We start from the raw sequence: 113469 nt of genomic DNA, 5'->3' as shown, positions 1-113469 counted from the left end.
ATGTGCCCTCGCACATGTACTCCTACTCATTTGAGCAAAATCCTGAGTGGTCACGCTTTTACTCAGGTCAGGCCGAAATTTTGGCTTATATGAAAAAGTGCGCAAAAAAATACGACCTCTATCCGCACTTTCGCGGCAATAGCGAACTTATTGAGGCGCGCTGGAGTGACGCCAAAAAGCACTGGGCATTGAAAACTGCCGATGGCCAAAAATTCACGGCGCGGGTGGTGGTGTCGGGCATCGGCGGGCTAAGCCGCCCTGCATTACCGAATGTTAAAGGTCTCGATCACTTCAAAGGCACGCTGTTTCATTCGGCACGCTGGAATCACGACTACGATCTCAGTGGCAAACGCGTGGCGGTGATTGGTACCGGCGCTAGCGCCATCCAGTTTGTGCCGCAAATCGCGCCACAGGTCGATGAACTGGTGTTGTTTCAACGCACGCCGCCGTGGTTGGTGCCCAAGCCCGATGGTGTTATTAGCAGCGGCGTGAAGAAGCTGTTTAGCTTTTTGCCCGCCTCGCAAACACTGGTGCGCGCGAGCATTTATTGGCAGGCCGAGGCTTTTGCCCTGGGCTTTGTTAATCCGAAACTGATGGTAGCCATTGAGAAGCTCGCGCGTTGGCATTTGAAAAAACAGATTAAAGACCCCGCATTACGCGAAAAACTGACACCGAACTACACCATTGGCTGCAAGCGCGTGCTGTTTTCCAATAACTACTACCCCGCGCTGGCCCGCGACAATGTCAATGTCGTTGCCGCTGGTGTACGAGAAGTACGCGAGCACAGCATCATCGACGCCAATGGCCAAGAGCATGCCGTCGACGCCATCATTTGTGGTACCGGCTTCGATGTCAAAGACCCGCTCGGCCCGCTGCATCTATACGGTCGTGATGGCATTGAAACGCGCGCCAAAGACGAGGGCCTGAGCGCTTATTTAGGCACTACACTGAAGGATTTACCGAACTTATTCATGCTACTGGGCCCCAATACGGCGCTGGGTCATAACTCCATTATCTTTATGATTGAACAGCAAATTCGCTATGTGATGGGCTGCTTGGAGGAAATGGATAAACGCGGCGCCGCAGAAATTTCCGTGAAGCCTGAGGTACAAGATGCGTATAACGACCGCATCCAAGACGAGCTGAAGAAAATGGTCTGGAGCGAGGGCGGCTGCAAGAGCTGGTATTTAGATGAAGACGGTAAAAACTTCACGATTTGGCCGGGCTTTACGTGGAAATACTGGATGCGCATGCGCAAGCCTAATTTCCGCCATTTCCACTTCACTAAAGCCTAAAACACCCACTAAAAAGCCGCTGAAAAGCGGCTTTTTAGTGGGTGCATAACGAGCAGTCAGTACGTGCAATACGAGCTAGTGCCCGCGCGTTAACTCATGAATTTTCGCTATATAACGCGGCATCATGCCGATGTCTTCGAAGATTTCCTCGCCCTCTTCGACACGAATCACGCGCGTGCCTTTTTGGTAGGGCATCCGCGTTTCCAACTCAAAAAGACCATGGTGCAACACGCTGGCAACAATCTCTTGCTCACTGAGGCCATAGACAGCCGCCAGTGCTTGAATTTTCACCTGATCGGTGTCGAATACGCTGACTTGCATGGGTACTTTTTGGCGCTGCAAAAGCTGCCGCGCTTCCCATTCCTCAATTAACTCAGCAAAGGCATTGTGCGACATAGTCACCCCCCGTGGCACGCCAACCCGACTGCGGTCGGATCACATTACCTTACGCCGAGGGGACGCCATCAGCACTACCTCTCATCCGCTCAATGCCGCCATTGGCACCATTCAGCCTCGCTTAGAAGATAAAAATCCACGCCATCAGGCCGCCAAGAATTAGCCATTTCAGCACGTAATAGAGCGTGCGATTGGTTTTTTTCAAGGCTTTCGCGCGCAGACGAACCAAGTATAAATAGCTGAATGCTTTGTTGATGCCGCCGGTTTTATCACTGTCGGTATTGGGCGAGCTCGCGGCCGTCATCACCGTGCGTGCAAACCAATTATTCAGCGCTTGCGCCCAGCGTCGGGTCATTGGTCGCTCAATATCGCAGAGCAAAATGATGCGGTTGTCGTCGGTCATGTTTTCGGCGTAATGAATATAGGTCTCATCAAACATCACGCCGTCACCGTCGCGCCAGCTGTAGCGCTCGCCATCAACATCGATAAAGCAACGATCATCATTGGGGGTGATTAGCCCGAGGTGATAACGCAGCGAACCGGCGAATGGATCGCGGTGACGCACCAAGCGGCTGCCCGGTGGCAACTCGGTAAACATCGCGGCCTTGACGGAGTCCAGGCTACGCACGAGGGCTGTAGTTTTCGGGCATAACTCGGCAGCCGACGGGTGGCCATCTTCATACCATTTTAAGTAAAAACGCTTCCAGCCGACCTTGAAAAATGAGTTGAAACCGGCGTCGTTGTATTCCGCGGAAGCCTTGATTAAGCCTTTTTCGCCGAGCGCCTTGGCTTCATCACGAATCTCCTCCCAATGCTCGGCCAGCACCGCAACTTCTGGGAAATGATCGACCGATAAATACGGCGTGGTGGGCACTTTCGACCACCAATACATGATGACGTTGATCGGCGCCATCAAGGTAGAGTGGTCGAAAAACTGTCGCGAAAACTTGTGTTTTACTTTGCCACGGCGTTGCACATAGATGGCCGAAGCCACAAACATCGCCAAAATTAGCCATTTCATTTGCAGGTACTCATTATCAAAAACTGGCGCCACGGTAGCGCGCTAAACCTCGTAGTGCCTCATCAGCTGCTAGGGCTACCACATCAAATCATCGGGAATCACGTAGTCGGCATACGGGTCATCGGCATCGATGGCCTGAGCTTTGCGCTCAACCACTAGCACCACGCGCGCGGCATCACGTTGCGCGATTTTCTCCGCCACCACCGTGGGCACTAGCGCAAACTCGGTGGTGGTCGGTGCGCCCACACGCACAATGGCAATATGCCCGCGCGCGATCTGGTCGCTTTGCCCCGTACGCAGCCAGAGCTTGCGCACCTTGGCCGCATCGGCAAACTGATACGGCTGATCTCCGCCACTGCGATCGATCTGATGCACCTCAATCATCTGGCGAATTTGTGCCTCAATGGCCTTGCTGGCCTGCGCCGCTTGCTGGGCTTTATTGGCGGCCTGATCGCGCGCCATTTGCTCAGCGCGCGACTGCTTGACTAGCTCCGCGGCGGGCGTGTCTTCGTGGCGTCCCTTCGCTGCTTGACGCTTGGCATGATCGGCTTGGCGCGCACGCTTGGCATTGGCCAGTCCGGCCTGCAGTAATTGATCCTTCAGTGATGCCACCGCTACGCCCCCTGCTCGGCCAAGACCGCCTCAATGCGTCCCGACAGATAAAACGGCAAGAGCTGGCGACGCACAATGCCATCGAGCAGTTTGGCCTTTTGCAAAGCGGCGATGGCCGGTGGCGCAAAGCGGCTGATCTCAGTGAAAATCATCTCACGGGTAACACCGACTTCATCGAGTAAAAATTGCAGCGTGGCGTCTTGGTATTTATCAAAGAAACTATCGATGGCCACCTCCAACAGCGCACCATAATACGGCGTGTGGCGCAGCTCACCGCGCCAGAATTCATAGCCAATAACAAAGATCTCTTCCAAGCTCGCCGCACTGACATATTGGCGGAAGCGGCTGGCTGGCCAGTGCTTCACATCTGCCCAGACATCCATGGCGACACGGCGCAACGCGTCATCCGTGAGTTTGGCTTTGAGTGTGGCCTCACTCGTTCGCAAGGTCGCCGCCGTGCTTTTACGCACATAGGCCTGCAAGCCTTCATCCAGGGACTTCTCCAGACTTGGCGAGGCCTTGCTCAAGACCGATTTACCCAAGCCCATTAAGGCGGAAGCGCCGGGAATATTTTTCGCAGCAGCATTGCCTTGCGCCAAATAGCCCTTAATGCCACGCGAAATAAGATCAGCAGACAGCTCGACCAGCAATGGATTGCCCAAAATGGCGTGAATTAATTTCTCGCGCATCGCCTGCATTTCCACGGCCTTGTTGACGATTTCACGCACTTGACTGTCGGAGACAATGTCACTGAGCTTGGTGTCGTCGTGAATGGGGTGCGCATGCAGCACGCGGGCAATATCGCCGACGAGCTCGGGAATGCCGCCAGCCATGGGCATCTCCACGGCATAGGCACGCGCCGTGGCGAGAATTTGCTGCTTGCTGACCATTTGCGTGAGCTTGAGCTTTTTGGCATTGGCCAAGTCGGCATCGAGCTCAGCGGCCAAGTGTTCGATCAATCCATCGCCAGTGAGTAATTCCACGCTATGCGCTACGTGGGCCTCATAAAGGGCGGCAACTACCGGGTGAGTTGGTGCTTTTTTCTTCGTCATGATGCTCTCGTTTAGGCCGCGTAGGTCGTCGTTAAGTAAGCCATAATGGCCTCAGATTCAAACAACTCAACACCGGTATTGGGGTCCTGCAAAAATGGCAGCTGCACGCGGCCATGCGCGCGCACAAAGCCCTCGCGTTTACCGCCAGCCTTGGGCACGTAAGGCCCCGGCTTTAGACGCTGCGCTGCCGGCCCAATTTCAGTCCAATGCTCTTTGCCTAAGTTATGCAAGCTATAGGGAATTTCGAGCTCACAGAGCAGCTCACGCACCGGCCGCGAATACGGGCTCACCTCAAAGCTCCAGAGCACCAATGGCTGCTCGGGCGCACGTGATGGCTTGGCGCGCTGCCCCGCACCAGTGCGGGTGGCGCTAGCCAAATAGCTACTGGCCGTATGCAGAGCAGTTTTTTTGTACATGCCCGGCGCCGCACGCTTGGCATAGGTACGAAATAAATAATCGATGATATCGCCAGACTCATACATGACGGTGCCGGTGTTGGGATCTTGCAGCAGCGGAAATTGTAATTTGCCGCCAATCTCAATGGCCTGCGCGCGAAAACGTGTGCCATTTTTCGGGCATGGGCGAATATCGAGGTCTAAATGCAAGGCGGTGGCTGCCTCACGCACCATGCGGCAATAAGGGCAGTTCTCGATATCAAATAGCACCGGGCGTTGCTCAGGCTGCTTAAAGAAAGGGCGTCCGGCACCACCGCGCCAGCCAGCAGCGGTTGAGGTCAGCACGGAGCTTAAAATAGTGAGTTGGTGAGCAAATGACATCGGGCACATCTCGCGTACGGTAAATTAGCCGATGACTTTGCCACAACGCCGCGTTGACGCCAAACGCATTTGCTTGCGGCATTTAAGTCACTGTCAATGGCGCAATAGTCGCTATAGTGCGCACATTATGTAGACGCGATGATGACCCACGTCGCCTGCACGGCTAGTGCCCACCGCCGAGGAGCTCGTTATGTCACGCCCGCTATTGCCAAAAACACTCAGCCTCACACTGCAAGCACAGCGCGACAAGCTCTCCTCGCGCGCCACCGAGTGGCGTCGTGATAGCCGCCGCGTGCTGGCAAACGCCAATGATCGCTTCCTACGCACGCGCGAGCTGACACGCTCAGATCAAACGCCGTATGAGGTGCTGCACGACAACGGTCTGGTCAAGCTGCGCTACTACCTGCCGCTCAGCGAGTCCGACATTGCCCTCGGTGAAGACCGTCTGGCCGTCAAGACTGAGCGTCATCGCGTGCCCGTGGTGCTGGTGCCGCCGCTGGCGGTGAACATGAATATCTATGACTTTTTCCCCGAGCGCAGCTTGGTGAAATTTTTGCTGGCGCAGGGCTTCGCGGTGTATCTGATCGATTGGGGCCGGCCCACGCTGCGCCACACGCATTACAATCTCGAGACCTATATTGCTGATTTTATGCCAGATTACTTGTCGCATGTGCGTCGTCATGCCGGTGTCGACGCGCTCAGTCTGCACGGCTGGAGCATCGGCGGTGTGCTGTCATTGGGCTACGCCGCGCTCAGCAAGGACCCGAACATTCACAATCTGGTGATTATTGGCACACCGATCAATGGTCACGCCTCCGGCGCGCTCGGCAAAATGTATCAGCGCCTCGCCAAACAGGCCGCTTGGGTGCGCAAGCACACCGGCTTTCGCGTGCATAACCTAAGCCCGAAACTGCTGCACACGCCCGGTTGGATCAATGCGCTCTCGTTCAAAATGCTCAGCCCAGCTAACAGCCTGCTCGGTTATTGGGAGCTACTAACGCGTCTCGATGACCGCGAGTTTGTCATCAACCACGCCACCAATGGCGCTTTCCTCGATGACATGGTGGCCTACCCCGGCGGCGTCATCCAAGACATGATTATTCGCATCTGGATAGACAATGATCTCGCCGACGGCCGCATCAAGCTCGGCAAACATCAGCTCGATTTCGCCGATATCAAGGCCTCGTTGTTGGCCATTGCCGGCAAGCAAGACACCATGGTGACTGCCGACGCCATGCGCCCGCTGCCCGACCTGATCGGCAGCGATGATGGCCGCCTTGAGCTGGTCTCCGGTGGCCATATGGGCATTTTGGCAGGCAGTAAAACACCGACAGAAGCGTGGCCGATGTTGGCGGCATGGCTGAAAGATCGCTCCGACTGAAGCATCGGCAGCAACGCCTATTTTCATTCGGAATGCTGATGGTTTTAATCAGCAATACGCGCTAGATCTGATGATTTAAGCGCCCTAAACTGGTCAACAAGTCGCCGATGCACTACCATCCGCGACCGTTACCGCCCGCCAGCTCAGAGAGTGATCATGTCTACTATTGGCCAAGAAACCGTCCTCAGCGTTCATCACTGGAATGACACTTTGTTCAGCTTCACCACCACGCGTGATCCTGGCCTGCGTTTCCACAATGGCCATTTTGTCATGATCGGCCTCGAAACCGAGGGCAAACCCTTGATGCGCGCTTACTCGATTGTCAGCGCCAACTACGAAGAGCACCTAGAGTTTTTCAGCATCAAGGTGCCCGATGGTCCGCTGACCTCGCGCCTGCAACATTTGCAGCCCGGCGACACGCTGATGGTCAGCCGCAAGCCCACCGGCACGCTGATCATGGATAATTTATTGCCCGGCAAAACGCTGTACATGCTCTCCACCGGCACTGGCTTAGCGCCATTTATGAGCATCATCAAAGATCCGGAAGTCTATGAGCGCTATGACCATGTGGTGCTCTGCCACGGCGTGCGCGAAGTCAGCGAATTAGCTTATGCCGACTTTATTTCCGAGCAGCTCCACGACAACGAATTTTTCGGCGCTGAATCGCGGAAAAAGCTCATCTATTACCCCACGGTCACGCGTGAGGAGTACCGCAATACAGGTCGCCTCACCGACCTCATCGAGTCCGGCAAATTATTTAGCGATATCGGCCTGCCAGCGCTAAACCCCGAGACTGACCGCGTGATGATGTGCGGCAGCCCGAGCATGCTGAAAGACTTAGTCGCCATGCTCGAAGCCCGCGGCTTTACTGAATCGCGCCATGGCCAACAAGCGCATTACGTCATTGAACGCGCCTTTGTCGAGAAATAACCCTTAGCGATCGACCATGTGGCCGTCGTCGGTAAACAGGCGGCGGGCGCGGTCAAAGTAGCGCATCCAATAGCGATTACTGAGCGGGTCAATACGAATCACTGACCCCGTGCGTGGCGCGTGCACAAAACGGCTGTCGCCAATATAAATACCCACGTGATTGATGGCTTTGCTGTGGCCAAGCCGGAAAAATAACAAGTCGCCAACCTTCAGCTCTTGCTGGGTGACATCGCGGCCCGACAAGCGCGCCATTTGCGCTGCCGTGCGCGGTAACACCACCTGGCTCACGTCACGATAGATGTACTGCACCAGCCCCGAGCAATCAAAACCTTCCTCTGGCGAAGTACCGCCCCATTTATAGGGCGTGCCCATCAGCGTTAATGCGGTCATCACCATGTCATCCGCAGCCGCCGGCGACACCAATGAGGCATCGGCAAAACGCGGCGCTTTTGATTCAAGTGCCGGCGGCGCAGCCATCGCGATGACTGACATGAGCAAGCCCACCCCAGAGCAGCCCAGCGCACGCCGCCAGTTATTCTTCATTATCACTATCCTCTGATCTTTTGCTTCACCGCGCATGGATTTTGCGCGGCCAAACGGCTATGTTGAGCAGCTGATTTTTATCATATCGCCAGCCATTCTGAGCGAATCGGAGACCCTGATGAGCCATCTCGCCGACGCGCTACTTGAGGCACAACTGCAGTTTTTTATGCGCGACTTTGCCAGCCCCACCTTACGCCACCATTTAGAATGCGAGGCCGAAGCCTATTGTGATCTGCTCGAAACCCTGAGCGCACGCGAATTGCTCAATGAAGCGCAAGTTATCGCGTGGATTGAGCGCAATATTTTAAATTACTCGCCCACCGACACCATGCGCGAGCAAGCCGTCATGCTGGTGGAGCTCGGGCTCAACAACCCCAGCCATCAGCAACAACCCATGCGCCAACTCATCAATAAACAGATTTACGACCTGATGGTGCAGCGCCTAGTCGAGCGCCCCGCCCTGCGCCAAGAGCTCATTCATAGCGCCCTCAGCAGCCCGCTCTATACACGCGTGCTGTCGGATGTGGTTTACCACAGCATTGTCGATTATCTCACCACCGACAACGTGATTGCCCGGCGAGTGCCGGGCTTCAGCGCATTGGTGAAAGCCGGCAAAGGGATGCTCGGGCGCATGGGACGGCTCGATGAAACGCTTGAGCAGGCCATCAAGGCGTATTTGGGGCGCAATATTGCTGCAACGGCGGCCTTTAGTGAGTCATTGGTCGATAAAGCGCTCAATAACAATGCAATTGTGCAATTTGCCGAGCTGGTTTGGCCACGGCTTGAGGCCTATCAGCTGGGTCAGGCCACGCGGCATTTAGAGATTCAAGGCTTAAGCTATTTGGCGGTGTTGTATTGGAATCAAATCCGCCAAACCGATTACATGAATCAGCAAATTGAACTGCTGGTGCAGGCCTGGTTTGCTCATGCGGGCGATATGCCAACCATGCACTTGCTGCGCCTATTAGGCATTGAGCGCGAGCACATTGTTCGCGAAGTGGTTGAGATTGGCGAGCCGCTGGTCAATGCCTGGCGCGACTCTGGCTATATTGAGCGACGCTTAGAAGAGCATCTTGCCCGCTTTTTTGACGACCCCGCCACACAACGTTTATTAAACACACAGGAGACCCTGCCGACATGAACCTCGCCGATATCCGTCTCGACTACGGCCTCAAAGGCTTAAGCCCCGCGCAGTGCCACGCCGACCCCTGCGTGCAGCTGCAGCAATGGCTAGATGAGGCCATCGCGGCCGGCGTGCATGAGGCCACTGCCATGCATTTGGCCACTGTCGATGCCGACGCCCGGCCATCGGGGCGTATCGTCTTGCTGAAAGGCTTGCGTGATGGCGCACTGCATTTCTACACGAATTACAGCAGTCGCAAAGGCCAGCAACTCGCCGCCAATGCCTATGCATCGAGCACGTTTTTTTGGCCGGAGCTTGAACGCCAAGTGCGCATTGAGGGACAAATTGCCAAGCTCAGCGCCGAGCAATCCGATGCGTATTTTGCTTCTCGACCTTATGGCAGTCGCATCGGCGCCTGGGTGTCTGAGCAAAGCCAGACGCTCGACGACCCGAACACGTTGAAAGCGCGCGAGGCGGCATTAAAAGCACAATACCCGGATGTGGTGCCGCGACCACCGCACTGGGGCGGCTATGCCCTGAAAGCGCAGCGCCTAGAGTTTTGGCAGGGTCGACCCAGTCGGCTGCATGACCGCGTGTTGTATCTGCCAAGTGCCGATGGCCAATGGCAACGCAGCCGGCTTCAGCCGTAACACGCTGAGCCTGCTGCCGCGCACTTAACGGCGCGTGACATTAGGCCGGGCTATCTAAATCGATAAACGTATGTGTGAGGCCGAATTCAGCCGCACACCATTCGCCCAAGGCCTGCACGCCATAACGCTCAGTGGCATGATGCCCGGCGGCAAAATAGTGCAGGCCACATTCGCGCGCAACATGCACCGTGGGCTCGGAAATCTCGCCACTAATATAGGCATCGACGCCATGCGCCGCGGCCTGCTCAATAAAGCCCTGCGCGCCACCAGTGCACCAGGCCACGCGGCGAATCATCTCTGGCCCACCCGGCACATGCAGCGGCGGGCGCTGCAAGACACTCCCCAGATGCGCGGCAAACGCCTCCGCGCTCATAGCCTCGGCCAACACGCCGATATCACCGACCTGACGCGGATCATCAAACAAGGCGCGTTTCCGCGTGAGCCCTAAGCGCTTGGCGAGCTGGGCGTTATTGCCGAGCACAGGGTGCGCATCGAGCGGCAAATGGTAGGCAATCAGCGAGATATCATGCGCCAGTAATTTCGCTAAACGCCGACGCTTCATGCCGACAACCGACGCCACCTCACCCTTCCAAAAATAGCCGTGATGGACCAGCAAGACATCGGCATGAGCCGCAATAGCGGCGTCGATCATGGCCTCACTCGCGGTCACGCCACTGACAACTTTCGCTACCGAAGCGCGGCCCTCAACCTGCAAACCATTAGGGCAATAATCGGCAAATTTTTGCGCCGCCAGCTGGTCATCGAGACGCGCCACTAGCTCGTTTAATTGCATGCAACCACCTATGTCAACTTGATGCTCTGTGAGCAAGCCACTACTGTAATGCCCTGCTTAGCGAGCGAAAAGGAAAAGTTATGCGCATTAGCACTGCCCTTCCGTGGATTTTATTGGCCGGTGTGGTCGGCTATGTTGGCGTCGATAAATACGCGCCCGACATGCCTACAGCGAAAGCACCCGCCGCTATTATTTTGCCGCCACCCACGAGCCAGCCACCAGCGACAACCTTGAGTGGGCCAATGTCTTACGCACCGGCGGTGGCCAAAGCCGCACCGGCGGTGGTCAATATCTACACCACGCAAACCGTACAACAAAGCGTTGATCCGTTTCTTGAGCAATGGCTGCGCTTTCACGGCCAAACCACACCGCGCGAACGTTCCGCGTCGAGTTTAGGCTCTGGCGTCATAGTCTCAAGCGATGGCTATGTGCTCACCAATGCCCATGTCGTTGCTGGTGCCGATGAGATTTTGGTCGCCACCCACGATGGTCGCGAAGTCGCCGCCAAGCTCATTGGCACCGACCCCGACACCGACTTGGCGGTGCTGAAAGTCGCGCTGACTGACTTGCCCGCGCTGCCATTTCGCGCCGAAGCCAGCGCCGTGGGCGATGTCGTGCTGGCCATTGGCAACCCCTTTGGCGTCGGTCAAACCGTCACGCAGGGAATTATTTCCGCGCAAGGTCGCAGTGGCTTAGGCATCAATACCTATGAGGATTTTATTCAAACCGATGCCGCGATTAACCCCGGCAACTCCGGCGGCGCACTGATCGATGTGCAAGGCAATTTAATGGGCATCAACACGGCGATTTATTCGCGCTCGGGGGGCAGCATGGGGATTGGCTTTGCGATTGCCGCGCCGATTGCTCAGCAAGTGTTGCAAGAGATCATAGCCCATGGTCATGTGGTGCGTGGCTGGCTGGGCATTGAGATTGCCGGGCAACGCCAACAAGATGGCCCACCGAGCCGCAGCCGATCGGGTTCGGTGGTGGTCGCTGCGGTGATGCGTCAAGGTCCGGCCGACAAAGCCGGCCTAAAACCAGGAGATGAACTGGTACAAATTGAAGACGTGGCGGTGTCCAGCGCCGATCAAGTGATTCGGCAAATCGGCGGCTATAAACCCAACACCAAGGTCAACCTAGTGGTGCGCCGTGATAACGACGACAAAACCCTGACGGTAACCATGGGCGAGCGCCCGAAAGCCAAGTAACTCCGCTTGGCCCAGAGATCATCACATAATGATCTCTGCCAACGCCTCCAGCAGTGCGGCGTGTTGGTCGGGCGTGCCCACGGTGATGCGCAAAAACTCCGCAATGCGTGGTTTATTGAACTGCCGCACTACCACGGCGCGCTCACGCAGCGCCTGCGCCAAGTCAGCACCGGCATGAGCAGGATGCCGCGCAAAGACAAAATTCGCCCCCGATGGCAGCACCTCAAAGCCCATGCGTTCGAGCTTGGCCGTGAGGCTGTCGCGCTGCATCACCACCATCTGCTGCATGGAATCGAAATACGCACGATCCTCAAACGCTGCCTGCGCACCCGCTAAGGCCACGCGCCCCAGCGGATACGAATTAAAGCTATTTTTGATGCGCTCTAGCGCCTCAATCAGGTGCGGCTGACCAATCGCCAGACCCACGCGCAGGCCCGCTAAGGCACGCGACTTCGACAGCGTTTGGGTAATTAGCAAATTATCATAACGACCCACCAAGGCCACCGCCGAGTCGCCGCCAAAGTCGATATAGGCTTCATCCACCAGCACCACGACATCGCGATTGGCCTGCAAAATCTGCTCAATGGCAGCGAGCGCCAAAACACGACCAGTGGGCGCATTGGGGTTGGGGAAAATCACGCCGCCATTGGGCCGCGCGTAGTCCACGGGGTCAATTTCAAACGCCGGAGTAAGCGCCACGGTCTCGAAGGCGATGTCGTAGAGCTGGCAATAGACTGGGTAAAAGCTGTAGCTGATGTCGGGAAAAAGCAGCGGTTTATCGTGCTGAAAGAGGCCATGAAATGCGTGCGCCAGTACTTCATCGGAGCCATTGCCGACAAATACCCACGACTTGTCGCCCCCTTGTGCGGCGAGATCGTAATAGTCGGCGATGCTTTGCCGCAAGGCATCGGCGTTGGGGTCAGGATAGAGCCGCAAATCATCGGTCAAGGCCGCCTGCATGGCAGCGATGGCTTTTGGCGAGGGCCCAAATGGATGCTCGTTGGTATTGAGCTTCACCAGATTGCTGATTTTCGGCTGCTCGCCCGGCACATACGGCACCAGCTCGCGCACACGGGCACTCCAAAAGCGGCTCATCGCGATAACACTCCTATCAGTCGATCAGATGCATTATTTGTTTGGCAACAGGCGGTATTCGGCCGAACGCGCATGTGCCGTTAAGCCCTCGCCTCGCGCCAGCACCGAGGCCACGGCGGCCAGTGTGGATGCGCCTTGCGGCGAGCAGCCAATGAGACTGCTGCGCTTTTGAAAGTCGTAAACACCGAGCGGCGATGAAAACCGCGCCGTGCCCGACGTCGGCAGCACATGATTAGGCCCGGCGCAATAATCGCCCAAGGCCTCGGGCGTGTGACGACCCATAAAAATCGCGCCGGCATGGCGAATGGCCGGCAACAAGGCCTGCGGATCGGCCACCGAGAGCTCTAAATGCTCGGGCGCAATGCGATTGATCAATGCCAAGGCCTCGGCTTCATCGGCCACCAAGATTAAGGCGCCACGATCACGCAAGGACACACGGGCAATGGCTTCGCGCTCCAGCGTTGGCAGCAAGCGTGCAATCGACGCCTCCATGGCATCGAGATAGGCTGCGTCGTGGGCAATCAGTAGCGACTGCGCGAGCTCATCGTGCTCGGCTTGCGAAAACAGATCCATGGCGATCCAGTCGGGATCGGTCTGGCCATCGCAATAAATGAGAATCTCCGAGGGCCCCGCAATCATGTCGATGCCGACTTGGCCAAAGACCTGACGCTTGGCAGTGGCCACGTAGATATTGCCAGGGCCAACGATTTTATCGACGCGCGGCACGCTCTCGGTGCCATAGGCCAAAGCCGCCACTGCCTGCGCGCCACCGAGGGTAAAGACACGATCGACCTCGGCCAAATGCGCGGCGGCGAATACCAGCTCATTGACCTCGCCGCGTGGCGTTGGCACCACCATGATGACTTCGGCAACGCCGGCGACCTTGGCCGGCAGCGCGTTCATTAGCACCGATGACGGATACGACGCCTTGCCACCGGGCACATAAATACCAACACGATCTAGCGGCGTGACTTGCTGGCCTAGCACCGTGCCGTCGGCCTCGGTGTATTGCCAGGACTCCTGCACTTGGTGTGCGTGATAGCGACGGATGCGCTCGGCGGCTTGCGTGAGTGCCTCGCGCTCGGCAGTGGGCAGGCTATCGTAGGCCTGCTTTAAACGCTCAGGGCTAACGCTTAAGTCGGCCATGGAGACCGCTGAGAGTTGGTCGAACTGATTGCTCAGGCGCACCACCGCGGCATCGCCCTCGGCACGCACGGCGGCAATAATATCGAGTACGCGAGTTTGTACTGCGGCGTCGGAGACACCCTCCCAAGCCAGCAGCGCATCGAGTTGCTGAGTGAAATTGGCATCGCGGCTATCGAGTCTGTTCATGCTCATCCTGTCATTGTCACGAGCGCCGCCCGTGTCATCAGGCGGCCGCATTATTTAGGCCGTGGCATGCTCCCGAGCATCCACCGCAGACTGCAGCTTGGCGACCAAGGGGGCAATCTGCGTTTGTTTCATTTTCATTGCGAGCTTGTTGACCACCAACCGCGAGCTCACGTGCATGATCAGCTCGCGCGGCTCTAGGCCATTTTCTTTCAAGGTCTTGCCGGTATCGACAACATCAACAATGACATCGGCCAAGCCCATCACTGGTGCCAGCTCCATGGAGCCATAGAGCTTAATCAGTTCAACTTGCTCGCCGCGCTCGGCATACCAGCGCTTAGCGGTGTGGATGAACTTCGTCGCAACCCGCAAGCGACCCGCCGGTGCGGGCGCATTAACAGCCGCGGCGGTCATCAAACGGCATTGCGCAATGCGCAAATCAACGAGCTCAAACAAGCCATCGGCACCGTGCTCCACGAGCACATCTTTGCCCGCCACGCCAATGTCAGCCGCGCCATTTTGCACAAAGGTGGGCACGTCGGTGGCGCGCAAAATAATGATATTGACGCCTGCTTGCGTGGTCGGAAAAATCAGCTTGCGGCTTTTTTCCGGGTCTTCCAACAACTCAATGCCCGCTTCAGCCAACAAGGGTAAGGTATCTTTTAAGATGCGTCCCTTGGACAAGGCTATGGTTAAACTCATTGGGCTCTCCGCGCGGATAAACGCTGCACGTCGGCACCGAGGCCGCGCAGCTTTTCATCGAGACGTTCATAGCCGCGATCCATGTGGTAGAGGCGATCCATCACTGTTTCGCCGTCGGCCACCAAGGCCGCGAGCACCAGCGACATCGAGGCGCGCAAGTCGGTGGCCATGACCGGTGCGGCTTGCAGCGCATCAACGCCGGTGACCACCGCGGTATGGCCATCGATGCTAATTTTCGCGCCGAAGCGACTGAGCTCCGGCACGTGCATAAAGCGGTTCTCAAAAATCGTCTCGCTGATGGTGCTAACGCCCTCGGCCACGGTATTGACGGCCATAAATTGCGCCTGCATATCGGTGGGAAATGCCGGATGTGGCGCGGTGCGAAAGCTCACGGCTTTCGGACGGCGGCCTTGCATATCCAGCGCAATCCAATCCGGGCCGGTGGTGATCACCGCGCCGGCCTCTTCAAGCTTGAGCAATACTGCGTCGAGCTGCGAGGGGTCGGCGTGGGTGGCGCGAATCGTGCCACCAGTAATCGCTGCCGCACACAAATACGAGCCGGTCTCGATGCGATCAGGAATCACCGCATGCGTGCAGCCGTGGAGTTTATCGACGCCTATCACAGTAATGGTCGAGGTGCCGGCACCTTCAATTTTCGCGCCCATAGCAATCAGCATCTCGGCTAAATTGACAATCTCTGGTTCGCGCGCCGCATTCTCAATGACTGTGGTGCCTTCGGCGAGACTGGCGGCCATCAGGATGTTTTCGGTGCCGCCCACGGTGACCATATCAAAGACCAAGTGCGCACCCTGCAGACGGCCATTGATCTTGCCGTGCACATAGCCGTTTTCTACGCGAATCTCAGCGCCGAGCTTCTCTAACGCCTTGAGGTGCTGATCGACCGGACGCGAGCCAATGGCACAACCGCCCGGCAATGACACCGTAGCCTCGCCATGGCGTGCGAGCAGCGGGCCGAGCACCAAAATCGAGGCGCGCATGGTGCGCACTAACTCATAGGGTGCAACGGCAGAGTTCAGCGAGCTGGCATTGATATGCACAACATTATCGTCGGCAAATTGCACATCGACACCCATACTGCCCACCACTTTCAAAATCGTGGTGACATCTTGCAGCTTCGGCACATTGGTGACGGTCACCGGATCATCGGTGAGTAGCGGCGCCACCAGCAGCGGCAGCGCGGCATTTTTGGCACCAGAGATACGCACATCGCCGCTTAGGCGGTGGCCGCCAACAATTAATAATTTATCCATGAAGGTGCAGACCGCCTGTGCAAAGGACTAAAGAAACTCAACCAAAAAGCTTGGCTTTGCGCCACTCTTCTGGCGTAAACGTACGCATGCTCACCGCGTGAATTGCGCCACTGGCAATATCGGCCTGCAATGGGCCATAAATCAGCTGCTGCTTCGCTACCGGACGCAGCGTCTCAAACGCCGTATGAACAACTGTGACGGTAAATTTGCCGCCATCACCCTCTACGGCAATGTGTTCAGCATCGGTGATCGCCGCTTTTAGGCGCTGTTCAATTTCATGGGCATTCATGACGCGTGCATTCCTTCTAAACGATGTTCTACAGCAAAAACCTCAGCCAAGTTGCTAGCTGCCAAAATAGCCACCAAGCGCTCGGGCGCCTGCGTTAAAACTAAGCGACTGTCATGCGCCAAGGCATAACGCTGCCAGGCCATCAAGACCGCAGCAGTAACGCTGCTACCTGTCTCTAGCGCTGATAACTCACACCGCCATTCGCCCGCCGACAGCGTAGCCAATACGGCCTCGCCAGCCTGCTGAGCCGCACTGGCGTTGCTGTAATCAACGCGACCACTCAAGCGCAGGCCGGCCTCGATGCCAGCAACGGCGTAGCTCACGACTTATCCTTCACGACATCAATCGGTGCCGGCGACCAGCTGGTAATGGCCTTGTCGATGTTACCGGCATTTTGCTCAACCACTTCAGCAAAGCGCTTGCGAAAGGTCAGACCTAAGTTCAGACCATTGACGATCAAGTTGCGCGTCATCCAACGACCATCGCCAGCGCGAATCATCTGGAAAATCACCGGCACCACGGTGCCATTTTCCAAGGCCACCTCGACCTCCACTTGCGCACGATTAGGTGTATCGCTGGGCACATAAGGCTTCACGGTGATGACCTGATTGTCATAGGAGGTCAGGCCATTGGCGTAGGTACGCACCATGCTCTGCTTAAACACGGTGGCAAAGCGATCACGCTGGGCATCGGTGGCTTGGCGGAAGAACTGGCCCATAACACCACGAGCAATGCCGGCAATATCGACAAATGGCGCGATATTTTCCTCAATCACGACATTGAGTGCGGCCGGATCTTTACGTAACGATTCGCGGTCTTTTTCGATACGCGCAGTCAACTTCGTAATGGCCGTTTGCACCACCACCTGCGGGTTAGATTCTGGCGCTGCCTGCACACCGACAGGCATAGCAAAAGCCAGAATCGGTAGCATAAATTTCAACATATTCCGCATGAAAATCTCCGAAAGCAAAGGACTAACCGGACTTAAAACGCTTGATCCGCCGCAGACGATGACGCACCAGCTGCCGGTGGGGTTTCAGTGGCTTTATTAAACAAGAACTTACTGATTAAGTCTTCCAACACTAACGATGACTGCGTTTGGAAGATTCGACTGCCCTCTTCTAAGACTTCCTCGTCGGCACCGGGCGTGAAGCCGATGTACTTCTCGCCCAACAAACCCGCAGTCAAAATCGCCGCCACGGTGTCGGTGCTGATGTCATTGACCTCGTTATCGACCGACATCTCAACGCGCGCCAGCAGTGTTTTCGGATCTAGCGTGATGGACTCCACACGACCAATCGGCACACCAGCCATGGTTACTTTCGCCCGCACGGTAAGGCCGCCGACATTTTGAAAGAGCGCATAGACACGGTAGCTCGGCTTGCTCAACTCACCCGATAAACCACTGACCTGGATCGCCAAAAACATCAGTGCGCCAAACGCCATCAGCAGAAAAGTGCCGACCAGTAACTCAACAGACTTAATACGCATCACACGCCTCCAAACATCACCGCAGTGAGAATAAAATCGAGCGCCAGCACCGCCAGCGATCCATACACCACGGTACGCGTGGTCGAACGAGAAATACCTTCGCTAGTAGGCGCGCTGGCATAGCCTTGATAGACCGCAATCCAGGTTACCGCGACACCAAACACCAGCGCTTTCAGCAAGCCTTTCAGCACATCATCGGCAAAACTCACCGACTGCTGCATATTGGCCCAATACGAACCTTCAAAAATGCCCAACCAATCGACACCGACTAAGCGGCCACCCAAAACCCCAACCGCAACAAAAATCGTCGCCAGCAAGGGCATGGAAATCACACCCGCCCAAAAACGTGGGGCAATGATGCGGCGCAGCGGGTCAACACCGATCATCTCCATGCTGGAGAGCTGCTCGGTGGCTTTCATCAAGCCAATTTCAGCGGTTAATGCTGAGCCGGCGCGGCCGGCAAACAGCAAGGCCGTGACCACTGGCCCGAGTTCACGCGTGAGGGTCAGCGCGACCATAGTGCCGAGCGCCTGCTCGCTGCCATAGGTGATGAGAATATTGTAGCCCTGCAGGCCCAGTACCATGCCAATAAACAGTCCGGAGACGACAATAATGACCAGCGACAATACGCCCACAGAATAAATTTGCGCGACCAGCAAGGCCAACGCCGAGCGCCATTTTGGCCAGCAAATAATAGCCTGCCAGAGCATGATAAAGGCATCGCCTAAGGTGGCGATTGCTGCCAAACCCTGCGCGCCGAGCCGTGAAATTGCAGACAACATAGCTTAGGACCCCAACGCATCGGCCCAGCTGGGCGATGGGTAATGAAAGCGCACCGGGCCATCGGCGCTGCCATTTAAGAATTGCTGAACCAGCGGCGACTCGGAGGCACGCAGCTCATCGGGCGAGCCTTCGCCGACGACACGGCCATTGGCCAGCACATAGATATAGTCGGCAATCGACAAGGTCTCATCAACATCGTGGGAGACGATCACCGTGGTTAGCTGCAAGGCTTCGCGCAAGGTGCGAATGAGGCGCACCAGTACACCCATGACAATCGGATCTTGGCCAGCAAAGGGTTCGTCGTACATGATCAATTCTGGGTCGAGGGCAATGGCGCGTGCCAACGCGGCACGCCGCGCCATGCCACCGGAAAGTTCCGCTGGCGAGAGCTGCTCAGCGCCACGCAGGCCCACGGACTCGAGCTTCAAGCGCACGATATCGCCAATTAACTGCTCTGGCAGCGTGGTGTGCGCACGTAGCGGAAATGCGACGTTTTCATAGACCGATAAATCGCTAAACAAGGCGCCCGACTGAAATAGCATGCCCATGCGCGCACGCAACTTAAATAAGGCCTCGCGCGAGAGTTTCGGCACTTCCTGACCAGCGACTTGCACGCTGCCGCTGTCGGGGCGCAACTGACCGCCAATAAAACGCAACAGCGTGGTTTTACCACAGCCCGACGGCCCCATGATGGCGGTGACTTGACCACGACGGATGCGCACATTGACGCCATCGAAAATCACTCGTTCGCCGCGCGTAAAGCACAGGTCGGAAATAGTGACTAAATCATCTGCAGAGTCGGACATGGGCAAACAACGCCTAGCTGAATGAATGGCGCGCATCATAGCACCGATGGCAATTGCAGCGGAAACATCGCGTGGGGCTAGTCGTGGCCACCGGGGTTGTCCATAATCGCAACCACTCTCATAAACACACTGGCTAAGGATGACGACATGAGCGAGCGCGACTTTATTGCCTCAGGGCAACGTGTGTTGGCCGTGGAGCTGGCCGCCTTAGAGGCCATGCGCCCCTTGCTCGATGAGGCCTTTGGCCGCGCCTGCGAATTGATCATGGCCAGCACGGGCCGCGTAGTCGTTACCGGCATGGGCAAGTCGGGTCATATTGGCAAAAAGATGGCGGCGACCTTTGCCTCCACCGGCACACCAGCCTTTTTTATGCACCCGGGCGAGGCCAGTCACGGTGATCTCGGCATGGTCACGCCCCATGACGTGGTCATCGCTATTTCTAATTCCGGCGAGGCGCATGAAATTCTCGGTATTATTCCGGTCATCAAACGTCTGCGCGCCAAGCTCATTACCATCACCGCCCTGCCCGCCTGTAGCATGGCGCAGCTCGCCGATGTGGCACTGACCATCGGCAAATCGCCGGAGGCTTGCCCGCTGGGTCTTGCGCCGACCTCATCGACCACCTCCACACTGGTGCTTGGCGATGCGCTCGCGGTCGCTCTGCTTGAGGCGCGCGGCTTTACTGCCGAAGATTTTGCGCTGTCGCATCCTGGCGGTGCGCTCGGCCGGCGACTACTTTTACGCGTCGATGACATCATGCACAAAGGCGACGAGGTGCCAATGGTCAGCGTCGGTACTTCAATTCGCGATGCACTGCTGGAAATCACCCGCAAAGGCCTCGGTATGACCACCGTGGTCGATGCCGATGGCCGCTTGGCCGGGCTTTACACCGACGGCGATTTGCGGCGCAGTATCGACCAAAACCTAGACATCAAAAATACGCCCATCGAGCAAGTCATGACACCGAACTGCCTGACCGTACGTGCCGGCATCTTAGCGGCGGAAGCACTCGCCGAAATGGACGCGCGGCGCATCAATGGCGTGGTTGTCGTCGACCCCGAACATCGCCCGGTAGGCGCAGTCAATATGCACGGCTTCCTGCGGGCTGGAGTGGTTTAATGATTTCTTGTCGCGTTAAAGAAAAAGCACAGCACATCAAGCTCTTAGCGCTCGATGTCGATGGCGTACTCACCGATGGCCGGCTGTATTTCTCCGAAGCGGGTGATGAAAGCAAAACCTTCGACACGCAAGATGGCCACGGCATCAAAATGCTGCAGGCCGCGGGCGTGCAAGTCGCCATCATTACTGGCCGCACCACCGAGCTGGTGCAGCGTCGCGCACGCAATTTAGGCATTGTGCATTTGCAGCAAGGCCGCGAGGACAAGCTCGTGGCGCTCACCGAGCTCATCGGCACGCTCGGTTTAAGCCGCGATGAAGTCGCCTATGTTGGCGATGACTGGCCCGACCTGCCCGCCATCCTCGCCGCCGGTTTAGGCATTGCCGTGGCCAATGCGCATCAAGAGCTCCGCCAGCGCGCCGACCACGTCACCACGCTTGGCGGCGGGCGCGGCGCCGTGCGCGAAGTGTGCGACTTGCTGCTGATGGCACAGGGCCGCTACGACGACGCCCTTGCCCCATACTTGGCGCACTAAATGGACGCGCGCCCGCTGCTACGACTCTCCGGCATGCTGCTGGCCATCGGTGCACTTGGTTATTATGGCTATGGCGGTTGGAACACCAGCAACGTGAAAGATACGAGTGATGGCCGCACGCCAGACTATATTGTTGATGGCCTCGCACTGTGGCAAACCGGCGCCGATGGCCAGCTCCTGCAAACAGCCACTGGTCGCGAGCTTATCCATCGCCCCAGTCCTGAGCGCTTTGAGCTAACCCAGCCAGACTTGCGGCTCTACCGCAACGGCCAAGCCATGTGGCGCCTAACCAGTCAGCGCGCCAACAGCAGCGACCCCGGCAGTGAAGCCTGGTTTATTGGCGATGTGCAGGCTGTTCGCACACTCCCCGATGCTGCGCCACTGCAACTCAACACCACACGACTGCGCATTGAGCCCCAAGCCGACAAAGTCTCCACGCCTGAGCGCGTGACTATCATCAGCACGCAGGGCAAGATGAGCGGCACCGGACTCAGCGCTGACTTACAAGGCAAACATATGCAATTCTCATCTGCCGTTGAGGTGACTTATGCGCCAGCGCGCTAAGCCACTCTTTGGCCTATTATTTGTTGTGTCACTACTGCCGGCACTGGCGTGGGCGCTGCCTGAGGATGCTCAGCAGCCCGTCAATATTAGCGCCGACAATGCCCGTTTCGATGAAAAAACCGGCAAGGCTGTCTATCGCGGCAATGTCGTGGTCATTCAGGGCACGCTGAAAGTGCAAGGCGATACATTAACCCTACGCGTCGACGACCAAGGCGCGCTGACCACCGCACGCACATTGGGCAAACCGGCGCGTTATCAGCAGCGCACCGATCCGGCCAAAGGCTTAGTCAACGCCAGTGCCGATGAAATTCAGTTTGATCATCGCACCGGCAGCTTGGTGCTGATTGGCAATGCGCTGCTGACCCAAGACGGGGCGAAGTTTAGTGGCCCGCGCATTGTTTATTCGACCGAGAAAAAGCAGATTGAGGCCAGCGGCAACAGCGAGCAGCGCGTGCAGCTGGTGTTTCCACCGCAGGCGCGCGGCGAGAAAAAGCCGAGCAAAGACAACGCCAGCAGCTTCTCGGAGACTGCCCAATGAGCGTCTTGCGCGTAGAGAATCTCGCGAAAAGTTATAAAGGCCGCACCGTGGTCAAGGACGTCAGCCTGAGTGTGGAAAGCGCGCAAATCGTTGGGCTACTTGGCCCCAATGGCGCCGGCAAAACCACCAGCTTTTATATGATTGTCGGCTTGGTGCCGATGGAGCGCGGGCGCATTGTGCTCGATGGCCAAGATATTTCGCACTTGCCCATGCACGGTCGTGCCCGCAAAGGCATTGGCTATTTGCCGCAAGAGGCATCGATCTTCCGCAAGCTCAGCGTGGAAGACAATATTTTGGCAATTTTGGAAACCCGCGCCGACCTGAAAAAGGCCGATCGCCTCGCCAAGCTTGAGTCATTGCTGGCGGAGTTTCACATTACGCATATTCGCAAAAGCCTTGGCATGAGCCTGTCGGGCGGTGAGCGTCGGCGCGTGGAAATCGCTCGTGCGTTGGCCAGCGACCCGCAGTTTATTTTGCTCGATGAGCCGTTTGCCGGTGTCGACCCGATTTCGGTTGCCGATATCAAAGGCATCATCACGCACCTCAAGCAGCGCGGCATTGGCGTCTTAATTACCGACCACAATGTCCGCGAAACCCTCGATATATGCGAGAAGGCCTATATCGTCAGCGCCGGTGTTGAGATCGCCGAAGGCACGCCAGAGGCTATTTTGGCCAACCCACTGGTGCGCGAAGTGTATCTTGGGGAGCAGTTTTCGCTGTGATGAAACCGAGCCTGCAACTGGGGTTAGGCCAAAGCCTAACCATGACACCGCAGCTGCAGCAGGCCATTAAGCTGCTAGCGATGTCGACACTGGAACTGCAGCAAGAAGTGCAAAGCGCACTCGATGATAACCCGTTACTCGAGCTCGACGATGGCCAAGACGCCTCTGACGCCGCAAGCACAGATAACACCAACCCAGAAAGCCCGATTGCTAAAGAGCGCGAATCGCTAGACCTAGAAAAGCACGACTCCCTACACGATGAGCTACCGGTCGATACCGCCTGGGATGATGTCTATATTGGCAGCACCAGCGGCAGCGGCGGCGAACCCGTCGATGACGATGGCGAACCCATTGAGGCCCGCAAAGCCGCTGTTGAAACCTTGCAAGATCACCTGCGCTGGCAGCTCAACGTCACCCCTTTTAGCGAGCTAGACAGGGTCATTGCCGAGGCCATTATTGATGGCTTAGATGGCCGCGGCTACCTCACCGTAAGCCTCGATGAGCTCGCCGAAACCGCATTAAACTGGTGCAATGAAGCCGCTGAAGAAGACGAAGTCTTGGCGGTGCTGCATCGCGTGCAACACTTTGACCCGCCGGGTGTGGCTGCTCGTGATTTAAGCGAATGCTTGCTGATTCAGCTCAATCAGCGCCCGCCCGACACCGAATACCTCGCCAGTGCCAAGCTCATTATGCGCGAACACACAGCGCGCCTGGCCTCCGGCGACCTAGCCGGGCTGATGCGCGCCACGGGATTGTCTGAACGCGTCGTACATGCCGCCATTGCACTCATTCGCGAGCTCAAGCCACATCCCGGCGAGGGCTGGGCGAGTGCCGATGATGAGCGCCAGGTCATCCCCGACGTAGTGGTGCGCAAGCTGCGCGGGCTCTGGCGCGTTGAACTCAACCCCGACGCCGCGCCAAAGTTACGCGTCAATGCCGGGTACGCCGGCATGATCAAACGCGCTGATAGCAGCCGCGACAACCAATACATTCGCGACAATCTGCAAGAGGCACGCTGGCTCATTAAGAGCCTGCAAAGCCGCCATGAAACGCTACTGAAGGTCGCCAGTTGCATCGTTGAGCATCAGCGCGGCTTTTTGGAGCACGGCCCCGAGGCCATGAAACCGCTGATTTTGCGAGATGTGGCTGATGAGGTCGGCTTGCACGAATCGACCATTTCGCGGGTGACCACGCAAAAATACCTGCTCACCCCACGCGGACTCTACGAGCTCAAGTATTTTTTCTCATCGCATGTTGGTACTAGCGCCGGCGGTGAAGCCTCATCCACAGCCATTCGCGCCATGATAAAAAAGCTCGTGGGCCAAGAAAATCCGAAAAAGCCCTTGAGTGACAGCAAGTTAGCTGAGCTGCTTTTGGAGCAAGGAATTGAGGTGGCGCGACGCACCGTGGCGAAGTATCGCGAGTCCTTAAATATTCCCTCATCGAGTGACCGAAAGCGCTTGCTTTAATGCCGCAGAGATGGCTACAGTGAAGTCATACCGGATGTTGATGTGAAGCGAAGCACGTTGTGAACCAAACACTGGGAATCGCTGCTTTCGGACTCGACAGGCCGCCCGCGTTAGGGCTGCGATGCCCCAACCGTACGACCCGCCACTGCCTCGGAAGCCTTGGTTCCCGCTGTCGTCAACCACGAAAGCGAGGAAGCGTCTCATGCAGATGACCATCAGTGGACACCACGTTGAACTTACCCATGCCCTCCGTGATTATGCCGAGTCTAAGCTCGCGCGTATTGAGCGGCATTTTGACCACATCACCAGCATCGATGTCATTTTAAGTGTCGATAAACTGGTGCAAAAAGCCGAAGCTGTGATTCGAACGTCGGGCGCAAAACTGTTTGCCAACGCCCAGTCCGAAGACCTCTACGCCGCTATTGATAAACTGTCGGACAAACTCGATCGACAGGTGGTGCGTCATAAAGAGAAGCACGCATCGCACTAAGTCCACTTAGCCACTAACTAAATGCCCAGCCCCGCTGGGCATTTTTTATGGAAGACTCACGTTCAGTGACAAATACCTACTTGCCAATCTAGCGCCCGAGCCCGAGGATAGAGACCATCTGTGTTGTGCGGAAAATCTTATGAAATTGGTGATTGTCAGCGGCCGATCCGGATCAGGGAAATCAACCGCCCTGCACCAGCTCGAAGACTTGGGTTATTACTGCGTCGATAACTTACCGGTTGCGCTACTGCCAGAGCTTGTCGCCAACTTTTTACAAGAGAACACCAAGACAAACCAAGGCCTAGCGGTGGGCATCGATGCCCGCAACCGCCCCGCAGACATTGCCCGCTATGGAGACATTGCCACCACACTAACGGCGCAAAATACACGACCCGATGTGGTGTATTTAGATGCGCGCGATGACATCTTACTCGCACGTTTTAGCGCCACGCGTCGGCGCCACCCGTTAAGCTCCGACTCGCGCTCGCTCGATGAAGCCATCGCGTTTGAGCGCAAGCTCCTCGACCCACTCGCCTCGCGTGCCGTGCTGCAACTCGACACCACCACCCTCACCGTGCATGAGCTGCGTGAAAATCTCCGCACACGGTTTGCCGACCCCAGCACCACACAGCGCAGCGTCTTGCTCGAATCATTCGGCTTCAAGCATGGTGTACCGCTCGATACCGACCTAGTTTTTGACGTGCGCTGCCTGCCTAATCCGCACTGGGAAATGTCATTGCGCCATTTAACCGGACTTGACCAGCCTGTTGCCGACTACCTCACCGACCATCCGCTGGTTGAGGCACTATTTAACGACATAGAAAGCTTTTTAAATAAATGGCTGCCCGAACTGCAAGCCAACGACCGCAGCTACGTGACGGTCGCCATTGGTTGCACCGGCGGCCAGCATCGCAGCGTTTATATGGTCGAGCGCTTAGCGCAGGTATCGACAAATAGCTTGGGAAAACTGCAGGTTAGACACCGAGAACTTACCCGCCAAGGACCGCTGTAATGCCTGCGCATGCCGTCGATGTTGATATTATTAACCGCTTAGGTCTTCATGCGCGGGCATCTGCCAAGCTCGTGGAAACCGCTTCCCAATTCTCATCGGCTATTCGTATTGGGCGCGGTGAGCGTTTAGTTGATGCGCGCAGCATCATGTCACTGCTCATGCTTGGTGCTGGGCATGGCAGTTGCTTGCGCCTTCACATTGAGGGTGATGATGCAGATGCCGCGCTAGCCGCCGTCACAGCATTGATTGCCGACAGGTTTGGCGAATCAGAATAGGCTATCATGGCGGCATTATTGCTAGCCCGCTGGAGCTCCGATGAGTTTGCGTCACCTGCCAGAAGAAGATGATGAGTTTTTCATCAGCAAATCCGATCAAAAACGCTCGGTAGACCGCCTGCAAGCTTTAGGCGAGCGCCTGGCTGAGCTCAGCGATAAGCAACTCAAACAACTGCCCATCGATGACATGCTGCTGAAAGCACTGCTCGATACCAAAAAAATCAAAGCCAACGAAGCCCTCCGCCGTCACAAGCAATACATTGGCAAGCTTATGCGACACGCCGATGAAGCTGCGCTGTTAGCCGCCATGCATCCGCTTAAAAACCCCGCACTGCAGCGCCAGCTTGACCTTATTCAGGCGCGACTACTGCAGCAGGGCGATTCCTATATTGGCGAGGTGTTAGCGAAGTTTCCGGCCGCTGACCGACATACCTTGCGGCAATATGTTCGCCAGGCCCAGCAGGAGCAAAGCAAGCTCGCGGCGGCAGTGGCAGCTAAACCCGAGCCACCGGATGCCGCCGAATCAGCGGACCTGCCAGCGCCAGCCCAGCATCGACTTTGGCTGCATTTACGCGAACTGGCGGCTATTAATAGCTAATCGAGCCGGTGCGCCTCCACCGGCATGTCGGCACGCCATTGCTGCTGTTGCTGCTGATCAATGTCCGCCACAACCAGCGCTGGCTGGCCTGACTCATCACGAATCGCTAATACCTGCCCCCACGCATCAATGATTTGGCTATGTCCCCAGGTCTGGCGCGTGGCGCTGTGTTGGCCACCCTGGGCGGCACCAATAACCGCGCACTGATTTTCGATGGCGCGTGCACGCAACAGCACTTGCCAATGTGCAGCACCCGTTGCTGCGGTAAAGGCCGCGGGTACAACCAGCAATTGCGCACCGGCTTTGCGTAGCACCCGCGCCTGCTCAGGAAAGCGCAAGTCATAGCACGTGAGCACGCCAAGCGCGCCCCACGGGGTCAATAACAGCTCAGCCTCGTCACCTGGTTCATAGCGTGCAGACTCGCGGTATGCGCCTTGCGCATCGCCAACTTGAGCATCAAATAAATGGCGTTTGTCGTAGCGCCCGACGCATTCGCCCCACGCGCTAAAAAGCAGGCTGGCACTGCGCACGCGGCCGTTTGGCACCGGCGTACCATCAGGCCGATACGGCAGCGGCACCGTGCCCGCCAGCAGCCAAATCTTCGCCGCACGCGCTTGCGCCGCTAGCCACGCCAGCCACGACGCATGCGCTAGCGCGGCCTGAGCAACCGCATCAGGGCCAAAAACAAGGCAATTCTCAGGCAATACCAAGAGCTCAACACCCGCCGATTGCGCTTGGCAAATGCCGTAGCTAATGGCCTGCTGATTTGCGGCAATGTCATCGCTGCTACAAAGCTCTAAGGCGCCAACACGCATGCAAATTACTCCTGAGCGGCGGACTCAGCTGCCTTCTCAGGCTTCACGAGTGCCTCATCATCAATGCGTAAATTATCCCACGGACCCGTCACGTGATAACGCACGGAGGTCAGGCGTGAGAGCTGTTTATCGAGCAATAAATCGGCGGCGACCAACGCACCACCCACCACCGGGCCAGCCAGAAAGCCAGCCACCACCGGCACCGCGCTGCTCACGGGAATGTCCACGCGCAAGCGCTGATCTATCTGGCGCGTCAGCGTATTCACACTACCCCGGCCACGAAGATTTAATGACGGCCCGGCCAAATCAATATCTGCTGGCTTGATGATGCCCTGATTTAACTCCCCACTCAGGTCAAGCGAGTCGAAGCTCAGACCCTTGCGCGTGACATCGGAAAAATCGAAGCGCAACCGGCGCATGAGGTTACTGGCATTGACCAAACCAAAGACGCGCGCCAAAGGATTGAGCTGATTAATGCCGACCAGACGACCATCATTAAAGCGCGCATTGAGCGTACCCGAGACCCGATCGAGCGCCACGTCGGCTGGCGTGCCCGGCCACGTCAACGCCACATCCAGCTGGCCACGACGCGATTCCATACTCGCGGACAGACCCAGCTGGCTCAGCAGCGTGGCGCTGGCGCGCGTTTTGACCTGCCCCGATAAGCGGCTGGTCGCCGCACCGCCCGTGCCCCAACCAAATTCACCGGTAAACTCTGCCGCCGGCTGCGTCAGCGTCAAGGGCGCCACTAACCAACCGCCTTTATCTTGCGCCTTCACGCGCGCGCTCAGCTGTGTCGATGGCCATTGCGGCAAAGCTTTTGGTGCAATGCCTTCGGCTTCTATGAGCCAGTCGTTTTTTTCGCGCGCAATGCTCAACCGCACCGGCCCCAAATCCGTTGTACCCGCGCGCAACGATTGGCTTTGCACACTGAGTTGCTGCAGGCGCGGCAATGCCTCGGCAACAGGCTTGGCCGATGACTTTTTGCTTGGCGCCAACAGTGCTTGCCAAGCATTCAGCTGTAACGTAGCAACAGACGCCTCAATGCCAATACCGGGCTGCTCACGCCACGCCAAGCCGGGTAAACCGACGCGTAATAGCAGCCGAGTTAACTGATTATCGCGCCAGGTCAGCCCCGCCTGCGCCTTGCCAGCAATGCTTGCACGCGCCATCTGCACGCCCTCACCGAGCTTGCCCTGATAGTTCAACGCAGCCCGACTATCGGCCCGCTTAGCCAGTGGCTCAGGCAATAAAATAGCGAGCCCCTGCAGGTCGCTGCGAATGCGTAAATCGCTACTGCCTGCTCGCGCCACGGGCAAATCGAGCGCAACGGTTACCGGCGTACGGCCGGCTATCACCGCCGATAAATCACTACCCAACCAACGACTCAGCGCATCTGCGCTCACCGGCGCTTGCACATTCACCGCTTGCGAGTGCCATTGATTAGCGCGCTGCACACTAGCCAATGTGACTTGCGCGGGCTCATCCCAGAGCTGAGCACTGAGGCTGCCGTTGAGTCCGCGCTGGCTATCAAACGCAATATCGCCACTGACCTGCTGAAACGTTATCGGACTTGCGGCTAAGCCCACCGTGGCATCGTTCACGCGCGCCTCAACCTGCACACGCGCATCGAGACTGGCAAGAGGCAAAGTCAGTGAAAGCTGTGCTTGCGCTTCACCGCGCATCGCTAGGCGCTTGGCCACACCTGCTGTTTTTGAGCGCAATGGCGAATCGGCAAGCAAGCGATCAAGGTCGACTAAATCGAGTGTCAAATCCGAGTCAACTCGCAACACCGACTGTTTTAGATCGGCAATGCGCGCATCGGTTTGGCGCAGTTGTGCGCCCATAATGCGCCCCGAGTCGGCATGCACCTGCAACGCGCGCCCGCGTATATCGACGCGGCCATTGAGCTGCTGCAAGGTCGGCCAGCCGGCGGCATAGTCGAGCGAGGCATTGCTCATGCCAAATGACATATCGAGCACACCTGAGTCTGGCCGACCGGGCCGCACTTCGCCGCTAAAAACAAGTGCACCGCTTGGCACTTGACCCGCCACGAGTGACTTTCTTAACCACGCCAATGACTTATCGCCTGCTGCACGCCACGGCACATAACGCCAAGCACTGGCCACCTGGCCGTCATAGAGCCCCGCCAATAAATCCAATCGCGGCGCGCTGTTTTTATCGTGCGGTAGCTGCAGGGCAAACTGCACGCGCGCCTTCGCATCGGCGTTATCGAGCGATAAAACATCGCTGTCGACATGCCATTGCTGCGCACGCCGATACCAGCGCACACCGCCCCGCAAGGTATCAGCGCTAATGACCTCACGAAATACCTGCGGCGCATTAATGGTCGCGCCCCGCGCATCTAAATACACCAAGCCTTCGGTGGCACTGGCCTGTATCCAGCCCGCCATATTGTTGGCGCCAGGTAAGGTATCGTAGGCCTGCCAACTCAGCGCCTTAAACTCGGCATTGGCCGAGCGCAATGCCCACTGCTTATTCTCACGTACCGCCTCAATATGCATTCGAGGCACAAAGCCGGTGGGATTTAAGCGCTGCAATGGCGCCGCAAACGACGCCGGAATAACCCCTTCACGCTTCGCCAAGGCATAGCCTTCATGCAGCGATAAACCGGCCAGCGCAACGCTCAAGGCATCAGGCTGCCACGACACATGACCGCGCTGCATCGGAATCGCTAGGCCATCGAGCTGGCCACTGACCTCACTAAACGCCAGCCGGCCGCGCGCAAATTCACCCTGCACCATAAATACCCCGCGTAAATCGCGCAGACGATATGGTGGTGAATCAGGCCATTTCGCACGGCCGGAGACAGCTTGCACCGACAGCGTGGCCTGCGTTGGTGCATTGCCGGTCCCCGTGAGCCACAGCTCGCCCTGCCCAGACTGCAAATCAAACTGCCAACCCGCGGGCAATAAGGCGGCCCACGGCTGCCAGTGCTTGAGATTTTGAACACTCAAATAGATTTGCCATGGCGCGTCTTGCCAAGCCAACGGGTCACCCGCAATGCGAATCACACCACGCTGGATATCATCTCGGCCCTGCAGCTTAAATTGCACTTGCGCGCGATAATCGTTGTTGCGACTAAACTGGCTCACGGTTAGGTCTTCAACGCGCTGCGCCAGCTGCTTCGGTGCTTGCCACGTCAAGGCGCTGTTGCTCAGGGCAATGCTCGGTTGCGCAAATAGCCAGCGCAGCGTGTCGCCTAAGGCTTTCGGCTCAGACGAGCGCAAGCCGCTGAACTCGCGCACTCGTACACCACCAGCAGGATCAGGCTCAAGCGTCAGCGCCAAGCCATCAATCTCGCTACGCAAACGAGGCGATAAATCGCGCAAGCTCGCCCACCAATCAGGCCTGGTGCTAATACGGGGCACGGCCAGTAGCGTGAGCTGGGGTTGTTTGGGATCGGCTATTTGCACGCCATCAATGTGAATGCTCGGACTCAAGCCCTGCCAATCCGCCGTGATGCGCTCTACGCGAATATGCAGGCCGGTTTTTTCCGAGACATAGCGCTCAATGGCTGGCTTTTGCTGGTTGAGTAATGGCGCTAACTCACGCCCCAGCCCCACCGCCAATGCCAGCGGAATAAGCAAAATCGCCAGCAACCACAGTAAGCCGTGGGCACTGTGACTGACCACGCGGCGCGTGGGACTCATGGCATTGCTCGCTTAGAGCAAAACCACATCGTATTGCTCCTGTGAATAACTTGTCTCCACTTGAATGCGAATTGGCTTACCAATAAACGCTTCCAAGTCGGCCACCGCTGACGACTCTTCGCCCAATAAGCGATCAATCACGCGCTGGCTAGCCACCACCTCGTAGCCATTGGCGGCGTCGTAGGCGCGCGCCTCACGGAGCAACTCACGAAATATTTCGAAGCATACTGTTTCTGGCGTTTTCACCGTGCCGCGGCCGGCACAGCTCGGGCAGCTTTCGCACAAAATATGCTCCAGCGAATCACGCGTGCGTTTGCGCGTCATCTCCACTAAGCCCAATGACGACACTTGCGTAATGTGGGTTTTGGCATGATCGCGGGCGAGCATTTTTTCCAGTGAGCGTAAGACTTGCGTGCGATGCTCATCTTCTTGCATATCAATAAAATCAAGAATGATGATGCCGCCCAAGTTGCGCAGTCGCAGCTGCCGGGCAATCGCGTGCGTGGCCTCCAGATTGGTTTTAAAGACCGTGTCTTCTAAGTTTCGTGAGCCAACAAATGAGCCAGTGTTGACATCCACGGTGGTCATTGCCTCCGTCTGATCAATGATCAAATAACCACCGGACTTCAAATAGACCTTGCGCTCTAAGGCCTTCTGCAAGTCATCCTCAACATTATATAAATCAAACAGCGGCCGCTCGCCCTGATAAAGCTCCACCCGCGCCTCACAACCAGGCACAAACTCGCGCGCAAAGCTCAGCGCACGCTGCAGTGTTTCGCGGGAATCAATGAAGATTTTTTGCACTTCCGGACTAACGATGTCGCGCAGCGTGCGCAAAGGCAGCGGCAATTCTTCGCTGATGCAGGCCGGGCCATTGGTGTGCTGAATTTTGTGCTGAACATGCCGCCAGAGCTTGAGTAAAAACGCCATGTCGTGACGCAGCTCTGCGTCATCAACGCCTTCAGCAACGGTGCGCACAATAAACCCACCGCCCAGCTCACCAGCGATTTCTGCCGATAAACCACGCACCAACGCTTTTAGACGCTCACGCTCGGATTCGTCATCGATTTTCTGCGAGATGCCAAGCTGATCGCTGTAAGGCATGAACACCAAATAGCGCGCGGGGATCGATAGATCCATGGTCAGTCGCGCGCCCTTGCTGCCCATCATGTCTTTCATGACTTGCACGCTAATGCTCTGACCTTCATGCAGCGCTGAAATCGTTTCTGGGCGTTCGCGATCGGCGCCTAGGCGCACATCATTGACGTGAATAAACCCGGTACGGCTCAAGCCAATGTCAATAAATGCCGCCTGCATACCGGGCAATACACGTACGACTTTGCCACGATAAATATTGCCGACATGGCCTCGGTGCGCATTGCGCTCAATATATAACTCTTGCACCACGCCATTTTCGATTAATGCGACCCGTGACTCCATCGGTGTCACATTGATCAAGACCTCGTCGGTATTGGGGCCGCGCATAACCATAATTTATTCCCAGAGTGGATAGCCGGTGCGCCGCAACAGCGCGACTGTCTCCGCCAAGGGCAGCCCAACGACATTGGTGTAGCTGCCATGAATGGATTTCACATAGAGCGCCGCATACCCCTGAATGGCATACGCACCAGCCTTATCTTTGGGCTCATCACTGTCCCAATAGGCGACTTGATCGGCCTCCGGAATAGCCAAAAACTCAACGCGGGTGGTGACTACCTCGACCTCAGCGTGACCACCATGCATCACCGCAATGGCGGTATGCACGCAATGATCCGCGGAGGGTAGTAGCGCCCAAATGCGCTGCGCATCGGCCAATGATTCCGGCTTGCCTAAAATCTCACCGCCTGCCACCACGGTGGTGTCGGCTGCCAACACCCAGGCCTGCGGGTCATCGGCACGCACCTGACCAGCGTGGGCTTTGGCTAATGCTAAACGCTGCACATAATCGAGCGGCGACTCACCATCGCGCACTGACTCATCGACATCAACCGGCAACACCACGGGCGATAAATGCGCTTGCCGCAATAGCGCCAAACGGCGTGGCGAGGAGGAAGCCAAGAGCAAGCGTGGCGAGTTACTCATGTGCGCTGGCTCCAGCGTTTTAATAGCAGTAGGACCGTCGGCCACATCAGCGCGCTAGACAGCACTGGCAGGAAAAAATCGCTGCCATCCGATGGCGCTAGGCCTTGAAGCGACAAAATTAGGTAATGAATGCTTCGACTCAACGCCACTAATGCCAGCAATAGCAAGGTGGTATGGCGCACTGAAAAAACACCAGACCATTGGCCTGTGGCGCGTGTCAGCTGCACCACGACGACCATGGCAAGGCCATAAAACCCTAATGGGGTGGCCAGCAGCACATCGAGCAAGACGCCCATAACTAGCGCCAGCCACAGACCGAACCAATTGGGCGCATGCATGGCCCAAAAGACCAGTACCAGCATCAACCATTCTGGGCGCCATGGGTTGAGCTCATCGGGCAATGGCATGACGCTCAACATGAGCGCCGCGAGCATGCTGAGCAGCATGCCTAGCAGCGGATTACGGTGCTTCGGCATGAACAGCCTCCGACGCAGACGACGGCGCAGAAGCCGGTACTTCAGAGGCCGGCTCGATAAACTGCGCCCCCACGGGCTTCTCAAACAACGCCAACACGTAGCGACTGCGATCAAGTGCTGCCACTGGCAGGGCACTGATGCGCAAAAACTGATCATCCGCCTGACGGTCAATTTGCGTCACTCGCGCCACCGGGTAACCTTCGGGAAAGTCCAAACCCAGCCCTGACGTCACCAATAAATCACCGACATTGATGTCAGATTTTTCCGGCACGTATTGCAGCCGCAGCTCGCGACGATCGCCAGTACCCGACAAAATGGCACGAATACCATTGCGATTGATGCGCACTGGCACCGAGTGAGAACGGTCGGTGAGCAGCATCACGCGCGCAGTGGTATTACCCACCTGCATGACACGACCAAACACGCCATTGGCATCAAGAATGGCCTGACCAACATAAATGCCTTGCTGAAGTCCGCGATTGATAATCAAGACATGATGATCTGGGTTTGGATCGAGACCAATAATCTCGCTGATAAGCACGCGACTGTTGAGCACCTCGGCGGCACTTTGCAAGCCGCGCAGTCGGGCATTGTCGCTGGCGAGAAAAGACAGCTTCTGCACCTGCGACCGCAACAACAAATTCTCTTCGCGGAGCTGATCGCTTTCGGCTTGCAGCTGCAGCCCCATACGCAAATTACCCGATAACTCATCTAGGCTACGGCTGGGCCATGTGAGGCCCAGAAACACTGGCTCAATGACGCTATACAGCGCATTGCGCAGTGGCTGCAATGGACTCGGCCGCTGGCTATCAACAAGCAGTAATATCAACGCGCAAAGCATCGCGACGATGAACGTTACACCATCGCGACGATTGCTAAGAAACAGAGCGTTAGAGATAGCTCACCCCGCTAGGGCGTTAGTCTTGGAACAACATGTCGTAGGCGATGTTGTCGATGAACTCTAATGCTCGACCGCCACCACGCGCCACACAGGTAAGCGGATCTTCAGCCACAATCACCGGCAAGCCCGTTTCTTTTGCCATGAGTTTGTCGATGTCACGCAGCAATGCGCCGCCACCCGTCAAAACAATGCCGCGCTCAGCGATATCGGCCGATAGCTCAGCCGGTGTTTGCTCCAGCGCGCTTTTAATGGCGGTGATGATACCGGTGAGCGGATCTTGAATAGCACCCAAGATTTCATCGGAATTGAGTGTGAATGTGCGCGGCACACCTTCGGCAAGATTGCGGCCACGCACTTCGATTTCACGCAGCTCACCGCCTGCAAAGGCAGTGCCGATTTCTTGCTTGATGCGCTCAGCCGTGGCATCGCCAATCAGGCAACCATGCTGACGACGCACATAGGAGACGATGCAATCATCGAGCAAATCGCCACCAATACGCACCGAATCGGAATACACCGAACCCGACAGCGAGATCACTGCGATTTCCGTGGTGCCACCGCCAATATCGACCACCATGGAGCCGCAAGCCTGCTCAATCGGCAGACCAGCGCCAATGGCGGCGGCCATGGGCTCTTCAATTAAACGCACTTCGCGGGCACCGGCACCGAGCACGGATTCGCGAATGGCGCGGCGCTCAACCAGCGTGGACTTGCACGGCACACAGACTAAAACACGCGGGCGCGGCGGCATAATACCGGACTCATGGACGCGCTTAATAAAGTACTGGAGCATCTTTTCGGTAACTTCAAAATCGGCAATCACGCCATCTTTGAGCGGGCGAATGGCGGAAATATTGCCCGGTGTGCGACCCAACATGCGCTTCGCATCGGTACCGACAGCGGCCACAGTTTTGGTCACGCCATTGGTGCGAATCGCCACCACTGATGGCTCATCGAGCACAATGCCGCGCTCGGGGATGTACACCAGCGTGTTTGCCGTGCCTAAGTCAATCGCGAGATCGGCCGAGAACAAACCGAGAAGTCGTTTAAACAACATGGGAGTTACCTAAAATGAGGGCGCCGAAGCTTGGTGGAGCGCGACGCGGTTGAGCGGCTGCCAAGCACAAACACTTGGTCTACAATCGTGCAAGAGTAAACAAACTGCGACTTTTGGACAAGTTGTGAGTGTGATAACTTTAGCGATTCTCTCGCATTTCTTTGAGCCGCTTTAGCGCTCAGCCCGGAGCATTAGCCCTTATGGCACTGACATCAGAGCAAGTGGGTCGCATTGCCCATTTGGCACGCCTGCAACTCCCCAACGACGAGCAGCAACGCGTTACCGACAGCCTTAACACCATTCTTAGCCTCATCGATCAGCTGCAAGCCGTTGACACCAGTGGCATTGCGCCGATGGCGCACCCTGTTGATGCCACGCAAGCGTTGCGCGTCGATGCGGTGACCGAACCTAATCGCCGCGATGACTATCAAGCCATTGCCCCTGCTGTCGCTGATGGCTGCTACCTTGTTCCTCGTGTGGTCGAATAATCATGCATACCCTGTCTTTACGCGCCCTAGCCGATGGCTTGGCGCAGAAAAAATTCTCCAGTGTTGAGCTGACTCAGCACTTTCTTGAGCGTATTGCGCGTTTTGATAGCGCCACAACGGGCGGCTTAAATAGTTTCATCACCGTCACGCCCGAGCTCGCGCTGGCTCAAGCAGCAGAGGCCGACACACGACTGGCCAACGGCAATGCCCATGCGCTGACTGGCATCCCCTTGGCGCAAAAAGATATTTTTTGCAGCCAAGGCGTGCGCACCAGCTGTGGCTCGAAAATGCTCGACAGCTTCATCTCACCCTATAATGCCGAGGTCGTGACGCGCTGTAACGACGCCGGTTTGGTCATGCTCGGCAAGACCAATATGGATGAGTTCGCCATGGGCTCATCGAATGAAACCTCGTTTTACGGCAATGTGCAAAATCCGTGGGATACCTCCTGCGTGCCCGGCGGCTCATCCGGTGGATCAGCGGCGGCGGTAGCCGCTCGCCTAGCGCCAGCCGCGACCGGCACCGATACCGGCGGCTCAATTCGCCAACCGGCGGCACTGTGCAACCTTACCGGCTTAAAACCTAGCTACGGTCGCATTTCGCGCTGGGGCATGATCGCCTTTGCCTCCAGCCTCGACCAAGCCGGCCCGATGACGCAAAGCGCTGAAGATGCCGCACTGCTACTGCAAGTAGTGGCGGGCCACGATGCCAAAGACTCGACCTCCATTGATCATCCCGTGCCCGACTACAGCGCCAGCCTCAACGATTCACTCAAGGGCTTGCGCATTGGCCTACCCAAACAATTTTTTGGTGAGGGCTTAAACCCTGAAATCGCCACGCTCATTGAGGCGGCCATTGCTGAGCTGAAAAAACTCGGCGCCACGGTGGTTGAGGTTGACCTGCCCAATAGTGGCCTCTCGGTGCCCGCGTATTATGTGATTGCACCGGCCGAGTGCTCATCGAATCTGTCACGCTTCGATGGCGTGCGCTTTGGTCATCGCTGCGAAAACCCGACTGACCTCGAAGACCTTTACAAGCGTTCGCGCGCCGAAGGTTTTGGCGAAGAAGTCCGTCGCCGCGTGATGATTGGCACTTACGCCCTCTCCGCCGGCTATTACGACGCCTACTACCTGCAAGCGCAACGCGTACGCCGCCTCATCAAGCAAGATTTTGATCAGGCCTTTACGCAGTGTGATGTGATTTTGGGGCCAACTGCGCCGGAAGTTGCCTTCGCTTTAGGCGCGAAAAAAACCGATCCGGTGTCGATGTATTTGCAAGATATTTACACCATCGCCACCAACTTAGCCGGCCTGCCGGGCATGAGTATTCCTGCCGGATTCAGCCAAGGCTTGCCGGTCGGGCTGCAGCTCATTGGCCCGTACTGGAGCGAGGCGAAACTCTTGAATGTGGCGCACCGCTATCAGGGTGTGACCGACTGGCACACGCGCATTCCCGCGGCATTTGCATAAAGGATAGACACGATGACTTGGGAAGTTGTGATTGGCCTGGAAGTTCACGTTCAGCTCAATACCGAATCGAAGATTTTCTCTGGCAGCGCCACCAGCTTCGGTGCTGAGCCCAATGCACACGCAAGCTTGATTGACCTTGGCATGCCCGGTGTGCTGCCGGTGCTCAATGAAGGTGTGGTGCGGCGCGCGATTTGCTTTGGTCTAGGTATCGATGCCGAGATTGGCCAGCGCTCGGTGTTTGCTCGCAAGAATTATTTCTACCCTGATTTGCCCAAGGGCTATCAGATTTCGCAGATGGATCATCCGATTGTTGGCAAGGGCCATATCGACATCACGCTCGATGACGGCACGGTCAAGCGCGTGGGCATTACGCGCGCGCATTTGGAAGAAGATGCTGGCAAGTCATTGCACGAGAATTTTTCCGGCATGACCGGCATTGACTTAAATCGTGCGGGCACGCCGCTGTTGGAGATCGTTTCTGAGCCCGATATGCGTTCGGCGAAAGAAGCCGTGGCCTATGCGAAAGCCATTCATGCCTTGATTCGCTACCTCGATATCTCCGATGGCAATATGGCCGAAGGCTCGATGCGCTGCGACTGCAACGTGTCGATTCGCCGCCCCGGCCAGCCTTTTGGCACGCGCCGCGAAATCAAAAACGTGAACTCATTTAAGTTCATTGAAAAGGCCATTGATAGCGAAATCAACTGGCAGATCGACGAGCTCGAATCAGGTCGCAGCATTCATCAAGCCACCGTGTTGTATGACGTGGCGCGCAATGAAACACGCGCCATGCGCAGCAAGGAAGAGGCCAATGATTACCGCTACTTCCCCGATCCTGACTTGCTGCCCGTGGTCATCGATGACGCTACCCTCGCAGCGATTCGCGCTAATTTGCCCGAGCTGCCTGCTGCCAAACGCGCGCGCTTTGAACGCGAGCTAGGCTTATCGGCCTATGATGCGCATGTGCTCACCGCCAGCCGCGATTTGGCCGACTTTTTCGAAGCCACGGTGACCATTGCCGGTGGTGTGGCGGCAGCAAAGCCGGTAGCGAACTGGGTCACCGGCGAGCTCTTGGCGGCGCTCAATAAAGCCGAGCTTGATATTGGTCAGTCACCCATCAGCGCCGCGCAACTTGGCGGCCTGCTGGTGCGCATCAGCGACAACACCATTTCAGGGAAAATCGCCAAGCAGGTGTTCGCCTCGCTATTTGCCGGTGACGGCAGCAGCGCCGACGAAATCATCAGCCGTGACGGCCTCAAGCAAGAAACCGACAGCGGCGCCATCGAAGCGATGATTGGTGATGTGCTCGCCGTCAACGCCGCGCAAGTCGAGCAGTACCGTGCCAGCGATGAAGCCAAGCAAGCCAAACTCTTTGGTTTCTTTGTCGGTCAAGCCATGAAAGCCTCACGCGGCAAAGCCAACCCGGCGGTGCTCAATGAGCTGTTGAAGCGCAAGCTGCATGAATAAGCCGTGGCATTATGTCGAGCAGGGTCAGGGCCGCCCGCTCGTGCTGCTGCATGGTATTGGCATGAGTCATGCCGCTTGGCAGCCGGTGATGGCGCGTCTCGCGCAAGCACGCCGAGTCATTGCCGTCGACATTGCCGGCTTTGGCGAAACCCCCGCCCTCAACGGTCCCGTGAGCGCAGAGGCCTTGGTCGATGGCCTACGCCACACGCTGGCGTCGCTGGGTATTCATGAGCCTGTCGACATTGCCGGCAACTCCATGGGCGGCTGGCTAACATTGGCCGCGGCCGTTGCCGGCTTAGCACGCAGCATCGTGGTCATCTCACCCGCCGGCCTTGCCGACGCCGCCGATACGCCTTGGCATGTGCGGCCAATTTTCACATCGGCTCGCCTCATGGCGCAGCGCTTCCCGCGGGCGGCGAAAGCGGCCACCACGCTCGGCCTTGCCCGCAGCGCGCTCTTGGCCATCCCCATGAGTGTCCGTGGCTACAAGATGCCAGCGGCGGCGGCAGCGCGCTGCCTCGCCGACTTCGCTGAGGCGCCGAGCTTCGATGCCACTTACGATGCTATCGATAAAGTGCCTGGCGTCTCAGCCTTGGACATTCCCATCACCGTGGCTTATGGGCGCTTGGACTTTCTGCTCACCCGCGCGCTGCAGCGCCGCGACGCCCTACCTTTACATGCCATCTGGCTGAAACCGTGGAACTGGGGCCACGTGCCCATGTGGGATGACCCCGAGGGGGTGGCCGAGCTGATTTTAACTGGCACGGCGTGAGGTGATCAGCCACAAAAAAGCCCGCGATCCGCGGGCTTTTTTGACCATCTCAAGCGTTAGTGTAAGCGCTTAGGCATGACGCCATCTTCACCTAAGAAGCTGATGCGATCATCTTCGAAAAGATTCATGTCTGGCGCTAAAATCCGAATATAGCGGTCAAAATACAACATCTGCTTGAGCAGCAAGGCAAACGCGCGCGGGAAGCGAATACCATGACGCTCGCCCACCGCAACGATCTCCAGCATGAGCTTGTTGATCTCGTTGTCATTGGCCATGGCGCCGCCAATACTGAGCGGATCGACCGTGGTCGCGGCCCCGTAGATGGCCTCTAAATCGAGGGCGAGCTGAGCATTGTCGACCTTGCGCTTAGTCATGCCGATGGTCGCCATGCTCTCGGCCATTTTCTTAAAGTCCCCCTCACCGAGCGACTCAATAAACGCCATGGTCGCCGTCCACGTATCGGGCGCGATACGACCCACGATGCCAAAATCGATAAAGCCCAAACGCCCATCGGTCAGCACCATGAGGTTGCCGGCATGCAGATCAGCGTGGAAACTTTCACAGAGCATCAGGCTCGAAAACCAGGTGTTGAGTGCCGCCACCAGTGTGCCGGCGGGATCACGCGTGTATTTACGAATGGTCTCAAGATCGGTCAACGGCACACCATAAAAGCGCTCCATGGTCAGCACGCGCAGGCTTGAGGCCTCCGGATAAATGCGCGGCGCCGTGGCTTGGGTGTTGCCAGTGGCCTCCAAATAAGCGCGGAACTGCTCGACATTGCGCGCTTCTTTATAAAAGTCGACCTCCTCCATCATGCAGCCCTGAATCTCGCTGACAATGCCCGACAGCGAGGCAAATTTGAGCTTCGGCAAGGCGCGCTCCAAGAGCAGCGCGGTGACATACAAAAAATTCAAATCGGTAAGCAAGATCTGCTCAACACCGGGCTTTTGAATCTTGATCACCACCGACTCGCCGGTGATGAGCTTTGCCGCATGCACTTGCGCAATCGAGGCTGAGGCCAGCGGAATTTCATCGACCTCGCTAAACACCTCTTGCATAGGGCGCTTGAGTTCACGCTCTAAGACAGCGCGCATGGTCTCAAACGGCAGCGGCTCGGTTTTATCGAGGCAATGCTGAAACTCAGTGACGTAGTCAGCTGGAAATAATGATGGTGAGCTGGCAATGAACTGACCCAATTTCACATAGGTCGCGCCCAAACGCTCAAAGGTCAGCCGCAGCACACGTGGTGTCGGCAGGCGCTCGCCGGTCGCCCAGGCAAAGCCAGTGGCGGCAATAATTGAGGTCGTCTGACCAATACGAAACACGCCTTTCAAGGCATGACGCCAGCGCGCATAAGGATTCATAACACATCACTCCGTGAGGAAATTGGTGCTGCACAGACCGGGCAGCGCGTATCGCGTGGGATGCGCAGCGTGCGCACACTGGCCTGCTGGCCATCCCACAGTAATAACTGACCCACCAGCGCGGTGCCGACGCCAGCAATGACCTTTAAGACTTCATTGGCCTGCCAGCTGCCCATCACGCCGACGGTTGTCGCCATGACCCCGGTATCGCTGCAGGTTTGTTCTGCGTCGAGGCTGTCGGGGTATAAGCAGCGATAACACGGTGAGTTTGGCACACGCGCATCAAACACGCTGAGCTGCCCTTGCCAGCCGATGGCCGCCGCCGACACCACCGGCACGCGCGCCGCCCACGCAGCGGCATTGATAAGATCGCGCGTCGCAAAATTATCGCAGCAATCGGCGATGACCGCGACCTCGGGCAGCCAGTGCGCCAGCAACGTGGCATCGGCGCGCTCAGCCACGGTGAAAAGCTGCACCTGCGGGTTGATTGCGCGCAAGGCATCGGCAGCCGATTGCACTTTGGGGCGTCCAATATCGGCATCCGTGTGCAAGGGCTGACGCTGCAAATTGCTGATCTCCACGTGATCATCGTCGATCAAAATCAGCCGACCCACGCCAGCGGCGGCGAGATATTGCGCCACAGGACAGCCAAGACCACCTAGCCCGATGATCATCACCGTGGCGGCTTTTAGGCGCTCTTGCGCGGCGATATCCCAACTCGGCAGAAGAATTTGCCGATGGTAGCGCAGCAGCTCGGCATCACTGAGCGCCGCCGAGTCGGCCGGAGTATTAGTCGCCATGAGAAGCTCCGGGCCAGCGACCCAAACTGACGCGCTCATTGCCGCCGAAATCACGCCTCGATGCGACATCGACAAAGCCGGCCTGCTGCAATAAGTCGCGCACGGCGGCCGCCTGATCATAGCCATGCTCAAGCAGCAAATAACCATGTGCAGACAAATGCGCCGGTGCAGACGTAATGATCTGCCGCAAGTCCGCCAAGCCTTGCTCAGTAGCGGTCAATGCGGTCAACGGCTCGCCATGTAGGCTCGCCAAATGCGGGTCATCCTCGGCGATATACGGCGGATTACTGACGATCATCTCGAAGCGCTCCCCAGCAAACGCACTCAACCAATCACTCTCGCAACAGCTCAGCGCTAGCCCTAAGCGCGCGGCATTGCCCTGCGCAATGGTCACCGCCAGGGCACTGCGATCACAGGCAAATACGCGTGCCTCACGGCGCTCATGGGCAATGGCCAGCGCAATCGCGCCCGAGCCGGTGCCTAGATCCAAAACCCGCGCGGTCGTATTTGCCGCCAAATGCAGCAAGGCCTGCTCAACTAAACATTCGCTATCGGCGCGCGGCACCAACACCCCCGGCACAACACGCAGCGCAAGCGACCAAAACTCCTGCTCGCCACGCAAATACGCCATCGGCTCACCTTGCGCGCGGCGTGCTAAAAAATCATCGGCGCGGGCTTGCTGCTCAGCATTAAGCGGCGCATCGGGCCACGTCATCAGCCATGCCGGCGCTTGCTCAAGCGCGGCCAGTAACACGGCACGCGCCTCGCGTCGCGCATTCACCGCCTCGCCACTGACCGGTTGCCACGCCTGATACTGCGCCAAGTGCGCCGCGGCATGCGCTAGCCAGTGGTTCACCGTCATCTGACTAGGCATTTAGGCGGTCATGGCGCACGGTTAGGCTGCTCACAGCGTCTCCGCCAAGGCCGCTAATTGGTCGGCCTGATGCTCAGTCGCCAAGGCCGTGAGCAGCTCGTTCAAGTCACCATTCATGATGTCATCGAGCTTATAGAGCGTGAGATTGATGCGATGGTCGCTCATGCGCCCCTGAGGGAAATTATAGGTACGAATGCGCTCCGAGCGATCACCGCTGCCCACTAAGTCGCGGCGCATGGTCGCTGAGGCTTGCTGCGCCTCAGCCTGCTGCGCGGCATGCAGTTTTGCCGACAATAACGACAGCGCGCGCGCCTTGTTTTTATGCTGCGAGCGCTCATCTTGGCACTCCACCACCACGCCGGTCGGGATGTGCGTGACGCGCACTGCCGAGTCGGTTTTGTTGATGTGCTGGCCGCCAGCACCACTGGCACGATAGGTATCAATGCGCAAATCGCCAGCGTTGATTTCAATGGCTTCGAGCTCCGGTGCCTCCGGCATCACCGCCACCGTGCAGGCCGAGGTATGCACACGGCCTTGCGACTCCGTGGCTGGCACGCGCTGCACGCGATGCGCGCCGCTTTCAAACTTCAATGCGGCATAAACCGATTCGCCAGCGACCCGCGAAATCACTTCTTTATAGCCGCCATGCTCGCCCTCATTGCTTGAGACAATCTCAATGCGCCAACCTTGGCGCTCAGCAAAACGGCTATACATGCGAAACAAATCACCGGCGAAAATAGCGGCTTCATCGCCACCGGTGCCGGCACGAATTTCCAGCCAGACATTGCCGGTATCGTTGGGGTCGCGCGGCACCATTAAGCGCTGCAAATCGTCACTGATGCGCTCGAGCTCGACCTCGGTTTCGGCAATATCGATTTCCGCGAGTTCACGAAAATCGGGGTCGCTCAACAGCGCTTTGGCATCGGCCTGCTGCTGTTGCGTGTGTCGATACGCCGCCAGCGCAGCGACCACCGGCTCGAGCTCCGCATGTTCGCGCGAGAGCTTACGGAATTGGTTTTGGTCGGCAATAATACCGGCGTCGGAGAGCAGCGCATTGAGCTCTTCAAAGCGTTCGGCGAGCTGGTCTAGGCGTGATAATAAAGCCGCTTTCATGGTGTCTCAGAAGGGTCGGTGGACGGTGGCGTAATGCCCATGGCGCCAGCCACCAAGGCCAGCCCATGGGCATCGTTGCTGGCGGCCAGTTGGCGCAGGCTCACGGTCGGGGCATGCAGCCATTTATTGATCAGATTGTGTTGCAGCCGCGCCAGCACAACCTCCGGATCAGCGCCTTGACGAAGCTGGCTCAGGGCTTTTTGGCGCTCAACATCGGCGACGGTGGCGGCGTGGCTGCGCACTTGACGGATCAATGACACGGCACGCTGCGCCACCCGCTGTTGCTCGGCAAATTGTTGCACATGGCGTTCAATGAGGCGCTCCGCATCGACTGCCGCGGCTTGCCGACTGCGCAACCCATTATCAATGACTGACTGCAAGTCATCGACCGTATACAAAAACACATCATCCAGTGCGGCCACCGAGGGCTCGATGTCACGCGGCACGGCAATATCAATCAATAACATGGGCTGATGCCGCCGCGCCTTCAGCGCCTGCTTAATCATAGCCTGCGTAATGACCGGCTCCGAACTACTCGTGCAGCTAATCACCACGCCCGCACGCGCCAAGGCATCGGGCAAACACGACCACGGCATGGCTTCTGCATCGACTTGGCTGGCCACTGCCTCAGCGCGCGCCAAGGTCCGATTGACAATCATTAACTCAGCCGCACCCTGCTCGCGCACATGCTTGGCGACCAGCGCGTTCATCTCGCCGGCACCGACCAGGAGCGTTGGCGTTTGCGCTAACGACTCAAAGACTTGGCGCGCCAGCGTCACCGCGGCAAAGCCAATGGAAACCGGACTGGCCCCCAGCGCCGTTTGACTACGCACCGCTTTGGTGGCGGCGAAAGTGACTTGAAAGAGTTTATCGAGCGATGCTCCGGTGGTGCCGGCGGCAAGCGCCTCGCTCCACGCGGTTTTCATTTGACCGAAAATTTGTGGCTCGCCAAGCACCATCGAGTCCAAGCCGGAGGCTACGCGCACGGCATGGCGCAGCGCCTCGTCGTCTTCGTGGGCGTACCAGACGGCGGCCAGCTCAGCCTCGCTAATGCCCCGCGAGGTCGCCAACCAGTTGCGCACGGCGGCGACATGCTCGGCATCGCCGGCGGCATAGAACTCGGTGCGATTGCAGGTCGACAAGATCGCCACTTCCGCCAGCCCGCCACAGCGACGCGCATCACGCAGCGCTTGGCCGAGCGCCTCAGGCGCAAATGCCGCGCGTTCGCGCAAGGCCACCGAAGCGGTTTTGTGATTAATGCCGAATGCCAACAGCGCCATGCCAAACCCTGAGCCGGATACCCCGGAAAATAGCCACAAATTGTGCGGGATAGCGCGGTTAAAGACAAATGCTTCGCTCGCTCGCAGAGCCGTGGCTTTTTGCTACCATCGGTGTCCAGCATCCGTACTCGAGCTTGTCATCATGCGATCAGCTGCACTAGCGCCACACATTTTCACCAACCTAACGCGAGGCTGGATAATTTTTTGTCTCGCGTTACTGAGCGGCTGCGCCAATCGCGCGCCGTTGGTGGTGGCCCCGGAAGTCATTGAGGCCAGCCCAAGTGCTCGCGGACTGACACACTGGCAAGCCGAGGGCAAAGCCGGCGTGACGTTTTTAAATAGCAGCATCACCGCGACGTTTTCATGGCAACGTCAAGGCAACAACTTCGATGCCAGCGCTGCGGGCCCGCTCAATCAAGGCTACACAACACTGAGCGGGCGCAACGGGCGCCTCACCATAGACAATGGCTGGATTGGTCATCACGAATCCAACCAACCCGATATTTTGACCGAGGCCATCACTGGCGTACCGCTGCCTGTTGACCTACTCAACGCCTGGCTGAGCGGCTGGCCAGAAAACCCACTGACCACCATTCGCACCTTGGCGGGCGAACAAGGTGTGCGGCAATTCACCGAGCAAGGCTGGCAGGTCCGCGTGCTCAGCGAGCAAGTGCAAGATGGCTATCGCGTGCCATTACGCCTGTTACTGACCCAAGGTCGCAATCGTATTTTGCTGGTGATTCAGCGCTGGCGCCTCACGGCCGCATCATGACCGCAGATCACATCACGCTGCCTGCGCCGGCGAAACTGAACTTGTTTTTACACATCACGGGTCGACGCGCCGATGGCTATCACACGCTGCAAACGGCCTTTCAATTTATTAACCGCGCCGACACCCTGCATTGCCGTGTGCGTCACGATGGCGAGTTGACACTCACGCCGGCGCTCGCCGATGTCGCCAGTGATGATAATTTGATCATGCGCGCCGCTCGCGCGTTAAAAGCCGCCACCGGCTCATCGCTGGGCGCAACCATTCACATCGATAAGCATCTACCCATGGGCGGCGGCTTGGGCGGCGGCTCATCCGATGCCGCCAGCACCCTGCTTGCGCTCAACACACTCTGGGAAACCCAACTCAGCCTGGAGGCGCTCGCGGCCATTGGCCTCCGTCTTGGCGCCGATGTCCCCGTGTTTGTGCACGGCCACGCCGCTTGGGCCGAAGGCATTGGCGAGCAGCTCACAGCCATCACGCTCGATGAACCATGGTTTGTTGTGCTAACACCTAAGGCGCATGTCGCCACAGCAGAAGCTTTTCGCCATCCCCTGTTGACTCGTCATAGCGAGGCCATTAAACTGCGCGACCTCAACGCAGGGGTCACTCGAAACGACTTCGAATTGGTCGTCAGAACACTGGCTCCTGCCGTAGATGAAGCGTTACAGTGGTTGTCGCAATGGGGCGATGCGAAAATGACCGGCACTGGTGCCTGTGTTTTCCTAGCCTGTTCCAACCAAGGTCTTGCAGCTGATATACTCGCTGCCAGTCCAGTCAGCGGCTTCATCTGTCGAGGTCATAACCGATCGCCAGCACATGTGGCACTCGATCAATGGCTTCGGATGCATCGAATATAGGGGCGTCGCCAAGCGGTAAGGCAGCGGGTTTTGATCCCGCCATGCGTTGGTTCGAATCCAGCCGCCCCTGCCATCTCTCTCAGGCTGAGTTGACTGGAATCATGCCAAATCTCGTCGTATTCACCGGCAACGCCAACCCTGAGCTGGCTCATAAAGTCGTCAATCATCTGCACATCCCGTTAGGGCTCGCCCACGTTGGTACTTTTTCCGATGGCGAAATCGCTATTGAGATTAATGACAATGTGCGCGGCAAAGACGTGTTCATTTTGCAATCGACTTGTGCGCCCACCAACGACAATCTGATGGAATTGATTGTTATGGCCGACGCGCTGCGCCGCGCCAGTGCCGGCCGTATCACTGCCGTCATTCCCTATTTTGGCTACGCTCGCCAAGACCGCCGTGTGCGCTCGGCGCGCGTGCCCATCACCGCGAAAGTGGTTGCCGACATGCTCACCACCGTGGGTGTCGACCGCGTATTGACTGTCGATTTACACGCCGATCAAATTCAAGGCTTCTTCGACATCCCGGTGGATAATATCTATGCCTCGCCGGTGCTGCTTGCCGATATTGAGCGCCAAAACTACGACAATCTCGTGATCGTATCGCCCGATGTTGGCGGTGTGGTTCGCGCTCGCGCCGTTGCCAAACAGCTTGATGACGCCGACCTCGCCATCATCGATAAGCGCCGTCCAAAAGCCAATGAATCGCAAGTCATGCACATTATTGGCGAAGTGCGTGGCCGTGATTGCGTCATTGTCGATGACATGGTCGACACCGCTGGCACGCTCTGCAAAGCCGCAGCCGCATTAAAAGAAAATGGCGCGCGCCGTGTGGTGGCCTACTGCACGCATGCCATTTTGTCTGGTCCTGCCATCGACAATATCAGCAAATCACAGCTCGATGAGTTAGTGGTCACCGACACCATTCCGCTGTCGGATGCAGCGCGCGCCTGCAGCCAAATTCGTCAGCTGTCGTTATCGGCGCTGCTCGCAGAAACCCTGCGCCGCATCAATAACGAAGAATCCATCAGCGCCATGTTTGAGATGTTTTAAGCACGGCAACTATTTGTGGCGTGTTGCCGCAAACCCTGTGAATACTCACAGGTTATCTGCATTGAGCTGGTCGCAAGCTCAGTGCCTTACGGAGTAGAAAAAAATGTCCGAAGCTAATTTTTCGCTGAATGCGCAAAACCGGACGCTCGAAGGGAAAGGTGCGAGCCGCCGCCTTCGTCGTTTGGAAGCCCGCATTCCTGCGGTTATTTATGGTGGTGAAGCCGCCGCTCAATCAATCAGCATTGAGCTGCGCGAGCTGTCAAAAGCCCTGGAAAACGAAGCGTTTTACTCGCACGTATTAACAATTAGCGTCGATGGCAAAGCGCAAAAAGTGGTACTCAAAGCCCTGCAACGTCACCCCGTGAAAAGCATGCCCATTCACGCCGACTTCTTGCGTGTTGATGCCACACACAAACTGACCATGCGCGTCCCCCTGCACTTCACCAACCAAGACATTTGCGTTGGCGTGAAGAAAGAAGGCGGTGAAATCGCTCACATGCTCAATGACGTGGAAGTCAGCTGCTTGCCTAAAGATCTGCCCGAGTTCATCGAAGTAGACATGGCCAATGTAGCGCTCGGCACCACCTTGCACTTATCTGACCTGGTATTGCCGAAAGGCGTGGAAGTGCCTGTTTTGGCACTTGGCCATGATCACGACCAGCCTGTTGCCAACGTGCACACGCCGAAAGTGGCGGCAGCTGTTGAAGATACTGACGCGCCAGCGGCTCCAGAGCCAGAGGCCGAGTAATCGCCAACACGCTGCACTAAGAAAGCGGGGCTTCAATGCCCCGTTTTTCTTTTCAGCCATGTGTTGCAATACTCACGCCCATGACCGCCCTTCGCCTTTTAGTCGGCCTCGCTAATCCCGGTGCCCAATACGCACACACACGCCACAATGCTGGTGCGTGGTTCATTGAGCGTTTAGCCGAGCAGCACCGCACCACACTCATGCCCGACAGCAAAGCCTTTGGCCTAACCGCGCGCATCACGCTCGCCGGTGAGGATGTGCGCCTGCTGATTCCCACCACATTTATGAATCGCTCGGGCCAAGCTGTGGCCGCTCTGGCGAATTTTTACAAGCTCGCGCCCAACGAAATCCTGATCGCTCACGATGAGCTCGATATTGGCCCAGGCCACATTCGTTTAAAAACCGGCGGTGGCCATGGCGGCCATAATGGCCTACGCGACAGCATATCAGCGCTCGGCAACCAAGCCGGCTTTCATCGCCTGCGTGTTGGCATTGGCCATCCGGGCAATAGCAGCCAAGTCACCGGTTTTGTATTAGGCCGTGCGCCACAATCCGAGCAGCAGCTTATCGATCAAGCCATCGATGAAGCACTGCGCTGCACCGAACTCATGGTCAGCGGCGATTTCGCCAAAGCCATGAATCGTATCAACGGCTTTAAAATAGACACCTAACTGACCCTCGAGGGATGCATCATGGGATTTAACTGCGGCATTGTCGGCCTACCCAACGTAGGCAAATCCACGCTTTTTAATGCGCTGACCAAGGCCAATATCTCTGCCGAAAACTTCCCTTTTTGCACCATTGAGCCGAATACCGGCGTGGTCCCCATGCCCGACCCGCGCCTCGACGCTCTCGCCGATATCGTCAAGCCCGAGCGTATCATTCCCACCAGCATGGAGTTTGTGGATATCGCCGGCCTAGTCGCAGGCGCTTCACAAGGCGAAGGTTTGGGGAATAAGTTCCTCGGCAATATTCGCAGCACCGATGCCATTGCCCATGTGGTGCGCTGCTTCATCGACGACAACGTGATTCATGTTGCCAATCGCGTCAGTCCGCTCGATGACATCGATGTCATCAATACCGAATTGGCGCTGGCCGATTTAGATGCGGTGGAAAAGGCCCTGCTGCGCGTCGTGAAGCAAGCCAAAGGGGGTGACAAAGAGGCCATTGCGCTGAAGGCGGTACTGGAAAAAATCAAACCCGCGCTCGATGAAGGCCTGCCCTTACGCGGCGTCGAGCTCAGCGTGGAGGAGCTCGCGACCATCAAGTCGTATGGCTTTTTAACGCTAAAGCCGACCATGTATATTGCCAACGTCAACGAAGATGGTTTCGATAATAACCCCATGCTCGATCAGGTCCGCGAACTCGCCGCCAAAGAAAATGCCGTGGTGGTGCCGATTTGCAACAAGCTCGAAGCCGAAATCGCTGAGCTCGACGAAGACGATAAAGTCGCCTTCTTAGCCGACTTAGGCATGAATGAGCCCGGCCTGAATCGCGTTATTCGTGCCGGCTACGGCCTGCTCAGTTTGCAAACCTATTTCACGGCTGGCGTGAAAGAGGTTCGCGCCTGGACCATCCCGCTGAAATGTACCGCGCCACGTGCTGCTGCCGCCATTCACACCGACTTTGAAAAAGGCTTTATTCGCGCCGAAGTGGTGGGCTATGACGACTTCATTACTTATCGCGGCGAAAGTGGTGCCAAAGAAGCTGGCAAATGGCGCTTAGAGGGCAAAGACTATCTCGTCAAAGATGGCGACGTGATGCATTTCCGCTTTAACGTGTAACCCCCGCGAGCCACTCAGGGCGCCATGCTATTGCGCATGGCGGCTGAGTCGGCAACAAAATGCCCAGAGGCTTTCACCAGCGCCAAGCCGGTCACTAGCAAGGCGCCGGGAATCAAATACATCGCCGCATGCAGACCCTCGGCTTTAAAGGCTTCGGTCATCAACAATGAGCCCGAGGCGAGCATCGCAGAGGCGGAAAAATGATCGGACAGCAAGCCCACCGCCAGCGGGCCAAAGCAGCCGCCAAAGATATACAGCGCGGCAAAAAATAAGGCCATGGCCGTGCCGCGCAAACGCGGCTCGACAACATCCTGCAAGGCCGGATACACGCAGGTAAAGTAGTTGTAGGAAAACAGCCATCCTAGGCTGAAGATACCGACAAACAGACCCGTTTCAACTCGGCCAATGTAGAGCGCATAGGTGGTCGCCGCACAGGCAATAAACATGCTGATGGCGGCAAACATCAGCCGCCCAGTGGCTGAACGCTGATGCAGACGATCGGCAATTGGGCCACCCAAGGTCAAGCCAATGAGGCCAGTCACACCGACGATGACGCCGGCCGCAATGGCTGCTTGACTCAAGGGCATGAGAAAGTAACGCATGAGCATCGGCACCATAAACGAGGTGCAGGCGTAAGCGGCGAAATTAAACGACAGCCCCGCTACCGTCAGCCACAGAAATGTGGGGATTCGCACAATGCGGCGCATCGGCTTTTCAATCGGCGTCACCGATAGCGCCACGCTTTCAGCGGCGCCTCTGAGCGGCTCATTGATGCGGAAAATAAAAAACGCAACGATCACGCCCGGAATCGCCGCAATAAAAAATGGCGCCCGCCAGCTATCGAAGGCCTCAACAATGGCGCCGGTGGTGAAATACGCCAGCAGCAGACCAAATGGCAGGCCCAACATAAACAGACCAACCGCACGCGCACGCTTGTGGGCCGGAAATAAATCGCCAATCAATGAGTTCGATGCCGGCGCATAACTCGCCTCACCCAAGCCCACCCCCATGCGAATCAGTAAAAAGCTCATGAAGCTCGATGCCAAGCCGGTGGCAGCGGTCATGCCGCTCCAAACGGTCAAGCCCCAGCCCATGATTTTTCGCCGCGAACCGATATCGGCCAAACGCCCCAGCGGAATGCCCGCCAGCGCATAGACCATGGTGAAAGCCGTAGAGGCCAGACCAAGCTGGAAGTCGCTTAAATCCCACTCAAGGCGAATGGGCTCAATGATAATTGCCGGGATGGTGCGGTCGTAGAAGTTCAATAAGTTGGCGAGAAACAGCACGAACAGGACGCGCCAAGCATTTTTCGCTTGTTGCGCTTGATGGACTGGCGGCATAGCACTGACCCTATTATCTGAATTTACGCAACGAGCATTCGCTTGTAACACGAACACGCATCGCGCAGGGGCAAGACAGACGAAAGGTTAATGCCTAGCTTAGGTTGCGGTGGGCCGCGCCAGCCATTCGCGGCCTTTGAGCATGAGTTGCCAATAGACCATCGGCAATACGGTCGCTTTCAAAAACCACTGACTGCGGCGCGCCACTGCTGGGTTCAGAGGGAATGTCGGCAACAACTTGCCGCCAAAACCAAACTCGGCCATCACCACTTTGCCTTTTTCCACGGTCAATGGGCAGGCGCCATAACCGTCATAGCGTGTTGCCATAGCGCGTCCGGCGCGCAGTGCGAGCAGGTTCTCCGCCACCACCACCACTTGCTTGCGCACAGCGGCCATGGTTTTTGCGTTTGGTGAAGAGCAGACATCGCCGAGCGAGAAGACATTGGCAAACTGCGTACTTTGCAAGGTGTGCTGATCGACAGCGCACCAACCAGCGGCATCGGCCAATGGGCTGTTACGAACAATATCGGGCGCGCGCTGCGGCGGCACCACATGCAAGAGATCAAATGTTTTTGCCACGCGACTCACCTGGCCGGCACTGTCGGTGACATCAAACCATGCGGTTTTCGCTGGCCCATCAACTTTAACCAAGCGCTCATTAAACGATAGGTCAATGCCATAGCGCTCAACGTACTGCATCAGCGGAGGCACAAATGTGGGCACACCAAAGAGCACCGCACCAGCGTTGCAAAACTCTACATTGATTTGATTGAGCCGACCGCTTTTGCGCCAATAATCACAGGACAAATACATGGCTTTTTGTGGCGCGCCGGCGCATTTAATGGGCATCGGCGGTTGCGTGAAAATAGCTTTACCATCCGCTAAAGACTGCACCAACTGCCAGGTGTAGGGCGCCAAGTCGTAACGATAGTTTGATGTCACGCCATGACTGCCGAGGGTTTCCTCCAAGCCCTCGATGCCCTCCCAATAGAGTTCCAGGCCAGGGCAAACAATGAGCTGCTCATAGGCCAACTCGCTGCCATTAGACAACACCACGGCCTGGCGCGCCGGCTCAAAGCGCGCCACGGCCAGTTTCATCCAGCGCACGCCAGCCGGCATAACAGAGGCCATCGGTCGCGCCGTGTCTTCACTGGCAAATGCACCACCGCCGACCAAGGTCCAGGCGGGCTGATAGTAATGTGTGTCATTCGGCTCAATGATGACGATATCCAAATCGGCCTGGCGCGCCAGTAAACTGGCGGCCACCGCGATGCCCGCCGAGCCACCGCCAACAATCACAACCGACGCAGCGGCAGGCGTTGCGGTAGCCAATAAGCCGTGTGTTTTGGCAAGTTCATAGACCGTTTGTGAGCGCTTACCAGTGCGGCAATACGCCAATGCTGGACTCGGCAACTCGCGGAGACATGCGGCAAAAGCGGTGGCATCGTTGGCATCAATTTGCCCCGGCAGCAATGGTAAATACGCGAACTGCATGCCGAGTGCCTGGGCGGCCTGAGCGATATCTTGCTGCTTGGGCTGCGTATCGCCGCCTTCATCATCGGGACGGTTACAAATCACGGTGCGGAAACCGGCGGCGTAGAGCGCGCCTAGGTCATGCGCAGCAATCTGCTCGCTAACCGATAACTCATCACTCAACTGGGTCCACGTTGTCATAGCATCGCCTCGTGAAATACGCGCTTATTGGATAGATTGTTGCTTTAAGTCGGCCAGTACTCGGCCACAGTAGAGGCTGGATAAGGTGTTCATCACCAAAATCACTTCAGCACTGGCGAGGCTGTAAAAAATATACTTGCCATCGCGCCGCGCATTGACCAGCCCCTCTTCGCGCAACACAGCGAGCTGCTGCGATAGCGTGGGTTGGCGAATACCGCATAAGGTTTCGAGCTCGCCGACGTTGCGTTCGCCTTGCGTGAGCTGACACAGCAACAGTAGCCGGTCTTCATTGGCCATCACTTTCAATAGGTTGCAGGTTTTTGTTGCCGAGTCACGCAACAGCGTAAATGCTTCGGGAGAAAGGTGGGTTTGCATAAGAGCCTCGCGCTAATTCATGAGAACACTTTATTGACAGATAAATTATTAGTCAATAATCTGATGGCAGATAAAATCTTAGGAGCATCTCATGTCGGCACAGGTCGCCTCATTTTTCGATACCGTCACCAATACCGTGAGCTACATCATTCATGCGGGTGAAGGCAGCGCCTGCGCGATCATCGACTCCGTGCTCGATTTTGACCCAAAAGCGGCGCGAACGCACACCGAGTCAGCCGACCGCCTCGTTGCCTTTGTGGAGCAGCACCAACTCAAGGTGCAATGGCTACTGGAAACGCATGCCCATGCCGACCACCTATCGGCGGCGCCGTATTTGCAATCCAAGCTGGGTGGCACCATTGCCATCGGTGAGTCGATCCGTCATGTGCAGGGCGTGTTTCAGAAGATCTTCAACTTAGACTCTGCTTTTGCCTTGGATGGTTCGCAGTTTGGTCATTTGTTTGAGCCCGATGAAGTCTTCATGATTGGCGACCTCGCGGCGCGCGCTATTCATGTGCCCGGTCACACGCCCGCGGATATGGCCTATGTAGTCGATGAGCGTCTGGTGTTTGTCGGCGATACGTTGTTTATGCCCGACCTCGGCTCAGCACGCTGCGACTTTCCCGGCGGCAGTGCCCACACGCTCTATCAATCGGCACAGCGCATTTTGAGCATGCCTGCCGATACCGTGCTGTATATGTGCCATGACTACCCGCCCGCAACACGCGAGGCCAGCTGGCAAACCACGGTTGCCGAGCAACGCGCAGACAATATCCATTTGCATGATGGCACCAGCGAAGCCGAGTTTGTCGCCATGCGCACCACTCGCGATGCCACATTGGGCATGCCAACGCTGATTTTGCCGGCAATTCAGGTCAACATCCGCGCCGGGCATTTTCCCGAGGCGGAAAACAATGGTGTGGCGTATTTAAAGCTCCCACTCAACGCACTCTAAGCACGTCACCATGCGCCTTTTACCTGCTTGGCTGCAGCACTACCGTCGAGCCGACCTTCGCGATGATGCCCTCGCCGGCACCATCACCGCGATTTTATTGGTTCCCCAAGCGCTCGCCTACGCCCTGCTCGCCGGCCTACCGCCGGAAGTCGGGCTCTACGCCAGCGTGCTGCCACCACTCATTTATGCACTGATGGGCAGTAGCCGAACGCTCGCCGTCGGCCCTGTGGCCGTAGCCGCGGTCATGGTCGCCAGTGCCTTGCAGCAATTTGCTGATGGCGATAGCGCGCGCGCCTTGGCAGGCGCCTTGTGGCTGGCGCTGCTGTCTGGCGGCTTTTTGCTGCTGTTTGGCTTTATGCGCCTAGGCTGGTTGTCGTACTTTGTCAGCCATCCAGTGCTGAGCGGCTTTAGCACCGCCGCGGCAATCACCATTATTGGCACACAAATTCCAGCACTCACGGGAGTCAATGGTGATCGGCAGGCGGCATTTTTCAGCTTCATTATCGATATCACGCCACGCCTTAATGACACACAGCTCAGCGTTGTAGCGGCAGCGGCGGCAACCATCACGCTGCTCTTGATTGGCCGCTTTCGCCTCGCCGGCTGGCTGCGCGCCATTGGCCTGTCAGCGCCACTCGCCACCTTAGCCACACGCATGATGCCACTGGTCATTGTCGCGAGCGCCCTGCTGATCTCCAGTCACGTCGATGGCGCACGCTATGTCGCCGTGGTTGGCGATATTCCACAAGGCCTGCCGCCATTATCCATCAGCTTTCTCTGGCTCGATGGCTGGCAGGGGCTGATCGGCTCGGCGTTACTGATTGCCATTATTGGCTATGTGGAAAGCCTGTCGGTCGCGAGAATCCTCGCGATTCGGCGGCGCGAGCGTATTAATCCAGACCAAGAGCTGCTGGCTCTGGGCGCAACCAATATGAGTGCCGCGATTGCTGGTGGCATGCCTGTAGCCGGTGGTTTTTCACGCTCCATGGTGAACTTTGACGCCGGCGCGCGCACGCAGCTGGCCGCCATTATTACCGCGACGTGGGTCGCCTTGGCGGCCTTTGCGCTAACCGATATTTTAGCGCCGTTACCAAAGCTGGTATTGGCTGCGATTGTGGTTGTTGCCGTCACGCAGCTCATTGACTTCAAAAGCCTCTGGCGCACCTGGCGCTATGATCGTCGCGACGGGCTAGCCCAGCTCGGTACGCTGCTTGGCGTCTTGGCATTTGGCATTGAGCCAGGCTTATTGCTGGGTATGGCGCTGGCGATTGGCCTGTATTTGCAGCGCACCAGCGACCCACACATTGCCGTGATTGGCCAAGTCTCTGGCAGTGAGCATTATCGCAATATCCACCGCCACAGCGTCACCACGTGGCCGGCATTATTGCTGGTCCGCATTGATGAGAATATCTATTTTGCCAATGCCCCAGCTATTGAGCGTCAGCTCATGGACTTAATTGCGCAAGCCGCTGAGGCTGAGCACATGGTGCTGGTACTATCTGGCGTGGGCAACATTGATGCCAGTGGCTTGGAGATGCTCGAAAGCCTGGCGCAAGGGCTCGGCGATGCCGGTATGACATTGCATGTGGCGGAAATTAAAGGCCCCGTGATGGACCGCTTAGCCGGTACGGCACTGCTCAATACATTGGGCAATTCGCACATTCATTTATCGACACAGGCAGCCGTTGATCATTTACTCGGCGAATCGCAAAAAAGTGCTACAAATTAATAAAACGGGCGCTGCATAGGCTTGACACTATGGGCGCTGAAATCTAACATTCGCCGCCTATTTGGCTACATAGCTCAGCTGGTTAGAGCACAGCATTCATAATGCTGGGGTCGCTGGTTCAAGTCCAGCTGTAGCCACCATATCGCCTTCATGGCACGCTTAAAACCAGCCCTTGCGCTGGTTTTTTGCTATCTATCTGCCAGGTATTTATGCGCGCACCCTATCGCTTTATTTTGTTGGTGCTGGTTGCCGCGCTCAGTGCCTGCGGCAATGCCGCACCTCGTGCATCAGACGATGACACCTCCGCGCGTGGCACGCCCGCCGGTCGAGTGATCAAGGTCAGCGATGGCGACACCGTGACTATTCTGACGCCTGAGCATCAGAAACAGCGTATTCGCTTAGCAGAAATCGATACACCAGAACGCAAGCAGCCGTGGGGGGCGCAGGCCCAGCGAGCGCTATCGTCGCGCGTTGCCGGTCGCGACATCAGCCTTAGCGTGCACGATATTGACCGTTATGGTCGCGTGGTCGCCGTTGTCTACGTGGATGGGCGCGATGTGAATGCGGAGTTGGTGCAAGCGGGCCATGCCTGGGTCTATCGACGCTACCTGAAGCGCCCCGAACTGCTTGATCTGGAAGCCGATGCTCGCCGTCACAAACGTGGCTTATGGGCCTTGCCAGCACCCGAACGCATTCCGCCCTGGCAATGGCGCGCCGCGCACTAAAAAAATGCCCGCATGAAGCGGGCATTTTTTATACGTCTACTGCTTATTCAATGTTATTGGCACACTCAGCAGCAGCGGCGTTATATTTGCAACGGATCTTTTTCAACAAGTTCATCATCTTCTTGTCGTAAAAGCCGTCTTTGGTCATTTGCACACGAGCCTCGGTCATCATCAAGGTGTACTTGGCTTTATCGGCTGCAGTCAAATCTAACCAGTACTTTTCGTCAATACCGTCTTCAGCCTGCTGGATGGTGCGTTGCGCGGTGGGCATTTGCGACAAAATATATTTACGTGATTTCGCGCCAAAGCCTTCTGGGAAGCGATCGGGGCGAATGATCAGGTTGCCGGTAAGCTGCACCAACGGAAAGCGATAAATCGCACCTTTCGTGCCTAAGCCCTTGTACATCTCAAAGGGCTTAAAGGCGATACCGGGTGCCACCACAATATCGACCTGGCCATTATTAAACTTGGCCGTGAAATTAGTGATATCAGATGCCACCGGCTGTGCACCAAGCTGTTGCACCATGCGCGCTTGAGACTTATCAAAGTCGAGTACCGCGATTTTTTTGCCGGCGGCTTTTTCAATCGAATCAATGGCGCGATCACGCACGAATACATAGGCCGCGCCTAATGGGAAAATACCCGCCACTTCGTATTGACCGTTGAGCATGGCCTTTTCACTGGCCGGTGCTGCCAGCACTTGAATCACGGTACGTAAGTGATCATAAGACGGCACGGCACCAATCGAATCGATGCTGCCAACATAGGCGTTAAACTGACGGCCGCGCAGACCCGTAATGCCGACACCGTCGCACTGCCCCGCTTTAAAGTCTTCGGCCGCCACGCGCTCATCCGTGTAGGCCTTGAGCTCCAAGTTGGCGCCCCATGATTTCGCGACAAGCGCATAATCTTTGGCTAGCGCAAACGCTGAGCCCTGCGCCCCCACGGGGTCATACATACAAAAGGTTTGTGCTTGAGCACCTGTGCTGGCTGCTGCACTGAGCAACAGAGCGGGTATTATTTTTTTCATACGCTTCATCCTGAATAGCTATTACGCCCTGCATAGCAACAAGGCCAAATCGACTATTCCATAGATGGCTGAAACCTCATAGCCTAAGGCCAACCAGTTATCGGAATATAGGCGATTTTATGTATCAACTTTTCGGTATGGATGTCTCGCCGTACTCTGTCAAAGTGCGCGCGTTTATGCGTTACAAAGGCCTTGCGCACGACTGGCTATTGCGCAATCAGCGCAACGAAGCCGCGTTTCGTGCACACGCCAAGCTACCGCTCATTCCGCTGCTCGTCACCCCTGAAGGACAGGCGCTGCAAGACTCTACGCCCATCATGAGCTACTTAGAGCAGACCCACGCAATACCGACAGCAACGCTTGCCGACGCCGCGCAAAACTTTCTCTCCTACGCGCTGGAAGAGGCCGCCGATGAGTGGTTGGTTAAAGCCATGTTTCACTACCGCTGGAACTACGAAGCCGATCGCCTAGATGCCTCAATGCGCATTGCCAGCGCCAGTGTGGCCGCGGACGTAGACCCTAGCGCCTACGCAGAAAAAATTGCTGCTTTTTTGATGACTCGGCGCGAACCGCTCGGCTGCACCAGCGCCAATGCCGACGCCTTAGAAGCGCAGCTCGACGAAACGGCCTTGCGTCTCGACCAGCATCTCGCTGAGCAGGCATTTATCTTTGGCAATACCCTGTCATTTGCCGACTTCGGACTTGCCAGCATGTTTTTTCAGCTACTGTCCGACCCAACGCCTCGTGCACGTCTGGCCAAGCTTGGGCATATCCACCGCTGGGTTGATGCGGTCATGAGTGGCGCCACGCACGCCACAAACACGGCGCAAGAATGGTCTGCCTTCAGCAGCACCTTGGTGCCATTTATTGAGCACTTACTACTGCACACCTACCTGCCCTGGGCGCGCGCCAACGCAGCTCACGCAGCTAATGGCGAGCATTTTACTGTGCATATTCAGGGGCATGAGCTCAGCCAAACAGCACAAAAATACCCCGCAAAATCGTGGCTGACGCTGCAGTCTCGCTGGCACGCACTAAGCGATGGCGATCGTGATCGCGCAGACTCTTACCTCAATGGCTTAGCCGAGGCGATGGCCTAGCGAATTTTCAGGCAAAAAAAAGGGACGGCTGGCGCCGTCCCAAAAAAGGGTATTACTGTTCAACACACGCGGGATTAAGCAGCGCGCTTTTCACCTTTTGCCACTAACTCGTTAAACAGCTTCTGCACGTCGGCCAGCAGTTTATCGAGTTCAGCTTTAGCATCGACTGAAGCTAACTTGCCTTTCAGTTCCAATGCTTTGGCTTTCAATTCTTCGGTTTTGGCTTTCACGTCAACCGATTGCAGTTTGTCGGCTTCGGCTTTCACGTCGATAGCAGCGAGCTTGTCTTTGATTTCAACTGCTTTAGCTTTTAATTCGTCAGCTTTGGCATTGAAGTCAAGTGCTTGCAGCTTCTCGCCTTCGCTTTTCAACACTTCGAGCAAGCCTAGGCCAGCCATAGCGGCTTGACGACCAGCGTCTTTCACGCGGACCAGAATGTCTTGTTGCTCGGTTACGATATTTTTAAGTTCGCCCATAATGATGCTCCTTTTCACTCACGGTGGTTGGTTTTGAAGACCTTCATCCTGCACATGCAGAGCGATCTCCTTGGACGCCATGATAGGGGGGTGATCAGAAAGCACACAGGGATATTGTCTGACAATCTGACCAAGCGAGCTAATTTTTTGTGACTCAGCATTCACAAAAAAGCCCGCGAGCTGGCAACACCAGATCGCGGGCTTTTAAGCACAGAAAAGCGAATTACTTAGCGGCTTCTAGCGACTTCATAATTTCCGTGCGAGCGGCATCGGCATTTTCCCAGCCCATGATTTTCACCCATTTGCCGGATTCCAAGTCTTTGTAATGCGTGAAGAAATGCTCGATCTGGCGCAATAACAGCTCGGGCAGGTCGCTGTGCTCATGGACATCGTTATAAAGCGGCGAGAGCTTGGCATGCGGCACAGCAATGAGTTTGGCATCAACGCCGGACTCATCTTCCATCATCAACATACCGATGGGACGCGCACGAATAACTGCGCCTGGCACCACGGGGTGCGGGGTCACCACTAAGACATCGAGCGGATCGCCATCTTCAGAGAGCGTATTGGGAATGTAGCCATAGTTCGCGGGGTAAAACATGGCCGTGCCAACAAAGCGGTCAACAAATAACGCGTCGGCATCTTTGTCGATTTCGTATTTGATTGGTGCGTGATTGGCGGGGATCTCAATGACCACATAAATGTCGTTGGGCAGGTCTTTACCAGCGGGGATTTGGGCGTAGCTCATAGCAGGTGCTCTCGAATGGGCGAAAAACGCGCGCATTATAGCCTGACCAACGCCTCTTCGTGCAGCCTCGCCATAACCGCTGAGTAGATTTGCACTGCGACAGTGGTCGAATATGGTAAAACTGAGGCCAATTTCTGCTACTAGGATCATCATGCACGCGGTGTCATCGATTAGCTGGCTGCTCTTAGCAGCACTTATTATCGTGCCAATTTCGCGCCGACTTGGCCTGCCCTCGGTGATCGGCTATATGCTCGCGGGCATGCTCATTGGGCCGCATATTCTTGGTGCTATTCACGACACGGAAGGTGTCATTGAGATCGCTGACTTCGGCATTGCGATGCTGCTCTTTTTGATCGGCCTAGAGCTCGAGCCTAGCCGCCTCTGGGTGCTCAGACGCTCGGTCTTTGGCCTCGGTAGCGCGCAAGTACTCATTACCACCGCTGCGATTGCGCTACCGTGCTGGCTCATGGGCTTAAGCCCAACGGTGAGCCTCGTGGTCGGTGCGGGTCTGGCCATGTCATCCACCGCGTTTGCCCTGCAGCTGTTGGCAGAAAAGAACCAACTCAGCGCCAAGCATGGCCGCCAAGCATTTGCGATTTTGCTATTTCAAGATATCGCGGTGATCCCGCTGCTGGCGATTATTCCGCTGCTGGCAGGCAATAGCGCCGGCGTCATCAACAGCCCGCAACTGCTGCCCGTTATTGCGGTCTTTGCCGCCTTGTTTTTCGCCAGCCGCTTTCTGGTGCGCCCGGTGTTTCGCTTTATTGCCAATAGCAAAACGCCGGAGCTGTTTACCGGTCTGGGCTTATTTATCATCGTTGGCATGACTTGGCTGATGACCGAGATACACCTGTCAGCATCATTGGGTGCGTTTATTGCCGGCGTGCTGCTTGCCGACAGCGAGTACCGCCACGAACTTGAGGCGCAAATTCAGCCTTTTAAAGGCTTATTGCTGGGCTTGTTTTTTATGACCGTGGGCATGACCGCTAACCTGCCATTGCTCGGCCAAGAAGCTCGCACCATTTTGCTGGGTGCCGGCGTATTGGTGCTGCTGAAAGGCGCGATATTGTGGTTGCTCGGCCGACTCAATGGTAACGACACGAAAACGGCCATTCGCTTGGCCGTGACGCTACCGCAAGGCGGTGAATTCGCATTTATTGTCTTCACGACTGCCGTGGCCGTTGGGCTGCTGGAGCGCCATCTTGGCGAAATGCTGGTGCTCACCGTGACGCTGTCGATGGCCATGACACCCATTGGTTTTTTACTCTTGGAGCACGTACTCGAGCCGCGCTGGGGCAAAAAGCAGGAGCGCGACTTCGATGACATGCCCGATAACCATGAGCACGATGTCTTGATTGCCGGCTTTGGCCGCGTTGGACAGATCGTGGCGCGTGTTTTGCGTGTCCATCACATCCCGTTTGTGGCGTTGGAAAGTAGCGCGCGGCAAGTCGATTTTGTGCGACTGTTTGGCAACAAAGTCTATTACGGACGGCCTGATTCACATGCACTGCTTCTGGCTGCTGGCGCGGCGAAAGCAAAGATCATTGTGCTCGCTATTGATGATGTCGACGAGTCGGTACACACCGCCAAACTCATTCGCCGCCACTTCCCCAATACGCCAGTTTATGCCCGCGCACGCGATCGCATGCACGCTTACCGCTTAATGGACTTGGGCGTTAGCTTGATTCATCGCGAGACCTTTGCCAGCAGCCTCGAGCTCGCCAGCGATGTGCTACAGGCCATTGGTTTTAGTGCCGCAAGCGCGAAAGCCGGCGTGCAGCGTTTTCGTGAATACGATGAAGACTTGGTGATTCGCCAACAAGCGATCTATCAGGATGAAGCCGAGTTAGTCGCGAGCGCGAAGCAGTCGATGCGGGAATTAGAAGAGCTATTTGCTAGCGATGCGCGCGCCGCCAAACGACGCGGCGCATCGGAGCAAAACGACAGCGAGATTAGCTGACGTAGTAGGTTTGCAGCGGCGGGAAGCCGTTGAACTCAACCGAGCTGTAGGAGTTGGTGTAGGCGCCCGTGGTCATCCAGTACAGACGATCGCGCGGAGCCAAGCTCATCGGCAAGTGATAGCCGACGTTCTCATACATGATATCGGTGGAGTCGCAAGTTGGACCTGCCAACACCACACTGCCCTCTTTATTGTCGCTTTCATCCATTTTTTCGGTGTAGATCGGGTACTTGATCGACTCACCCATGGTTTCCATCAGGCCTTGGAATAAGCCCACGTCGGTATAGACCCAACGCTTTAAGTCGGTGCGTGACTTACGCGAAATCAGCACCACTTCCGATACCAGTACACCGGACTCGCCAACTAAGGAGCGACCGGGCTCAAGGATGATTTCGGGCGCGTCATCGCCGTAGTCATCATGCAAATAGCGCAGAATTTCTTGCGCATAGATATTGATGGGGTTGACCTCAGAAATATAGTTGGCCGGGAAGCCGCCGCCCATATTGATCATTTTCAGCTCGACTTCTTCCTCGAACTTCATCCAGTCAAACATGTACTTCACTTTCGACAGCGCCGCATCCCAAACAGCAATGTCTTTTTGCTGCGAGCCAACATGGAAAGAGATGCCGTAAGGAATCAAGCCTTGGTTTTTGGCTTGCACGAGCAAATCAATGGCCATATCGGGGTGGCAACCAAATTTACGCGACAAGGGCCACTCGGCGGTCTCTCCGCCTTCCACCAGGATGCGCACGAAAATTTTCGAGCCCGGCGCGTACTCGGCAATATTCTGCAAGTCAGCTTTCGAGTCAGTGGCAAATAAACGGATGCCTTGCTCGTAGGCCCACTTCACATGCGCGGCCTTTTTGATGGTGTTGCCATAGCTGACGCGATCGGGCGATACGCCAGAGTCCAGCACTTTGCTGAGCTCAAACATCGACGCGCAGTCAAAGTTCGAACCTAAGTCACGCAGCAGGTCGATCACTGGCTGGCCGGGGTTTGCCTTCAGCGCATAATGCACCTTGGCTTTCGGGAAGCAGTTAGTGAGCTCAACGTATTTTTGCTTGATGATTTCGAGATCGACGACCAGAAACGGCGTCTCTTTGCCGTCGGCCACTTTCTTAATTTTTGCCCATTCGGCATCGGAGCAGTAGTCAGATAAACGCATAACAAGCCATCCTTCAGTTTGCGAGAAAACAAAAGCCCTTAGCGCCCGAAACACGGGGTCTCAAGGCTCCTACAAGCGTCAGGTTGCTGCGTGGCACGTGGCTGGTTCGCCCTGGCACTGACGCCGCGAAGGGTAAAGCCAAAGCAGACCACAATCAAGAATGCAGAACCCTACAAATTGGCCTCGGCATACTCTGCCAAGACCGAACGCGGCACACCTTCAAGCTGAATGTGTCCGCCATGCGCAAAGCCTTTAAAGCGCTCACACATATAAGTTAGACCAGAGCTTATGGGGTTTAAATACGGCGTGTCGATTTGTGCCAAATTGCCCAAGCACACTACTTTAGAGCCCTCACCGGCACGCGTAATGATCGCTTTCATTTGATGCGGCGTGAGATTTTGGCACTCATCAATCAGGATCAATGACTTCTGAAAGCTACGACCGCGAATGTAATTTAGCGCCTTAAACTGAATATTGGCGCGTTCACGGACATATTCAATCGAGCCTTTCGGGCTTTCATCATGCAAATGCAGCGCCTCAATATTATCGCTAATGGCGCCCAACCACGGATCCATTTTTTCCTCTTCTGTGCCCGGCAAAAAGCCGTGCTCCTCGGCTAATGGTGGCGTGGAGCGCGTGGCAATAATTTTATTAAAACGCTTATCCTCAATGCTCTGCTCAATGGCGGTGGCCAGCGCCAAAATGGTTTTGCCTGAGCCCGCCGGCCCGGTTAAGGACACCAAATGCACACTGGGGTCAGCGAGCAAATCTAAGGCCATCGCCTGCAAAATATTGTGCGGCTTTAAACCCCACACCTCTTGGCTCATCAAGCGATCTTCATTGAGGTCGCGCAAGACAATATGCTCATCATCGACCGAAAGTACGCGGCCAATAAAGCCCATCTCATCTTTAATAAATTGGTTGGCATACACCGCCTCGGCCCAGTCGGCACGCTTCAAATAGTGCCGCGTCTCGCCCAAGGCCTGCACGCTATCGACGCGGCTAAAGCGATCCCAAAATGAGCCCTCGAAATGCGCATAGCCCTTGGCGAGCTGTTTAATGTCAGACACCAATTGATCGTTGGCGTAATCCTCGCTGGCAATACCGCAGGCACGCGCCTTCAAGCGCATATTGATGTCCTTGGTCACCAACACCAAGTCAGTGGCAGGCTCAGCGAGCTGCAAAGCCACTAGTAAATTAATGATTTTATTGTCATTTAGCGCGCTATTGAGCGTCTGCACGCTGCCTTCGGGCTGATCTAGCAATACCGATAAAAAGCCCAGGTGCTCGCGCTGGGCATCGCGCCAAATTGGCACACCAGCGCGGATTTGCTGCGGTGAGGCATCACCCAAAATGCGATCGATCTGCCGAATCGCCGCGCGACATTCGACAGACACCGTGGCTTTACCGGACTTCAGCTTGTCGAGCTCTTCGAGCACGGTCATTGGCAACAGTACGTGATGTTCTTCAAAGTTGAGTAAGGCGTTGGGATCGTGAATCAGTACATTGGTATCAAGAACAAACGCTTTACGATGCGACTCCGCAGGTGATGTCATGGATCAGCCTCCTATGGCCTCAATCGGTGACGAGTGTCACCACAACACATATGACCTAGGAAAAACTACAATAGCGCGTGCGATTGCGAAAGATATTTATCGTGACGCTTTGCGACCAAGGGCTGAAGCCCTAGAATCCGCGCAATCTTTCGTGAAGCCGGAGCGCCCCATGACTCAGTTCGACAATGTTTCTGTGATAAAAAAAGCCAACGTTTATTTTGATGGCCGCTGCATAAGCCATGCCGTCATTTTTGCTGATGGCACACGCAAAACCTTGGGCGTGATTTTGCCATCGACCCTACTATTCACCACGCAAGCAGCGGAAATCATGGAAATCACTGCCGGTCATTGCCGCGTACGCCAAGCCGGCAGCGAGACATGGACTGACTACAAAGGCGGCAGCTCATTTGATGTGCCCGCCAACTCCAGCTTCGACATCGAGACCATCGAGACCCTAGACTATGTCTGCCACTTTGCCTGAGAGCCGCTATGTTTGAATGGATTGCTGACCCCCAAGCATGGGTCACGTTGGCCACACTGAGTCTCTTAGAGATTGTGCTGGGCATCGACAATATTATTTTCCTGACCATCTTGGTCAATAAAGTCGCCCCGGAAAAGCGTCAGTTTGCCCGCGTCTTTGGTCTAGGGTTGGCCATGCTGTCGCGCATCGCGCTGTTGCTATCGATCACTTGGGTCATGCGCCTTACCGAGCCGCTGATTACGCTGGCTGGCGTGGCGGTGACTGGGCGTGACTTGATTTTAATTGGTGGTGGCTTTTTCCTACTCTGGAAATCGGCGACCGAAATTTTCGATACCGTCGAAGGCGAGCCCGGTCATGTGCAAGTGACCAGCACGGCAGCAGCCGCTGGTTCGAGCTTTTTAGCGGTTATTGTGCAAATCGCCATTATCGATATCGTGTTTTCGCTGGACTCAGTCATCACTGCGGTTGGTCTCGCCGACGATGTCAGCATCATGGTTATCGCCATTATGTTGTCGGTAGTGGTGATGATGTTTGCCGCTAAGCCAATTGGCGAATTTGTCGAGGAGCATCCATCGATCAAAGTGTTGGCGCTAGCCTTCTTGATTTTGGTCGGCACGCTGCTGATTGCCGAAGGCTTTGGTCAGCACGTGCCCAAAGGCTATGTCTACGGTGCCATGGCCTTCTCAGTCATGGTGGAGATGCTCAATATCCGCATGCGTAAACGCGGCAAGCAGCGACTCGACGCTTAAGCGCGCAAGGCACTGACGCTGGCCATCCCCGCCAGCGTTAGCGCAATCGAGCCGACTACGTGCAGGCTGATGTGCGTCAGCGCCGGCCACCAAAGCTGGCGCTGCATGAGGCTCACGGCTTCTAGCGAAAACGTCGAAAACGTCGTCAGGCCGCCCAGCAGGCCGGTCATCAGCAGCAGGCGGGTGGTATCTGATACGCCTGAGTGCACGCTAAACAGCGCCGCTAAGACACCAATGGCATAGGCGCCAACCCAGTTGGCGAGCAAGGTGCCAGCCGGCAGTGTAGGCCAGAGGGCATTGAAGCCGAGACCGAGCATCCAGCGTAATAACGCGCCGATGGCTGCGCCCACCGCGACGGCGAGTGCCGCCAAAAACGTCACGCGCTGACTCCCGATGCATGGCGCGCCTGCAACGCCGCCAGCAAGCGCTGATGAATGCCGCCAAAGCCACCATTGCTCATCACCACAATGGCATCGCCAGCACGCGCCTCGTTGCTGACTCGCGCAATAATCGCGTCAAGATCGGTGGCTAGGCTGGCGCCCGCCGCGCTGGCGACATTGGCTAAATCCCAGTCCATGCCCGGTGGCTGATACCAAATCACGTGATCGGCCGGCGCCGCTGACTGCGCCAAATGCGCTTTGTGTGCGCCCAAGCGCATGGTGTTGGAGCGCGGCTCAATAATCGCCCAAATTCGTGCCGAACCTTGGCGCTCACGCAAGCCATCGAGCGTGCTGCGGATGGCCGTGGGGTGATGCGCAAAATCATCATAGAGCGCAATGCCGCCCGGCGTGCCGAGCAGCTCCATGCGCCGCTTTACCCCGGGAAACTGCGACAGCGCCGCGGCGGCCTGCGCCACGCTGACGCCAACATGCTCAGCGCTGGCGATCGCGGCCAAGCCATTGCGCACGTTATGCAGGCCCGTGAGCGACCAACGCACCTCCGCAGTGCGCTTGCCGTGATGCCAAATGGCAAACGCCGAGCCATCGGCCTCGAGTAATTCAGCCTGCCATTGAGGCGCGTCGGCTGTATCGGAATGACCGATGGCCATGGTCTGTGTTGGTGTCCAGCAACCCATGGCAATGACGTCGTGCAGCGCCGGCTCATCATCCGGAAATAAGATGCGCCCAGCACCGGGGATGGTGCGCACGAGATGGTGAAACTGCTTTTGAATAGCCGCGAGGCTGTCAAAAATATCGGCGTGGTCGAACTCGAGATTGTTCAGCACAGCGGTGCGCGGCGCATAATGCACGAACTTCGAACGTTTATCGAAAAACGCCGAGTCGTACTCATCGGCCTCCACGACAAAATAGCGCCCACCACCCAGCTGCGCGCTCGCGGCGAAGCCCTGCGGCACACCACCAATGAGAAACCCCGGCGCCAAACCCGCCTGCTCCAAGACCCACGCCACCATGGTCGTGGTCGTGGTTTTACCGTGCGTGCCGGCCACACCAATGACATGCCGGCCCTGCAAAACATGTTGCGCCAACCACGCCGGCCCGGAGGTGTAGCTAATGCCCTGCTCGAGCACATACTCCACAGCCTCAATGCCGCGCTTGAGGGCATTGCCGATAATCACCAGGTCAGGCGCCGGCTGCAGATGCGCCGCGCGATAGCCTTCCATCAGCGTGATGCCCTGCGCTTCGAGCTGTGTACTCATTGGCGGATAAACGGCGGTGTCGCTGCCACTGACATCATGGCCCAAAGCCTTCGCCAGCACCGCCAGCGAGCCCATAAAGGTGCCGCAAATGCCCAAAATATGGATATGCATGGCCTAGCGCTCCGGCGTCATGGCAGGCGTTGCTGGTTCAGCCGTTGGCACATCGGGCGTTGGCACTAAATCGGGGAAAAGGCTGACCGCAACAACCATCACCAAGAGTAATGGCACGAGCGCCTGCAAAATGCCCCGCAAACGCGAAATGGCTAGGGTTTGCGCGTAAATAAAGCCACGCACATTCAGGCTCCACAGTGTCATGGCGATTTGCAAAATGGCGGCCACGCCAAGCAGCACATCGCCGCCTTGAATGGAGATCAGCGCGATCGGAAAGGCTAATGCCGAGATCCACGTATCAATCAATACCAGCGCGGTGAAGCTTTGCGTCCAGCGATTGCGCCAGCCGCGCCGCTGCAAACAAAAAATCAGCCAAAAAGCTTCCGCAGCCAATGCCATAGCCGATAGCTGCAGCACGGGCTTGTCCATGCCACTGCCCGCCAGCGATTGAATAGCGAAACTGATGACGAGATTGAGCGCCACCAATGGAATGATTAAACGCGGCGCAAACGGCAGCGCATCGGGCCCCGCACGGAAGGTGAGTAGCGACCAACCCATCGACAAAACAGCGTTCATGAATCACCCTAGAAAATATTGATTTAGCGATTCTCGCAAAGTGCTGCGAGCGCGTCATCTATTGTTCCATGTCTCTGACCGTGAAGCCCTGTAAAGTGATGTTTATTCGACCTAGAGTATTGATTTTATGAGCCAACAATCGCGACCAAACGACTCAACACCACCACCGCCCTCGCCCAATGACATCGCCCGTGAGCCCATGCCGGCTAACTTCAATCCGTTTTGGCGCTTTTTAGGCCTACTTTTTTTGCTCACCGTTGGCATCGGCATCGCCTCAGCGATCATCGGACTTGCCCTGTCTGACTGATTCCTCGACAATTCGCGGTTTCCAACCGTCGACATCTAGGGATGGCCATTATGACCGCCACCACGCACGCGCCACTCGTTGGCATCATTATGGGCTCGCAATCTGACTGGTCGACCATGGAACATGCCGCCAACACATTGCGCGACTTAGGCGTGGCGTTTGAGGCCGAAGTGGTTTCTGCCCACCGTACGCCCGATAAACTCTTTGATTACGCCGAACACGCGGCCGGCCGTGGCATTCAAGTGATTATTGCTGGTGCCGGCGGCGCCGCACATCTACCCGGCATGTGTGCGGCCAAAACGGCGTTGCCCGTGCTCGGCGTACCCGTCCAGTCTCACGCGCTCAACGGCCTCGACTCACTACTCTCCATTGTGCAAATGCCCGGCGGTGTCCCTGTTGGCACACTGGCTATTGGCAAGGCTGGCGCCATCAACGCGGCGTTATTAGCGACACAGATTCTGGCATTGAATGACGCCACCCTGCATGCCGCTATTAGCGCATTTCGCGCGCGCCAAACCGATACCGTGCTGGCCAACCCATTGCCCGGCGTTACAGCATGAGCTTGCGCATTGGGGTCTTGGGCGGTGGCCAGCTCGGCCGCATGATGGCGCTCGCCGGCTATCAACTAAACTTGTCGTTTAGCTTCTTTGATCGCGCCGAAGACTGCCCATCTGCCGCCCTAGGCCCACGCTTTGGCGATGACACCTACAGCACCGAGAGTCTGCAAGCATTTATTGACTCTGCCGATGTTTTCACCTACGAGTTTGAAAATATCCCAACCGCCTGGGTGGACATGATCGCCGCACAAAAGCCGGTTTTTCCAGGCGTGAAATCCTTGGCGGTGTCGCAAAATCGACTCAACGAAAAGCAGCTTTTTAGTGCGCTCAATATCCCCTCGGCACGCTACCACACCATTCAATGCGCTAATGATCTGACAGCGGCAGTCGCCGCCATCGGCCTGCCATTGGTGGTCAAAACTGTCACCGAAGGTTACGACGGCAAGGGCCAGTTCCTGCTGCGCGAGGCCGAGCAAATCGAGCAATGCTGGCAATTGTTGGGCAGCTCAGTGCCGCTGATTGCCGAAGAATTTGTGCAGTTTCGGCGAGAATTATCGATCATTGCCGTGCGCGGACAAGATGGCCAGACACAGTTTTACCCACTGGCTGAAAATCACCACCACCGTGGCATTTTAAGCCACTCAATCGTGCCCGCCCCGCACCTTGATGAAAATACGCAGCTTACCGCTGAGCGCTACATTTCCTCTATTTTGCAGTCCTTAGATCATGTGGGCGTACTGACGCTTGAGCTCTTCGAGACGCGCCACGGCTTAGTCGCCAATGAGACTGCGCCACGCGTTCATAACTCAGGGCACTGGAGCATAGAGGGCGCGCATTGCTCGCAATTTGAAAACCATGTGCGTGCGGTCGCGGGCCTGCCACTTGGCTGTACGCGTGCAGAAAAGCCAAGCGCCATGCTCAATATCATTGGCGAGTACCCGAGCAGTGCGCAGGTTTTGGACATCACCGAAGCACACTTGCATCTATACGGTAAAACGGAGCGTCCCGATCGGAAAATTGGCCACATTACGGTGCTCGCCGATTCCTATGCCGAGCTCAATGGCCGCATCAAAAAGCTCGCCGATGTGCTGCCAAACCCCATGGCGCTGAATCTGTCACGCTAGGCTCGCCGCCGGCGGCGCAATCACCTAAGCTGCATGAACTCATGCACGCTTAGGAGCCCGTCGTGGCCAAACCACCCAAGAAAAGCCCGTCCCGCCTACTCAGCTTAGCCGGTATGACAGCGCGCATTGGTAGCGACGTTGCACGCGATCGATGGCAGCGACTATGGCAAAAAGACATCGATAGCAGCGCTGCCGACGCCGCGCTCTACACGCGCATTGGTCGCGAAATTGCGGCCACATTGGGCAATATGAAAGGTGCCGTCATGAAGGTCGGGCAGATCATTTCGCAATATCGCGACGTGCTGCCGGCTGAGCTTATTGAGGCCCTGAGCAGCTTACAAAATCAAGCACCTGCACGCCCTTTTAGCGAAGTTGAGGCGCGCCTGATAGAAGCCTTCGGCAGCGATTGGCGTCAGCATTTTCAACGCGTTGATGAGATCGCGTTGGCGAGTGCATCGATTGCCCAAGTGCATCGCGCCTGCACGCGTGATGGGCGCGAAGTGGTCGTGAAGGTGCAGTACCCTGACGTTGACCAGAGCATTAAAGCCGACCTTCGCCAACTACGCATGGCTTTTAAAATCGCTCGCGTGCTGCCCGTAAACGGTGAGCTGCTCGATGCTATTTTTGAAGAAATTCGCCAAAGCTTGAGTGATGAGCTGGACTACTTTTTAGAGGCCAATACCCTCCAGCGCTTTCGTGAATTTCACCAAGATGACCCGCTCGTGATCATTCCCGAAGTAGTGGTTGCGCTGAGTTCACGACACGTGCTGACGTTGATTTATGAGCCTGGCGATCACTTTGCTGAGCTGGATGCGCGCTACGACCAAGCCACGCGCAACGCCCTGGGCGAGCGGCTATTTCGCAGCATGGCCCGCCAGCTATTTATCTTGAAAACGGTGCATTGCGATCCGCATCCCGGTAACTTCGCCGCCCGCCGCGATGGCAGCATTATCATGTATGACTTCGGCTCGGTGAAAACGCTCAGCGATGCGGGCGTGCAGCGTTACGCCAGCATCACAGAGGCCGCGCTGGCCAATGATGCCCAGCGCTTAGAACAAGGCTTAATTGCCATGGGCGCGCGCAATACCGACCACACGCCACACCTAGACGCTGCCTTTTATGCGCCGTGGATGCGCTTGGCTGGTGCCAGCATTGGCGATGATATCGTGAAATATGGCGAGTTCCCGCTGGCCGAAATAGCGATGAAGCTGAGCCGAGAGGCCCTACCGCATTGGCGCGCCTTTCAGCCCGTACCCGAGCAGGTCATGATCAATCGTGCCATTGGTGGGCACTACTGGAACCTTCGCGAGCTGCGTGCCGAGCTCGCCATGCGACCTGAGGTGTTGGCATGGACGAGCGCGGCGTTAGCCTAGGGCAGACTATTCATCAATGTAATAAATGTTGCCGCTTTTGGTGCGGATTTCACGCTTGCCTTTTGGGGCGCTGGAGGTCGGCTCATCGGCTGCCGGAGACGCGGCTGCAGGCGCCTGTGCATCAATCGCGCCTAGTGGCTGATAGACATTGCCACTGCCGGTCCGAATCTCACGCGGTGCTGCAGCGCGAGGCGATGGTGCAATGGGAGCAGGCTGAGCGACTGGTGCAGGACTGACTTGTGCTCGTGGCGCGAGTACTGGTTCACTGTCATCTGCTGATGAGAATACCGGATCATCACTCCCCGCAAACGGCTTAGCAGCAGGCGCGGCACGCACAATCGGCGGCTCATAGGTGGCGCGACTGGGCGCTGGTGCGGCTGGCTCAGGCGCTGCTTGCGGCTGAGCGGGTGCAGCTTTCTGCGGTGCGGGTATGCGCTGAATAACCGCGCGCTCAGCAGGCATGGGCGAAGACTCAATCGGGTCGGCAAAATCTGCGCTATAAACCGATGGCTCCTCTAGCGCCGCACTCGGCGACGCGGGAATCGTGCGCACGGCTTGTGGCTTAGCGGGCGCCGGAGCGGCAGCAGGTGTTGGCTGCGGCGCGGGCGCGGGTGGCTCGACCACAGTCGGTGCTTGCGCGGCCTGCTCATCGCCATCACGCTGAATGCCACCTTGGTAAATATCGCGTACATCAGGCGGTAACTTGGTCAAGCGCCCTTCAGCATCCATGCCTAAATCGACACGGCGCACAGCACCGTATTGGCGCTTGGTCACGGCCGCGGCCTGCACACTGCTGCGAACAATAGTGGGCTGCAAGAAAACTAACAAGTTACGCTTGGTGCGGCTATCTGTGGTGGATCGGAACAGAATACCAATGCCGGGAATATCACCCAAAATCGGCACCTTACTCACCGACTTAGTGACGTCATCTTGCACTAAGCCACCGAGCACGATGGTCTGGCCATCGTCAGCCAAAATCGACGTTTCAATCGAGCGTTTATTGGTAATGATGTCGGATGACTGAATGCCATCGACCGAGGGCACCACCGATGACACTTCCTGCTCAACATCCAAACGCACCGTACCGCCATCGGTAATCGTCGGTGTGACTTTCAGCGTAATACCCACATCCTGACGCTGAATCGTCGTGAATGGGTTGGTCACGCCAGAACCCGTGGTGCCGGTAGAGCCCGTAATAAACGGCACGTTTTGACCCACCACAATTTTCGCTTCTTGGTTATCTAGCGTCATGATGCTGGGCGTCGACAGCAGGTTAGCGTCTGACACCGAGTTCAGTGCCTGAATTAAGGCACCATAAAATGAGCGATCGCCATTCGAGTTAGTCCGCGAAGTACCAAAGCCAACGGCGGCGCCATTGCCCAAACCGGCTTGCGTAAAATCATTGGTCGCAATGGCACCGGCCAAGCTGGTTAAGCTCGCCCCGGCGTTATTAAAGTTGATGACACCCACACCGGCACGCGGATCACCAGCGGCCCATTGCACGCCGAGCTGCTCGGCGTTATTGCCCGACACCTCAACAATGGCGGCTTGAATCAACACTTGCGCGCGACGCTTATCGAGATCATCAAGTACGGACTCAATTTGGCGCAGCTGCGTGGGCTTCGCACGCACAATGAGCGCGTTTTGTGTCTCATCGGCGATCAAGCTGGCGCCTTCCACGGTAATCGTGGTGGTCGACGCACCGGCGCGCGGCGAGCTGCCATCACTGCCACTTCCTGTACCTGTTGATACGGTTGATGACGATGAGGATTGCTTGCTGTCGGTGGTCAGCACGCCCTTTAACACCTCAGCCACTTGCCGCGCACTGGCGAATTTCAAGCGATAGACCTTCACTTGATCGTCGTTCATGTCTGGCGCTGAGTCCAAGCTTTGAATAACCGCGCGAACTCGGTCACGTAGCGCACGATCACCACGCACCAAGAGGCGGTTAGTCCGCTCATCAACAACGAGTCGCACTTTGCCGGGTTGGCCGCCATTTTTACTAACCGCCGGCGCGCCAGACTCCATGGTTTCCAGAATATTTAGCAGATCGCTGGCCTTGCCATTTTTGACAGGAATAATCTCAATAGCATCGTCTTTTTCACCGTCATCGAGATCACGGATGATGCCCACCATGGCCTCAACGTTGCTCGCGCGATCAGAAATCACCAAGGCGTTATTGCCCGGCACCGCGGCCAAGTGTGCAAACTGCGGCATCATCGGTCGCAGCGCCGCCAGCAGCTCGGTGGCATTCGCTTGCTGCAGCATGATCACCCGCGTCACTAATTCTTCACCGTCACGATAGCCACCCGCATCGACGCGTACGCCGGATTGGCGGGCATTGGTATCGGGTAAAATTTTGATCACCGGACCGCTTGGCACAGCCGCAAAGCCATTAATGCTGAGCACGCTTTGAAAGAGCTCATAGAGCTCGCTGGCCGACATTTCACGTGTGGAAATCACGGTGACATTGCCTTTGAGTCGCGGATCAACGACAAAATTTTTGCCGGTGATCTCCGCCATTTCACTCACAAGTGCGGAGATATCGGCATCTTTCAGATTGATTTTCCACGTCTTTTCCGCCAATGCCGAGTGGCTGACCAATAACATCATGCATAAAGCGAGGGATTTATATACGGGTTTTTTCATGGGGCTTAGAGCCTTTGTTCTAATGTGAGTGTCTGTGCGCCGCGTTGAATTTCGACTCGCGCATTACCGGATTGCTGCAATTGACTGAGAACTTTTTGATCCGCTTCCACGTCTTTGCCGACCAACTGGCCATTGATACTAACGACACGATCCCCTGGCTTTAAGCCGAAGCGATTAAGCATTTGCTTGGGTGCCGTGATGCTGACAATGTAGCCCTGCGAGGTCCGGCGCATGCCCATCTGACGCAGTGCCGTCATGGGTGAGTTCGCTAGCCGCTCGGCAAGATTGGTTAATACATTGCGCGCTTGAGCGGCACGAACAGCGGCTAAATTTGGCGCGGTAGCCGTCGGTGTCGTTGCATTCTCACTGGGCTGATCAAAGCGCAATATTTCCTCACGGCCAGCTCGCAGTAGCACGACTAGATTGGCCTCAATGCGATCTAGGCTGGCACCGCCGGGTATATTGTCGCCTGGACGATAAATCTCTGGGTTGCCTTTACCGCGCTCGGAAATAAACGCGCGAGACAGATCAGCATTGCTATTTTCTAGGATGCCATCGAGGCGCAATTGCAATGTCGTGTCGGCAACTTCAGCTTGCGCCACAGCCTCGCGCTCGCCAAACATCAGCCCAACCCGGCGCGCATCGACAGTGGGCGGCAGCTTCAGGGTCGCCGCGAGGTCTGGTCGAGCCAAATCCGCCGAGGTGCCGGAGAGCATCAACCACAGTAATTTACCAAGCAGCCAAGCAAAAACGACAGAGGCGACAAACAGTACGGCAGTCGCAACTGGTCGAGTTCGGCGTTGCTCCCAGATCAGCGTCATACGATCACGCATGCTCTAGGCCTCCGTTGGTCGCGTAAACATGGTCGACCGCATCATGCCACAGCGCATACTGACGTGTCATAGCGGCTCAGCCACGGTAAGGACGATCATGTCGGGATTGTTTTGGCTGCTGTAGGTCGGCTTCAATCGCAATAAACGATCGCGAATCTGCCACTGAATGCGGTCGTCCGCCGTTAGCGTTAGCGTCGCCAACGCCATCTTGCCCTCGCGCTGGCGTAAATCACCAACCAAGTTGCCATCGTTAATGGTCCACGTCAGCGTGGCGGCAGGCAGCGTAATTTCCTGTATTTGACCTTGCAGATTCAGTCGAATGAGGCCGCCTTCGGTGACCATCGCGCCGTTGGCAGCGGTCCACTGGCCATCGCTAGCTCGGCCAATAGTCAGCACTGCACTTTGCCAAGCGGGAATAATTGTACCAGCACCGAGCAGCACGCTCGGGCCTGCCGGTAAACGCAGCTGGCTTAAATCAATATCCCAGCCTAATGGACTTTTTGATGCCGCCACCGTGGCATCAAATGGGCCAGAGACACTGGCATTTGCACGTAAATTCAAACGCCATAGCGCCGACACCTGCCATTGCCAGGTCATGTAAAACGGCTTTTGTTTGTAGGCACCCAGCACTTGGCCGTCAAACACTGTGCCGCCCCACTGCGTGACGCCAATGGTTGGCGCCAACACCGGCGCCAGTAAGCGAGCAGGTGCGTGGTAAATGGCTGACAAGCCAAAGACAAGCAAGATGATAAAGACAAAAGCAAAACGCTTCAAAGAGACCTCAGCACGTAATGTACGCCTTGCGGGAGACGGTCGGCTCTATGGCAAGACTGGATTCTTGTAATGGCGCACATCATAGCGTGAATTGCTCAATCTTGCCGCCCCTGCACTCACTGAGTTACAAAAACAAACGCCCCAGAGCATGGGGCGTTTGTTTTAGGTAAATGATGCGACTTAGAACGGTATATCGTCGTCAAAATCTTCCATGGCCGCAGGCGCGGCAGCGCGGGGCGGAGCCGCCGGACTGGGGCGCGGTGCTGCAGCACGCGGTGCTGAATCTCCGCCGTCATAATCACCATAATTTGGCATTGAGCTGTCATCTGGGCCAGATGAAGAACCGCCTTTGCTATCGAGCATTTGCATCGTGGTGGCTTTAATTTCGGTGCTGTAGCGATCTTGGCCAGTTTGTTTGTCTTGCCATTTACGCGTATGCAAGCTGCCCTCTAAATACACCTTCGAGCCTTTACGCAAATACTCACCGGCAATCTCGGCCAAGCGACCATAAAAAGCGATGCGGTGCCATTCAGTTTGCTCTTGCATGGCGCCGGTATTTTTATCTTTCCATGCCTCACTGGTTGCCACAGTGATGTTGGCTACTGCACTACCCGATGGCAGATAGCGCACCTCAGGATCACGCCCTAAATTACCCACTAAAATGACTTTATTGACACCACGCATTGTTCTCTCCTAACCACTTTTAATCATTCTTAAAACTACTGTAGACCAGCGGCTGACACTCCGCCACCTTATGCCGCAATTATTCTTACAGGCCACGTTGCAAGCGACTCAGGCCGCCAATGTTGTTTATCAACCTTCAAATAAATCAGGGCATCATCGGGCAGCACAACCAGCTCCTCCACACCTGCTAAGGCGCGAATTTCATTTAGCACCGGCTCGCTTAACGATTGCTCCACGGCAACCGACGCGTCGCCTACCGTACCGCGTGTGGCGCCCTCGGGCTGCAAAATAACGCTGTGCAAATACGCCGGCTGCGCCATGGCATATGCCCGCCACAGCCACACCAGTGTTGCCAACGCCAAGACAACAAACAGGCCTGCACCTTGTTGCCAATCATGTAGCGCACCACCGACAACGCCGCCCAAAAATGCGCCCAAAAACTGCGACGTACTGTAGATGCCCATGGCCGTGCCCTTACCACCTGCCGGGCTAATTTTACTGACCAATGATGGCAGCAGCGCCTCGAGCAAGTTAAAGGCAAAAAAGAACAACGCCACCGAAGCAATCAGCGCGACTAGGCCCTGATGGGCAAAGGCAAGCGCTAACATGGCAACAAACAACACCACCACCGCCGACAAATACACCTCACGCATGCGCCGCTTTTTCTCGGCAATAATCACCGCCGGCACAAGTGCTACAAATGCCACAAGCATCACCGGCAAATATAACCAGCCGTGCTGACTCACCGGCAACCCCGCGGCAACTAATAACGGTGGCAGCGACACAAAGCAGGCCGTCATGACTAAATGCAGCGTGAAAATACCAATGTTTAGTCGCCGCAGCTCAGGCACAGCTAGCATGTCGCGCAAATGCGTCAGGTAATGCGGCGGCAGCTGGCGCTGCGCCTGCCGTGCGCGCGGCACGCGCCAAAAGCACAATACGATGGCGAGACAACCCATCACACTGGTCACCCAAAACAACCCCGATAGCCCGAAGATATCGGCCACCCAAGGCCCTAAAACAAAGGCAATGGCAAACGAGATGCCGATGCTTATGCCGACAACGGCCATAGCTCGCGTGCGATGCTCATCACGCACAACATCCGACAGCAACGCCATCACGACAGCGGAAATAGCCCCCGCCCCCTGCAAAAAACGCCCAACAATGACGCCGCCAATGGACGTTGACGAAGCCGCGGTGGCTCCGCCCAAAACAAACAACGTTAAGCCAATAATGATGAGCTTTTTGCGATCAAAGCGATCGGCCCACAAGCCAAACGGTATTTGCAGCAGCAGCTGCGCCAAGCCATAGCTCCCCACGGCCACGCCAATGAGCAGCGGCGTCGCACCTTGCAGCGATGCGCCATAGACCGAGAACACCGGCAAGATCATAAACAAGCCGACCATTCGCAATGAAAAAATAGTGGCAAGTGAGAAAACGGCGTGGCGTTCGCCGGAAGTCATCGCAGACATACTGGCCTGTCGGTCAAAACTGGGGAGCTGATTCTAGCACCGACTCGGCCGCATGATCGTCTCGGATTTGCCTGTCTAGGCTTTGACCGAGCGCATTAGTCTGCGGGGAGGCAACACTTTTGCGTATACTGGGAAATTGTCTTTTTCTAGGGTTTGGCATGAACAGCATTAAGGTGCGCGGTGCTCGTACGCACAACCTGAAAAATATCGATATTGATATTCCCCGCGATCAATTTGTAGTCATTACCGGCCTATCCGGCTCGGGCAAATCGTCGCTGGCATTCGATACACTCTATGCCGAGGGTCAACGACGCTATGTTGAGTCGCTGTCGGCCTATGCTCGGCAGTTTTTATCGCTCATGGAAAAACCCGATGTTGACCACATTGAGGGGCTGTCGCCGGCCATTTCGATTGAGCAAAAATCGACGTCGCACAACCCGCGCTCCACGGTGGGTACGATTACCGAAATCCATGATTATTTGCGATTGCTTTTTGCCCGTGCCGGCACACCGCGCTGCCCTGAGCATGACGTGGAGCTCGCCGCTCAAACAGTCAGCCAAATGGTCGATCATGTCTTGGCGCAACCCGAGAGCACGGCGCTCATGCTGTTAGCGCCGATCGTTCGCGATCGTAAAGGCGAACACTTACATGTGTTCGATAAGCTTCGCGCGGAAGGTTTCGTGCGGGCACGCATCAATGGCATTGTGGTGGACCTCGACGAAGCACCGCCACTCGATAAACAAAAGAAACACAGCATTGAGGTGGTCGTTGACCGCTTCAAAGTGCGCGCCGATTTGCAATTACGCCTAGCGGAGTCTTTCGAGACCGCGTTGCGCATTGCCGATGGCATCGCGTGGGTAGTGCCGATGCACGATGATGGCGCGGAGCTGGTGTTTTCTTCGCGCTTTAGTTGCCCACATTGCGGCTACGCGTTGAGCGAACTAGAGCCACGCCTATTCTCATTTAATAATCCGGCGGGTGCCTGCCAGAGCTGCGATGGCCTCGGCGTGAAGCAATATTTTGATGAGCGCCGACTGATTGCGCACCCGGAATTGTCATTATCCCAAGGCGCTATACGCGGCTGGGATCGACGTAATTTCTATTACTACGCCATGCTCGAATCGCTAGCCGCGCATTACGGTTTCAGCCTTGATGCGCCGTGGGAATCGTTACCGGCAAAGCTAAAAAAATCATTGTTGAGCGGCTCAGGTAAAGAAGAAATCAACTTTACCTACTTAGGCGATCGGGGTCGGCAAGTACAGCGCGCACATGCCTTTGAAGGCATTTTAACCAATCTTGAACGACGCTATCGGGAAACCGACTCGGCGAGTGTGCGCGAGGATCTTTCGCAGTTTCTTAATACCGCACCGTGCACTGATTGCGGCGGCTCCAGACTACGCCGCGAATCACGTTATGTATTTGTTGGCGACAGCAATTTACCCACCATATCGCGCTTGCCAATCGCTAAAGCAAATGCGCACTTTCATGCCTTAAAGCTACCCGGTGCAAAAGGTGAGATTGCCGAGAAAATCCTCAAAGAAATCCGCGACCGGCTGCAGTTTTTGGTCAATGTTGGTCTCGACTACCTGAGCCTCGACCGCTCCGCCGATACACTGTCTGGTGGTGAGGCGCAACGCATTCGCCTTGCATCACAAATTGGTGCGGGCCTCGTGGGCGTCATGTATGTGCTCGATGAGCCGTCGATAGGCCTGCATCAACGCGACAATGAGCGCTTGCTAAGCACGCTGATTCATTTGCGCGATTTGGGCAATAGCGTGCTGGTTGTTGAGCATGATGAAGATGCGATTCGGGCAGCCGATCACGTCATCGATATTGGCCCTGGTGCCGGCGCCCATGGCGGCCAAATTATTGCTAGCGGCCTAGTCGACGACATCATTAATTGCACCGACTCGATTACCGGTGACTATTTGTCAGGACGCCGCCGTATTGTGGTGCCAACACAGCGCCATGAGCCCGACCCGAGCGCGCAGCTGCGCATCATCGGTGCGCGTGGCAATAACCTGAAAAACGTCACAGCCAGCATTCCATTAGGGCTGATGACATGCATTACCGGCGTCTCAGGCTCCGGCAAATCGACACTGATCAACGGCACACTGTTTCCTATTGCCGCCACCTCACTCAATGGTGCCGGCGAGCGTAATCCCGCCGAACACGACAGCATTGAAGGCATGGATTTGCTTGATAAAGTCGTCGATATTGATCAAAGCCCGATTGGCCGCACGCCACGCTCTAATCCAGCAACCTATACCGGCCTATTCACACCCATCCGTGAGTTATTTGCCGGTACGCAAGAAGCTCGTTCGCGGGGCTATGGCCCTGGGCGGTTCTCCTTTAACGTGAAAGGGGGGCGCTGCGAGGCCTGCCAAGGCGATGGCGTCATCAAGGTAGAAATGCACTTTCTGCCTGATGTCTACGTACCCTGTGACGTTTGCAAAGGCATGCGATACAACCGAGAAACCCTCGATGTGCGCTATAAAAACAAGACCATCACCGAAGTGCTGGGCATGACTGTGGAGGTAGCGCGCGAGTTCTTCGATGCCATTCCGGCATTAGCACGCAAACTACAAACTTTGATGGATGTGGGCCTGTCATACATCACGCTCGGCCAAGCGGCCACCACGCTTTCCGGCGGCGAAGCTCAACGAGTCAAATTAGCACGCGAGTTATCGAAACGAGACACCGGTAGAACCTTGTATATTTTGGATGAGCCCACGACCGGCCTGCACTTCTACGATATTGAGCAGCTGCTAGGCGTGTTACACCGTCTGCGTGATGCCGGTAACACCGTGGTTGTGATTGAACATAATTTAGATGTCATCAAAACAGCCGACTGGCTCATCGATTTAGGGCCAGAAGGCGGCGATGGCGGCGGCATGATTATCGCGGAAGGCACGCCAGAGACCGTGGCGGCGTGCGCTGCGTCGCATACCGGTCACTTCTTGAAGGCGCTTTTATAACTTAACGGTGCAGGAATGCCAGGCATAAAAAAGCCAGCGTTAGCTGGCTTTTTTAGATGACTCACGCAGCGAATGCTTACTCAGCATCCATTGCAGGGCCTGCAATAGCACGGTCAACGAGCTCAACATAAGCCATTGGTGCGTTATCGCCCGGACGGTTGCCGGCCTTCAATACGCGCAAGTAGCCGCCGTTACGCTCTTTGTAGCGTGGGCCAAGCACAGTAAAGAGCTTGCCGACCATTTGCTTTGAGCGCGTGCGCGAGAATGCCAAGCGGCGGTTAGCCACTGTGTCATTTTTGGCAAGCGTGATCAGTGGCTCTGCAACACGACGCAATTCTTTGGCTTTTGGCAAAGTCGTGCGAATCAGTTCGTGCTCAAACAGAGACACCGCCATGTTTTGGAACATGGCATTACGATGGGCGCTGGTGCGACCCAATTTAACATTACTATTACGATGACGCATGGCAGTCTTCCTACACTAATTCAGTTGCCGATTAACGGCCGCGAAAATTCAAACGGTCGTCATTGCGCAGGCTAGCTGGAGGCCAGTTTTCCAGGCGCATACCCAAAGACAAGCCTTTGGAAGCCAAGACATCTTTGATTTCAGTCAATGATTTCTTGCCTAAGTTCGGCGTCTTCAACAGCTCTACTTCAGTGCGCTGAACCAAGTCACCGATGTAGTAAATATTTTCAGCTTTCAAGCAATTAGCCGAGCGAACGGTTAACTCAAGATCATCGACTGGACGCAACAGGATTGGATCAACGTCGTTGCCTGGCTGCGGTGCAACCGAGGGGCTGTCGGCTTCTAAATCAACAAATACAGAGATCTGTTGTTGCAAAACCGTGGCCGCACGACGAATCGCTTCTTCTGCATCGATGGTGCCGTTTGTTTCCAGATCAATGACCAGCTTATCTAAGTCGGTGCGCTGCTCAACACGAGCATTCTCAACAACATAAGCGACACGACGAATGGGGCTGAACGAAGCATCAAGCAGCAAACGACCAATAGGGCGCGCCTCTTCTTCTTCGTAACGACCATCGGCCGGCTCATAGCCACGACCGCGAGCCACACGCAGCTTCATCTTTAAGTGCGCATTGGCACCTAGCGTTGCAATAACGTGCGAAGGATTGACGACTTCACAGTTATGCGGCAACGACAAATCAGCAGCGGTAACAACGCATGGACCTTTGGCATCAATCGCCAAAACGGCTTCTTGCTGCTCAAATAATTTTAACGCCAAGCCTTTCAGGTTCAGCAGGATCTCAATGACATCCTCCTGTACACCTTCAATAGCGCTGTATTCATGCTCAACGCCATCAATCTCAACATCTACCACGGCAGCACCGGGCATCGATGATAATAAGATACGGCGAAGCGCATTACCCAGCGTATGACCGAAGCCGCGTTCAAGCGGCTCCAGGGTGACCTTGGCGCGGGTTTCGCTGACGGCCTGCACAGCAATACTGCGCGGCGTCAAAAACTCATTGACCTGTGACATGGATGACACCCTCAAATCAAACGATTACTTGGAGTACAATTCAACGATCAAGTTTTCGTTGATTTCCGAGGACAAGTCCGAACGCTCTGGACGAGTCTTGAAAGTACCTTCCAGTTTGGTGTTATCCACCTGAAGCCATGCAGGCACGCCACGCTGACCAGCCAACTCCAACGCACTCTTAACGCGCAGTTGATTTTTAGCTTTTTCGTGGACTGTTACTACATCGCCAGGAGCCACTTGGATCGAAGCCACATTGACGCGTACGCCATTGACTAAGATGGCACGGTGGCTAACCAACTGACGTGCTTCTGAACGTGTTGCGCCAAAACCCATGCGATAAACCACGTTATCAAGACGGGATTCCAACAACTGCAACAGGTTTTCACCAGTTGAACCACGTAAGCGAGCGGCTTCTTTGTAGTAGTTGCTGAATTGACGTTCCAGTACGCCGTACATACGACGAACTTTCATTTTTTCACGGTGCTGAGTACCGTAGTCAGACATGCGACCCTTGCGAGATGCGCCATGCTGGCCTGGTGGTTGATCAGCTTTACATTTGGTATCCAGCGCACGAACGCCGCTCTTCAATTGAAGATCGGTGCCTTCGCGACGGGAGAGTTTACATTTAGGGCCAATATAACGAGCCATATTCCCAGTCTCCTCTTACACGCGACGCTTTTTAGAAGGACGGCATCCGTTGTGCGGGATGGGTGTCACATCTGAAATGCTATTGATCTTATAACCAGCGGCGTTCAAAGCACGCACGGCGGACTCGCGGCCCGGGCCCGGACCCTTCACTTGCACATCTAGGTTTTTCAGGCCGTATTCCGAAGCAGCTTTACCTGCGACTTCAGCGGCAACCTGTGCAGCAAATGGGGTGGACTTGCGGGAACCGCGGAAGCCCTGACCACCTGAGGTGGCCCAGGCCAGTGCATTACCTTGACGATCGGTAATCATCACAATGGTGTTATTAAAAGACGCATGAATGTGCGCAATACCGTCAGAGACCTGACGGGTCACTTTCTTGCGTGCGCGCGAGTTATCTTTTGCCATCTTTTAGCTTCCGAGTTCAGCAAAAATTAATAAAAACTACCGTTTAAGTGCCTTGCGCGGACCCTTACGAGTACGAGCATTCGTTTTAGTGCGCTGACCGCGGACTGGTAGTCCACGACGATGACGCATGCCACGATAGCAACCTAAGTCCATGAGACGTTTAATGTTCATGGATACTTCACGACGGAGGTCACCCTCTGTCGCGTGTGTAGCGACTTGAGCACGAACCAAATCGAGCTGCGCATCGGTAAGATCTTTGATCTTAGTTTCCGGTGCGATGCCCACAGCGGAGAGGATCTTCACTGAGGTTGTGCGACCGATACCAAAAATGTAAGTCAATGAAATGACTGCATGTTTGTTATCAGGAATGTTGACGCCGGCAATACGAGCCATTGACCTTTACTCCACTTCTTTTCGTATCAGACCGATGATTCGGACCATGCGCGAAAGGCGCAAGAGTCTAACGGCTCAGCTGGCCGAATGCAATCGTTTACTGAGATTAACCTTGACGTTGCTTGTGGCGCGGTTCAGCGCTGCAGATCACACGAAGGCTTCCATTGCGACGAACAATTTTACAGCTGCCACAAATCTTTTTTACCGAGGCTTGAACTTTCATGGTCCACCTACTCCAACAAAATAACTAAATCGCGAGAATTAACGAATCTGACCAGCAGGGCCAAAGCCTTTCAGGTTAGATTTTTTCATTAATGACTCATATTGCTGCGACATGAGGTGGGACTGGACTTGTGACATAAAGTCCATAACCACAACAACGACGATCAACAAAGAGGTACCACCGAGATAGAAAGGCACATTAAATGTGACTTGCAGAATCATTGGCAGCAAACACACAGCAGTCATGTACAACGAACCGACGAGCGTCAAACGACCCAACACAGTATCAATATAACGACTGGTTTGTTCCCCTGGACGAATACCCGGGATATACGCACCGGACTTCTTCAGGTTATCGGCTACATCACGCGGGTTGAACACTAACGCCGTGTAGAAGTAGCAGAAGAAAATAATCAACACCGCAAACAGCAGCAAATATAAAGGCTGCGCTGGGGCGAGTAATAACGACATTTCTTGCAGCACGCGCTGGAAAGTCGTTGGGTTAGGCGATTGCGCAAACCATTGGCCAATACTGGCTGGAAACAGCAGCAACGAACTAGCAAAAATCGCTGGAATAACACCGGCCATGTTTAACTTTAACGGCAAGTGGCTTTGTTGCGCGGCAAACACACGACGACCTTGCTGGCGCTGGGCATATTGCACGGTAATACGGCGTTGGCCGCGCTCCATGAAGACCACTGCAGCAATCACCGCGATGGCTAGCAAAGCAATAACAAGAAGCGCCAACACACTGATTTCGCCCTGACGTGCAGATTCTAGCGCCAAACCAACAGCACCAGGCATCCCAGCCACAATACCGGCAAAAATCAACATGGAAATACCGTTACCAACACCACGCTCAGTGATCTGTTCACCCAGCCACATCAAGAAGACCGAGCCAGCAACCAAACTCACCACGGCAGGCACAAAGAACGCCACGCCTTCATTAAGTGTAATGCCTTGGGAAACCAAACCCGCAGACATGCCTAATGACTGAATGAACGCCAAAAGGACTGTGCCATAGCGTGTGTATTGATTAATCTGACGACGACCCGCCTCACCTTCTTTCTTTAGCGCTTCCAATGAGGGAATAACCGTCGCAGCGAGCTGCATGATAATTGACGCAGAGATATACGGCATAATGCCCAATGCGAGAATAGACATGCGCTCAAGGGCACCACCAGAGAACATATTAAATAAGCTCAAGATGGTGTCTTTATTTTGATCGAACAGCTCAGCTAACCGAGTCGGGTTAATACCCGGCACCGGTATGTGAGCACCGAGGCGAAAAACCAACAAGGCGAGCAACAGAAAGCCAATACGACGCCACAGCTCAGACATACCTTTCTGCATGCCTGGCGTTTGTAACATCTCGCGTGCTTGTTGAGCGCCTTGCTTCGCCATTCGGCTTATTCCTCTACTTTGCCGCCGGCTGCTTCAATAGCAGCACGTGCGCCTTTAGTCACTGTCACGCCTTTAATGGTCAATGCACGAGTCACTTCACCAGACAAGATAACGCGAGCACGCGTCATGTCGTTACGAACGACATTGGCCGCTTTCAACGACTCTAGCGTCACTTCCTCGCCATCAACCAAGTTGATTTCAGACAAGCGTACTTCGGCTGTTACCTGCTGCTTTAACGACGTAAAACCAAACTTAGGCAGACGACGATACAAAGGCATTTGACCGCCTTCGAAACCGGGACGCACTTTACCCTTACCGCGCGATTTTTGGCCTTTTACACCAACACCACCGGTCTTACCCAAGCCAGAACCAATACCACGGCCACGGCGCTTAGGCGCATGGGTTGAGCCTTCAGCAGGACTCAGATCATTTAAATGCATGATTAACCCTCAACCTTCACAAGATAGTAAATCTTGTTGATCATGCCGCGGTTAGACGGAGTGTCGATGACCTCAACCGTATGACCGATGCGGCGCAAACCAAGACCCTTCAAGCAGAGCTTGTGGTTCTTGAGCTTGTGTGCGCCGGAGCGCACTTGTGTGACTTTAATGGTGCTCATCGCATTACCCCAGGATTTCTTCAACCGTCAGGCCGCGCTTCGCAGCAACCTGATCCGGCGATGTCATCTCAGACAGGCCATTGAAAGTGGCGTGAACCACGTTATTAGCGTTTGTCGAGCCGTAGCACTTAGCCAACACGTTTTGCACACCAGCAACCTCCAATACAGCACGCATTGCGCCGCCGGCAATAACACCCGTACCTTCAGAGGCAGGCTGCATGTAAACGCGAGTGGCACCATGACGACCATTGATAGGATGCTGAATGGTTGAACCATTCAGATCCACTTGGATCATGTTGCGACGAGCTGCTTCCAATGCTTTCTGAATGGCGGCTGGTACTTCGCGCGCTTTACCGCGACCAAAGCCCACACGACCATTACCATCACCAACTACAGTCAGCGCTGTAAAAGCAAAAATTTTACCGCCTTTGACGGTCTTAGAAACTCGGTTGACTTCAACCAGCTTCTCGACGAAACCTTCGTTTTGTTCAAGCTTAGCCATGATTCAACCCTTAGAATTCTAGACCGGCTTCACGCGCAGCATCAGCTAATGCTTGCACGCGACCGTGATACTTAAAGCCCGAGCGATCAAACGCGACGCGTGTGATGCCGGCTGCCTTAGCGCGCTCAGCTACCAACGCACCAACTTTTTTGGCCGCATCGATATTGCCTGTGCTGCCATCGCGCATCGAGGCATCGAGTGTCGATGCCTGCGCCAAAACCGAACCACTGTCTGCAGAGATAATCTGTGCATACATATGGCGTGGCGTGCGGTTTACACACAGACGAACTGCACCTTGCTCGCGAATTTTAATACGCGTGCTACGGGCACGACGCTGACGAGAAACTTTCTTGTCGTTCATGATAAGGCTACCCTTTACTTCTTCTTGGCTTCTTTACGCACGACGTTTTCGTCAGCGTAACGAACACCCTTGCCTTTATAAGGCTCTGGCGGACGGTAACCACGCACATTGGCGGCAACCTGACCGAGGAGCTGCTTGTTGACCGATTTCAAAATGATCTCAGTCGGTGTTGGCGTTTCAGCCGTAACACCTTCGGGCAATTCGAAATCAATCGGGTGAGAGTAACCAAGCGCCAGGTTCAGTACTTTACCTTTGGCGGCAGCTTTGTAACCAACGCCAATGAGCTGCAATTTACGCTCAAAACCCGCCGACACACCGATCACAAAGTTGTTGAGCACAGCACGGGCAGTACCCGTTTGCATCCAACCGGCTTGTGTATCTTCGCGTGGCGAAAGCTTTAACTCTGTACCTTCTTGTGCAACGGCAACCAAGCTGTTGAGCTCAATGCTCATTACACCTTTAGCGCCTTTCACTTGGACTTCTTGACCCTGAATGGTTACTTCAACGCCTGCTGGCAGAGTAACCGGGGATTTGGCAACACGAGACATCTTCGCTTCCCCTTACGACACGAGCGCGATGACTTCGCCACCCACGCCAGCGGCGCGTGCGGCACGATCAGTCATGATGCCCTTGTTAGTCGATACAAGCAGAACACCTAAGCCCTGCTTGACGCGTGGTAAGTCATTGGCGCCTTTATAAATACGCAGACCAGGACGGCTTACACGCTTGATTTCTTCAATAACTGGCTTGCCTTCGAAATACTTCAAAGTCACCGTCAGCACGGGCTTAGGGCCTTCGCTAACTGCTGAACCAGAGACATAGCCTTCGCTCTGCAACACGTTAGCTAAAGACACTTTCAGCTTCGACGATGGCATGCCAACCGATGGCTTACCAGCACGTTGGGCGTTACGAATGCGGGTTAGCATATCCGCAACGGTATCTTGCATACTCATTCTGTAACCCTCTTACCAGCTGGCCTTGACAACGCCTGGCACATCGCCACGCATCACAGCTTCACGCAACTTAATACGCGACAGACCAAACTTACGGAAATAACCATGTGGACGACCCGTCAAACCGCAGCGATTACGCAGACGGCTCGGGCTCGAATCACGTGGCAACCCTTGCAAGCGCAGAATGGCAGACCAACGATCTTCATCCGATGCATTGACGTTTGAAATAGTTGCTTTCAGTTCCTGACGAAGTGTTGAGAACTTGGCAACCAGTTTTTCGCGCTTTAATTCGCGATTCTTCATGCTCTTCTTAGCCATGTCTCAGCCTCACTTAAACGGGAACTGGAAAGCACGCAGCAAAGCGCGGCCTTCGTCGTCGCTGCGAGCAGTCGTGGTAATCACCACATCCATACCGCGCAGACGATCGATTTTGTCGTAATCGATTTCTGTGAAAACGATTTGCTCTTTCAAGCCGAGGCTATAGTTGCCACGACCATCAAATGATTTCGGGCTAAACCCGCGGAAGTCACGAATACGAGGAATCGTCACGCCAATCAGGCGATCCAAAAACTCATACATCATGTCGCCGCGCAGAGTTACTTTGCAGCCAATGGGCCAACCATCGCGGATCTTGAAACCGGCAATGGATTTACGGGCTAGCGTGACAACGGGTTTTTGGCCAGAAATCAACTGCATATCGGCCACGGCGCCATCGATAAGCTTCTTATCTTGGCTGGCACCGCCCACTCCCATATTCAGAGTAATCTTTGTGATGCGTGGAATTTCCATCACGTTCTTGAGACCCAGCTCTTCTTGCAGCTTGGGTGCGATCTCATTTTTAAATACAGCTCTCAGTCTGGCCATTTCAACCAACCTACCTTACTTAATGTCAGCGACTTCGCCGGTCGACTTGAAAACACGGACTTTTTTACCGTCTTCCAAGACCTTATAACCAACGCGGTCTGCTTTGTTTGTGGCCTGATTGAAAAGGGCGATATTGGAGATATTTAAGGACGCTTCGCGCTCTAAAATACCGCCTTGCTCACCACGGTTCGGATTGGGCTTAACGTGCTTCTTCACCAAGTTTACACCGGCAACCAAAACACGGCCTTCAGCAATGCTTAGCACTTTGCCGCGCTTGCCTTTATCTTTACCTGCAATCACGACCACTTCGTCGTCACGCTTAATCTTTGCCATCTCTGTCTACCTCACAGCACTTCAGGGGCGAGCGAGATGATCTTCATGAATTGCTCAGTACGCAATTCGCGAGTCACTGGCCCAAAGATACGGGTGCCGATCGGGGACTTGTTGTTGTTCAAGATCACAGCAGCATTGTCATCGAAACGAATCAATGAACCGTCTGGGCGGCGAATACCTTTTTTGGTACGCACAACCACGGCGTTCATGACATCGCCTTTTTTGACCTTACCGCGCGGAATTGCTTCCTTCACAGTGACCTTGATGACATCACCGACCGAGGCATAACGACGATGCGAACCGCCGAGAACCTTGATACACATGACACGACGAGCGCCGCTGTTGTCAGCAACCTCGAGCATCGTTTCGGTCTGAATCATTACTCTCTCCAAACCCTACAAAAAGGGAGCCCCTCAATGTGGGGCGCGAAATCCTAACTGATGCGACACAAAGTCGCAAGCCGAACTGCTTAAGCTTCAGCTTTCTCTAGTACTTCCACCAAGACCCAGTTTTTCAACTTGGACAGTGGTCGGCACTCTTGAATCGAGACCAGATCACCTTCTTGGCAAATGTTTGCTTCATCGTGAGCATGCAGCTTGGTGGAGCGAGTGATGTATTTGCCATACACCGGGTGCTTCACTTTGCGCTCGATCAGCACAGTAATGGATTTATCCATCTTGTTGCTGATCACTTTGCCTACAACGATACGTTGAATTTTGGACTGTTCAGTCATGGTCAGTTACCTTCCTTTTCGGTCAGGATGGTCTTGACACGGGCGATGCCCTTGCGGACTACATCGATCTTGTGGTTTTGAGCCAATTGACCGGTCGCCTGAGCCATACGCAGCGTAAACTGCTGACGCTGCAAGTTGCTGAGCTCTTTGTTCAAGTCCTCAACGCTCTTTTCACGTAAATCTTTGCCGTTCATTACATCACCGTCCGAGTAACAATGGTGGTCTTGAGAGGCAGCTTGGCGGCAGCCAGGATAAACGCTTCACGAGCCAAGGCATCAGGAACACCTTCCATCTCATAAAGAATTTTGCCTGGCTGAATTTCAGCCACCCAATACTCCACGCTACCTTTACCTTTACCCATACGGACTTCCAAGGGCTTCTTGGTGATGGGCTTGTCTGGGAAGACGCGGATGAAGATTTTGCCGCCACGCTTCACACGACGTGAAATCGCACGACGAGCCGCTTCAATTTGACGCGCCGTAATACGGCCACGCTCAACTGATTTCAACGCAATCGTACCGAATGACACCGTGCTACCACGAAGCGCCAGGCCCGTGTTGCGGCCTTTGTGCATCTTGCGGAACTTAGTTCTTTTAGGCTGTAACATCTCTCAACCCCTTAGTTCTTCGGGCCGCGCTTTTTAGCGGGACGGGCTTCCTCGGCAGGAGCCGGCGCATAGGCCTGATCCATACCACCCAGGATTTCACCCTTGAAAATCCACACTTTCACGCCAATACAGCCGTAAGTGGTTTCAGCACGGACGATCGAATAATCGATGTCAGCACGCAGAGTGTGAAGTGGCACACGGCCTTCGCGGTACCATTCAGTACGGGCAATTTCTGCTCCGCCCAAACGACCCGAGACTTCAACCTTGATCCCTTTAGCGCCAGCACGCATGGAGTTCTGTACCGCGCGCTTCATGGCGCGACGGAACATCACACGACGCTCGAGCTGCGAGGCAATACCTTCGGCAACGAGCTTGGCATCTAAATCTGGCTTACGGATTTCATCGATGTTGATCTGCACCGGCATCTTCATCAGTTTGGCAACATCACGGCGTAGACGTTCAACGTCCTCACCTTTCTTGCCAATCAACACACCAGGGCGTGCTGTTGAAATCGTAATACGCGCATTCTCTGATGGACGCTCAATAAGCACTTTGCTTACCGAAGCAGCCTTCAAACGAACACTTAAAAACTCACGCACTTGCAAGTCAGCGAGTAGAAACTCAGCGTATTGCTTCGGGCTGGCATACCAGTTGGCGTTGTGCTTTTTAACAACGCCTAGGCGGATACCAATTGGATGAACTTTCTGACCCATTTCTTCAGCCCCTTACTTGCCTTCAGCCACGGTGACGGAGATGTGGCAAGTACGCTTGGTGATACGATCAGCGCGGCCTTTGGCACGCGGCATGATACGTTTAAGCGATACGCCTTCATCTACACAGATAGTGGCGACACGCAGTTCGTCCACATCCGCCCCCTGGTTATGCTCGGCGTTGGCAATTGCCGACTCGAGCACTTTCTTAACAAAGCGTGCTGCCTTCTTATCGCTGAAATTCAACGTATTGAGGGCGAGCTCCACGGATTGACCGCGGACTTGATCGGCGACGAGGCGAGCTTTTTGAGCCGAAATCGGCGCGCCACGCAATTTTGCGATCGCTTCCATCTTGCTCTCCTTATCGCTTCGATTTCTTGTCGACAACGTGACCGCGATAGGTACGTGTCGGCGCGAATTCGCCTAGCTTATGACCAACCATGTGTTCGGTGACGAACACTGGCACGTGTTGTTTGCCGTTATGCACAGCAATCGTTAAACCAACCATTTCCGGCAGAATCATCGAACGACGCGACCAGGTCTTGATGGGCTTTTTCGAGTTGGCTGCCGCTGCTGCTTCCACCTTAATGAACAGGTGGGTATCAACAAACGGACCCTTTTTCAGTGAACGAGGCACAATAAGACTCCTCTACCCATTACTTGACGCGACGGTCGCGGACAATCATGCCGCTAGTGCGCTTGTTGTTACGGGTTTTATAACCCTTGGACGGCGTGCCCCATGGCGACACCGGCTGCATGCCCTTGTTACGGCCTTCACCACCACCATGCGGGTGATCAACCGGGTTCATGGCCATACCACGAACTGTCGGACGAACACCGCGCCAGCGGCTAGCACCGGCCTTACCCAACGAACGCAAGCTGTGTTCGCTGTTGGACACTTCACCGAAAGCCGCACGGCAATCGACGTGAATTTTGCGCATTTCGCCTGAGCGTAAACGCACGATCGCATAGCTACCATCACGGCCGAGCAACTGCGCTGATGTACCGGCTGAACGCACTAATTGCGCGCCTTTACCAGGCTTCAACTCGATGCAGCAGATAGTCGAACCCAACGGCATATTGCGCAGAGGTAAGACGTTGCCGACTTTGATCGGAGCCGCATCGCCAGACATCACTTGATCGCCAACTTGCTGATTTTTCAGCGCGATCATGTAACGACGGTCACCGTCTGCGTATTTCAGCAGCGCAATGTGCGCGGTGCGATTGGGATCGTATTCAATACGCTCAACGGTGGCTGGAATGCCATCTTTGACGCGTTTGAAATCGATCACACGATATAGTTGCTTATGACCACCACCAATGTGACGCATGGTGATGTGGCCATTATTGTTACGACCGCCTGAACGCTTTTGCGATTCAACGAGTGGCGCATGTGGGCGACCTTTGTGCAGGTGGGAATGAACCACCTTCTCGACGAAGCGGCGACCTGGCGAGGTCGGTTTGCATTTTACAATTGCCATGTCAGTTCTCCGGGCCCTTATTCGACTGTGCCAATGGCATTGAAGTCGATGTCAAAGCCTTCCTTCAAAGCGACATATGCCTTTTTGAAGTCTTGGCGACGGCCGAGGGAGCGACCAAAGCGTTTGCTTTTGCCCTTGACCAGCGTGGTATTCACTGAATCAACTTTGACCTTGAAAAGATCTTCCACGGCCTTCTTGATTTCTAGCTTGTTGGCGTCGCGACTCACCTTGAAAACCACTTGACGATGCTTTTCAGCTACCATCGTGGCCTTCTCGGACACATGCGGCGCAAGCAATACTTGCAGCAGACGATCCTGGCTCATCCTAATTCCACCTCAAGTTTCTTGGCTGCAGGCACTGAAATCAGCACCTTATCGAAGCCAATCAAGCTCACTGGATCAACAGCCGTGGTATCGATGACATCGATATGCGGAATGTTGCGCGCGGCGAGATACAAATTCTCGTCAACAGCATCAGTGATGATCAGCGCGTTGGTTAGACCTAGGCCGTTCAGCTTAGCCATCAGCTCTTTGGTCTTTGGAGCAGAAACCGTAAAGTCATCAACAAGTACCAGGCGATCTTGGCGAACGAGCTCAGCCAAAATGCACTGCATGGCACCGCGATACATCTTACGGTTTACTTTTTGATCCCAGTCTTGCGGACGTGCTGCAAAGCTCTTACCGCCGCCACGCCAAATGGGGCTGCGAATCGAACCAGCACGGGCGCGACCCGAACCTTTTTGTTTAAATGGCTTCTTGCCGCCACCACTGACTTCAGCGCGTGACTTCTGCGCTTTAGTGCCCTGACGAGCACCAGCCATGTAGGCAACAACCACTTGGTGCACTAGGGCTTCGTTAAACTCTTTGCCGAATGCAACTTCGGAGAGCTCAACGGCGGACCCGGATACAGTCTTGAGGTTCACGTTATTCTCCTCAGGCCTTCACGGTCGGACGTACGATAACGTCATTACCGGTTGCGCCCGGCACAGCACCTTTGATGACGAGCACATTGCGCTCTGCATCAATCGATACGACTTCCAGACCTTGAACGGTGACGCGCTCGGCACCCATGTGGCCAGCCATTTTCTTGCCCTTAAAGACTTTACCTGGGCTTTGATTCTGACCGGTGGAGCCGTGCACGCGGTGCGACACAGAGTTACCGTGCGTGGCATCTTGGGTACGGAAATTCCAGCGCTTAACACCGCCTTGGAAACCTTTACCTTTCGATGTACCAGTGACGTCAACCACTTGGCCAGCTTCGAAAAGCGCCACAGTCAACTCACCACCAATTGCCAACTCAGCAGCTTCATCGCCAGCAACGCGGAATTCCCACACGCCACGACCAGCTGCTACGTTTGCTTTAGCGAAGTGACCAGCCATTGCTTTCGTAACGCGCGAAGCACGACGCTCGCCCGCTGTTACTTGCACCGCTTGATAACCATCGCTTTCGAGCGATTTGATTTGCGTAATGCGGTTTGGATCGACTTCGATCACAGTCACCGGCACCGAAACACCTGCTTCTGTGAAAACGCGCGTCATCCCACATTTACGACCGACTAATCCAATAGCCATGTATTCAGACCTCTTTGGCACACTGTCTCAGAGGAGACCTTCTGCTGAACGATCAACCCAAGCTGATTTGGACGTCTACGCCAGCAGCGAGGTCCAATTTCATCAGCGCATCGACGGTTTTGTCGGTAGGCTGAACAATGTCAACCAAGCGCTTATGGGTGCGAATTTCATACTGATCGCGTGCGTCTTTATTGACGTGCGGCGATGACAGTACGTTGAAACGCTCGATGCGTGTAGGCATCGGGATAGGGCCACACACTTGCGCCCCAGTACGTTTCGCGGTTTCCACAATCTCGAGCGCCGACTGGTCGATCAGGCGATGATCGAACGCTTTCAGGCGGATGCGGATTCTCTGGTTAGCCATTCCAGCAACTCCAAAGCAAAAAAAAACTAGCCCACTACTAGCTTGCTAACTAATAGAAGACTCCTAAAAACCGGCCCAGGAACGATGCCCTAGGTGTTCACCCAAATATCTTGGGTGGCGCATAATAATGGCTGCAGATGATATCCGCAAGGGATATCTGATTTATTTCTACTGCCACTCGCTATAACGACTGACTCGCTTAACAAGGCCCCAGCACATGACATGCGCTGGGGCTCTTATGCTTAGGCGAAGATTTTGGCGACAACACCGGCGCCGACGGTACGACCGCCTTCACGGATGGCGAAGCGCAAGCCTTCTTCCATAGCGATTGGCGCAATCAAGGTCACATTGACTTTGATGTTGTCGCCGGGCATGACCATCTCAACGCCTTCTGGCAGCTCAATCGCACCAGTCACATCCGTGGTACGGAAGTAGAACTGTGGACGGTAGCCTTTGAAGAATGGTGTGTGACGACCGCCTTCATCTTTACCCAACACATAGATTTCGGATTCGAACTGTGTGTGTGGCTTGATGGTGCCTGGCTTGGCCAGAACCTGACCGCGCTGCACGTCTTCACGCTTCGTACCGCGCAACAACACGCCGCAGTTCTCACCAGCACGACCTTCGTCGAGCAGTTTGCGGAACATCTCCACGCCGGTGCAGGTCGTTTTCACGGTGTCTTTCAGACCCACGATCTCAATTTCTTCGCCGACTTTCACAATGCCACGCTCAACACGACCGGTAACCACGGTGCCGCGACCGGAGATCGAGAACACGTCTTCAATAGGCATCAAGAATGGCTTATCGATGGCGCGTGTGGGTTCTGGAATGTAGGAATCCAGTGTTTCAATCAGCTGAGCAATGGCTGGCGTACCGAACTCGGAAGTTTCGCCATTCAGTGCTTGCAGAGCGGAACCGCGAATGATCGGGGTGTCATCGCCTGGAAATTTGTACATGCTGAGCAGTTCGCGAACTTCCATCTCAACGAGCTCTAACAGCTCTTCGTCGTCAACCAGATCGCATTTGTTTAAGAACACAACGATGTATGGCACGCCAACCTGACGTGACAACAGGATGTGCTCACGGGTTTGCGCCATGGGGCCGTCGGTGGCAGCGATCACGAGGATAGCGCCGTCCATTTGAGCCGCACCGGTGATCATGTTTTTCACATAGTCAGCGTGACCGGGGCAATCGACGTGCGCGTAGTGACGGATTGGGCTGTCGTACTCAACGTGCGCAGTGTTGATGGTGATGCCGCGTGACTTTTCTTCAGGTGTCGAGTCGATTTGGTCGTAGCCTTTGGCTTCGCCGCCATACAGCTTCGAGCACGTGGTTGCGATCGCAGCAGTCAATGTGGTTTTGCCGTGGTCGACGTGACCGATGGTGCCGACGTTTACGTGCGGCTTGTTACGTTCAAACTTTGCCTTTGCCATTTTTTATATCCTCAAAAGTTCTGTATAGCGCCGCACCCAATTAGCGGAGGCGACGCCCAGGTTGCTTATTCGCCAGCGCTACGCTTAGCGGTGTACTTGGTAATGATTGCATCAGCCACGTTTTTCGGTGTTTCTGCGTACTTGCCGAACTCCATGGTAAATGTGGCACGGCCTTGTGACATCGAACGCATGTCGGTGGCGTAGCCAAACATTTCTGACAAGGGCACTTCTGCACGAATCGACTTGGCACCGCCGGGCAAATCTTCCATGCCCTGCAAGTTACCGCGACGACGACTCAAGTCACCCATGATGTCACCCATATAGTCTTCAGGTGTTTCCACTTCGACTTTCATCAAGGGCTCGAGCAATACCGGATCAGCGTCCATGAAGCCACGCTTGAAGCCCATGCTGGCTGCGATTTTGAAGGCCATTTCGTTGGAGTCAACGTCGTGATACGAGCCGTCATACAGCGTGGCTTGAATACCAACGATTGGGTAGCCAGCGAGCACGCCGTTAGCCATTTGCTCTTGAATACCTTTGTCGACAGCGCCGAAATACTCTTTTGGCACCGTACCACCAACAACTTCTTCAATGAACTTGTAGTCCACGCCTTCTTCGTCGCCATAAATAGGCTTGAGACGAAGCAGCACGTGACCATACTGACCGCGACCACCCGACTGACGCACAAACTTGCCTTCGGTGTCGACCGCAGAGCGGATCGTTTCGCGATAGGCAACCTGTGGCTTACCGATATTTGCCTCAACGCCGAATTCACGACGCATACGATCCACCAGAATATCAAGGTGAAGCTCACCCATACCGGAGATAATCGTTTGCGCTGATTCTTCGTCTGTGCGCACGCGGAAAGATGGATCCTCTTTCGCTAAGCGACCCAAAGCGATCGACATTTTCTCTTGGTCAGCTTTAGTTTTGGGCTCCACAGCAACCGAAATAACCGGCTCAGGGAACTCCATACGCTCAAGCGTGATGATGTCGGTTTCGTCGCACAGCGTGTCACCCGTAGTGACATCTTTTAAGCCAACGAGTGCGGCAATATCGCCGGCACGAATTTCGCTGATTTCTTCACGCTGGTTAGCGTGCATCTGCAAGATACGACCGATACGCTCTTTCTTGGACTTCACGGGGTTCCAGGCTGCGCCACCAGATTTCAGCACACCCGAATAGACACGCACGAAGGTCAAGTTACCAACGAACTTATCGTTCATGATTTTGAAAGCCAAGGCCGAGAATGGCTCTTCGTCAGACGACTTACGCTTGGCTTCAGTTTCAGCCTTGTCGTCGAGAATACCCACCACGTCAGCGACATCGTTGGGGGCTGGCAGGTAACGAATTACCGCATCCAACATCAACTGCACGCCCTTGTTTTTAAACGCAGTACCACAGAACATCGGCTGAATTTCACCCGCCAATGTACGCATACGAATAGCTTTGTGAATCTGCTCGTTGCTCAGCTCGCCATTCTCCAAGTACTCATTCATGAGCTCTTCAGACGCTTCGGCAGCTGTCTCAACGAGGTTTTCACGCCAGGTATTGCACTCGTCAAGCAGTTCAGCAGGAATATCGCGCTCGTCAAATTTCATACCTTGGCTGGCTTCATCCCAATAGATGGCTTTCATGCCAACCAGATCAACCACGCCTTCGAAATTTTCTTCAGCACCAATGGGGACAACCATAGGCACCGGGCTGGCGCCCAGACGCGTTTTCATCTGCTCAACAACGCGGAAGAAATTGGCACCTGTACGGTCCATTTTGTTGACCAGCGCCAAACGAGGTACTTTGTACTTGTTGGCCTGGCGCCACACAGTCTCCGACTGTGGCTGCACACCACCAACCGCGCAATAAACCATGCAAGCACCATCGAGCACACGCATAGAACGCTCAACTTCAATGGTGAAGTCAACGTGGCCTGGGGTATCAATGATGTTGATTTGGTGCTTTTCGAACTGGCTTGCCATACCTGACCAGAAGCAAGTCGTTGCTGCTGAGGTAATGGTAATACCGCGTTCTTGCTCTTGTTCCATCCAGTCCATGGTGGCAGCGCCATCGTGAACTTCGCCGAGTTTATGGTTCACACCGGTGTAAAACAGAATACGCTCGGTGGTCGTTGTTTTGCCGGCGTCAATGTGCGCCGAAATACCGATATTTCGGTATAGGTTTAGCGGGGTATTTCTAGCCACGTGAGTCTCCTCAGGCCAAGATTAGAAACGGTAGTGCGCGAAAGCTTTGTTAGCCTCGGCCATACGGTGAACGTCTTCACGCTTCTTGATAGCCGCGCCTTTGCCTTCGTGGGCATCGAGCAACTCACCAGCTAAACGCAGAGCCATGGTTTTTTCTGAGCGCTTACGTGCTGATTCCACCAACCAACGCATAGCCAATGCAGTACGACGGGAGGGGCGTACTTCCATTGGCACTTGGTATGTGGCACCACCAACACGGCGAGCTTTAACCTCGACCATTGGACGAAGCTTTTCCAGAACTGTTTCGAAAAACTCGACTGGATTGCTTTTGTTTTTCTCAACAACGCGATCCAAAGCACCGTAAACAATCGACTCAGCGGTCGATTTCTTACCAGACTCCATCACTTGGTTCATGAACTTAGCGAGGGTTTGGCTTCCGAACTTTGGATCCGGGAGGATTTCACGTGCTGCTACTACTCTTCTTCTTGGCATGACTCTGTAAACCTTTATAAAGCTTCAGGGGTTTCCGGGACGAGAGAAATTCTGCCCGGCCTTACTGCGACTTAAGAATTACTTCTTAGGACGCTTGGCACCGTACTTGGAGCGCGACTGCATGCGGCCTTTAACGCCAGCGCAATCAAGCGAACCACGAACAGTGTGATAACGCACACCGGGCAAGTCTTTAACACGACCGCCACGGATCAATACAACGCTGTGCTCTTGCAAGTTGTGGCCTTCGCCACCGATGTAAGAGCTGACCTCGAAACCTGTCGTTAAGCGCACACGGCACACTTTACGCAGCGCCGAGTTAGGCTTTTTAGGCGTTGTTGTATAAACGCGGGTGCAGACGCCGCGACGTTGCGGGCTGCCTTTCAATGCTGGAACACCGGACTTTTCGACCAGTGCCAAGCGACCCTTACGGATCAATTGGTTAGTTGTTGCCATAGCGGCCTGTTCTCTCCCGTTAATTTTACGCAACTGAAAAAGAGCCAACTGGCTCCATTTCAGGGTTGCGCATTCTATGAGCAGCGCAAGCGCCCGTCAAGACGCCTGCCTACTCGCATCAACCTTAGTCTTCAGCAGAATTGAGTGCTTCAGACAAGGCCTGTTCTACATCGGCGGCGCTTGGTCCTTGGTCAACGACCTTGGCCTCTAAGCGCTGCTGACGACGTTGTGCGTGATACGCAAAACCCGTACCGGCAGGAATCAGACGTCCAACCACGACGTTTTCTTTCAAGCCGCGAAGGTCATCTTCTTTACCGGTAACGGCTGCTTCGGTAAGCACACGCGTGGTTTCTTGGAACGACGCTGCCGAGATAAACGACTCAGTTGACAACGATGCCTTGGTAATACCCATCAACACGCGCTGGAACTTGGCGCCGAACTTATCCATGCCATTGAGCACTTCATTTTCGTCGAGCACGCGAGCCAGCTCCATTTGCTCACCCTGAATAAACGAGCTATCGCCATTCTCGGTGATTTCAACTTTGCGCAACATTTGACGAATAATCACTTCAATGTGCTTGTCGTTGATTTTCACACCCTGCAAACGGTAGACATCTTGGACTTCGTTGACGATATAGGTCGCCAGCGCGGTCTCGCCTTTCAAGCGCAAGATGTCATGTGGGTTTTGCGGGCCATCGGAGACAACCTCACCACGCGAGACACGCTCACCTTCGAAGACGTTGAGTTGACGCCATTTTGGAATCAGCTCTTCGTAAACCTCAGCGTTGTCATCTGGCGTGATAACTAAGCGGTGCTTGCCTTTGGTTTCTTTACCAAAGCTCACGATGCCACTGACTTCCGCCAAGATCGCGGGCTCTTTTGGCTTACGTGCTTCAAACAAGTCCGCGACGCGTGGCAGACCACCAGTGATGTCACGCGTTTTCGATGATTCCTGTGGAATACGACCGATCACGTCACCAATACCGACCATCGCACCATCTTGCAGCGCCGTAATCGACTCCGATGGCAAGAAGTATTGCGCCGGCTGGTCACTGCCTTCGATGTTAATAATGTTGCCTTTAGCATCGACCAAACGAATGGCTGGACGCAGCTCTTTACCTGCCGCTGGACGATCTTTCGGGTCCATAATCTCGATGTTGGTCAGGCCGGTGAGCTCATCGGTCTGATAGCGCACCGTCAGGCCATCTTCCATGTCGACAAACTTCACCTTACCGGCCAGCTCAGTGACGATGGGGTGAGTGTGCGGATCCCATGTGGCAACGGTTTGGCTGCCTTTGACTTCTTCGCCATCGGCCACCGTGATCAACGCGCCATAGGGCAGCTTGTAGCGCTCACGCTCACGGCCACGCGAATCGGCAATACCGATCTCACCGGAACGTGACACCGCCACCAAATTACCACTGGCTTGCTGCACCAGCTTAATGTTGTGGAAACGAACTTTACCGTCGTTGCGCACTTGCACGCTCGACACGGCCGAGGCACGGCTCGCCGCACCACCGATGTGGAAAGTACGCATGGTGAGCTGAGTACCTGGCTCACCAATAGACTGCGCTGCCATAACGCCGATAGCTTCGCCGATATTGACGCGATGACCACGCGCCAAGTCACGGCCATAGCACATCGAGCAGACACCAAAACGGGTATCGCAGGAAATCACTGAACGAGCATAGACCTCGTCGATACCAACGGCTTCTAGGCGATCGACCCAACGCTCATCGAGCAATGTGCCTTTAGGTGCGAACACTTCATCGCTGCCTGGCACTAACAAATCGCTGGCTGTGACACGACCCAATACGCGCTCGCGCAGTGGCTCAACGATATCGCCGCCTTCAATCAGCGGTGTCATCAAGACGCCATTTTCTGTGCCGCAATCGATTTCGGTAACAACCAAATCTTGCGCCACGTCAACCAAACGACGAGTCAGGTAGCCCGAGTTCGCGGTTTTCAACGCGGTATCGGCCAAACCTTTACGCGCGCCGTGGGTCGAGATGAAGTACTGAAGAACCGTCAGACCTTCGCGGAAGTTCGCCTTAATGGGTGTCTCAATGATGGAGCCATCGGGCTTAGCCATCAGACCACGCATACCGGCGAGCTGACGAATCTGCGCGGCCGAGCCACGAGCGCCAGAATCGGCCATGATGTAGATGGAGTTGAACGATTTCTGTTCTTCCATGCTGCCATCTTTAGCTTGCACGCTCTCGGTGGAGAGGTTGTCCATCATGGCCTTAGCGACCAACTCGTTGGTACGCGACCAGATATCGACGACTTTGTTGTAACGCTCGCCTTTGGTCACCAACCCGGAGCCGAACTGGGCTTCGATTTCGCGCACCTCTTCTTCAGCGGCGTTGATGATGGTTTCTTTCTCGGCAGGGATGACCATGTCTTCCATGCCCACCGACACGCCCGAGTACGTGGCTTGTGCAAAGCCCAAGTACATCAGTTGGTCGGCAAAGATTACCGTGTCTTTCAAGCCCAGCACGCGATAACAACTGTTGAGCAAACGCGAGATATTCTTTTTGGTCATGGCCTGGTTGATCAAATCAAACGGCAGACCTTTCGGTACGATGTTCCAGAGCATGCAACGACCTGGCGTGGTGTCGGCCAAGAATTTGCGCTCAATTTTATTGCCTTCTTCGTCGATGGTCACTTCCAGCACACGCACTTTAATGCGTGCGTGGATTTCCACGGCTTTGTTGGCCAATGCACGGGTGACTTCGTTGTAGTCAGCGAAGATCATGCCCTCGCCTTTACCATTCACACGATCACGCGTGATGTAGTAAAGACCGAGCACCACGTCTTGCGACGGCACAATGATCGGCTCACCGTTGGCAGGCGACAGAATGTTATTGGTCGACATCATCAGCGCGCGCGCTTCGAGCTGCGCTTCAATGGTCAACGGCACGTGTACAGCCATTTGGTCACCGTCGAAGTCGGCGTTAAATGCCGTACAGACGAGTGGGTGCAGCTGGATGGCTTTACCTTCAATCAACACCGGCTCAAACGCTTGTAAGCCAAGACGGTGAAGTGTTGGCGCACGGTTGAGCATGACGGGATGTTCGCGAATCACGTCGGCGAGAATATCCCAAACCTCTGGGGTTTCGCGCTCAACCATTTTCTTCGCAGCTTTAATCGTTGTCGCCAAACCTTGGGCTTGTAGCTTGCCAAAAATGAACGGCTTGAATAGCTCCAACGCCATTTTCTTCGGCAGACCGCATTGATGCAGACGCAGAGTAGGACCAACGGTGATCACCGAACGGCCCGAGTAGTCAACGCGCTTACCGAGCAAGTTTTGACGGAAACGACCTTGCTTACCTTTGATCATGTCGGCCAAAGATTTCAGCGGGCGCTTGTTGGTGCCGGTGATGGCACGACCGCGACGACCGTTGTCGAGCAAGGCATCAACCGCTTCTTGCAACATGCGTTTTTCATTACGCACGATGATGTCAGGCGCGCTCAAATCGAGCAGGCGCTTGAGGCGGTTGTTACGGTTAATGACGCGACGATAAAGATCGTTTAAGTCAGAGGTCGCAAAACGGCCACCATCGAGCGGCACCAACGGACGCAGGTCCGGCGGCAGCACGGGCAGCACAGTAAGCACCATCCACTCGGGCTTATTGCCTGAGTTATCAAACGACTCCACCAACTTCAGACGCTTCGAGAGCTTTTTCAGCTTCGTCTCAGAGTTGGTCGCTGGGATCTCTTCACGCAGGCGTGTGATTTCCGAGGGCAAGTCGATGTCGGCCAAGAGCAGCTGAATCGCTTCAGCACCCATGCGCGCATCGAATTCATCGCCGTGTTCTTCAAGCGCGGTGTAATATTCTTCATCATTGAGCAGCTGACCTTTTTCTAATGTGGTCATGCCGGGATCAATAACAATAAAGCTTTCGAAATACAGCACGCGCTCGATGTCACGCAATGTCATATCGAGCAGCAGGCCGATACGCGACGGCAGCGATTTCAAGAACCAGATGTGCGCGGTTGGTGAGGCCAACTCGATGTGGCCCATGCGCTCACGACGCACTTTCGCCATAGTGACTTCAACGCCGCATTTCTCGCAGATCACGCCGCGGAACTTCATGCGCTTGTACTTACCGCACAAGCACTCATAGTCTTTGATTGGGCCAAAGATTTTCGCGCAGAACAGGCCATCACGCTCTGGCTTAAAGGTGCGATAGTTAATGGTCTCTGGCTTTTTTACTTCGCCAAAGGACCACGAACGAATCATTTCTGGCGATGCCAGAGCAATACGGATGCGATCGAATTCTTCGACCACCTGACCCTGGTTGCGCAGTTGGCTGAGCAGATCTTTCAAGGCAATTCTCCCAAAGCAACATATGGAGGTGGTGGCTCACTGAGCCACCACCACGCGTCCGGCTTATTCGTTGTCCAATTCCATATTGATACCCAGCGAGCGGATTTCTTTCACCAATACGTTGAAAGATTCCGGCATGCCTGGGTCCATGCGGTGATCGCCGTCGACAATATTTTTGTAGACGCGCGTACGACCATTCACATCGTCGGACTTCACGGTGAGCATTTCTTGCAGGGTGTAGGCGGCGCCGTAGGCTTGCAACGCCCAGCACTCCATCTCCCCGAAACGCTGACCACCGAACTGTGCTTTACCACCCAATGGCTGCTGCGTGACCAAGGAGTACGACCCCGTGGAACGCGCATGCATTTTGTCATCGACCAAGTGGTTGAGCTTGAGCATGTACATATAGCCAACAGTCACTTGACGATCAAAACGCTCGCCGGTGCGGCCATCATAGAGCCATTGCTGGCCATTTTCATTGAGGCCCGCGAGCTTCAGCAGCGACTTGATTTCGTTTTCATGAGCACCGTCGAAAACTGGCGTGGCGATGGGTACACCGCCGCGCAGGTTTTTCGACATGGCCACGACTTCGTCATCGCTCATCGAGTTCAAGTCTTCTTGCTGACCACCAACGCCGTTGTAAATTTGCTCAAGGTACTTACGTACTTCAGCGACTTTACGCTGCTCGTCGAGCATCTCGCCGATGCGTTGACCCAGACCTTTCGCGGCCCAGCCCAAGTGCGTCTCAAGAATCTGACCGACGTTCATACGCGATGGAACACCGAGCGGGTTGAGCACGATATCGACCGGCTCGCCATGCTCATCGTGCGGCATATCTTCAACCGGCATGATGATGGAGACGACACCTTTGTTGCCGTGACGACCAGCCATTTTGTCACCGGGCTGAATGCGACGCTTCACCGCCAGATAGACTTTAACGACTTTCAGCACACCATGGGCGAGGTCATCGCCGGTCATGATTTTGCGTTTTTTGTCTTCAAACTTAGCTTCGATATCGGCTTGACGCTCCGCCAAGAAGGCTTGCGCACGCTCTAGCTCTTCGGCGACGCCATCTTCGGCTGGACGAATCTCAAACCATGTTGCCAGCTCTAAATCAGCTAAGTCAGTATCCGTGATGGTCGCGCCCTTTTTCAGGCCCGCACCACCGTGAACTTTCTGGCCGACCAAAACTTCACGCAGACGTGACGAGGTCGCCTCTTCAAAGATTCGATACTCTTCTTTCAAATCTTTGCGATAGTCATCGAGCTGTTCTTTCTCAATGGCTTTGGCACGCTCATCCTTCTCAATGCCATCACGTGTGAAGACTTGCACGTCGATGACGGTACCTTTGGTGCCGCTCGGTACGCGCAATGACGAGTCTTTCACGTCGCTAGCTTTTTCGCCAAAGATGGCACGTAGCAATTTTTCTTCTGGCGACAGCTGAGTCTCGCCTTTTGGCGTGACTTTACCGACCAGAATGTCACCGGCGTTTACTTCAGCACCGATATAGACAATGCCTGATTCATCAAGCTTGGATAGCGCGGCTTCACCGACATTGGGGATGTCTGCCGAAATTTCTTCGGAGCCCAACTTCGTGTCACGCGCAATACATGACAACTCTTGAATGTGAATCGAGGTGAAGCGGTCATCCTGCACCACGCGCTCAGACAACAAGATCGAGTCTTCGAAGTTGTAGCCATTCCATGGCATAAATGCCACACGCATGTTTTGGCCAAGCGCTAGCTCACCCATATCGACCGATGGACCGTCGGCAAGAATATCGCCAATCTCAACTGCATCACCGACATTAACCAAAGCGCGTTGGTTGATGCAGGTATTTTGGTTTGAGCGGGTGTATTTGGTTAGGTTATAGATGTCGGCACCGGCCTCACCCATCACCACTTCTTCATTACGAACACGCACAACGATACGCGCCGCATCGACATAGTCGATCACGCCGCCACGCTTTGCGACCACGCAGACGCCGGAGTCGCGCGCCACATAGCGCTCCATGCCAGTACCAACCAATGGTTTGTCGGCACGCAGCGTGGGCACCGCTTGACGTTGCATGTTGGAACCCATGAGCGCGCGGTTTGCGTCATCGTGCTCCAAGAATGGAATCAGCGAGGCAGCAACCGAAACCACCTGACGTGGCGACACGTCCATATAGGTGACTTTCTCCGGTGCCATCACGGTGAATTCGTTTTTATGGCGCACGGCCACTAAATCACCAACCAGCACGCCTTTTTTGTCGACTTGCGAATCGGCCTGAGCAATGACCTGCTCGGCCTCTTCAATAGCTGACAAATAGACGTAGTCATCAGTCACTTTGGCGTCAATGACTTTACGATAGGGCGACTCGAGGAAGCCATATTCGTTGGTGCGCGCAAAGCTCGACAGCGAGTTGATCAGACCAATGTTTGGACCTTCAGGCGTCTCAATCGGGCAAACACGACCATAATGCGTGGGGTGAACGTCACGCACTTCAAAGCCGGCACGCTCACGTGTCAAACCGCCCGGGCCAAGTGCAGATACACGACGCTTGTGGGTGATTTCAGAGAGCGGGTTGTTTTGGTCCATGAACTGCGACAGCTGCGAGGAGCCAAAGAACTCTTTGATGGCAGCAGAAACAGGCTTGGCGTTGATCAAGTCTTGCGGCATGAGGTTGTCGGACTCAGCCATCGACAGACGCTCTTTGACCGCACGCTCAACACGCACCAGACCGACACGGAATTGGTTTTCCGCCATCTCACCAACCGAACGGATGCGACGGTTGCCGAGGTGATCGATATCGTCGACTTCGCCTTTACCGTTACGAATACCGATCATTGCCTTCAAGACATCAACGATGTCATCACGCGACAGCACGCCATCGCCGAAGTCTGAATCGCGGTTTAAGCGACGATTGAACTTCATACGACCGACATTAGACAGGTCATAGCGCTCAGGCGAGAAGAACAGATTCTTGAATAAGTTCTCAGCAGCCTCTTTGGTGGGCGGCTCGCCTGGGCGCATCATGCGATAGATTTCGACAAGCGCTTCAAGCTCGGAGCGTGCGGGATCTGAACGCAGCGTATCGGAAATGAATGGGCCACGATCGAGATCGTTGGTGTACAAAATGCTGATGCTGGTGATGCCACCCTGAACCGCTTTTTTCAGCAGCTCATCGGTAATAATGCTGTTGCACTCGGCAAGCAGCTCACCGGTTTTTGTGTCAACCACGTTATGAGACAAGACTTTACCGAATAGGTATTCGGCAGGTACATCAAGCTGCGTTAAGCCGGCTTTTTCAATGTCGCGAATGTGGCGCGCCGTAATACGACGGCCCGACTCAACAATGGTTTTACCTTTGGCAACGATATCAAATAGCGCCGTCTCACCACGCAGACGCTCGGCGATCAGATCAAGCTTAAAGCCATCCGCGCTAACAGCAATGTGGCTAGACTCGAAGAACATGTCCAGCATTTCTTCGGAACTGTAACCCAGTGCGCGCAGCAAAATAGTGGCCGGCAATTTACGACGACGGTCAATACGCGCGAACACCAGATCTTTCGGGTCAAACTCAAAGTCCAACCACGAACCACGGTAAGGAATAATGCGCGCGTTATAGAGCAGCTTGCCCGATGAGTGGGTTTTACCCTTGTCATGGTCAAAGAAAACGCCTGGCGAACGGTGCAACTGCGACACGATGACACGCTCGGTGCCATTGATCACAAAGGTACCGTTTTCAGTCATTAAGGGCATTTCGCCCATATAGACTTCTTGTTCGCGAATGTCTTTAATGGTTTTTGTTGATGCTTCGCGATCATAAATAATCAGACGAATTTTCACGCGCAATGGGGCGGCGTAGGTGACACCACGCAGCACACATTCACGGACATCAAATACCGGCGTGCCGAGAGCGTATTCAACAAACTCTAGAGCCGCATTACCGGAATAGCTGGCGATTGGAAACACTGAACGAAACGCGGCTTGCAGACCAAGGTCTTCGCGTGCTTTCGGCGTTTTACCGTCTTGCAGGAAGGCTCGATACGAGTCGACCTGAATTGCCAGTAAGTAGGGCACATCCATCAGTGCGGGGAGCTTTCCGAAGTTCTTTCGGATGCGTTTCTTCTCGGTGTAAGAGTATGCCATCTGGGTCCTCAACTATGCTTGAGCCTCGAAAAGGCGTCACTTTCATACGGCAAAGTGACGGCCTGAAAGGTTGCCTGGGCAACCGCTCAGGCCGGCACTCGGCGACCTGTGCTCCGTTTAATACACTAGCGCATATTAAAACGGAAAAAGGCCGGAGGCTCGGCGAGCCTCCAGCCGTGCAGCGTACTGGGCTAAGCCCGCACCGCGTCTGTAGCCAAGACTTACTTGACTTCGACGGTGGCGCCAGCTTCTTCCAGTTGCTTTTTCACATCTTCGGCTTCGTCTTTCGACACGCCTTCTTTCACAGCCTTTGGTGCTGCTTCAACCAGATCTTTGGCTTCTTTCAAGCCCAAGCCGGTGATGCCACGAACGGCTTTAATAACGGCCACTTTGTTAGCACCGAAGCTAGCCAACACAACATTGAATTCTGTTTGCTCTTCTTCAGCAGCAGCGCCTGCACCACCAGTTGCTGCAACAGCAACGGCAGCGGCAGAAACACCGAACTTTTCTTCAACAGCCGAAATCAGGTCGACCAGTTCCATCACGGTCATTTCAGCTACGGCATTCAGAATATCGTCTTTGGACAGAGCCATGTTCAATCTCCCAATAGGGTTTATATAGGTGTGTGATTCAAGCAGCGATTAGGCTGCTTCTTTCTGTTCTTTGACCGACGTAATCAGTCGGGCGAACTTCGAGATTGGTGCTTGCAGTACCGACGCAAACATAGAGAGGGCTTGCTCGCGGTTCGGCAGCTTAGCCACTACATCAATGTCGCCTGCACCGTAGAGTTTGCCGTCAATTGACAAGGCTTTAACTGCTAGTGGTGCTTTCGGGAAATCCTTGCGGAAGTCTTGGAAAATACGAGCAGCAGCACCCATATCGTTTTCGTCCATAGACAAAGCAATGATTGTTGGCCCAACTAGTGAGGCGTCTAATACCTCAAAAGCAGTGCCTGTCAGCGCACGACGAGCCAATGTGTTACGCACAACACGTAAGTACACGGACTTTTCACGAGCTTGTGCGCGGAGCTGAGTTAACTGCCCAACGGTCAAGCCACGGTAGTCGGCAACGACTGCAGCAAAGGCCTCGGTTGCCGCTTTATTGACGGCAATAACGATTTCTTTTTTATCATCTAGTCGCAGAGTCACTGTAACCTCCTTAACTTCAGTCTATCGGCGGAGAATCCGCCGACCCCATTTGCAGCAATGCTGCACGCGGGGGTTACAGAGCTCTTCAGCTTGAAACCACACCGCGTCTACCCAGGCTGGTGGATTAAGTTCTCTTACACCGAGAACGCCTGTGGTCTTTGACGCTCGTCTATCAACAGACGACTTTCAAAGTACCGAAATGAGCTGAGCTTGTGACTCAACTCATCTTGTATTCGTTATACCGCTAAGTTCGACAAGTCGATCGACAGGCCAGGACCCATGGTTGTCGATAACGTCACTTTTTGCAGGTAAACACCTTTGCTGGTCGCAGGCTTGGCTTTCTTTAAGTCGGAAACCAATGCCTCAACGTTTTGGCGAATAGCATCGCTGCTAAAGCCTAATTGACCAACTGCGGCATGAATAATACCGCCTTTATCAACACGGTAGCGCGCTTGACCAGCTTTCGCATTTTTAACGGCCGTGGCGACATCTGGAGTCACTGTGCCGACTTTGGGGTTAGGCATTAAGCCACGTGGGCCCAAGATCGTACCGAGCTTACCAACAACACGCATGGCATCTGGCGAAGCAATAACAACGTCGAAATCTAAGCTGCCGCCCTGAATTGACTCGGCGAGATCATCGAAGCCAACAACATCTGCACCGGCAGCTTTTGCTGCTTCGGCATTGGCGCCCTGAGCAAACACAGCCACGCGAACCGTTTTACCGGTACCAGCTGGCAACACGGTAGCGCCACGAACCACTTGATCAGATTTACGTGGATCGATACCCAAGTTCACCGACACATCGATGGACTCTTTGAATTTCACTGGTGGCATATCACCCAACAGGCTCACGGCTTCTTCGATGCTGTAGAGCTTGCCTGGCACCAATTTGGCATTAATAGCGGCTTGACGCTTACTTAACTTAGCCATGATTAAACTCCCTCTACATCGAGGCCCATGGAACGGGCAGAGCCGGCGATTGTACGCACAGCGGCGTCCATATCGGCCGCTGTCAAATCAGGCTTTTTGGTGGTGGCGATCTCTTCTAATTGAGCGCGAGTAACGACACCAACCTTTTGTGTGTTTGGACGCGGTGAACCACTTTTCAAGCCCACAATCTTTTTCAGCAAGTAAGTCGCGGGGGGTGTTTTCATCACGAAAGTGAAGGAACGGTCAGAGTAGACAGTGATCACAACAGGGATCGGCTGACCAACTTCCATTTTCTGTGTGGCCGCGTTGAATGCCTTACAGAACTCCATGATGTTCACGCCTTTTTGACCCAATGCTGGACCAATGGGCGGCGATGGGTTTGCCTTGCCTGCAGGAACCTGCAGTTTGATATAGGCATCAATCTTCTTTGCCATGCTACTACTCCGTGGGTGCTAGCGCCTTGCGGCTCCCCTATTGTCTCCAACAGACCATCTGCCAGAGGCTGCAACGCTTAAACGTTACAGATTAAACTTTTTCGACCTGCGTAAACTCGAGTTCGACAGGTGTTGCGCGACCAAAAATCATCACAGCCACGCGCAAGCGACTCTTCTCGTAATTTACTTCTTCTACCGTGCCGTTGAAGTCTGCGAACGGGCCATCAGCCACACGCACCACTTCACCCGGCTCAAATAATGTTTTGGGACGCGGCGCGTCAACGGTGGTTTTGATTCGATTCAAAATCACATCAGCTTCGCGATCAGAAATTGGCGCTGGCTTATCCGCCTTACCACCAATAAAGCCCATGACTTTCGGACACTCTTTAACTAAGTGCCAGCTGGCGTCGTTCATTTCCATGTGCACTAAGACGTAACCGGGGAAAAACTTCCGCTCGGTTTTGCGCTTAACGCCATTTTTCATTTCCACAACTTCTTCTGTCGGCACCAAAATATCGCCAAACAGATCTTCCATTTCGGCCAAACGAACACGCTCAATTAATGAACGCATCACTTGCTTTTCGAAGCCTGAATAGGCGTGCACCACAAACCAACGCTTACTCATAAATGCCTCCTAATTAGCCAATAACACCGGAAATGGCGAAGCCAAAGAGAGAGTCCATGCCCCAGAGCAGCAGCGACATAACCAAAACCACACCAAGCACAATCAGGGTGGTTTGCGTTGTTTCTGGACGCGTTGGCCAGACAACTTTACGCACTTCTACTTGCGCTTGACGCAGCAGATCAACAAAGCGGCGCCCCTGAATAGTCGTGAACACCAAGACTAGAGCCACCAAACCAAGACCCAGCATCATCAGCAGGCGCAACGCCGGAGACATGTCAGGCAAATAACGGCTCAGTACCGTAGCCGAGGCCAACAGCACCAATGCAACAACCCACTTAATGGTGTTGAGCGGATCACGAACGGTTTCGACCGGTGTCGTCATAAATCTAAACTCTCAGACACGACAAAAACGCGTTACCGCGCCTTGAAAATGGCAGGCCAGGAGGGACTCGAACCCCCAACACCCGGTTTTGGAGACCGGTGCTCTACCAATTGAACTACTGGCCTGTAAAACAAAGGCTCATCATCACGCGATGATGAGCCAAGTTACATCTGCTTAGGCGAAGATTTTGGCGACAACACCGGCGCCGACGGTACGACCGCCTTCACGGATGGCGAAGCGCAAGCCTTCTTCCATAGCGATTGGCGCAATCAAGGTCACATTGACTTTGATGTTGTCGCCGGGCATGACCATCTCAACGCCTTCTGGCAGCTCAATCGCACCAGTCACATCCGTGGTACGGAAGTAGAACTGTGGACGGTAGCCTTTGAAGAATGGTGTGTGACGACCGCCTTCATCTTTACCCAACACATAGATTTCGGATTCGAACTGTGTGTGTGGCTTGATGGTGCCTGGCTTGGCCAGAACCTGACCGCGCTGCACGTCTTCACGCTTCGTACCGCGCAACAACACGCCGCAGTTCTCACCAGCACGACCTTCGTCGAGCAGTTTGCGGAACATCTCCACGCCGGTGCAGGTCGTTTTCACGGTGTCTTTCAGACCCACGATCTCAATTTCTTCGCCGACTTTCACAATGCCACGCTCAACACGACCGGTAACCACGGTGCCGCGACCGGAGATCGAGAACACGTCTTCAATAGGCATCAAGAATGGCTTATCGATGGCGCGTGTGGGTTCTGGAATGTAGGAATCCAGTGTTTCAATCAGCTGAGCAATGGCTGGCGTACCGAACTCGGAAGTTTCGCCATTCAGTGCTTGCAGAGCGGAACCGCGAATGATCGGGGTTTCATCGCCTGGAAATTTGTACATGCTGAGCAGTTCGCGAACTTCCATCTCAACGAGCTCTAACAGCTCTTCGTCGTCAACCAGATCGCATTTGTTTAAGAACACAACGATGTATGGCACGCCAACCTGACGTGACAACAGGATGTGCTCACGGGTTTGCGCCATGGGGCCGTCGGTGGCAGCGATCACGAGGATAGCGCCGTCCATTTGAGCCGCACCGGTGATCATGTTTTTCACATAGTCAGCGTGACCGGGGCAATCGACGTGCGCGTAGTGACGGATTGGGCTGTCGTACTCAACGTGCGCAGTGTTGATGGTGATGCCGCGTGACTTTTCTTCAGGTGTCGAGTCGATTTGGTCGTAGCCTTTGGCTTCGCCGCCATACAGCTTCGAGCACGTGGTTGCGATCGCAGCAGTCAATGTGGTTTTGCCGTGGTCGACGTGACCGATGGTGCCGACGTTTACGTGCGGCTTGTTACGTTCAAACTTTGCCTTTGCCATGA

Annotated in this window: 124 protein-coding genes and 3 tRNA genes (1 of these 127 only partly in view); 40 read left to right on the top strand and 87 right to left on the bottom strand. The window is 55.3% G+C overall.

Annotation, left to right across the window (positions count from 1 at the left end):
* Nucleotides 1-1295 carry the 3' portion of a flavin-containing monooxygenase gene (locus DFR26_RS04485; RefSeq protein WP_116207778.1) on the top strand. 166 nt of this gene lie to the left of the window's left edge, so 1295 of the gene's 1461 nt are visible here — the last part of the coding sequence; its start codon lies beyond the left edge, outside the window; it ends in the stop codon at nt 1293-1295.
* Nucleotides 1296-1370: 75 nt separating this feature from the next.
* Here the strand turns inward: DFR26_RS04485 and DFR26_RS04480 are convergent, their stop codons facing one another.
* From DFR26_RS04480 to DFR26_RS04460, 5 genes are all read right to left on the bottom strand, one after another.
* Nucleotides 1371-1691: a hypothetical protein gene (locus DFR26_RS04480; protein WP_116207777.1), complete on the bottom strand. Its 321-nt coding sequence runs from the start codon at nt 1689-1691 to the stop codon at nt 1371-1373.
* Between the two features lie 121 nt (nt 1692-1812).
* Entirely contained in the window at nt 1813-2712 is a 900-nt protein-coding gene (gene lpxO / locus DFR26_RS04475; RefSeq protein WP_116207776.1) for a lipid A hydroxylase LpxO, read from the bottom strand.
* Nucleotides 2713-2787: 75 nt separating this feature from the next.
* Nucleotides 2788-3324 carry a DUF2058 domain-containing protein gene (locus tag DFR26_RS04470; RefSeq protein ID WP_116207775.1) on the bottom strand — a complete coding sequence of 179 codons (537 nt, stop codon included), beginning with the start codon at nt 3322-3324 and terminating at the stop codon, nt 2788-2790.
* A gap of 2 nt (nt 3325-3326) precedes the next feature.
* Entirely contained in the window at nt 3327-4376 is a 1050-nt protein-coding gene (locus DFR26_RS04465; protein WP_116207774.1) for a hypothetical protein, read from the bottom strand.
* Nucleotides 4377-4387: 11 nt separating this feature from the next.
* Complete coding sequence (locus tag DFR26_RS04460) at nt 4388-5152, bottom strand: glutathione S-transferase N-terminal domain-containing protein (protein ID WP_116207773.1); 765 nt, start codon at nt 5150-5152, stop codon at nt 4388-4390.
* A 190-nt stretch (nt 5153-5342) separates the two neighbouring features.
* On the opposite strand from DFR26_RS04460, the gene DFR26_RS04455 reads away from it, so the two are divergent.
* Both DFR26_RS04455 and DFR26_RS04450 read left to right on the top strand, forming a co-directional pair.
* Nucleotides 5343-6533 (top strand): alpha/beta fold hydrolase, encoded by a 1191-nt coding sequence (locus DFR26_RS04455; RefSeq protein WP_116207772.1) that lies wholly within the window; start codon nt 5343-5345, stop codon nt 6531-6533.
* A 156-nt stretch (nt 6534-6689) separates the two neighbouring features.
* On the top strand, nt 6690-7463 hold the full coding sequence (locus DFR26_RS04450; RefSeq protein WP_116207771.1) for a ferredoxin--NADP reductase: 774 nt from the start codon (nt 6690-6692) through the stop codon (nt 7461-7463).
* A 3-nt stretch (nt 7464-7466) separates the two neighbouring features.
* Here DFR26_RS04450 and DFR26_RS04445 read toward each other — a convergent pair whose 3' ends face one another.
* The gene (locus DFR26_RS04445) at nt 7467-8006 is read right to left on the bottom strand and encodes a C40 family peptidase (protein ID WP_181898985.1); all 540 of its coding nucleotides are present in this window, start codon (nt 8004-8006) and stop codon (nt 7467-7469) included.
* 118 nt (nt 8007-8124) lie between these two features.
* On the opposite strand from DFR26_RS04445, the gene DFR26_RS04440 reads away from it, so the two are divergent.
* Entirely contained in the window at nt 8125-9147 is a 1023-nt protein-coding gene (locus DFR26_RS04440; RefSeq protein WP_147300262.1) for a hypothetical protein, read from the top strand.
* On the top strand, nt 9144-9779 hold the full coding sequence (gene pdxH / locus DFR26_RS04435; protein ID WP_116207768.1) for a pyridoxamine 5'-phosphate oxidase: 636 nt from the start codon (nt 9144-9146) through the stop codon (nt 9777-9779). Before DFR26_RS04440 ends, pdxH begins: the two co-directional genes overlap by 4 nt.
* A gap of 40 nt (nt 9780-9819) precedes the next feature.
* On the opposite strand, the gene DFR26_RS04430 is transcribed toward pdxH, so the two are convergent.
* Entirely contained in the window at nt 9820-10572 is a 753-nt protein-coding gene (locus tag DFR26_RS04430; RefSeq protein ID WP_116207767.1) for a Nif3-like dinuclear metal center hexameric protein, read from the bottom strand.
* An 80-nt stretch (nt 10573-10652) separates the two neighbouring features.
* Between DFR26_RS04430 and DFR26_RS04425 the strand changes: the two genes are divergently transcribed.
* On the top strand, nt 10653-11780 hold the full coding sequence (locus tag DFR26_RS04425) for a S1C family serine protease (RefSeq protein ID WP_116207766.1): 1128 nt from the start codon (nt 10653-10655) through the stop codon (nt 11778-11780).
* Between the two features lie 21 nt (nt 11781-11801).
* Here DFR26_RS04425 and hisC read toward each other — a convergent pair whose 3' ends face one another.
* The 10 genes from hisC to DFR26_RS04375 are packed head-to-tail and all read right to left on the bottom strand — an operon-like array spanning nt 11802 to nt 19546.
* Complete coding sequence (gene hisC, locus DFR26_RS04420; RefSeq protein WP_116207765.1) at nt 11802-12875, bottom strand: histidinol-phosphate transaminase; 1074 nt, start codon at nt 12873-12875, stop codon at nt 11802-11804.
* 33 nt (nt 12876-12908) lie between these two features.
* Nucleotides 12909-14207 carry a histidinol dehydrogenase gene (gene hisD / locus DFR26_RS04415; protein WP_245953008.1) on the bottom strand — a complete coding sequence of 433 codons (1299 nt, stop codon included), beginning with the start codon at nt 14205-14207 and terminating at the stop codon, nt 12909-12911.
* A 54-nt stretch (nt 14208-14261) separates the two neighbouring features.
* Nucleotides 14262-14906 (bottom strand): ATP phosphoribosyltransferase, encoded by a 645-nt coding sequence (hisG, locus tag DFR26_RS04410; RefSeq protein WP_116207763.1) that lies wholly within the window; start codon nt 14904-14906, stop codon nt 14262-14264.
* On the bottom strand, nt 14903-16177 hold the full coding sequence (gene murA / locus DFR26_RS04405) for a UDP-N-acetylglucosamine 1-carboxyvinyltransferase (RefSeq protein WP_116207762.1): 1275 nt from the start codon (nt 16175-16177) through the stop codon (nt 14903-14905). The genes hisG and murA overlap by 4 nt, the downstream gene beginning before the upstream one ends.
* A gap of 37 nt (nt 16178-16214) precedes the next feature.
* Nucleotides 16215-16466, bottom strand: a complete 252-nt coding sequence (locus tag DFR26_RS04400) for a BolA family protein (protein ID WP_116207761.1) — start codon at nt 16464-16466, stop codon at nt 16215-16217.
* On the bottom strand, nt 16463-16789 hold the full coding sequence (locus tag DFR26_RS04395; RefSeq protein ID WP_116207760.1) for an STAS domain-containing protein: 327 nt from the start codon (nt 16787-16789) through the stop codon (nt 16463-16465). The genes DFR26_RS04400 and DFR26_RS04395 overlap by 4 nt, the downstream gene beginning before the upstream one ends.
* Nucleotides 16786-17418 carry an MlaC/ttg2D family ABC transporter substrate-binding protein gene (locus DFR26_RS04390; RefSeq protein WP_116207759.1) on the bottom strand — a complete coding sequence of 211 codons (633 nt, stop codon included), beginning with the start codon at nt 17416-17418 and terminating at the stop codon, nt 16786-16788. Before DFR26_RS04390 ends, DFR26_RS04395 begins: the two co-directional genes overlap by 4 nt.
* Nucleotides 17419-17450: 32 nt before the next feature.
* The gene (gene mlaD / locus DFR26_RS04385) at nt 17451-17957 is read right to left on the bottom strand and encodes an outer membrane lipid asymmetry maintenance protein MlaD (RefSeq protein WP_116207758.1); all 507 of its coding nucleotides are present in this window, start codon (nt 17955-17957) and stop codon (nt 17451-17453) included.
* Entirely contained in the window at nt 17957-18736 is a 780-nt protein-coding gene (mlaE, locus tag DFR26_RS04380) for a lipid asymmetry maintenance ABC transporter permease subunit MlaE (protein ID WP_245953030.1), read from the bottom strand. The genes mlaD and mlaE overlap by 1 nt, the downstream gene beginning before the upstream one ends.
* Before the next feature lie 6 nt (nt 18737-18742).
* Nucleotides 18743-19546 (bottom strand): ABC transporter ATP-binding protein, encoded by an 804-nt coding sequence (locus DFR26_RS04375; RefSeq protein WP_116207756.1) that lies wholly within the window; start codon nt 19544-19546, stop codon nt 18743-18745.
* Between the two features lie 147 nt (nt 19547-19693).
* Between DFR26_RS04375 and DFR26_RS04370 the strand changes: the two genes are divergently transcribed.
* The 10 genes from DFR26_RS04370 (at nt 19694) to yjgA (ending at nt 26866) form a co-directional block, all read left to right on the top strand.
* Nucleotides 19694-20665 (top strand): KpsF/GutQ family sugar-phosphate isomerase, encoded by a 972-nt coding sequence (locus DFR26_RS04370; protein ID WP_116207755.1) that lies wholly within the window; start codon nt 19694-19696, stop codon nt 20663-20665.
* Nucleotides 20665-21198 carry a 3-deoxy-manno-octulosonate-8-phosphatase KdsC gene (gene kdsC, locus DFR26_RS04365; protein WP_245953007.1) on the top strand — a complete coding sequence of 178 codons (534 nt, stop codon included), beginning with the start codon at nt 20665-20667 and terminating at the stop codon, nt 21196-21198. Before DFR26_RS04370 ends, kdsC begins: the two co-directional genes overlap by 1 nt.
* Nucleotides 21199-21762, top strand: coding sequence for an LPS export ABC transporter periplasmic protein LptC (gene lptC / locus DFR26_RS04360; protein ID WP_116207754.1), 564 nt, complete (start codon nt 21199-21201; stop codon nt 21760-21762). It begins immediately after the preceding gene.
* A complete protein-coding gene (lptA, locus tag DFR26_RS04355) occupies nt 21746-22300 on the top strand; it encodes a lipopolysaccharide transport periplasmic protein LptA (RefSeq protein ID WP_116207753.1) in 555 nt (184 codons plus the stop codon). The genes lptC and lptA overlap by 17 nt, the downstream gene beginning before the upstream one ends.
* Nucleotides 22297-23022: an LPS export ABC transporter ATP-binding protein gene (gene lptB / locus DFR26_RS04350; RefSeq protein ID WP_116207752.1), complete on the top strand. Its 726-nt coding sequence runs from the start codon at nt 22297-22299 to the stop codon at nt 23020-23022. Before lptA ends, lptB begins: the two co-directional genes overlap by 4 nt.
* Nucleotides 23022-24491, top strand: a complete 1470-nt coding sequence (locus tag DFR26_RS04345) for an RNA polymerase factor sigma-54 (RefSeq protein WP_116207751.1) — start codon at nt 23022-23024, stop codon at nt 24489-24491. Before lptB ends, DFR26_RS04345 begins: the two co-directional genes overlap by 1 nt.
* 202 nt (nt 24492-24693) lie before the next feature.
* Nucleotides 24694-24981, top strand: a complete 288-nt coding sequence (hpf, locus tag DFR26_RS04340) for a ribosome hibernation-promoting factor, HPF/YfiA family (RefSeq protein WP_116207750.1) — start codon at nt 24694-24696, stop codon at nt 24979-24981.
* Between the two features lie 139 nt (nt 24982-25120).
* Nucleotides 25121-25993, top strand: coding sequence for an RNase adapter RapZ (gene rapZ / locus DFR26_RS04335; protein WP_116207749.1), 873 nt, complete (start codon nt 25121-25123; stop codon nt 25991-25993).
* Nucleotides 25993-26268, top strand: a complete 276-nt coding sequence (locus tag DFR26_RS04330; protein WP_116207748.1) for an HPr family phosphocarrier protein — start codon at nt 25993-25995, stop codon at nt 26266-26268. The genes rapZ and DFR26_RS04330 overlap by 1 nt, the downstream gene beginning before the upstream one ends.
* A gap of 40 nt (nt 26269-26308) precedes the next feature.
* Nucleotides 26309-26866, top strand: coding sequence for a ribosome biogenesis factor YjgA (gene yjgA / locus DFR26_RS04325; protein WP_116207747.1), 558 nt, complete (start codon nt 26309-26311; stop codon nt 26864-26866).
* Here yjgA and DFR26_RS04320 read toward each other — a convergent pair.
* From DFR26_RS04320 to DFR26_RS04290, 7 genes are read right to left on the bottom strand one after another with little or no spacing between them, the layout of a single operon-like run.
* The gene (locus DFR26_RS04320) at nt 26863-27681 is read right to left on the bottom strand and encodes a nitrilase-related carbon-nitrogen hydrolase (RefSeq protein WP_116207746.1); all 819 of its coding nucleotides are present in this window, start codon (nt 27679-27681) and stop codon (nt 26863-26865) included. The two genes, yjgA and DFR26_RS04320, sit on opposite strands and share 4 nt — an antisense overlap.
* A gap of 5 nt (nt 27682-27686) precedes the next feature.
* A complete protein-coding gene (locus tag DFR26_RS04315; protein ID WP_116207745.1) occupies nt 27687-31355 on the bottom strand; it encodes a YhdP family phospholipid transporter in 3669 nt (1222 codons plus the stop codon).
* Between the two features lie 12 nt (nt 31356-31367).
* On the bottom strand, nt 31368-32840 hold the full coding sequence (gene rng, locus DFR26_RS04310; protein ID WP_220375725.1) for a ribonuclease G: 1473 nt from the start codon (nt 32838-32840) through the stop codon (nt 31368-31370).
* A 9-nt stretch (nt 32841-32849) separates the two neighbouring features.
* Nucleotides 32850-33437: a Maf family protein gene (locus tag DFR26_RS04305; RefSeq protein ID WP_116207743.1), complete on the bottom strand. Its 588-nt coding sequence runs from the start codon at nt 33435-33437 to the stop codon at nt 32850-32852.
* Entirely contained in the window at nt 33434-33913 is a 480-nt protein-coding gene (mreD, locus tag DFR26_RS04300) for a rod shape-determining protein MreD (protein ID WP_181898984.1), read from the bottom strand. The genes DFR26_RS04305 and mreD overlap by 4 nt, the downstream gene beginning before the upstream one ends.
* Nucleotides 33897-34799, bottom strand: coding sequence for a rod shape-determining protein MreC (mreC, locus tag DFR26_RS04295; protein WP_281269882.1), 903 nt, complete (start codon nt 34797-34799; stop codon nt 33897-33899). Before mreC ends, mreD begins: the two co-directional genes overlap by 17 nt.
* A 31-nt stretch (nt 34800-34830) precedes the next feature.
* Entirely contained in the window at nt 34831-35871 is a 1041-nt protein-coding gene (locus DFR26_RS04290; RefSeq protein WP_220375699.1) for a rod shape-determining protein, read from the bottom strand.
* A 200-nt stretch (nt 35872-36071) separates the two neighbouring features.
* Between DFR26_RS04290 and gatC the strand changes: the two genes are divergently transcribed.
* From gatC to DFR26_RS04270, 4 genes are read left to right on the top strand one after another with little or no spacing between them, the layout of a single operon-like run.
* A complete protein-coding gene (gene gatC / locus DFR26_RS04285; RefSeq protein ID WP_116207740.1) occupies nt 36072-36359 on the top strand; it encodes an Asp-tRNA(Asn)/Glu-tRNA(Gln) amidotransferase subunit GatC in 288 nt (95 codons plus the stop codon).
* A 2-nt stretch (nt 36360-36361) separates the two neighbouring features.
* Nucleotides 36362-37828 (top strand): Asp-tRNA(Asn)/Glu-tRNA(Gln) amidotransferase subunit GatA, encoded by a 1467-nt coding sequence (gatA, locus tag DFR26_RS04280; protein ID WP_116207739.1) that lies wholly within the window; start codon nt 36362-36364, stop codon nt 37826-37828.
* A 12-nt stretch (nt 37829-37840) separates the two neighbouring features.
* Nucleotides 37841-39295, top strand: a complete 1455-nt coding sequence (gatB, locus tag DFR26_RS04275) for an Asp-tRNA(Asn)/Glu-tRNA(Gln) amidotransferase subunit GatB (protein WP_116207738.1) — start codon at nt 37841-37843, stop codon at nt 39293-39295.
* Nucleotides 39288-40067 carry an alpha/beta fold hydrolase gene (locus tag DFR26_RS04270; protein WP_116207737.1) on the top strand — a complete coding sequence of 260 codons (780 nt, stop codon included), beginning with the start codon at nt 39288-39290 and terminating at the stop codon, nt 40065-40067. Before gatB ends, DFR26_RS04270 begins: the two co-directional genes overlap by 8 nt.
* Nucleotides 40068-40123: 56 nt before the next feature.
* Here the strand turns inward: DFR26_RS04270 and DFR26_RS04265 are convergent, their stop codons facing one another.
* From DFR26_RS04265 to hemA, 5 genes are read right to left on the bottom strand one after another with little or no spacing between them, the layout of a single operon-like run.
* Nucleotides 40124-41431 carry an ABC1 kinase family protein gene (locus DFR26_RS04265; protein ID WP_116207736.1) on the bottom strand — a complete coding sequence of 436 codons (1308 nt, stop codon included), beginning with the start codon at nt 41429-41431 and terminating at the stop codon, nt 40124-40126.
* The gene (locus DFR26_RS04260) at nt 41428-42231 is read right to left on the bottom strand and encodes a HesA/MoeB/ThiF family protein (RefSeq protein WP_116207735.1); all 804 of its coding nucleotides are present in this window, start codon (nt 42229-42231) and stop codon (nt 41428-41430) included. Before DFR26_RS04260 ends, DFR26_RS04265 begins: the two co-directional genes overlap by 4 nt.
* Entirely contained in the window at nt 42221-43105 is an 885-nt protein-coding gene (prmC, locus tag DFR26_RS04255; protein WP_245953006.1) for a peptide chain release factor N(5)-glutamine methyltransferase, read from the bottom strand. The genes DFR26_RS04260 and prmC overlap by 11 nt, the downstream gene beginning before the upstream one ends.
* Nucleotides 43106-43135: 30 nt before the next feature.
* Complete coding sequence (gene prfA / locus DFR26_RS04250) at nt 43136-44218, bottom strand: peptide chain release factor 1 (RefSeq protein ID WP_116207733.1); 1083 nt, start codon at nt 44216-44218, stop codon at nt 43136-43138.
* Nucleotides 44215-45498 (bottom strand): glutamyl-tRNA reductase, encoded by a 1284-nt coding sequence (gene hemA, locus DFR26_RS04245; RefSeq protein WP_116207732.1) that lies wholly within the window; start codon nt 45496-45498, stop codon nt 44215-44217. The genes prfA and hemA overlap by 4 nt, the downstream gene beginning before the upstream one ends.
* 142 nt (nt 45499-45640) lie before the next feature.
* On the opposite strand from hemA, the gene lolB reads away from it, so the two are divergent.
* From lolB to ychF, 7 genes are all read left to right on the top strand, one after another.
* Nucleotides 45641-46270, top strand: coding sequence for a lipoprotein insertase outer membrane protein LolB (gene lolB / locus DFR26_RS04240; protein ID WP_181898983.1), 630 nt, complete (start codon nt 45641-45643; stop codon nt 46268-46270).
* A complete protein-coding gene (ispE, locus tag DFR26_RS04235) occupies nt 46267-47127 on the top strand; it encodes a 4-(cytidine 5'-diphospho)-2-C-methyl-D-erythritol kinase (RefSeq protein ID WP_116207730.1) in 861 nt (286 codons plus the stop codon). The genes lolB and ispE overlap by 4 nt, the downstream gene beginning before the upstream one ends.
* Nucleotides 47126-47200 (top strand) — tRNA-Gln (locus DFR26_RS04230). Before ispE ends, DFR26_RS04230 begins: the two co-directional genes overlap by 2 nt.
* A 28-nt stretch (nt 47201-47228) precedes the next feature.
* On the top strand, nt 47229-48179 hold the full coding sequence (locus tag DFR26_RS04225; RefSeq protein WP_116207729.1) for a ribose-phosphate diphosphokinase: 951 nt from the start codon (nt 47229-47231) through the stop codon (nt 48177-48179).
* Between the two features lie 103 nt (nt 48180-48282).
* Nucleotides 48283-48927 carry a 50S ribosomal protein L25/general stress protein Ctc gene (locus tag DFR26_RS04220; RefSeq protein WP_116207728.1) on the top strand — a complete coding sequence of 215 codons (645 nt, stop codon included), beginning with the start codon at nt 48283-48285 and terminating at the stop codon, nt 48925-48927.
* Between the two features lie 80 nt (nt 48928-49007).
* Nucleotides 49008-49598 carry an aminoacyl-tRNA hydrolase gene (pth, locus tag DFR26_RS04215; RefSeq protein ID WP_116207727.1) on the top strand — a complete coding sequence of 197 codons (591 nt, stop codon included), beginning with the start codon at nt 49008-49010 and terminating at the stop codon, nt 49596-49598.
* A 21-nt stretch (nt 49599-49619) separates the two neighbouring features.
* A complete protein-coding gene (gene ychF / locus DFR26_RS04210) occupies nt 49620-50711 on the top strand; it encodes a redox-regulated ATPase YchF (protein ID WP_116207726.1) in 1092 nt (363 codons plus the stop codon).
* A 14-nt stretch (nt 50712-50725) separates the two neighbouring features.
* On the opposite strand, the gene DFR26_RS04205 is transcribed toward ychF, so the two are convergent.
* The 3 genes from DFR26_RS04205 to DFR26_RS04195 form a co-directional block, all read right to left on the bottom strand.
* Nucleotides 50726-52051: a spinster family MFS transporter gene (locus DFR26_RS04205; RefSeq protein ID WP_116207725.1), complete on the bottom strand. Its 1326-nt coding sequence runs from the start codon at nt 52049-52051 to the stop codon at nt 50726-50728.
* A 99-nt stretch (nt 52052-52150) separates the two neighbouring features.
* Nucleotides 52151-53725 carry a bifunctional protein tyrosine phosphatase family protein/NAD(P)/FAD-dependent oxidoreductase gene (locus DFR26_RS04200; RefSeq protein ID WP_116207724.1) on the bottom strand — a complete coding sequence of 525 codons (1575 nt, stop codon included), beginning with the start codon at nt 53723-53725 and terminating at the stop codon, nt 52151-52153.
* Between the two features lie 24 nt (nt 53726-53749).
* Complete coding sequence (locus DFR26_RS04195) at nt 53750-54100, bottom strand: ArsR/SmtB family transcription factor (RefSeq protein WP_116207723.1); 351 nt, start codon at nt 54098-54100, stop codon at nt 53750-53752.
* A gap of 91 nt (nt 54101-54191) precedes the next feature.
* Between DFR26_RS04195 and DFR26_RS04190 the strand changes: the two genes are divergently transcribed.
* The 4 genes from DFR26_RS04190 (at nt 54192) to DFR26_RS04175 (ending at nt 57509) form a co-directional block, all read left to right on the top strand.
* Nucleotides 54192-55055, top strand: a complete 864-nt coding sequence (locus tag DFR26_RS04190) for an MBL fold metallo-hydrolase (protein ID WP_116207722.1) — start codon at nt 54192-54194, stop codon at nt 55053-55055.
* Between the two features lie 10 nt (nt 55056-55065).
* Nucleotides 55066-56784: a SulP family inorganic anion transporter gene (locus DFR26_RS04185; protein ID WP_116207721.1), complete on the top strand. Its 1719-nt coding sequence runs from the start codon at nt 55066-55068 to the stop codon at nt 56782-56784.
* A gap of 63 nt (nt 56785-56847) precedes the next feature.
* Nucleotides 56848-56924 (top strand) — tRNA-Met (locus DFR26_RS04180).
* A 69-nt stretch (nt 56925-56993) separates the two neighbouring features.
* The gene (locus DFR26_RS04175) at nt 56994-57509 is read left to right on the top strand and encodes a thermonuclease family protein (RefSeq protein ID WP_116207720.1); all 516 of its coding nucleotides are present in this window, start codon (nt 56994-56996) and stop codon (nt 57507-57509) included.
* Between the two features lie 43 nt (nt 57510-57552).
* On the opposite strand, the gene DFR26_RS04170 is transcribed toward DFR26_RS04175, so the two are convergent.
* On the bottom strand, nt 57553-58548 hold the full coding sequence (locus DFR26_RS04170; protein WP_116207719.1) for a putative solute-binding protein: 996 nt from the start codon (nt 58546-58548) through the stop codon (nt 57553-57555).
* Nucleotides 58549-58658: 110 nt separating this feature from the next.
* On the opposite strand from DFR26_RS04170, the gene DFR26_RS04165 reads away from it, so the two are divergent.
* Entirely contained in the window at nt 58659-59639 is a 981-nt protein-coding gene (locus DFR26_RS04165) for a glutathione S-transferase family protein (RefSeq protein ID WP_116207718.1), read from the top strand.
* Between the two features lie 74 nt (nt 59640-59713).
* Here DFR26_RS04165 and DFR26_RS04160 read toward each other — a convergent pair whose 3' ends face one another.
* Nucleotides 59714-60115, bottom strand: a complete 402-nt coding sequence (locus tag DFR26_RS04160; RefSeq protein WP_116207717.1) for a hypothetical protein — start codon at nt 60113-60115, stop codon at nt 59714-59716.
* A 223-nt stretch (nt 60116-60338) separates the two neighbouring features.
* The gene (ppa, locus tag DFR26_RS04155) at nt 60339-60863 is read right to left on the bottom strand and encodes an inorganic diphosphatase (protein WP_116207716.1); all 525 of its coding nucleotides are present in this window, start codon (nt 60861-60863) and stop codon (nt 60339-60341) included.
* 151 nt (nt 60864-61014) lie between these two features.
* On the opposite strand from ppa, the gene DFR26_RS04150 reads away from it, so the two are divergent.
* Nucleotides 61015-62823, top strand: coding sequence for a monovalent cation:proton antiporter-2 (CPA2) family protein (locus tag DFR26_RS04150; protein ID WP_116207715.1), 1809 nt, complete (start codon nt 61015-61017; stop codon nt 62821-62823).
* On the opposite strand, the gene DFR26_RS04145 is transcribed toward DFR26_RS04150, so the two are convergent.
* Both DFR26_RS04145 and DFR26_RS04140 read right to left on the bottom strand, forming a co-directional pair.
* Nucleotides 62816-63988, bottom strand: a complete 1173-nt coding sequence (locus DFR26_RS04145; RefSeq protein WP_116207714.1) for a type III PLP-dependent enzyme — start codon at nt 63986-63988, stop codon at nt 62816-62818. The genes DFR26_RS04150 and DFR26_RS04145 overlap by 8 nt on opposite strands.
* A gap of 170 nt (nt 63989-64158) precedes the next feature.
* On the bottom strand, nt 64159-65544 hold the full coding sequence (locus DFR26_RS04140) for a PhoH family protein (protein WP_116207713.1): 1386 nt from the start codon (nt 65542-65544) through the stop codon (nt 64159-64161).
* A 169-nt stretch (nt 65545-65713) separates the two neighbouring features.
* On the opposite strand from DFR26_RS04140, the gene ppnP reads away from it, so the two are divergent.
* Both ppnP and DFR26_RS04130 read left to right on the top strand, forming a co-directional pair.
* Nucleotides 65714-66025 (top strand): pyrimidine/purine nucleoside phosphorylase, encoded by a 312-nt coding sequence (gene ppnP / locus DFR26_RS04135; RefSeq protein ID WP_116207712.1) that lies wholly within the window; start codon nt 65714-65716, stop codon nt 66023-66025.
* Nucleotides 66026-66033: 8 nt separating this feature from the next.
* Nucleotides 66034-66774, top strand: coding sequence for a TerC family protein (locus tag DFR26_RS04130; protein ID WP_116207711.1), 741 nt, complete (start codon nt 66034-66036; stop codon nt 66772-66774).
* Here DFR26_RS04130 and crcB read toward each other — a convergent pair.
* Genes crcB through DFR26_RS04115 form a run of 3 tightly spaced genes read right to left on the bottom strand, consistent with a single transcriptional unit; the run spans nt 66771 to nt 69118 of the window.
* Nucleotides 66771-67154, bottom strand: coding sequence for a fluoride efflux transporter CrcB (gene crcB / locus DFR26_RS04125; RefSeq protein WP_116207710.1), 384 nt, complete (start codon nt 67152-67154; stop codon nt 66771-66773). The two genes, DFR26_RS04130 and crcB, sit on opposite strands and share 4 nt — an antisense overlap.
* Complete coding sequence (gene mpl / locus DFR26_RS04120; protein ID WP_116207709.1) at nt 67151-68542, bottom strand: UDP-N-acetylmuramate:L-alanyl-gamma-D-glutamyl-meso-diaminopimelate ligase; 1392 nt, start codon at nt 68540-68542, stop codon at nt 67151-67153. The genes crcB and mpl overlap by 4 nt, the downstream gene beginning before the upstream one ends.
* A 3-nt stretch (nt 68543-68545) precedes the next feature.
* Nucleotides 68546-69118, bottom strand: coding sequence for a hypothetical protein (locus tag DFR26_RS04115; protein ID WP_116207708.1), 573 nt, complete (start codon nt 69116-69118; stop codon nt 68546-68548).
* Between the two features lie 127 nt (nt 69119-69245).
* Here DFR26_RS04115 and DFR26_RS04110 point away from each other — a divergent pair, with 127 nt between their 5' ends.
* The 4 genes from DFR26_RS04110 to DFR26_RS04095 all read left to right on the top strand — a co-directional run bounded on the left by DFR26_RS04110 (nt 69246) and on the right by DFR26_RS04095 (nt 72479).
* Nucleotides 69246-69425, top strand: a complete 180-nt coding sequence (locus tag DFR26_RS04110; protein WP_116207707.1) for a hypothetical protein — start codon at nt 69246-69248, stop codon at nt 69423-69425.
* 50 nt (nt 69426-69475) lie between these two features.
* The gene (gene purE, locus DFR26_RS04105; protein ID WP_116208145.1) at nt 69476-69985 is read left to right on the top strand and encodes a 5-(carboxyamino)imidazole ribonucleotide mutase; all 510 of its coding nucleotides are present in this window, start codon (nt 69476-69478) and stop codon (nt 69983-69985) included.
* Nucleotides 69982-71106, top strand: a complete 1125-nt coding sequence (locus DFR26_RS04100) for a 5-(carboxyamino)imidazole ribonucleotide synthase (protein WP_116207706.1) — start codon at nt 69982-69984, stop codon at nt 71104-71106. The genes purE and DFR26_RS04100 overlap by 4 nt, the downstream gene beginning before the upstream one ends.
* 62 nt (nt 71107-71168) lie before the next feature.
* Entirely contained in the window at nt 71169-72479 is a 1311-nt protein-coding gene (locus DFR26_RS04095; RefSeq protein WP_116207705.1) for an ABC1 kinase family protein, read from the top strand.
* 6 nt (nt 72480-72485) lie between these two features.
* Here the strand turns inward: DFR26_RS04095 and gspD are convergent, their stop codons facing one another.
* The 5 genes from gspD to DFR26_RS04070 form a co-directional block, all read right to left on the bottom strand.
* Nucleotides 72486-75128 carry a type II secretion system secretin GspD gene (gene gspD / locus DFR26_RS04090; RefSeq protein WP_116207704.1) on the bottom strand — a complete coding sequence of 881 codons (2643 nt, stop codon included), beginning with the start codon at nt 75126-75128 and terminating at the stop codon, nt 72486-72488.
* 5 nt (nt 75129-75133) lie between these two features.
* Nucleotides 75134-75961, bottom strand: coding sequence for a type II secretion system protein N (locus tag DFR26_RS04085; protein WP_116207703.1), 828 nt, complete (start codon nt 75959-75961; stop codon nt 75134-75136).
* Nucleotides 75962-76027: 66 nt separating this feature from the next.
* Entirely contained in the window at nt 76028-76735 is a 708-nt protein-coding gene (gene gspN / locus DFR26_RS04080; protein WP_116207702.1) for a type II secretion system protein N, read from the bottom strand.
* A 180-nt stretch (nt 76736-76915) separates the two neighbouring features.
* Nucleotides 76916-77419 carry a single-stranded DNA-binding protein gene (gene ssb, locus DFR26_RS04075; protein ID WP_116207701.1) on the bottom strand — a complete coding sequence of 168 codons (504 nt, stop codon included), beginning with the start codon at nt 77417-77419 and terminating at the stop codon, nt 76916-76918.
* Nucleotides 77420-77487: 68 nt separating this feature from the next.
* Nucleotides 77488-78891, bottom strand: coding sequence for an MFS transporter (locus DFR26_RS04070; protein WP_116207700.1), 1404 nt, complete (start codon nt 78889-78891; stop codon nt 77488-77490).
* A 158-nt stretch (nt 78892-79049) separates the two neighbouring features.
* Here DFR26_RS04070 and uvrA point away from each other — a divergent pair, with 158 nt between their 5' ends.
* Nucleotides 79050-81869, top strand: coding sequence for an excinuclease ABC subunit UvrA (uvrA, locus tag DFR26_RS04065; RefSeq protein WP_116207699.1), 2820 nt, complete (start codon nt 79050-79052; stop codon nt 81867-81869).
* 76 nt (nt 81870-81945) lie between these two features.
* Here the strand turns inward: uvrA and rplQ are convergent, their stop codons facing one another.
* The 42 genes from rplQ to tuf (DFR26_RS03855) all read right to left on the bottom strand — a co-directional run bounded on the left by rplQ (nt 81946) and on the right by tuf (DFR26_RS03855) (nt 113467).
* On the bottom strand, nt 81946-82332 hold the full coding sequence (gene rplQ, locus DFR26_RS04060; protein ID WP_116207698.1) for a 50S ribosomal protein L17: 387 nt from the start codon (nt 82330-82332) through the stop codon (nt 81946-81948).
* Nucleotides 82333-82363: 31 nt separating this feature from the next.
* Entirely contained in the window at nt 82364-83368 is a 1005-nt protein-coding gene (locus DFR26_RS04055) for a DNA-directed RNA polymerase subunit alpha (protein WP_116207697.1), read from the bottom strand.
* Between the two features lie 24 nt (nt 83369-83392).
* Nucleotides 83393-84016: a 30S ribosomal protein S4 gene (rpsD, locus tag DFR26_RS04050; RefSeq protein ID WP_116207696.1), complete on the bottom strand. Its 624-nt coding sequence runs from the start codon at nt 84014-84016 to the stop codon at nt 83393-83395.
* A gap of 15 nt (nt 84017-84031) precedes the next feature.
* Complete coding sequence (rpsK, locus tag DFR26_RS04045; RefSeq protein WP_116207695.1) at nt 84032-84421, bottom strand: 30S ribosomal protein S11; 390 nt, start codon at nt 84419-84421, stop codon at nt 84032-84034.
* 36 nt (nt 84422-84457) lie between these two features.
* A complete protein-coding gene (gene rpsM, locus DFR26_RS04040) occupies nt 84458-84814 on the bottom strand; it encodes a 30S ribosomal protein S13 (RefSeq protein ID WP_116207694.1) in 357 nt (118 codons plus the stop codon).
* Between the two features lie 106 nt (nt 84815-84920).
* Nucleotides 84921-85037 carry a 50S ribosomal protein L36 gene (rpmJ, locus tag DFR26_RS04035; protein WP_084683078.1) on the bottom strand — a complete coding sequence of 39 codons (117 nt, stop codon included), beginning with the start codon at nt 85035-85037 and terminating at the stop codon, nt 84921-84923.
* A gap of 38 nt (nt 85038-85075) precedes the next feature.
* Nucleotides 85076-86407, bottom strand: a complete 1332-nt coding sequence (gene secY / locus DFR26_RS04030) for a preprotein translocase subunit SecY (protein WP_245953029.1) — start codon at nt 86405-86407, stop codon at nt 85076-85078.
* A 38-nt stretch (nt 86408-86445) separates the two neighbouring features.
* The gene (rplO, locus tag DFR26_RS04025; RefSeq protein WP_116207692.1) at nt 86446-86880 is read right to left on the bottom strand and encodes a 50S ribosomal protein L15; all 435 of its coding nucleotides are present in this window, start codon (nt 86878-86880) and stop codon (nt 86446-86448) included.
* Nucleotides 86881-86882: 2 nt separating this feature from the next.
* Entirely contained in the window at nt 86883-87059 is a 177-nt protein-coding gene (rpmD, locus tag DFR26_RS04020; RefSeq protein ID WP_116207691.1) for a 50S ribosomal protein L30, read from the bottom strand.
* Between the two features lie 4 nt (nt 87060-87063).
* Entirely contained in the window at nt 87064-87561 is a 498-nt protein-coding gene (gene rpsE / locus DFR26_RS04015) for a 30S ribosomal protein S5 (RefSeq protein WP_116207690.1), read from the bottom strand.
* 10 nt (nt 87562-87571) lie between these two features.
* Complete coding sequence (gene rplR / locus DFR26_RS04010) at nt 87572-87922, bottom strand: 50S ribosomal protein L18 (protein ID WP_116207689.1); 351 nt, start codon at nt 87920-87922, stop codon at nt 87572-87574.
* A 14-nt stretch (nt 87923-87936) separates the two neighbouring features.
* Nucleotides 87937-88470: a 50S ribosomal protein L6 gene (gene rplF / locus DFR26_RS04005; RefSeq protein ID WP_116207688.1), complete on the bottom strand. Its 534-nt coding sequence runs from the start codon at nt 88468-88470 to the stop codon at nt 87937-87939.
* Nucleotides 88471-88482: 12 nt separating this feature from the next.
* Complete coding sequence (gene rpsH, locus DFR26_RS04000; protein ID WP_116207687.1) at nt 88483-88875, bottom strand: 30S ribosomal protein S8; 393 nt, start codon at nt 88873-88875, stop codon at nt 88483-88485.
* 12 nt (nt 88876-88887) lie between these two features.
* Nucleotides 88888-89193: a 30S ribosomal protein S14 gene (gene rpsN / locus DFR26_RS03995; RefSeq protein ID WP_116207686.1), complete on the bottom strand. Its 306-nt coding sequence runs from the start codon at nt 89191-89193 to the stop codon at nt 88888-88890.
* Nucleotides 89194-89202: 9 nt separating this feature from the next.
* On the bottom strand, nt 89203-89739 hold the full coding sequence (gene rplE, locus DFR26_RS03990) for a 50S ribosomal protein L5 (RefSeq protein ID WP_116207685.1): 537 nt from the start codon (nt 89737-89739) through the stop codon (nt 89203-89205).
* Between the two features lie 15 nt (nt 89740-89754).
* Complete coding sequence (gene rplX / locus DFR26_RS03985) at nt 89755-90072, bottom strand: 50S ribosomal protein L24 (RefSeq protein WP_116207684.1); 318 nt, start codon at nt 90070-90072, stop codon at nt 89755-89757.
* 11 nt (nt 90073-90083) lie between these two features.
* Nucleotides 90084-90452, bottom strand: a complete 369-nt coding sequence (gene rplN, locus DFR26_RS03980; RefSeq protein WP_116207683.1) for a 50S ribosomal protein L14 — start codon at nt 90450-90452, stop codon at nt 90084-90086.
* Between the two features lie 89 nt (nt 90453-90541).
* Complete coding sequence (gene rpsQ / locus DFR26_RS03975) at nt 90542-90805, bottom strand: 30S ribosomal protein S17 (protein WP_116207682.1); 264 nt, start codon at nt 90803-90805, stop codon at nt 90542-90544.
* 2 nt (nt 90806-90807) lie between these two features.
* Complete coding sequence (gene rpmC, locus DFR26_RS03970) at nt 90808-90999, bottom strand: 50S ribosomal protein L29 (RefSeq protein WP_116207681.1); 192 nt, start codon at nt 90997-90999, stop codon at nt 90808-90810.
* A complete protein-coding gene (gene rplP / locus DFR26_RS03965; RefSeq protein ID WP_116207680.1) occupies nt 90999-91412 on the bottom strand; it encodes a 50S ribosomal protein L16 in 414 nt (137 codons plus the stop codon). Before rplP ends, rpmC begins: the two co-directional genes overlap by 1 nt.
* 11 nt (nt 91413-91423) lie before the next feature.
* Nucleotides 91424-92125, bottom strand: a complete 702-nt coding sequence (gene rpsC / locus DFR26_RS03960; RefSeq protein WP_116207679.1) for a 30S ribosomal protein S3 — start codon at nt 92123-92125, stop codon at nt 91424-91426.
* A gap of 12 nt (nt 92126-92137) precedes the next feature.
* A complete protein-coding gene (gene rplV / locus DFR26_RS03955) occupies nt 92138-92473 on the bottom strand; it encodes a 50S ribosomal protein L22 (RefSeq protein WP_116207678.1) in 336 nt (111 codons plus the stop codon).
* A gap of 10 nt (nt 92474-92483) precedes the next feature.
* Nucleotides 92484-92759 (bottom strand): 30S ribosomal protein S19, encoded by a 276-nt coding sequence (rpsS, locus tag DFR26_RS03950; protein WP_116207677.1) that lies wholly within the window; start codon nt 92757-92759, stop codon nt 92484-92486.
* A gap of 19 nt (nt 92760-92778) precedes the next feature.
* Nucleotides 92779-93603 carry a 50S ribosomal protein L2 gene (gene rplB / locus DFR26_RS03945; RefSeq protein WP_116207676.1) on the bottom strand — a complete coding sequence of 275 codons (825 nt, stop codon included), beginning with the start codon at nt 93601-93603 and terminating at the stop codon, nt 92779-92781.
* 17 nt (nt 93604-93620) lie between these two features.
* A complete protein-coding gene (rplW, locus tag DFR26_RS03940; protein WP_116207675.1) occupies nt 93621-93926 on the bottom strand; it encodes a 50S ribosomal protein L23 in 306 nt (101 codons plus the stop codon).
* Nucleotides 93923-94525, bottom strand: coding sequence for a 50S ribosomal protein L4 (rplD, locus tag DFR26_RS03935; RefSeq protein ID WP_116207674.1), 603 nt, complete (start codon nt 94523-94525; stop codon nt 93923-93925). The genes rplW and rplD overlap by 4 nt, the downstream gene beginning before the upstream one ends.
* A 10-nt stretch (nt 94526-94535) precedes the next feature.
* Nucleotides 94536-95174 carry a 50S ribosomal protein L3 gene (rplC, locus tag DFR26_RS03930; protein ID WP_116207673.1) on the bottom strand — a complete coding sequence of 213 codons (639 nt, stop codon included), beginning with the start codon at nt 95172-95174 and terminating at the stop codon, nt 94536-94538.
* Between the two features lie 52 nt (nt 95175-95226).
* Entirely contained in the window at nt 95227-95538 is a 312-nt protein-coding gene (gene rpsJ / locus DFR26_RS03925; protein WP_116207672.1) for a 30S ribosomal protein S10, read from the bottom strand.
* Nucleotides 95539-95780: 242 nt separating this feature from the next.
* Entirely contained in the window at nt 95781-96971 is a 1191-nt protein-coding gene (gene tuf, locus DFR26_RS03920) for an elongation factor Tu (protein WP_116207671.1), read from the bottom strand.
* A gap of 65 nt (nt 96972-97036) precedes the next feature.
* Nucleotides 97037-99169, bottom strand: a complete 2133-nt coding sequence (gene fusA, locus DFR26_RS03915) for an elongation factor G (RefSeq protein WP_116207670.1) — start codon at nt 99167-99169, stop codon at nt 97037-97039.
* 21 nt (nt 99170-99190) lie between these two features.
* A complete protein-coding gene (rpsG, locus tag DFR26_RS03910; protein ID WP_116207669.1) occupies nt 99191-99661 on the bottom strand; it encodes a 30S ribosomal protein S7 in 471 nt (156 codons plus the stop codon).
* Between the two features lie 78 nt (nt 99662-99739).
* Nucleotides 99740-100114 carry a 30S ribosomal protein S12 gene (gene rpsL / locus DFR26_RS03905; protein WP_116207668.1) on the bottom strand — a complete coding sequence of 125 codons (375 nt, stop codon included), beginning with the start codon at nt 100112-100114 and terminating at the stop codon, nt 99740-99742.
* A gap of 124 nt (nt 100115-100238) precedes the next feature.
* Nucleotides 100239-104447, bottom strand: coding sequence for a DNA-directed RNA polymerase subunit beta' (gene rpoC, locus DFR26_RS03900; protein ID WP_116207667.1), 4209 nt, complete (start codon nt 104445-104447; stop codon nt 100239-100241).
* A 63-nt stretch (nt 104448-104510) separates the two neighbouring features.
* Nucleotides 104511-108581, bottom strand: coding sequence for a DNA-directed RNA polymerase subunit beta (gene rpoB / locus DFR26_RS03895; protein WP_116207666.1), 4071 nt, complete (start codon nt 108579-108581; stop codon nt 104511-104513).
* A gap of 221 nt (nt 108582-108802) precedes the next feature.
* Nucleotides 108803-109174 (bottom strand): 50S ribosomal protein L7/L12, encoded by a 372-nt coding sequence (gene rplL / locus DFR26_RS03890; protein WP_116207665.1) that lies wholly within the window; start codon nt 109172-109174, stop codon nt 108803-108805.
* A 48-nt stretch (nt 109175-109222) separates the two neighbouring features.
* Nucleotides 109223-109729 carry a 50S ribosomal protein L10 gene (rplJ, locus tag DFR26_RS03885; protein ID WP_116207664.1) on the bottom strand — a complete coding sequence of 169 codons (507 nt, stop codon included), beginning with the start codon at nt 109727-109729 and terminating at the stop codon, nt 109223-109225.
* Nucleotides 109730-109965: 236 nt separating this feature from the next.
* The gene (gene rplA, locus DFR26_RS03880) at nt 109966-110661 is read right to left on the bottom strand and encodes a 50S ribosomal protein L1 (RefSeq protein WP_116207663.1); all 696 of its coding nucleotides are present in this window, start codon (nt 110659-110661) and stop codon (nt 109966-109968) included.
* 2 nt (nt 110662-110663) lie between these two features.
* Nucleotides 110664-111095, bottom strand: coding sequence for a 50S ribosomal protein L11 (gene rplK, locus DFR26_RS03875; RefSeq protein ID WP_116207662.1), 432 nt, complete (start codon nt 111093-111095; stop codon nt 110664-110666).
* 91 nt (nt 111096-111186) lie between these two features.
* On the bottom strand, nt 111187-111720 hold the full coding sequence (gene nusG, locus DFR26_RS03870; RefSeq protein ID WP_116207661.1) for a transcription termination/antitermination protein NusG: 534 nt from the start codon (nt 111718-111720) through the stop codon (nt 111187-111189).
* Between the two features lie 13 nt (nt 111721-111733).
* Entirely contained in the window at nt 111734-112102 is a 369-nt protein-coding gene (secE, locus tag DFR26_RS03865; RefSeq protein WP_116207660.1) for a preprotein translocase subunit SecE, read from the bottom strand.
* A 49-nt stretch (nt 112103-112151) separates the two neighbouring features.
* Nucleotides 112152-112227 (bottom strand) — tRNA-Trp (locus DFR26_RS03860).
* Nucleotides 112228-112276: 49 nt separating this feature from the next.
* Nucleotides 112277-113467: an elongation factor Tu gene (gene tuf, locus DFR26_RS03855; protein WP_116207659.1), complete on the bottom strand. Its 1191-nt coding sequence runs from the start codon at nt 113465-113467 to the stop codon at nt 112277-112279.
* Nucleotides 113468-113469 lie beyond the last annotated feature (2 nt).

The organism is Paraperlucidibaca baekdonensis (assembly GCF_003387535.1).
Taxonomy (GTDB): Bacteria; Pseudomonadota; Gammaproteobacteria; order Pseudomonadales; family Moraxellaceae; genus Perlucidibaca; species Perlucidibaca baekdonensis.
The sequence above is the reverse complement of the archived record's forward strand: the minus strand, read 5'-3'. Positions and strand labels throughout refer to the sequence as shown.

Coding starts and splice junctions, on each gene's coding strand:
- DFR26_RS04260 (WP_116207735.1), bottom strand. CDS start 42,231: ATGGCGACTAATACTCCGGCCGACTCGGCGGCGCTCAGTGATGCCGAG.
- DFR26_RS04425 (WP_116207766.1), top strand. CDS start 10,653: ATGCGCATTAGCACTGCCCTTCCGTGGATTTTATTGGCCGGTGTGGTC.
- rplO (WP_116207692.1), bottom strand. CDS start 86,880: ATGCATTTAAATGATCTGAGTCCTGCTGAAGGCTCAACCCATGCGCCT.
- rpsE (WP_116207690.1), bottom strand. CDS start 87,561: ATGGCTAAGCTTGAACAAAACGAAGGTTTCGTCGAGAAGCTGGTTGAA.
- hpf (WP_116207750.1), top strand. CDS start 24,694: ATGCAGATGACCATCAGTGGACACCACGTTGAACTTACCCATGCCCTC.
- DFR26_RS04205 (WP_116207725.1), bottom strand. CDS start 52,051: ATGCCGCCAGTCCATCAAGCGCAACAAGCGAAAAATGCTTGGCGCGTC.
- rplV (WP_116207678.1), bottom strand. CDS start 92,473: ATGGAAGCGATCGCAAAATTGCGTGGCGCGCCGATTTCGGCTCAAAAA.
- hemA (WP_116207732.1), bottom strand. CDS start 45,498: ATGGCGCTGTTGGCATTCGGCATTAATCACAAAACCGCTTCGGTGGCC.
- DFR26_RS04480 (WP_116207777.1), bottom strand. CDS start 1,691: ATGTCGCACAATGCCTTTGCTGAGTTAATTGAGGAATGGGAAGCGCGG.
- nusG (WP_116207661.1), bottom strand. CDS start 111,720: ATGAGTAAGCGTTGGTTTGTGGTGCACGCCTATTCAGGCTTCGAAAAG.
- hisD (WP_245953008.1), bottom strand. CDS start 14,207: ATGAACAGACTCGATAGCCGCGATGCCAATTTCACTCAGCAACTCGAT.
- DFR26_RS04140 (WP_116207713.1), bottom strand. CDS start 65,544: ATGACATCACCTGCGGAGTCGCATCGTAAAGCGTTTGTTCTTGATACC.
- ychF (WP_116207726.1), top strand. CDS start 49,620: ATGGGATTTAACTGCGGCATTGTCGGCCTACCCAACGTAGGCAAATCC.
- mreD (WP_181898984.1), bottom strand. CDS start 33,913: ATGCCGAAGCACCGTAATCCGCTGCTAGGCATGCTGCTCAGCATGCTC.
- murA (WP_116207762.1), bottom strand. CDS start 16,177: ATGGATAAATTATTAATTGTTGGCGGCCACCGCCTAAGCGGCGATGTG.
- ppnP (WP_116207712.1), top strand. CDS start 65,714: ATGACTCAGTTCGACAATGTTTCTGTGATAAAAAAAGCCAACGTTTAT.
- DFR26_RS04150 (WP_116207715.1), top strand. CDS start 61,015: ATGCACGCGGTGTCATCGATTAGCTGGCTGCTCTTAGCAGCACTTATT.
- purE (WP_116208145.1), top strand. CDS start 69,476: ATGACCGCCACCACGCACGCGCCACTCGTTGGCATCATTATGGGCTCG.
- rplB (WP_116207676.1), bottom strand. CDS start 93,603: ATGGCAATTGTAAAATGCAAACCGACCTCGCCAGGTCGCCGCTTCGTC.
- DFR26_RS04270 (WP_116207737.1), top strand. CDS start 39,288: ATGAATAAGCCGTGGCATTATGTCGAGCAGGGTCAGGGCCGCCCGCTC.
- DFR26_RS04055 (WP_116207697.1), bottom strand. CDS start 83,368: ATGTCACAGGTCAATGAGTTTTTGACGCCGCGCAGTATTGCTGTGCAG.
- hisG (WP_116207763.1), bottom strand. CDS start 14,906: ATGAGTTTAACCATAGCCTTGTCCAAGGGACGCATCTTAAAAGATACC.
- gatB (WP_116207738.1), top strand. CDS start 37,841: ATGACTTGGGAAGTTGTGATTGGCCTGGAAGTTCACGTTCAGCTCAAT.
- DFR26_RS04305 (WP_116207743.1), bottom strand. CDS start 33,437: ATGAGTAACTCGCCACGCTTGCTCTTGGCTTCCTCCTCGCCACGCCGT.
- rplW (WP_116207675.1), bottom strand. CDS start 93,926: ATGAGCCAGGATCGTCTGCTGCAAGTATTGCTTGCGCCGCATGTGTCC.
- DFR26_RS04195 (WP_116207723.1), bottom strand. CDS start 54,100: ATGCAAACCCACCTTTCTCCCGAAGCATTTACGCTGTTGCGTGACTCG.
- rpmC (WP_116207681.1), bottom strand. CDS start 90,999: ATGAACGGCAAAGATTTACGTGAAAAGAGCGTTGAGGACTTGAACAAA.
- DFR26_RS04175 (WP_116207720.1), top strand. CDS start 56,994: ATGCGCGCACCCTATCGCTTTATTTTGTTGGTGCTGGTTGCCGCGCTC.
- rpsC (WP_116207679.1), bottom strand. CDS start 92,125: ATGGGTCAGAAAGTTCATCCAATTGGTATCCGCCTAGGCGTTGTTAAA.
- rpoB (WP_116207666.1), bottom strand. CDS start 108,581: ATGGCATACTCTTACACCGAGAAGAAACGCATCCGAAAGAACTTCGGA.
- rpsJ (WP_116207672.1), bottom strand. CDS start 95,538: ATGGCTAACCAGAGAATCCGCATCCGCCTGAAAGCGTTCGATCATCGC.
- DFR26_RS04455 (WP_116207772.1), top strand. CDS start 5,343: ATGTCACGCCCGCTATTGCCAAAAACACTCAGCCTCACACTGCAAGCA.
- ppa (WP_116207716.1), bottom strand. CDS start 60,863: ATGAGCTACGCCCAAATCCCCGCTGGTAAAGACCTGCCCAACGACATT.
- rpmD (WP_116207691.1), bottom strand. CDS start 87,059: ATGAGCACCATTAAAGTCACACAAGTGCGCTCCGGCGCACACAAGCTC.
- DFR26_RS04265 (WP_116207736.1), bottom strand. CDS start 41,431: ATGAATCCTTATGCGCGCTGGCGTCATGCCTTGAAAGGCGTGTTTCGT.
- DFR26_RS04160 (WP_116207717.1), bottom strand. CDS start 60,115: ATGGGCGAACTTAAAAATATCGTAACCGAGCAACAAGACATTCTGGTC.
- DFR26_RS04370 (WP_116207755.1), top strand. CDS start 19,694: ATGAGCGAGCGCGACTTTATTGCCTCAGGGCAACGTGTGTTGGCCGTG.
- rplC (WP_116207673.1), bottom strand. CDS start 95,174: ATGGCTATTGGATTAGTCGGTCGTAAATGTGGGATGACGCGCGTTTTC.
- DFR26_RS04465 (WP_116207774.1), bottom strand. CDS start 4,376: ATGACGAAGAAAAAAGCACCAACTCACCCGGTAGTTGCCGCCCTTTAT.
- DFR26_RS04130 (WP_116207711.1), top strand. CDS start 66,034: ATGTTTGAATGGATTGCTGACCCCCAAGCATGGGTCACGTTGGCCACA.
- lpxO (WP_116207776.1), bottom strand. CDS start 2,712: ATGAAATGGCTAATTTTGGCGATGTTTGTGGCTTCGGCCATCTATGTG.
- yjgA (WP_116207747.1), top strand. CDS start 26,309: ATGAGTTTGCGTCACCTGCCAGAAGAAGATGATGAGTTTTTCATCAGC.
- prfA (WP_116207733.1), bottom strand. CDS start 44,218: ATGAAAGCGGCTTTATTATCACGCCTAGACCAGCTCGCCGAACGCTTT.
- rng (WP_220375725.1), bottom strand. CDS start 32,840: ATGCGCGGCCCCAATACCGACGAGGTCTTGATCAATGTGACACCGATG.
- rpmJ (WP_084683078.1), bottom strand. CDS start 85,037: ATGAAAGTTCAAGCCTCGGTAAAAAAGATTTGTGGCAGCTGTAAAATT.
- rpsK (WP_116207695.1), bottom strand. CDS start 84,421: ATGGCAAAAGATAACTCGCGCGCACGCAAGAAAGTGACCCGTCAGGTC.
- gspD (WP_116207704.1), bottom strand. CDS start 75,128: ATGAAAAAACCCGTATATAAATCCCTCGCTTTATGCATGATGTTATTG.
- rpsQ (WP_116207682.1), bottom strand. CDS start 90,805: ATGACTGAACAGTCCAAAATTCAACGTATCGTTGTAGGCAAAGTGATC.
- rapZ (WP_116207749.1), top strand. CDS start 25,121: ATGAAATTGGTGATTGTCAGCGGCCGATCCGGATCAGGGAAATCAACC.
- pdxH (WP_116207768.1), top strand. CDS start 9,144: ATGAACCTCGCCGATATCCGTCTCGACTACGGCCTCAAAGGCTTAAGC.
- DFR26_RS04345 (WP_116207751.1), top strand. CDS start 23,022: ATGAAACCGAGCCTGCAACTGGGGTTAGGCCAAAGCCTAACCATGACA.
- rplP (WP_116207680.1), bottom strand. CDS start 91,412: ATGTTACAGCCTAAAAGAACTAAGTTCCGCAAGATGCACAAAGGCCGC.
- DFR26_RS04225 (WP_116207729.1), top strand. CDS start 47,229: ATGCCAAATCTCGTCGTATTCACCGGCAACGCCAACCCTGAGCTGGCT.
- rplL (WP_116207665.1), bottom strand. CDS start 109,174: ATGGCTCTGTCCAAAGACGATATTCTGAATGCCGTAGCTGAAATGACC.
- ispE (WP_116207730.1), top strand. CDS start 46,267: ATGACCGCAGATCACATCACGCTGCCTGCGCCGGCGAAACTGAACTTG.
- rpsH (WP_116207687.1), bottom strand. CDS start 88,875: ATGAGTATGCAAGATACCGTTGCGGATATGCTAACCCGCATTCGTAAC.
- rplR (WP_116207689.1), bottom strand. CDS start 87,922: ATGAACGACAAGAAAGTTTCTCGTCAGCGTCGTGCCCGTAGCACGCGT.
- DFR26_RS04445 (WP_181898985.1), bottom strand. CDS start 8,006: ATGAAGAATAACTGGCGGCGTGCGCTGGGCTGCTCTGGGGTGGGCTTG.
- rpsD (WP_116207696.1), bottom strand. CDS start 84,016: ATGGCTCGTTATATTGGCCCTAAATGTAAACTCTCCCGTCGCGAAGGC.
- lolB (WP_181898983.1), top strand. CDS start 45,641: ATGCGATCAGCTGCACTAGCGCCACACATTTTCACCAACCTAACGCGA.
- DFR26_RS04100 (WP_116207706.1), top strand. CDS start 69,982: ATGAGCTTGCGCATTGGGGTCTTGGGCGGTGGCCAGCTCGGCCGCATG.
- rplX (WP_116207684.1), bottom strand. CDS start 90,072: ATGGCAAAGATTAAGCGTGACGACGAAGTGGTCGTGATTGCAGGTAAA.
- DFR26_RS04085 (WP_116207703.1), bottom strand. CDS start 75,961: ATGCGTGATCGTATGACGCTGATCTGGGAGCAACGCCGAACTCGACCA.
- lptC (WP_116207754.1), top strand. CDS start 21,199: ATGGACGCGCGCCCGCTGCTACGACTCTCCGGCATGCTGCTGGCCATC.
- DFR26_RS04430 (WP_116207767.1), bottom strand. CDS start 10,572: ATGCAATTAAACGAGCTAGTGGCGCGTCTCGATGACCAGCTGGCGGCG.
- rplK (WP_116207662.1), bottom strand. CDS start 111,095: ATGGCAAAGAAGATTGATGCCTATATCAAACTGCAGGTTCCTGCAGGC.
- rplE (WP_116207685.1), bottom strand. CDS start 89,739: ATGGCCAGACTGAGAGCTGTATTTAAAAATGAGATCGCACCCAAGCTG.
- lptB (WP_116207752.1), top strand. CDS start 22,297: ATGAGCGTCTTGCGCGTAGAGAATCTCGCGAAAAGTTATAAAGGCCGC.
- mlaD (WP_116207758.1), bottom strand. CDS start 17,957: ATGCGTATTAAGTCTGTTGAGTTACTGGTCGGCACTTTTCTGCTGATG.
- pth (WP_116207727.1), top strand. CDS start 49,008: ATGACCGCCCTTCGCCTTTTAGTCGGCCTCGCTAATCCCGGTGCCCAA.
- ssb (WP_116207701.1), bottom strand. CDS start 77,419: ATGCGTGGTGTCAATAAAGTCATTTTAGTGGGTAATTTAGGGCGTGAT.
- uvrA (WP_116207699.1), top strand. CDS start 79,050: ATGAACAGCATTAAGGTGCGCGGTGCTCGTACGCACAACCTGAAAAAT.
- gatC (WP_116207740.1), top strand. CDS start 36,072: ATGGCACTGACATCAGAGCAAGTGGGTCGCATTGCCCATTTGGCACGC.
- tuf (WP_116207659.1), bottom strand. CDS start 113,467: ATGGCAAAGGCAAAGTTTGAACGTAACAAGCCGCACGTAAACGTCGGC.
- DFR26_RS04110 (WP_116207707.1), top strand. CDS start 69,246: ATGAGCCAACAATCGCGACCAAACGACTCAACACCACCACCGCCCTCG.
- secE (WP_116207660.1), bottom strand. CDS start 112,102: ATGACGACACCGGTCGAAACCGTTCGTGATCCGCTCAACACCATTAAG.
- DFR26_RS04375 (WP_116207756.1), bottom strand. CDS start 19,546: ATGTCCGACTCTGCAGATGATTTAGTCACTATTTCCGACCTGTGCTTT.
- DFR26_RS04115 (WP_116207708.1), bottom strand. CDS start 69,118: ATGAACGCTGTTTTGTCGATGGGTTGGTCGCTACTCACCTTCCGTGCG.
- DFR26_RS04070 (WP_116207700.1), bottom strand. CDS start 78,891: ATGTCTGCGATGACTTCCGGCGAACGCCACGCCGTTTTCTCACTTGCC.
- DFR26_RS04220 (WP_116207728.1), top strand. CDS start 48,283: ATGTCCGAAGCTAATTTTTCGCTGAATGCGCAAAACCGGACGCTCGAA.
- secY (WP_245953029.1), bottom strand. CDS start 86,407: ATGTTACAAACGCCAGGCATGCAGAAAGGTATGTCTGAGCTGTGGCGT.
- prmC (WP_245953006.1), bottom strand. CDS start 43,105: ATGCCTAGTCAGATGACGGTGAACCACTGGCTAGCGCATGCCGCGGCG.
- DFR26_RS04170 (WP_116207719.1), bottom strand. CDS start 58,548: ATGAAGCGTATGAAAAAAATAATACCCGCTCTGTTGCTCAGTGCAGCA.
- rpsL (WP_116207668.1), bottom strand. CDS start 100,114: ATGGCAACAACTAACCAATTGATCCGTAAGGGTCGCTTGGCACTGGTC.
- DFR26_RS04200 (WP_116207724.1), bottom strand. CDS start 53,725: ATGACAACGTGGACCCAGTTGAGTGATGAGTTATCGGTTAGCGAGCAG.
- DFR26_RS04145 (WP_116207714.1), bottom strand. CDS start 63,988: ATGCGTTTATCTGACTACTGCTCCGATGCCGAATGGGCAAAAATTAAG.
- rplN (WP_116207683.1), bottom strand. CDS start 90,452: ATGATTCAGACCGAAACGATGCTCGAGGTTGCTGACAACAGCGGCGCT.
- DFR26_RS04320 (WP_116207746.1), bottom strand. CDS start 27,681: ATGCGTGTTGGCGCCTTAGAGCTTTGTAGCAGCGATGACATTGCCGCA.
- mpl (WP_116207709.1), bottom strand. CDS start 68,542: ATGCATATCCATATTTTGGGCATTTGCGGCACCTTTATGGGCTCGCTG.
- hisC (WP_116207765.1), bottom strand. CDS start 12,875: ATGAGCCGCTTTTGGAGTGCCCGTGTGCGCGAGCTGGTGCCGTATGTG.
- DFR26_RS04330 (WP_116207748.1), top strand. CDS start 25,993: ATGCCTGCGCATGCCGTCGATGTTGATATTATTAACCGCTTAGGTCTT.
- DFR26_RS04315 (WP_116207745.1), bottom strand. CDS start 31,355: ATGAGTCCCACGCGCCGCGTGGTCAGTCACAGTGCCCACGGCTTACTG.
- DFR26_RS04290 (WP_220375699.1), bottom strand. CDS start 35,871: ATGTTGTTTAAACGACTTCTCGGTTTGTTCTCGGCCGATCTCGCGATT.
- rplQ (WP_116207698.1), bottom strand. CDS start 82,332: ATGCGTCATCGTAATAGTAATGTTAAATTGGGTCGCACCAGCGCCCAT.
- DFR26_RS04450 (WP_116207771.1), top strand. CDS start 6,690: ATGTCTACTATTGGCCAAGAAACCGTCCTCAGCGTTCATCACTGGAAT.
- tuf (WP_116207671.1), bottom strand. CDS start 96,971: ATGGCAAAGGCAAAGTTTGAACGTAACAAGCCGCACGTAAACGTCGGC.
- DFR26_RS04390 (WP_116207759.1), bottom strand. CDS start 17,418: ATGCGGAATATGTTGAAATTTATGCTACCGATTCTGGCTTTTGCTATG.
- kdsC (WP_245953007.1), top strand. CDS start 20,665: ATGATTTCTTGTCGCGTTAAAGAAAAAGCACAGCACATCAAGCTCTTA.
- rpsG (WP_116207669.1), bottom strand. CDS start 99,661: ATGCCAAGAAGAAGAGTAGTAGCAGCACGTGAAATCCTCCCGGATCCA.
- DFR26_RS04400 (WP_116207761.1), bottom strand. CDS start 16,466: ATGAATGCCCATGAAATTGAACAGCGCCTAAAAGCGGCGATCACCGAT.
- rplA (WP_116207663.1), bottom strand. CDS start 110,661: ATGGCTAAGTTAAGTAAGCGTCAAGCCGCTATTAATGCCAAATTGGTG.
- DFR26_RS04440 (WP_147300262.1), top strand. CDS start 8,125: ATGAGCCATCTCGCCGACGCGCTACTTGAGGCACAACTGCAGTTTTTT.
- rpsM (WP_116207694.1), bottom strand. CDS start 84,814: ATGGCTCGTATTGCCGGCGTCAACATTCCTGATAACAAACATGCAGTC.
- rplF (WP_116207688.1), bottom strand. CDS start 88,470: ATGTCTCGTGTTGCCAAATCCCCGGTTACTCTGCCAGCAGGCGTTGAA.
- DFR26_RS04190 (WP_116207722.1), top strand. CDS start 54,192: ATGTCGGCACAGGTCGCCTCATTTTTCGATACCGTCACCAATACCGTG.
- gatA (WP_116207739.1), top strand. CDS start 36,362: ATGCATACCCTGTCTTTACGCGCCCTAGCCGATGGCTTGGCGCAGAAA.
- rpsN (WP_116207686.1), bottom strand. CDS start 89,193: ATGGCTAAGAAGAGCATGAAGAATCGCGAATTAAAGCGCGAAAAACTG.
- lptA (WP_116207753.1), top strand. CDS start 21,746: ATGCGCCAGCGCGCTAAGCCACTCTTTGGCCTATTATTTGTTGTGTCA.
- DFR26_RS04460 (WP_116207773.1), bottom strand. CDS start 5,152: ATGTCATTTGCTCACCAACTCACTATTTTAAGCTCCGTGCTGACCTCA.
- DFR26_RS04165 (WP_116207718.1), top strand. CDS start 58,659: ATGTATCAACTTTTCGGTATGGATGTCTCGCCGTACTCTGTCAAAGTG.
- DFR26_RS04185 (WP_116207721.1), top strand. CDS start 55,066: ATGCGCCTTTTACCTGCTTGGCTGCAGCACTACCGTCGAGCCGACCTT.